We start from the raw sequence: 89,228 nt of genomic DNA, 5'->3' as shown, positions 1-89,228 counted from the left end.
ACCGCCGCCGTCAACGTGGTTTTCCCGTGGTCTACGTGGCCAATCGTTCCTATGTTTACATGTGGCTTCTCGCGCTGGTAGGTTTCTTTTGCCATGGTTAACTAAGTTTCAATTAATAGTTTATATATAATAGTAAGTCAAAATTTATCGACACTTCCTGAGCCGTTAGTCGGATTTGAACCGACGACCCCTTCCTTACCATGGAAGTGCTCTACCCCTGAGCTATAACGGCTTTTGGGTGCGCTCCCTACAAGGGGAGAGAGCGGGCGACCGGAGTCGAACCGGCAACATTCACCTTGGAAGGGTGACACTCTACCAATTGAGTTACGCCCGCTTGGTGTGGGAGGAGAAGGATTCGAACCTTCGAAGTCTCGCGACAACAGATTTACAGTCTGCCCCAGTTGGCCACTTTGGTATCCTCCCGCAAAGTCAAAATGTCAAAACATATACAACCTGAACCAATTTTGATTTACCTTGTGAGCCAACGGCCGGATTCGAACCGACGACCGGCTGTTTACAAGACAGCTGCTCTACCCCTGAGCTACGTTGGCTTAAAAGAAATAAATCGTTTGGAGGCGGCTGTATTGTTTATTTTCAGCGTTTAGCCGAAAGACTCGAAAACTAAGTACTCTTTTCATTTTTGTCAACAACGAAAGCACAAGAAAAAATAATTTCTCCCCTGCCGCCTCTTCTCTTTCAAATAGGGCTTCATTCTCGATACAAATAGATTCCTATACGAATCAGTACAAATAATGCAAGGGCTGCAAGGATAATTTGGCCGTAAACAGAAAGATATTTTCCTATTTGCCGCCAATTTTCGTGCACGATCCACCCCAATCCCAACAAAATACCATTCCATAAAATAGAACTTATGGTAGAACAAATAACAGTTGCTAAAATACGGGTATGGCTCAACCCTGCCGTTAATGAAATTACCGATCTTGTACCAGGCAAAAATCGATTAGCCAAAACTACGCCAAGCCCCCAATTCTGCATCCATGAGCGAGTTTTTTCAAGATATTCTATGGGGATAAAGCGCAATAGAAAAATACGTTTATTGCCATTTTTAATTTGTGTTCCCCAACGACTGCCAATCCAATACATACTCATAAATCCAATCACAGAAGCAATTGTCGTAACAATAAGCAGTGTCACAAAACCAATTACAGATTCAGCTGCCAAATACCCACCAAAAGCAACCAACACATCACCGGGAATGGGCGGAATTATATTTTCAAAATAGGCTACCAAAAAGAATACTAAATAGATACTGAGCGGCGGCAGTGAGTTAACAAGCTCCACAAATTCTTGTATAAATTGCTCTGCCATAATGCTATACCTCTCTTACCAGCGTTACAGCTCGCGCCGATATACCTTTCATCGTACCTTCGAATCCAATTTTTTCGGAAGTTGTAGCCTTAACCGACACCCGTTCCTGCTCCATATTGACATCTTTGGCTATGTGTTTTCGCATCTGTGGAATGTATGATGCCAACTTAGGTTGCTCAGCAACAATAGTAGCATCAATATTAACAACCTTAAAATTCTTTTCCCGTAACAACTCCCTAACCTCGCGTAATAGAATACGGCTGTCAATATCTTCAAACTTCTCATCACTATCGGGAAAATGTTGCCCAATATCTCCCAGTGCACAGGCCCCTAGCAATGCATCAGCAATTGCGTGCAGCAACACATCAGCATCAGAATGACCTACTAACCCCTTTTCAAATGGAATCTGTACTCCCCCCAGTATCAGTAAGCATTCAGGCTCAAGACGGTGTACATCGTAACCGTATCCTATGCGCATCGGACTCATTATTGCTCGTTATTTATTAATTGTTTGGCCAGCTGCAGATCCAAAGGATAAGTAATTTTAATATTAGACCGATTACCCTCTACCATCTTTATCTTCTTGCCCAACCGCTCAACTAAGGATGCATCATCTGTGGCTTCAATATTATTACTGGCCGCTTGCTCGTAGGCCTCCATGATTATCTGCTTTTGAAAAACCTGCGGTGTCTGTGTTTGCCACAACAATTTCCGAGGCGGCGTTTCCTGGACATACTGCTCTTCATCTATCCGCTTGATGGTATCTTTAGCAGGAATACCCAGCACCGCACTCCCAACTTTTGAAGCTACCTTACAACACTCGGTGATTGATGCTTCATTTACAAAAGGGCGAACAGCATCATGCACCATCACCAAACCAACATCCCCTACTTTGTTGAGCGCATTTGTAATAGAATCTTGTCGTTCGGTCCCTCCTTCTACACAAATACCAACAATAGACGCCGGCAAGAGATTATCCAATATCTCCTCGGACCTATCTATATACTGTGGCGATGTAGCAATGACAACTTGGCTAAGCCCATCAAGAGAAAGAAAACGGCTAATGGAATGATGTAGAATTGTTTGCCCGGCCAGCCTAAGATAAGGCTTTGGAATTTCCGTACCCAGACGGCTCCCTGAACCTGCTGCCGGAATAATAAGTGCTTTTGAAGTCACTTTTTAAATAATGATCATTGCATCACCGAAGGCAAAAAATCGATAATCGTTTTCTTGGGCTTCCTCATAGGCTTCCATCAAAAAGTCATAGCCTGCAAAAGCGGCTCCCAACATCAACATGGTAGATTCCGGTCGGTGAAAGTTAGTAATTACACCCTCTGTGACATTAAATTGATATGGAGGAAATATAAATTCATCTGTCCACCCGGTGCCGGGCTTTGATATTCCGCTGGCCGTAATACTAGTTTCAATAGTTCGTACGGCTGTAGTACCACAAGCTACAACACGATTATCCTCGCTCAGTAATGCTTCATTTATTTTTTCAGATGTTTCTTCGGACAAGTAGTAGTTTTCTGAGTCGGTACGGTGTTTGGTTAAATCCTCAACTTCACAAGGACGAAAGGTACCCCAGCCAATGTGCATAGTGATAGGCAACATTTGCACCCCTTTGTCTTCGAGCTTTTCAACCAGTTCTTCCGTAAAATGCATAGCTGCAAAAGGAGCTGCTACCGAACCGCGCTCTTTGGCAAAAATTGTCTGATATTCTTCTTTATCATCCTCATCCGCCTCGCGTTCTATATATGGAGGCAGCGGCATTTCGCCAATGTTATCCAAAATCTCGTACAGTTCTTCGTTAGACCCCTCAAACAAAAAGCGAATAGTACGACCACGGGATGTGGTATTGTCAATCACTTCGGCCATCAAATTAGGACCAAAATATAACTTATTTCCAATACGAATCTTCCGCGCCGGTTCTACCAATACATCCCAAAGCATATTTTCGGGCACCAGTTCGCGCAGTAAAAAGACTTCAATATCAGCGTCTGTCTTTTCCTTTTTACCCTTTAGACGTGCCGGAAACACTTTGGTATCGTTGTAAACGAGGACATCTCCCTCATCAAGATATTTATGGATGTCAGAAAATTTCTCGTGAGAGATGGTCTGTTCTTCCCGGTCGAGGACCATCAACTTTGCAGCATCGCGCGGACTAACCGGCTTTTCGGGAACATTAAAATCTTCAGTCTCAAACTTAAAATCAGTAAGTTTCATTATCGAACCAGAGCCTTATGTTTGGTTTCGTTAACCAGTATTTATGGAATTCAAAAACGTTCGAAATATACTCGTTTTTGTTCCGCAGGACAAGTATCATTATTAACTAAAAATCAATTGCAAAATTTTGGGAGAAATATACGTCTTCCCAACCCCAATTTACTATGTTCGTACCTTTAATTAAGCACCAGACTTTTTTATACTATTAATGGTTGAAAAGTGTTATTATAACTGATAGACAACCAAAGTAATTATACTATGAGAACATTCTCCGCAATTAGTGCCTGCTGCTTTTTTATGATTTTAGTGCTTGGGCTTTCGAGTACTACTCAAGCACAGTTTCGTAAAGACCAACAGCGGCCCTCCGACCTTACTGGTCCCATTATCAAAAAAGAAGATCCCAGTGAAGGAGCCAATTGGAGTAATTTATTTAATATGCGAATGGATCATTCGTACTCAATGAGTTTTTCCAGTGTTGGCGGGCAAACACAGAACATCAATGCCTACACCAACACTATGCACTTTTTCTTTTCGGAAGATCTAACTGGTCGTGTTGACCTACAGTTATTGCATTCGCCATTTGGCAATAGTTTTATGGGAAGCCAAAATTCTGGTTCGGGCATAGACTTTAAAATTCGTAACGCAGAGCTGAACTATGAGCTTAGCGAGAACAGCAACATCAGCATACAGTTCCAGCAGGTGCCAAGTTATGGATACGGATATGGAGCATCGCCGTTTAGTCCTCCCTATACTTCTTCTTTTGGCGATCAGAATTTTTGATCAGCAGCAATAAATGAGTTCCAGAAATAACGAAGAATCTCATTCCTTTACACTCAATGCCGCCATTGGCTTTTTGAGTCTCTTGCTAGCTATGCTGATCTTTGGACTTTTTACACGCATTATCTATCCACGAATTGAAAACCAGCGCTCAGAAGATGCCCCCAGCCTTATTGGTGATGTTATCCAGCTCGAAGTATTAAATGGTTGCGGGGTTCCCGGCCTAGCCAATGATTTTACTTCTACGCTGCGTCAAAATGGATTTGATGTTGTAGAAACAGGTAATTTTAAGAATTTTAATATGCAACATACCGTTGTCATTGCCCGGAATTTTGATTCAGAAAATGCAAAACGAGTAGCTGCTGCTCTGGGCGTACAACCGGAAAATATTTTTATCGAAGCATCTGATGATTTTTACCTGGATGCTACCGTTGTCATAGGATCTGATTATGAATCACTCAAAATAAATCAATAGTATATGAGCAAAAACTCTTCCCGAGCAAACCAACAGTTTAACAGTGTTGATGAGAACAAAACAGCTGACTCCGATAAACTTATTAAAGTCATTACCGATGCCTTAATCGATAAAAAAGCTGAGGATGTAACTGTTCTTGATGTTAATGAACTAACAACCCTTGCCGACAAGCTTGTTATCTGTCATGCCCAAACAGACGTACAGATAAAAGCCATTGCAGATAACGTAAACAAAGAGACAAAGGAACAGCTTGGTGAAAAGGCATGGAAAGAAGAAGGACGTGAAACGCGCCGATGGGTTATATTGGATTATGTAAATGTAGTTGTTCATATTTTTAAAGAAGAACTACGCGAATACTATGCGCTTGAACGCATGTGGAATGATGCACCCAGCCAAAAATTTGAAGACCAGCCAAACCAACAGTGAAACTTCTTTACTTTTCTATAATCGCTCTTTTTACCATCAGCGGGTGTGCTTCATCATCAAGTAACCAGGAAAAAATGTCAGATTATCCCAACCTTGTTACCCTGCAAAAAGCACAGGATGTATCACATCAGCCTGCTAACATTTATGTTGATTCGGTAAAACAAATCACAGTTGACAACCATCCGGCGTTATTCATAAGTGGATCGTTCCCCGATGCATGTACACACCTAAGTAATGTTAGCCATCAAATTAATAACGAAACGCTGACACTCAACTTTTCTGCATGGCGCAACACGGATAAGATGTGTGCCCAAGTACTTACTCCCTTTTCTTTTATTTATGAACAGCTGGAAGATCAAGAAATTACTTCACGATCCGAAGTGTTCATCAATGACACGGCTTATAGTTACTAGTTATGAATAAACGCGTACTTATTACTGAACCGGTCATCCCATCGGTTATACAAAGGTTGGAAAACGATTTTACTGTTGAAGTAGGTGAACGGGGCCGCTTTAACAACGAACAGGCACTTGTTGAAGCAATTCCGAAATACCACGGATTATTGCCGATGCTTTCCAATCCCATAACAAATAAGGTTATAGCGGCAGGCAAGAACTTAGAAATTATCGCCAACTATGCGGTTGGATATAATAACATCGATATTGAGGCAGCTGATAAGCACAATGTCGCAGTAGCCAACACGCCAGACGTTCTTACCGATTCCTGCGCTGAATTTACGATGGCTATTTTACTCGCCGTTTCACGCCGACTCGTTGAGGCCCAGGAATACCTACTGGATGGACAGTTCGAAAGCTGGGATCCAATGGGATTTCTCGGAATGGAACTGCAGGGACAAACACTGGGAATTATAGGCATGGGACGTATCGGCACAGCCGTTGCACGCCGGGCACGCGCTTTTGGAATGCAGATTCAATATCACAATCGTAATCGAGTATCAACTGATATCGAAAACGAGCTGGACGCCCGGTATATAGAATCGGTAGAAGAACTTGCTAGAACCTCTGACGTAATCACGCTACATTGCCCACTCACCGAAAGTACCCGCCATCTTATTGATGCTGATATTCTTGCACTGATGTCCAATAAAGCCATACTCTTAAATACTGCTCGGGGACCGGTTGTTGACGAAGCCGCACTGGCGAATGCCTTACATAATGGAACCATCGGCGGGGCTGCACTTGATGTTTTTGAAGAGGAACCTAAGGTACATCCCAAGCTCCAGAATGCTCCAAACTGCCTTCTTACGCCCCATATGGCCAGTGCAAGTTATAGCACGCGCGAAGCTATCGGCATGATGGCAGCTGATGCTATCAGCGGAATTTTGAATGGTAAACCACCTTCTGAAATTCCCAACTTGATTCAACCTTAATTTCGGTTCATATTCATGCCTTAATGAACCGACGGCCAAGCATGGATACTTTTTTTCATACCAATCGCCTTCAATATAGCCTTGGGGCAACCCTATTAGGGTTATTGCTCATATTGCTCGCACTCGAGGGGTGGAGATATGGTATTAAACCTTCGCCTTCAAACAACGAAGAGGTTATAACCGAAAATCTCACAGAGGCATCCAACTTTTTCCTAGAGCGTCAACAAGAACTGCTGGACAACACCAATGATCTTGCACAAATATTGCGTTCTGCTCTCCTCAAAGAGCAATCCCTGCAGTCGCTAAACAATATTCTTAACCAATTCCCACAATTCTGGAGCTCCACACTCTACAAAAATAATACCCCTTTGGCCTGGGATGGCTTTGCCCTCCAAAAAGATCGAACATCCTCCCCGAGCACTGACCAAAACGGCCAAATATCACTAAAACAACATAATAACATCCTTTATTGGGAATGCTTGGTATCATTTACCATACAAGATAATACAGGGAACACTTCATACACGCTAGTAACGAATTACCGTATCCAACAGAACAATCCCCTGCCTATTGGCGACCGTAACGAATTTAATCTTTTTAGCTCATCTTACTTTTCCCCATCCTATCCGCTGAACTTCAGCATCTTTAGTTCGCCTCCAAATAATTATGTTCAAGACCGCACCCTGAAAAACCTGAGTGGGGACTCGGTAGGAGTTGTTTATGCCACGGCAGATAAGTTTCAAGAAAGACAGGCGACCTGGGAACAAGATACTCGCTTTTGGCGATCTGTTTTTGCATTTATTTGCTTTTTAATGCTGGCCGGACTCTTGTTTCGAGCCGCTGAACAATTACCACTTTGGAAAGGATTATTACTACAACTGTCGATCATTGGCCTAGGATGGGCTATTATAACTATAACCGATGTCATATCATACTGGGTACTTGCACTTTCAGATATTTCCGGAAGTGAACTTGAGAAAACCGTCAAACTACTGGCCAAAAGCTATTCAAATGGCTTTTTGGCACTTCTTACATCAATCACCATAGTACATAAGACCAAACAGACGACCTGGTACAATCACCGTAATAGGTTTATTGTCCCTATTATTGTCGCAATGGCGTGGGGGCTGGCAAGTACTTTTCTCATCCTCGGTACCTTTGACCTGTTGTTGGACACCAGTATAGCCCTCAATATTCCCCTGCTTGATTTGAGTATCTTCCCGGGATGGCAAATTGGAATATTATATATAACACTAGGGGCCTGGGTGCTGGCCTTACTCTTGCTACTTATAAATGTAACAAAAGTACTTCTTCGTATTGCTCAGCAGCGAATCCCTCTTGTTGTCCCTGCCATGGCAAGTACTGGTTTCGCAGGCATTTTTTTCGTTCACTTCTTTTTCCTGACTGAGCTCTCCATGTTTTGGGTTATTTATATCGGTACCCTTGGGTTAGTTACTGCCATCGTTCCAACAATATCAGAATTTCGACAGTATAAATGGATGACAGAAATGTCGCCATTGCGAAAAATTGTAATTACCAGCTTCGTAATTGCTGCTCTTTGTATCCCTATCTTTAGAGAAGCCTCTGTTAATCATACAGACAACAGGCTGATGAAAAAAGCAAAGGATTATTCCCAAAAAGAAGATCCGCGAGCAGAAAAAATTACTCGGAATTTATTGACAACACTTGAAGAAACATTTAGCAATACCAACAAACAAAATCTCATAGAAGATCAAGCTCGTATTCAAACGCACTTTTCAGAAACAATCCAAGAGTTTCTGTCTCCTGAATGGAATATATACTCTTTCGATATCCGGTTTTTAGATACCGAAGGCCAACAAATTGCTGATTATTCTACCAACCTCAACTCTCCCGCATGGCTACAAATTTATAACATACCCAGCCTAGAGGTTGTAACTGAGATGGAACAGATTACAAAGTCAACCATCCGACCTGTCGTCCAACAACCGCAACTCATAAATCAACAGGACTATCGTACATTTTACCGCGGTTGGATTCCTGTTTTTGGTCAAGCAGAAAACGATCCTATCGGATGGATCATATGCTCTATCTATCAAGAACGCCCCCAGTTCAACAAACCGATCCGTGCGGTCATGGCGTCCATAACCTATGAAAACTGGAATTCACAGTACTTGCTTCAAAAATACAGTAACGGCAAGCTGGTTAACAGTGTAACACAGGGCATTACCAACAACTTTCCACAAAAACAAACGTTAACCTCCAGCGAAAAACAGGCACTCAAAGCAAATTCAGTTATCTTTTATCGCCATCAAACTGCTGACTATAATTATCGGACCCTGCTTTGGCAGCAAGATGATCAGCAAGTAATCAAAGCTACAACCCCGCTATTTGATTATCGTGTCATCTTATTCAGCTTCTTTCGGTTCAGTCTGTTTTTATCCATTCTCGGTTGCATATTGGGACTTCTATATAAGCTGACAGCATGGAAACGCTTTTCATTTTGGGGACCAAATACTCGCTTTCAAGATCGCATCCTTGACAGTTTCTTGCTTGCTACTCTCATTTTTCTGGCTGCACTCATTGCCGTTTCTCACTATACCATCAAAGAACAAAACAGAGATATCGTACGGCAAGAGCTGTTTGATAAACTTAAAACCCTTACCTCAGCGATTGAGTCCGATCCCTTTGTAGCTCTGGAAGATGATGAGACAAGTTTTTCTCTGGATACACTAACAACTCCGCTGAATGCTGATGCCACATTTTATGCCAAGCGACGAGTTACTCAAACTACGACTCCACAAATTTACCAACAGCATCTTCTGCCCTCTGCACTGCCCTATGATGTTTATCATCAACTTTTTATAGAACACCGAAAAGAAGCCTTCTCAACAGTTAACCTGGCTGGCCAGCCGCTTCTTATTGGCTATCGCACTATTAATGACAACAATCAACAACCAATTGCTACACTGGCGATTCCAACATTTTTGGAATCTCCAGTTTATGACCAACAACTGCTTCAAACTACAAGCTATCTGATCCTTATCTATCTACTTGTTTTTGGGATTTTCATCTTCGTATCTGCGGCTATTGCAAAAAAGTTAACTTACCCGCTAACTGTTATACGCCAGGGGCTAAATAAGATTTCTGCCGGTAATTTAGATACCTCCATACCCGTCACCAGTGATGATGAATTTGGGCAGCTTGCCAGTACCTATAACAGAATGGTGGACAGGCTTAAAAACTTACAGGAAGAACTTGCCGTCGCCGAGCGAGAAGCCGCCTGGAAAGAAATGGCCCAACAGGTAGCCCATGAGATTAAAAATCCGCTTACTCCAATGAAACTAAACATTCAACATTTAGAGCGACAGCTGAACAGTGACCATCAAAATCCCGAAGAATTAAAAGAAAACGTCCAAAAAATTACGCAAAATCTGATTGAGCAAATTCAATCCTTAAATAATATTGCTTCTGACTTTTCTACTTTTTCTCAGCCGTTGAGTGAAGATTTTGAAAAAGTAAACCTAGCAGAATTGCTTTCATCGGTGGTCAAACTATATGAACATGACGAAACGGTTGACATTATTTTTTCGCCCCCCGCTCATGATATTACGGTTCCAGGTATTAACGATGAACTTAAACGCGTGATCATTAACTTGGTCAAAAATGCATATGAATCTATGCCTAATAATGGAGGTGAAATAACCCTGCAATTATATTCAAAGCAAAATCATGCCTTTATCGAGATAGAAGATAACGGCAGCGGTATCCCCGAAGAGGTGCGATCGGATATTTTTGTACCCAGCTTTTCAACAAAATCCAGCGGTACCGGACTTGGACTAGCTATCTCTAAAAAAATTATCGAAGCTCATAAAGGCAATATCAGTTTTGCTTCCATAGAGGGTAAAGGAACAACCTTTATCATCAAACTTCCCGAACAATAAGTGTGCTCTGCAAGTATCTTTTCCCTACTCATTTTTGTACCTTTTGCGACTCTCCATTTGTATTCAAATAGTCGCTTGTGCTATCCTATATAAAATCCGAAAAACATAACCTGCGCAAAGAAGCCGGGATCACGCTAAAACTTGGCCTGCCGGTCATAATTGCTCAGCTTCTGCAAATGTCGATGAACTTTGTAGATACCGTAATGGCGGGAAATCTATCGGCACAGGATCTAGCCGCCGTTGCTGTAGGCGGAGCAGTGTTCATTCCTTTTATGATGCTGGCAGCAGGAATTCTGATGGCTACGACCCCGATTGTTGCTCAGCTTGTGGGGGCACGCGACCTTAATAAAATTGGTGTTAACGCACGACAGGCACTGTGGCTAAGCCTGATGCTGGCGGTGCCAGTATTTTTTATTATCCGCAACCTCGAATTTGTGATGCATCTTTTAAACGTCACCCCCTCGCTCATTCCCATTGCACAAGGCTACCTGAATGCCATTTCGTGGGGTGTTTTTGGTGTTTGTGGGTATATGACCCTTCGCTTTTTTAACGAGGGAATGTCAGCCACCCGTCCCGGCATGTATTTCGCCATGCTCGGAGTTATTGTCAATGTGGTAGCCAATTACATCTTAATGTATGGGAAGCTGGGATTTCCCGAGCTTGGTGCAGTGGGATGTGGGTATGCCTCAACCATAGTGGGGTACGTCATGTTTTTGGGAATGCTATTCTTTACCGCCAACCACAAACCTTACCAACGGTTCGAAATATTTTCATCACTACGAATGCCGGACTGGAAATATCTAAAAGAAATTTTGCAAGTTGGTGTCCCCATCGGACTAAGTTCTACCATGGAGGTATCAATGTTTGCAATTGTGAGCTTACTCATGGGATCACTAAGCGCAACAGCCGTCGCAGGTCACCAGGTAGCTATTAACTTTTCGGCTATGACTTTTATGGTGCCATTCGGTTTATCAACGGCCATCACTACGCGTGTTGGTAATGCCATTGGCAAAAACTCAATATATAAAGCACGTCACCGAGGCTATGTAGGCATTGGACTGGCAACATCATTTATGTGTGTTACAGCCGTTATCATGTACCTTTTCCCCGAACTTATTACCAGTATATACACCCAAGATCCTGCCGTACAAGACGTAGCGGTGAGCTTACTGTACATGGCAGCTATTTTTCAAATTTCCGACGGCCTGCAAGTAAGTGGATATGGCGCACTGCGTGGACTTAAAGACACCACTGTACCAATGATTGTAAACTTTATTGCCTACTGGGTGGTAGGTCTTCCTTTGGGGTACTATTTAGGCATCATCACCGGGATTGGTCCACAAGGTTTGTGGATGGGACTTATTGCGGGCCTCACCATCGCCGCCATTCTGCACAACATCCGCTTTTATATACTGACTAAAACAGGTAACACATAATTCCGAAATCAAAAATTGGGATTTCGGAATTTTTCCCACACTATTAGAGTATAGTTATAAAACGGAAGGCATCACTTTACGAATTGCCCATGTCTGCATATATCCAAAATATCTCAACAGCTGTTCCCCAACATTACTTTGAGCAAGATTTTCTCCGCGAGCGGATGAAAGAACATATTAGTACCAGCAAAAACTCTGAACGTATCATCCATCGCATTTATTCAAAGTCTGGCATTAAAAAGCGACATACCGTAATTGATGATTTTAATACTAACGGCTCGGCACGGTTCTTTTTTAAAAAAGACGGCTCACTTAATACGCCATCGACAGGGAGTCGAAATGAAGTATATGCCCGAAAAGCCAAACAGCTGTTTGTTAAAACAGCCCGCAAAACGATTCGTGAAAACAACGACATTTCAAAAGCTGATATTACGCATATCATAACCGTATCCTGCACGGGCTTTTTTGCACCAGAGCCAGGCTTCGAAATTATCCAACAGTTAGAGCTTGATGACTCCACTAAGCGATTTCATCTGGGTTTTATGGGATGTTTTGCAGCTTTCCCCGCCATGAAAATGGCGCGCTCTTTTTGTACCTCAAATCCCGATGCTCGTGTTCTTGTAGTGTGCTTGGAACTCTGTACACTACACCTGCAAGATTCCGATAATACTGATCAGCTTATTTCTGCTTCTGTCTTTGCCGACGGTGCCGGCGGGATGATTATTGGCTCAAAACCTCCCTCAAAATCTGCAGGTTTTGAAATCAAACAATTTGCCACTGCTATTGCTGATGAAAGTCAGGATGATATGAGCTGGACAATCGGTGATACCGGTTTTGAGATGGTACTCTCTACCTACGTGCCTGAGATTATCGAATCGAATTTGACAGAAGCGATTCAGCCAATGCTGGATGATTATAATCTCAGCACAAAACAGATAGCACATTGGGCTGTCCATCCCGGCGGACGCGCTATTCTTGATAAAATACAGCAGAGTTTTACGCTTGAAGATAAACAATTAGCTGCTCCACGCACTATCTTGGCTGAGTATGGAAATATGAGTAGCGCAACCATCCTTTTTGTACTTGCCGAACTGTTAAAAAATGAGAATATAACTAAGACCGAACCTATATTATCAATGGCGTTTGGTCCGGGCCTTACCATCGAAAGCGGACTTCTCACAAAAGTAGGACCGGCATGACTTTTTTTCTGAGTGATCGAGACCGAGAAAGCCATGAACAGATGGATGATCCGAACTGCGATTTTCAAGCACTGCAAAATACCTATCGCCAGTTTAGTACCATTAATAACTTAGTTTCGCGGTGGCATTCCATTTATAAAAAACATATTCGTCCCACTCTGCATCCTCAAAAACCAACAACACTGCTGGATATCGGTTTTGGCGGAGGTGACATTCCAATTAAATTGGCAACATGGGCTAGCAATGATGGCCTTGCCCTTCAAATTACTGCTATCGATCCCGATCCGCGGGCATTCCAATTTGTACAGAAACTCGAATACCCAAAAAATATTTCTTTCTTGCAGTGCTCATCTTCAGATATTACCGACCAGACATTCGACTTTGTTATATCAAACCATCTTTTGCATCACTTGTCTTCGGCGGAACTTTCTAACTTGCTTACCGAAGCTGAACTAATGAGCAGCAAGCAAGTACTTTTCAACGATCTTCGCCGAAATGACTGGAGCTATTTTCTCTTCGGACTCTTTGCCTCACCCATATTTCACAATTCATTTATCACTGAAGATGGACTAACCTCTATCAAACGAAGTTATACCGCACCAGAACTCGAAGAAACTGTGCCGGATGGATGGAAAATCACTTCACGATTCCCATTTCGATTATTATTATCGTTTACTCATGACTAAATCGACCGCTAAATATTCGGTAGCTATTGTAGGCGGCGGGCCAGTAGGACTTTTTTTGGGGATCTGCCTGCAATCCGCTGGGGTTTCGTGTATTATCCTTGAAAAACAAGCACAAATAAAAGCCGGCTCTCGATCAATTGGAATTCATCCCGTTTCCCTTGAACTGTTTGATAAGCTGAATATCACTTCGTCCTTTCTCGCTGAAGGTCTCAAAATTAAAAAAGGTCACGCCTTTAATAATTCCCATAAACTGGGCACACTAAGTTTTAAAGACTGTACCGCCCCACACAACTATATCTTGAGTCTGCCACAGCAGCGTACCGAACAAATGCTACAAGATAAGCTTCAAGCTTATGGATCACATATCCTTCAACGATCAGCAAAAGTCATCAACATCTCTCAGACTCCCAATCAAGTTAACATCAATTATAATCAAAATGGAGAGACACACACTATTTCTGCATCATATCTAGTCGGCTGTGATGGCAAAAATAGTTACGTCCGAAAATCTGCTGGTATCAATTTTCAAGGCAAAGAGTATCCCGATACTTATGTGATGGGTGACTTTTCTGAAAATACCAAGCTAGGAAACGATGCTGCTATCTATCTTTGTGATGAGGGATTAATTGAATCTTTTCCCTTGCCAAATAACAACCGTCGCTGGGTTGTTAAAACAGAAGAATATCTCCCAAATCCAACACGCATAAATATTGAAGAACGTATTCAACATCGTATTAACCATTCACTGAGCAACACAGCCCATACAATGCTCAGCAGTTTTGGCGTGCAAAAGCTGGTGGCGATGCCGATGGTTAAAAAACGCATTATTCTGGCCGGTGATGCTGCCCATGTGGTAAGTCCCATTGGCGGACAGGGAATGAATCTAGGTTGGCTGGCATGCTGGGACCTTTCAGAAAAAATTTCTGGAATTATTAATCAGAGATTGTCGGCTGAATTTGCACTCAAAAAATTTGGACAAAGGCGGCTAAAGGTAGCTCAAAAAGTAATACGACGGGCAGAACTAAACATGCGTCTGGGCCGTAGTTATCGCTTCCCCTTCTTGCGCAATAGCCTTGTTCAGCTGATGCTTACCGAACCCTTTGCCTCGTTATCCGCAAAACTATTTACTATGCGCGGGCTGCAGCAATGGATCATATAAACCGACTAGAGTCCAACCTAGTTATTTAATACTGAGACTTTTGTAATACTCCCTTGCGACTCAACAGCATTGCTTCGACTACTAAATTCCCTTAAATAATATTCAAAGACTATTATCTCTAATATTTCAGGTCAAAGAGGTTGGATTATATTTGCAATAGCAGACATGAGGTTCATAAAATATTTTACTGAGCAATATTTACTCCAAAACAATCTCAGGAAAACAAAATTATACCCAATCAACTGCGTAGTAAACATTTCGAGCTACATTTTTGTTTGCTAAGTAGATTCAACATATTTTAAATAGTGTGTCGGCTTTGGCAGCATCTTTAATTTAACGTTTTAGGTAACGTTAACCCGAATTATATGCATCCTCCAATACCTCTTCTATGGATTATAAATTATTGATTATTGACGACGATGATATGATGCATTTTATGTTAGACAAGCTGCTTGGTGAGGACTACGAGCTTGTTCATGCAAAAGATGCACAGGAAGGTATAGATATCATCTCTAATGAGGTTGTCAACCTTTTACTTGTGGATATCCACATGCCCAGCGTTTCTGGATTGGATTTCTTGGAAGCACTCGGTGATGATTCACAAAAAGAGCAAATTCCCGTACTAATAATGACCGCCGAGCCCACCGCAGAAAAAGCCCAATCAGCGGCGGATCTGGGAGCGGCTGATTTTATCGATAAAACTGAATTTATCCAAGACAAGGATCAGATTCGGGAACGAATTCAAATGAAACTGGTTACCGACGTTGAGGTCCCGCACATGGACCATAAGACCTTCAACAAAAAGAAACTGGTTTCCAAGCTGATGGATGAAGTCCTCGTAGGTGACTTTATCTCTTCGTCCCGCAAGCTATTCACGGAATTGATGACTCATTTTTCCGTTGATTTTGTTTCTTTTTGGACATTTAACAATAAACAACCAAACTTGATCATATCTTTGGGTACGGAGTTGCTACATAACTACGGTCCTGATGAATTTAAAAAGGAGCATTCCCTCAAATATGTATTTAAGAATCGTAAACCGTACTACACAAATAATGTTTACAGAGATGAACTAGGCATCTCCAAAGAATTATCCCAAGAAGAAGAGTTACCTGCCGAAATTGGTATTCCGTTGTTTGCCTTAACTGACAAAGAGCTCATAAAGAACAACAAGAAGATTCCACCTAAAACAAAAATTTTTGGGATGGTAATCTTAAAAAGAAATCAGCTGTTTACAACCAAAGAGTATAAAGCAATCTCACGACTAGTGATACAGTCTGGTACAATTCTGTGGCGTCTTTTTAAACAAATTTAATACTATCCATAAACTACGGGATACATATTCAAAAGCAGAGCAGTGTTTAAATTGAGAAAGTAACCAAAGAAACCAATACCAACTTTATCAGAATCAATTTATTGGCCCTCATCAAACCAGTTGTCCCCTGGCATTAGATGTTAAAATAAGCTTCGGCAACTATACGCTATTCCGCCCCAAAAGGTCAAGAGTTTGCATTATGGTATTCTCGCAATACATAATGCAGGATACCCCCATTACGATAATAGTCAATTTCGACCGGCGTATCGATACGGCACTCCGTTTCAAAAGAGATCGTTTCTCCATTTGGCTTGGTAGCTTCTACTTTTACTGTATCCTGTGCTTTCAGGTCATCCGACAGATGGATAGTAAATTCTTCTGATCCATCAAGACCAAGACTATCAGCCGATTCGCCTTCTTTGAACTGCAGTGGCAATACGCCCATACCTACCAAGTTAGATCGGTGGATACGTTCGTAAGAAGTTGCTATTACTACTTCAACTCCCAACAGGTCGGTACCTTTGGCAGCCCAGTCTCGAGATGAGCCCGTACCATACTGCTTACCGGCAAGAGCAACGAGCGGAGTACCATCTTCTTTGTATCGGGTGGCAGCATCAAAAATGGTCGTGATCTCATCTTCAGGGAAGTAATTTGTGTATCCCCCCTCTTTCCCGGGCGCAAGCTGGTTTTTAAACCGAACATTGGCAAAGGTACCCCGAGTCATAACTCGATCGTTACCGCGACGAGATCCGTAAGAGTTGAAGTCTTTATGCTTCACTCCGTGATCTTTTAAATATTCACCAGCCGGACTGTCTTCTTTAATATTACCGGCAGGTGAAATATGATCGGTTGTAATAGAGTCTCCCACCTTAACGAGCGCTCGTGCTCCTTCAATAGAAGTAATCGGATCTGGTTCTTCTCCCATATCCATAAAGAATGGAGGCTCTTGAATATAGGTAGATTCCTCCTTCCATTCGTAGAGGTCACCTCCGCCAATAGGAATTTCATCCCATTCTTCAGATTCAAAGATATCACCATACTGCTCTTCGAAGAGCTCAGGACGGATAGCACTATCAAGATGTTCTGCTATTTCATCTGCTGTCGGCCAAATGTCTTTGAGATAAACATCATTGCCATCTTTATCTTGTCCTATCGGCTCTTTCTGCAGATCGATATCAACTGTGCCGGCAAGAGCATAGGCTACAACCAATGGCGGAGAAGCCAAGTAATTAGCTTTCACATATGGATGAATACGACCTTCGAAGTTTCGGTTTCCGGATAGCACACCGGCAACAATCAAATCACCTTCTTTTACCGCCTCTTCTACAGGCTGTGGCAGTGGTCCTGAGTTACCGATACAAGTGGTGCATCCATACCCAACGAGGTTAAATCCAAGCTTATCCATATAGTTGGTTAAGCCGGCCTCTTCCAAATATTCTGTTACTACTCGTGATCCGGGAGCCAATGAAGTCTTCACATATGGAGGAACTTCCAACCCTTTTTCCAAGGCTTTTTTGGCCACAATTCCCGCACCTAACATTACACTTGGATTAGAAGTGTTGGTACAAGAAGTAATAGCAGCAATAACAACATCACCATGGGTCATTTCTATTTCCTGACCATTTTTAAATGTACCTTTGTTAGCCAGTTTTTCTTGCTCCAGGTTAAACCCCATTGTTGGATCGTCACTGGTAAGACTATTTTCAAAAGTAGATTTCATATTTGGCAGGGTAATACGATCATGCGGAAGCTTGGGTCCGGCAAGTGATGTTTCCACTGTGCTTAGGTCCAGCTCAAGCGTGCTGGAGAATTCCGGATCAGGAGTATCTTGCGTGCGATACAACCCCTGCTCCTTCATATATCGCTCTACCAGCTCCACATGTTTAGGATCTCGACCTGTTGCACGCATATAGCGCATGGCCTCTTCATCCATAGGAAAGAAGCCCATTGTTGCACCGTACTCAGGAGACATATTAGCAATGGTGGCACGATCAGGCAGACTCATGCTCCCGAGACCGTCACCGTAAAACTCAACAAACTTACCAACTACACCATGCTTACGCAGCATCTCGGTTACCGTCAAGGTAAGATCGGTAGCCGTAACACCTTCTCTCAGTTCTCCGGTCAGCTTCATTCCTACAACTTCAGGGACCAACATATATATAGGTTGTCCCAACATAGCTGCTTCTGCTTCAATACCACCAACGCCCCAGCCAAGAATACCGAGACCATTAATCATAGTGGTGTGAGAATCTGTACCCACCAAAGTATCAGGATATACAATAGTAGAACCATCCTCTTCTTCACGGGCAAATGTTCCTTTAGCCAAGTACTCAAGATTTACTTGATGCACAATTCCGCGCCCGGGAGGCACAACCCGAAAGTTATCAAACGCTTTTTGTCCCCACTTCAAGAACTCATAGCGCTCGCGATTACGCTCAAATTCTTTTTCCACGTTATGCATGAAAGCATATTCTTGCCCAAACTCATCAACCTGTACCGAGTGATCGATCACAAGATCAACCGGCACCTTTGGGTTGATAGAAGTTGGAGCTCCGCCCATGCGATCCATCGCAGAACGAAGTGCAGCTAGATCAACAACAGCAGGGACTCCTGTAAAATCTTGCAGTACCACACGTGAAGGCTTAAAAGGAATTTCCCCCTGCGGATCTTTTGCATTATAATTAGCTAAACTTTTAATGTCATCTTCGGTAAACGCATGACCGTCATATTCTCTAAGTACTGATTCAAGCAATACTCGGATTGTGAATGGAAGCTTTTCCATTTTTCCATAACCCATCTCTTCCAGCTTCTGCAAGCTGTACATATCGGCTTTGCCGGATCCTGTATCAAAAGACACTCGCGTTTGGGCAAACTTATTTTCCTTGTTCATTTCTACCTCCATTTCAATTAATACTCTACTTTGCAAGCACACTTAAAGATATAAAATTTTTAAGAGTTTTTTGTCTTTAAATATGATTTTTAGTCAATTATAGCAGCTCATTCCAATAATCCGGTTGAATGAAGGGGTCTGAAATTTTAACACCTTCACCATTGCAAATGGAAATAATTAAGCCTATTTTTCGAGACTTCACAGAAAAACAATTTTAAACAATTTCTAATCGTGGATACAAATAGTTACAAGACCTACTCCGCTAAACCGAGTGACATCGAAAAGAAATGGGTTCTTGTTGATGCCGAAGGCCATGCTCTCGGACGCGTAGCTTCTAAAGTAGCAACGCTTTTGCGAGGCAAGCATAAGCCTGAATTTACTCCGCACATGGATACCGGTGATAATGTTGTAGTCATCAATGCCAGCAAGGTAAAATTGAGTGGCAAGAAGATGAAACAAAAAGAATATTTTAGTTATTCCGGCTATCCTGGCAGTGAAAGTTTTACTTCGGCTGAAGAGATGCTGGAGCATAAACCAGAAATCGTTATTCAAAAAGCCGTTAATGGCATGTTGCCTAAAAATAAACTTAGCAACAAACTGATGACGAACATGCGTGTTTATGCAGGTCCGGTTCATGAACAAGAAGCACAACAACCAGAAAAAATCGAGCTTTAATTACGAATGGAACAAAAAAATTTCATCGGAAGAAGAAAGACTTCTACAGCGCGACTGTATATTCAACCGGGATCGGGAGAATTTCAAGTCAACAAGCGATCATTGGATGAATATTTTCAAACACAGGCACGTCGTAATGTGGCTTCTTTGCCACTGGATGTGACCGAATCCAATGATCAGTTTGACATTAAAGTAACCGTTCGCGGCGGTGGTGTTACCGGTCAGTCCGGTGCCATCCAACATGCTCTCGCACGCGCTCTTGATGATCACAATGAAGAGTGGCACGACGTCTTAAAAGCACATGATTTGCTTACGCGAGACGATCGCATGGTAGAACGCAAGAAATATGGACAACCTGGTGCTCGTAAAAAGTTCCAGTTCTCCAAGCGTTAATATATTTGCGCTGCGTACCTTCTTTTTCCAATACAATACATTTCATTATCACACATATACAGCAACTCAGTGCGCCGAGTGTTGAGCACAATTTCTGTGCTTGATTAGCGCCGGGGATGACCTGTATAGAGGACTAACTCAAAAATAAATCAACCTTATGCCAACTACACCTGATTTAGATAAACTTTTAGAGTCGGGCGCCCACTTTGGACACTTGACCCGGCGATGGAATCCCAAAATGAAGGAATATATCTTCATGGAACGCAACGGGATTCATATTATCGACCTCAAAAAAACACAAAAGTTTTTCCAAGAAGCACTGGAAGAAGTTACCAAACTTGCCCGTGCAGGAAAGACCATCCTTTTTGTAGGTACGAAAAAACAATCACAAGACATTATTAAAACCGAGGCTATTCGATGCGGCATGCCCTATGTAACTCATCGGTGGTTAGGTGGTATGCTCACTAACTTCTCTACGGTAAAGAAGAGTATCTCCCGGATGGAAGAGATTGAGCGTATGAGTAACGACGGTACGTTTGAAGAGCTTACCAAAAAAGAGGCCTTGATGCTCGAACGTGAGCAAGACAAGCTGGAGCAAACACTTGGTGGCATTGCCAACATGGGACGTTTGCCCGGAGCCATCTTTATTGTTGATACTATTAAAGAAAATATTGCTCTTAATGAGGCCGTTAACCTCAATATTCCCATTGTTGCAATGGTCGACACTAACAGTGATCCCGATATACCGGATTACATTATTCCCTGCAATGATGATTCTGCTCGTACCATTCAGCTTATTTCCTCAAAAGTAGCTGATGCTATTATTGAAGGTAATGCTGAACGCGAATCACACAGCGACGAAAAGATGATGGAAAAGGCTGCTGAAAATGTAAAGAAAGCCGAGGCTCAAGAAGTAAAAACCAAAACGAAAGCTACCGGCAAGCGTCGCTCTCGTCGCAATAAGGACGATGAAAATGGGGGTTCGGATTCTTCTGACCAATCTGATCAGGAAGAATAATAACGCAACACACCATTTTAATATTTAACACAACAATTTAAAACAGCGTAACTCACCTATGAGTATTTCTGCAAAAGACGTAAAAAAGCTCCGTGAACAAACTGGGGCTGGCATGATGGACTGTAAAAAAGCTCTTCAAGAGGCAAACGGCGATTTTGAAGAAGCTACGGATATCCTCCGCAAAAAAGGACAACAACTCTCTGAAAAAAGAGCCGATCGCGAAGCCAACCAAGGACTTATTGTTTCGCGCGTAAGTGATGACGGTAAAAAAGCAGCCGCACTCGAAATTAACTGCGAAACAGATTTTGTTGCCCGCAATGACGATTTTCAAGATCGCGCGCAGCAATTTATTGATATTGTATTCGAAAACGAGGTGGAGTCCGTTGATGCCCTGATGGATATTGAAATTGACGGCCTCAGCGTTTCGCAACATCTTAAAGAGATGGTTGGTAAAATTGGTGAAAAAATTAAAATTAGCCGCATAGTTTTTGCCGAGACTGACGGATACTATATCTCATACATCCATCCCGGAAATCAACTGGGCGTACTTGTCGAATTCGAGGATGCTATTAGTGATGAAAAAATTGGCCGAAACATAGCTATGCAGGTTGCCGCAATGGATCCTGTAGCTGTAACTCGTGACGGCGTTGACAGCTCAGTGGTAGAACAAGAGCTCGAAATTGCGAAAGATCAACTACTCAATGAAGGTAAAAGCGAAGAAATAGCTGAAAAAGCAGCGCAAGGTAAACTTCGCAAGTTTTACGAGCAAAACGTTCTGCTGGAACAAAAGTTTGTTAAGGACAACAGCTTAACGGTCGAAAACTATCTGGACGAAAATGACACCCCGTTGGTCAAGTCCTTCCATCGACTCCAACTGGGTAATGATTCCTAAGAAATCATTTCTTAAAAAAGGCTACCAATTCGGTAGCCTTTTTTTTATGCTTAAGAGATCGTTTATCAAGCTTATTGATCGATAAAATAGTAAACTCAAGATTTTAACAAATATAAAGTGGCACAGGACTACGATCGCGTTTTATTAAAACTTAGTGGTGAAGCACTCTTAGGTGAACAGGGACACGGAATTGATGGTGATATTCTTACTCAGTATGCCGAAGAAATAAAATCTATCCATGATGAAGGTTTTGAAGCATCCGTTGTGGTAGGTGGTGGTAATATTTTTCGCGGAGTAAAAGGTGCAACTGAAGGCATGGACCGCGTACAGGGTGACTATATGGGCATGCTTGCTACGATGATTAACAGCATGGCCCTACAAGATGCTCTCGAACGGATGGGCGTCCACACCCGCTTGATGTCGGCTATACGAATGGAAGAAATTGCTGAACCCTATATCCGCCGACGCGCTATTCGTCACCTTGAAAAGGGGCGCGTGGTTATCTTTGGTGCCGGAACGGGTAATCCTTATTTCACCACAGACACAGCAGCTTCCTTGCGAGCTATAGAAATTGAAGCTGAAGTAATTCTTAAGGGTACACGGGTGGATGGCATTTTTGATTCTGATCCAGAAAAAAATCCCGATGCCGAAAAGTTTCAGACTATTCCCGGCGAAGAGGTCCTCAGCCGCCGCCTCGATATTATGGATATGACAGCCTTTACCTTGTGTCGAGAAAATGAAACACCCATCATTGTTTTTGACATGAATAAAGTAGGAAACCTTAAAAAAGTTCTAATGGGTAATACCTCCGTAGGATCAAAGGTAGTTTGGGATGATTCCTAGATTTTTTAACTTCTTTTCTGATCATGTTTCGGAAATATAAACAGCATTAATAACAACCCCTGCACATTATGATTCCTCCAGCATTACAAGATATTATTACTTCTGCCGGCAAAAAGATGGATGAAGCCGTCAAACACTATCGAAAAGAGCTTTCCCACATACGTGCCGGAAAGGCTCAACCATCTATTTTGGAAGATATTAAAGTTGATTATTACGGGTCACGAACGCCTTTAAATCAGCTTGCAAACGTAAGTGCTCCAGAGGCTCGACTCTTAACAGTACAACCTTTTGACCAATCCGCTCTTGAAGATATTGAAAAAGCAATTATGTCAGCAGGACTGGGCTTAAATCCCAATAATGACGGTAATATTATTCGGATCCCTCTTCCCATTTTGTCTGAAGAACGTCGAAAAGAGCTGGTAGATCGAGTAAACGAGTTAGGAGAAGAGGCACGAATTTCTGTTCGCAATACTCGTCGTGATGCCAATAACGAAGTTGAGAAAAAAGTTAAGAACGAATCACTTCCTGAAGATTCTCTTTATGAAGCAGAAGAGGAAATTCAGCAGCTTACCGATATGCATACCGAAGAAATTGAGGAATTGTCTGAAAAGAAAGAAGAAGAAATCATGACAGTGTAAAAGCGAGTTATAAGTTGCAGGTTACGGATTTATGTTTACTACTAAAAAGTTTGGAGTCGTCGCCGTAAAACATCTTATGGACCGATTTTGGATCCTACATAACGTATTTGTAACCCGCAATTCCTAATTCGCAACCCGAATCCCGTAAATGTATATATCCGAACTTGAACTTCAGGGATTTAAGAGTTTTGCAAACAAGACCAATGTATCTTTTGATAAAGGTATAACAGCCATTGTTGGACCCAATGGATGTGGCAAATCTAACATCGTTGATGCTATGCGGTGGGTACTTGGCGAACAACGCCCTACCCTGCTTCGCTCATCAAGTATGGCCAACGTCATCTTTAACGGTACTGCCAAAAAGAACGCCCTTGGCATGGCTGAAGCCTCACTTACCTTCGTTAACAACAAGGGATTGCTACCAACCGAATATAATGAAGTAACCATTAGTCGTCGCCTGTACCGATCTGGAGAAAGTGAATACCTGATTAATGGTACTACCTGTCGGTTAAAAGATATAACCGAACTTTTTATGGATACCGGTATGAGTTCGGATGCTTATTCGGTAATTGAACTGAAGATGGTTGAGGAAATACTCAATGACAAAAACAATGACCGGCGAAAACTTTTTGAGGAAGCCGCCGGCATTACAAGCTACAAAGAAAAACGAAAGAAAACTTTTCGTAAGCTAGATCAGACGCAGGAAGATCTGCAGCGCGTGGAAGATATTTTAGTAGAAGTTCGGAAAAAGGCAAACTCCCTTAAAAAACAAGCTGAAAAAGCTGAAAAAGCTGAGAAATACAAGAAAGAACTCGAACAGCTTGATAAGGCACTCAATAAGCACGAATACACCCAGGTCAAAGAAGAACTAGAACCGCTTGAAGAACGTATTGACAATGCGGACAAAGAGAAAAAAGAAATACTGGCAAAAGCTAATAAACTGGAAGAAGATTCCGAATCTGCTCGTAAAATTTTAAATGAGAAAGAACGTGCACAGTCAAAAGCACAGCGACGTGTTGGTCAGATCCACTCGAAAATTCGGGATGCTGAAACAAATCTGCAGATTACAAATGAGAAAATAAGCAATAAAAAGAGCGTCATTGAGCAGTACACCAGCGATATTGAGCAAAGCAAAGAAGATTTAAAAGATCTGCGCGAAGCTTTCGAAGACAGCAAAAAAAAGCTGGATAGTTTTGACGGTGACCTTCAAAAAGCGAAACAAAATCTTAAAGAATCAAAGGAGCGTTATTCTGAAATTCAGCAAAAATATTCTGAAAAAAATAACGAACTAACTAATCTGGAAGAGGCTTTTTCGCAGGCAAACGAAGATCTCAATGAGCTGCAAACAAAACGCATAAAAATCGAATCACAGCTGGAAAATACCGAAGGCGAAATAAAACGTATTCGGCAGGAAGTTAAAGACCTCAAAGAAGAAATTTCCATCTTTCAGGGAGAGAAAAAGAAACTAGCTCAGAAACGTGATGAGGCTGAATCTAAACGGGATGAACAACAAAAAACTCTGGAAAAAAAACGTAGCAAACGCAAAGAACTTTCTGAAAAAGAAAACGAGCTTAAGGACCAAATTCGGAGTCAAAAAAGTAATTTGGACTCTGTAGAATCTGAAATCGACCTTCTTCGTAATATTGCTGATTCTAAAGAAGCTTTCCCTTCAAGTGTTCAGTTTTTGCTTGAAGAACACGCAGAACAATTTTCTCTGCTTGATGTAGTTTCGAATTTACTTTCAACAGATCAAGAACATGCCGTAGCCCTGGAGGCTGCACTTGGTGATGCACTAAATTACGTAGTCGTTGAAACACTTGAAAATGCCCATAGAGCAGCTGAATTGTTAAAGGAGAATGATATGGGGCAGGCCACACTTATCCCCCTTGATAGGCTTGCCAGCAGCTATGAAACCATTTCTGGATCGCTGGTGAGTGCAGTTGATTCTAAATCTCAGTTTAAGCCGCTGACTGAGCTTTTGCTGGGTAATGTTAAGGTGTTTAACTCCATAGATAAGGCATTCTCAGCTGTTGCGGATAACGATGTGGTAGGCGTTACGTTTGATGGTGAAGTGATTAGCCCCAATCAGTTTCTAAAAAGTGGAAGCCAAAATAAAAATGCCGGTATCCGAGTAGGGCTACAAGACAAAATTGAAACACTGCAGGAGAAGGCAGAATCAATTACAACTGATATTGAAGATTCTAAAAATGAACTACAAAATGTTCAGGAACAATATCAGTCTATCGATATAAATGCTGCTGAGCAAAAGCTGGAGGATCGACAGCAAAAATTACGCAACATTGAAAGCAAGATCAGTAGTTTTGATCAAAAAATTGAAATCTACGAGAAAAATATTGCTGAACTGAAAAACCGGCAAAATGATCTAAACAGTAATGAAAATCAATCGCAAGAAGAACTAGCCAAACTGGATCCCAAGCAAGAAGAACTGCAACAAAAGCTGAAAAACCTGCACGAACAGCAGGAAGAGAAGAAGCAGGTACTAAAGGAGCTCGAAGAAGAGCGATCAATTGCACAAGAACGGTACAATGACGCACAGCTGAAGCATCAGGATCTGAAAAATAAAGTTGAAAATCATGAGCGCGACATCCAGCGGGCAGAAGAAGGCATAAAGAATCTCAAGAAGCGGCTAAAAATTCGGTCACAAAAAACTGAAGAAGCCAAAGAGTCGATCGAAAAGCATAAATCTAATATTGACCAGCTCGAAGACAAGCTCGAATCATTAAAAGAACAGAAAAAGAAAGCAGATCAAAAACTTGAACAGGCTGAAGAATCTGCCGGCAAGCAGCGCGGGCGCATTAATGAAATAGAAAAAGAACTCAAGGAGGTGCGCCGCCGCAAAGAGGTAAATATGGAGCTTGTACATCACTTGGCGATGTCGAAGGAAAAGTACGAGATGCAGATCGAAAATCTCTCTGACCACATCTGGGAAACCTATGGTGTACTCATGGACCAGGTAGAAGAAGAACTGCCTGAAGATACCGAACCCGATGAAGCTAAAGAACGTATCGGCTGGCTTAAGCAGAAGCTTAACAAGATCGGCGATGTTAACCCACTGGCAATTGAAGAATATGAAGAAGAAAAGGAACGCCTGGACTTTTATGAGGAACAGGTTGGGGATCTACGACAAGCAGCCGAAGAGTTGCGCGAAACTATTGAAGAGATCAACAAAACGGCAACCGAGCGGTTTGATAAAACCTTTGAAAAAATCCGAGTGAACTTTCAAAAAGTATTTCACACCCTCTTTAATGACGATGACTACTGTGACCTTGTAATTGACGAGGAGGCCGAAGATCCGCTGGATGCAACCATCGAAATTGAGGCCAATCCCAAGGGCAAGCGTCCCTCTACCATTAACCAACTTTCGGGCGGCGAAAAAACGCTTACGGCTATTGCCCTGTTATTTGCCATCTACTTGGTAAAGCCGTCGCCCTTTTGTGTGCTTGACGAGGTGGATGCTCCGCTCGATGATGCCAATATTGAACGCTTTTCGGCGATGATTAAACAGTTTAGCGAAGATACTCAGTTCATCATCATTACCCACAACAAGAAAACCATGAGCAAAGCTGAAATGATGTACGGTGTTACCATGCCCGAAACAGGCGTCAGTCAACTTGTGGGCGTTAAACTCGATGAAGTAGCCGAAGTATAATTCGATCTATAATATTGGCTTTCGATCGTTTTTTGCCCCTCCCTTCCATTGATCGATTTACTGCTTCCCATTGTTATTAATGCTGATGTTTCGCCCTAAGCTCCGTATATTTACGGGCTAAATATAAAACCACTTTTTTGATATGGGACGTAAGAAATTCGACATACCTGAAATTTATCAATCTCCAATTATTCGCAAGGTCAAGGATGCGAATAAGGTGATGGATCCGCGCAAGAAAGATCTGGACCCCACTGTACTCGACTTTGGACCCGTTCGCTTTCTTATTCCCCGGCATTTTGGTTTTTGCTATGGCGTAGAAAATGCCATAGACATCGCATATAAAACGGTTGAGCAGCATCCCGATAAGAATGTTTATCTGCTTAGCGAAATGATTCACAATCCTACTGTTAATGAAGACCTGCTGGACCGTGGAGTTGAATTTCTATTTGAGACAGACGGCTCGGAACTCATCCCTATTGAATCACTCAATGAAGATGATATTGTCATTGTCCCTGCTTTTGGCACGACTATTGAAATACAGCAAAAGCTCAAAAAACAAGGGATTGATCCCTATGAATACAACACCACCTGTCCCTTTGTAGAGAAGGTCTGGAAGCGTGGCAAACAGCTGGGTAAAAAAGGATATTCATTAGTGATTCACGGCAAACACCGTCATGAAGAAACACGGGCCACCTTTTCGCACAGCGCTGATCACTCAGAGTGTGTGGTCGTTCTTAACACAGATGAAGCTCAAATATTGGCAGACATTCTTACCGGAGATCGACCCAAAACTGATTTTGAAGAACATTTTGGACATAAAAGCACAGAAGGATTTGATCCCCATGAGGATATGAAACAGTTTGGCGTTATCAACCAAACAACAATGCTTGCCACCGAAACCGAAGAGGTAATGAATATTCTAAAAGAAGCAGCCATTGAAAAGTATGGTGAAGCTGAAATCCTCGACCACTTTGCAGATACCTCTGACACACTCTGCTATGCCACTAACGAAAATCAGTCAGCCACGCTGGCATTAGCCGAATCAAATGCTGATTTATCTATTGTTGTAGGCGGATATAACTCGTCGAACACCATGCACCTGGTAGAAATTTTGGAAGAGGCATTCCCAACTTATCATGTGCGAGATGCCGAAGAAATAGAATCACCGTCAAATATCCAGCATTTTAATCAGTGGGATAAAGAACTAAAAACAACAAAGGATTGGCTGCCTCAGCAAGAGCCTGTAACGGTAGCCATCACCTCGGGAGCCTCATGTCCTGATGTACTGGTCGATGAGGTCATTCTGAAAATTCTCTCTTATTTTGAAGATACAAAATCAGTAGAACAGATTATTGCCCCTTTTAAGGATAAGCTTGATGAAGTAGCTTAGCTTGCCAAACCAGAAAGTGGCTTTACTGACCGGTATCCAGCTTTTTAAAATAGGCTACGCTGCGAGGTGTTATTGAACTTATCTTGATATGATTATTACTCTCAGTAAATGATATTTGTGGGCTCACAAATCCCGATGGATTATTTAGTACCTGACTGTAGGTCACATAAGCTTCAAAAGAGTGCTGCTGCTGAACAGTTGAATATTCATCCAGCGGCACATCGTATTTTACCGTAACCATAGAAGGGCTAAACGAAATTTGTTGGCCAGATGGCATACCCCTGGAACTTACTTTGACCTGTACCTCTCCCTCCGTAAATTGTGCTACCTTCCCCTCATAGCGCACTTCATATTGCGAAAGACTAATTAAATTTCCCGGCTCCTCCAACTCTATCAACTTTGATATATCACTACTGATATCATCAATGGTGATAGAATCGGTTTGCCACATTTCAATATCGCTAACCAACGAACGAGCTCCATTCAAAGTAATGCTATCCGGTGTGATAACTGGAGGCTCCACAAAATCATATTGATTGTCGAACTGGGTTGCAATACGAGACTTTACAGGGACTTTTTTCGAAATACGTTCTTCCAATTCAACGGTTAAAATTAGCGGCTGCACCTTTTGCACGCTTATTTCCGGCAGGCTGTTCATCTGCTTTTGAACCTGGTCATAGAGGTTAACTTCTTTGTCTCTCACATCAATATTTATCACCGGAGGGTTATTGTATAAATTGATAAGCTTCCACCCTTCAGCCGATACGTTTGCCTTAGCATGGGAAGGAAGATTCTCAACCAAGGCGCGGTCTTCGGGCATACCAGCCAGTGTTATCGGAAGATCAACAGTCAGGTTAAACTCCCGGCTCAAATTCACCATCAGCCAAAGAAAAAATGCCAGTACCAAAGCTACGAAAAAAACAATAAATCGCTCACGACCTACATCAGCTATACGATCCTCATCAGATTTGACTGTCAGGGTTTGCCACCCTGCAATAAGCTTTTCTTTTATGTTATCAATAACTGACATAGTACTGTTTATCTTAATAGACTCATTTTGCTGTAATATTTACAGACGCCAATAGTCACTATGAACGCACAACTATTTCTTTAATAATTTTCTCTTCAACCTTCTCATTTAATCGTTTGGCAATGCTAAACCGCTTCATATGGATTTCTTGACGCCATGCAGGATTTTTAACATGAACAACTAAATTCCCATGCTCAAAATGAACGTTTTCTGTTTGTTCCGCAATACGCTTTCCCACCGTTTCATTCCACAACGATAAAATCATTCCCCGCTTCATACGCTTGCGATGGGGATAGTTATCCAAAAACTCCTTCAGAGCATCCTTCAGTGGTTTTGGGCTATTTGATCGAAATCTTCCCAAATCAGATTATCTTAATTAATGAGTGTTATATTTCCATCTTCTACTTCAAACTTACGATTTTTTTTGCCATCAAATGTTAAATAATTATCAAACGGAATAGGGTTTGCAGCAGTAACAAAAGTTTGTCCTGCATGATCAATCAGTGCATTTAACAGAACTTCGGTCCGCTGTGCATCCAGATCACCAAAGACGTCATCCAGCAGAAAAATAGGTAAATCATCAAGTTCATCAGAAAAATACAAAAGCTGGGCCAGTTTTAAAGCTAAAGCAAATAACCGGTGCTGTCCCTGAGACCCAAAATTACGAAGCTCAAAATCATCCAAATAAAATACAATCTCATCGCGATGTGGACCTATCAGTGTTACCTCTCGCTCAATTTCATGATCTTCCTCTTCATCAAGAGTCGCCATATACCGCTCTCGAATAAGTTCTTCATCTTCACTTGGCTCACAGAATGTTTGATATTCGAGATCCGGTTTATGACACATCCCGGAAATTTCCTCATATTCACTCGCTAAATAACTCTGAAAGACATTCAGCACTTCTGTCCGTTTGGCAACAATCCGTGAACCATATTCGGCCAGCTGTACATTCCACGGCTCCAGGTAGGCCTGAAGGACTTCTCGGCTGCCCCGAAACTCTTTAAGTAATTTGTTACGCTGTTTACGCGCCTTGCGAAAATCGAGCAAATCTTGCAGATAACCAGGTGATATCTGACTGATAAATGAGTCTATAAACGAACGACGCTGTTTAGGTCCCTCACTGGTAAGCTTTTTGTCTGCTGGCGAAAGTACTACCACCGGCACCATGCCAATTAAGTCAGAAAGGCGATCCAGCGGACTTTCGTTCACAAAAATCTTTTTTCCCTTCCCACGCGAATAGGAACAGCCGACATCAAAACTTGAACGAATTCTTCCTTTAAAATGCCCTTTAATCATAAAAAAAGAGGCATCCTTATTGACCACATACCGATCACTGCTTGATACAAAACTTCGACTCATGCACAAGTAGTGCAGTGCATCTATGAGATTGGTTTTACCCGCCCCGTTCTGACCAATAATCACATTCATGTGCGGTGCCCATTCTACAGTAGTCTCTATGTGATTCCGAAAGTTTTGTAGCTTGAGGTTCGTATTTTGCATGTAATAATGATTGCAATAGCCAAATTAAAATCCAAAGGCGTCATGTCCCATATAAATAGCGTGATCTCCCAGCTGCTCTTCGATACGCAGCAGTTGATTATATTTTGCCGTTCGATCTGTACGACTCATTGATCCGGTTTTAATTTGTCCGGCATTAGTGGCCACCGCTAAGTCGGCAATGGTTGTATCTTCCGTTTCACCGGAACGGTGTGAAACGACAGCAGTATAATCATTTTTATGTGCCATCTCGATGGCGTCCAGCGTCTCAGTCAACGTTCCTATTTGGTTTACTTTGATGAGAATAGAATTAGCTACTCCTTTTTGAACCCCTCTGGCTAAGCGTTCGGTATTTGTTACAAACAAATCATCCCCAACCAACTGAACACGATCAGAAAGAGTATCCGTTAATTTTTTCCATCCTTGCCAGTCATTTTCATCCAGGGCATCCTCAATAGAAAGGATAGGATATTTCTCGACCCAATTGCTCCAAAAGTCAACCATTTCATCACTGGATCGTTTACTGCCATCACTCCAGCGAAACTCGTAAACCTCCTCTTTCGCATCATAGAATTCTGCTGTTGCCGGATCAAGTGCAAGCACCACATCAGCACCGGGTTCATACCCTGCCTTTTCAATAGCTTCTAGAATAACTTCTACAGCTTCTTCATTAGAGTTAAGATCTGGTGCAAAACCACCTTCGTCACCAACTGCGGTACTATAATTTTTGTCACTGAGTACCTTTTTGAGATGATGGAATACCTCTGCTCCAATTCTTATTGCTTCACTAAATGTTTTCGCACCGGCGGGCATAATCATAAATTCCTGCAGGTCCACATTATTATCTGCATGTGACCCTCCATTGATAATATTCATCATCGGCACTGGCAATACTTTAGCATTAACACCGCCTACATATCGCCAAAGCGGTATATTCAACATATTAGATGCGGCATCGGCAGCAGCAAGTGATACCCCAAGCATGGCATTAGCCCCCAGATTACTTTTATTTGTAGTGCCGTCAATCTCTAATAGTTGATTATCAATTTCTACCTGTCCGACAACTTCCATTCCACACAGGCTGTCATTAATAATATTATTTATATTTTCTACAGCTTTTGTTACCCCTCTTCCCAGAAATGCATCGGATTCAGTATCGCGCAGCTCAACAGCTTCAAATTCTCCGGTTGAAGCACCGGATGGAACTGCAGCGCGACCCATCATGTCATTTTCTAAAATCACATCAACCTCGACGGTGGGATTACCCCGGGAATCAATAATTTGTCTTCCAATAATTTCGTCAATAAAACTCATGATAAATCCTTGTATTTATAAGGTAGAATTTTGATAAAGGTACAAGGATTTCGTTTACCGATAAAGAGAAAAGAAAGGGGAATTATAGAAAGAATTCAGGAAGTTTGAATTAAGATCATAAAAACGTCTGAATAGGACGTTCAAAAACTACTATTACCACAGTCCGCCAAAAGTAATTTTTATTTGGGGGGTGCCAAAAAGCTTTTGGGGCTGATTAAAGGAATTCCGGTTCCCATTTCGTTTGTCGATAGGCTGGCCTGGCAAAGTACCACTGGGGGCGGTATATCCAAAAGGCTTATATGGTTCTAAAATTTGTAGCCCCTCCTTGAAATAATAGAAAAAGTAGCCAAGCTCGACCGTTGTTCGCGATGAAAACGACTTCCCAAAATCGACTCCTATCTTAATTTCACCGCTCATACCCCAATGGGTATTGCCCTTGCTCCACCCCGAGAAAAAATCATTTACATCCTCACGGGGTCTCAATCTACCCTGTTGTGTACCTGGTATAGGTATAACTTCAAAATCCCGAAATCCATTATTATTATTATCTTTCACATAGGGATAGGTAAATGCCATTGCTGGACCTGCTCCTCCGCCCACAAAGAAACGGAAATTATCCGCTATTTGTTCAGCAAACAATCGTTGTTTAACACCAATAATAAAGGGAAAGCCCAAAGCCCTTTTATATTTGTTCGGAATAACACGACGCCCATTGAAAGCATTTTGAAATGTTTGTTCACTTACATTACGAATACCGGTAATACCAGTGCGAAAGGTCAATTCGGTATAGGGTCCCACGACTCTTGTATAGTGCCCGCCCAAACCAAAACCAAAATTAGTTACAAAAAAATCAAAGCTAACACTATTATGTAAATCTTCGGATAACGGAGTTTTAGGAAATTTAGTTTTTTTTACTTCCGGCTCTTGTAATTGTGCTATGGCAGGACTGAATCCAACGCCAAGTGACACAATAACAATCAAAAAGCATCTGGAAAGAACTGTTCGAAAATTTAGCATGGGGCTATATCCACATTCAAATTCACTCATTGTAACAACATGCGATAGTATAACAATCCTTACATCAAAAAATTATGTTTATATAGAAATATTTGTCAAACATTACCAACAATTAGCCTATATAAACTTGATTATGGTTGCAGAAAAACTTTTATTCAGGCTCTTTACAACTTAGCAATTTCCCAATAGAAATTAATTGATTATGGCTACGGTAAGCAAGTATATTGTTTATGGTCCGGCAGACACATTGCGGCGCATGCCGAACCAACTATTCGATAAAATCGAACCGAAATACTTGTACAATTATTCTTCGTCTGAGACTTCTGATGAAGTACATGTTGCGGTTTATGAAAAATATGAAAAACAGATAAACGCCAGCGTCACTCTCACCTGTATTATTGAGTTCACCGGTAAACAAAATCGCTTTGAGCTACAAAAAACCGGCGGAAGAATGGGATTTCGCGGAAGCTCCCTTGATGACGAAAAACAAACAATTGACGACGAGGTAACCGACTTTATACTGGATTTTGGAAAACGATTCGGTCTTACTGTTCAGCGAGAAAATGAAGAAGAGACTGAAAAAAGCGAATCTTAAAAAAACAAGATGAGCAGCAAGGTCGAGGAATGGACAGTCCTTTCCATGATGGAATGGGCTACAGATTATTTTAAGAAAAATGATATTCCCGACCCGCGGCATAGTATCGAGTGGTTGCTGGCAGAGACGCTGGGAATTAAACGGCTTAACTTATATTTGAAATACGACCGACCCCTTTCTGAGGGAGAACTAAATGAGCTACGTCCACTTGTAAAACGAAGAGCTCGCCACGAACCACTGCAATATATTGTTGGGTTTACTGATTTTTTAAATGCTCGTATTTCGGTGGATGAGCGAGTACTTATTCCCCGGATTGAAACTGAGCAGCTAGTCGAGATTGTGCTAGACAACCACGACACCAATGCCCTTACTCTATTAGATATTGGTACCGGTTCTGGCTGTATTCCTATCGCACTTAAAATGGAACGCCCCAACTGGAACATTCATGGTGTTGATATTTCGGATGAGGCTCTTAGCCTAGCCAAAGAAAATGCAGCACAAAATGAAGTTGATATTCATTTTTTTAAGGGAGACCTCTTTTCTTCTGAGCTGTTGGATCATAACACCACTCCGGAAGTCATTATTTCTAATCCTCCCTATGTTCGTCCTGATGAAGAAGAACTGCTAGAACCACAAGTTAAGGACTTCGAACCTCATCAAGCCTTGTTCACTGATGACATTTTAAATATGTATCAACAAATCATCTCATTTAGTGAACAGACATTGCCTGAAAATGGACATCTCTACCTGGAATTACATGAGCACTATGCAGAAAATATCCTCCAACTTTTTGAGCAAAACACTTGGCAATCAAGGCTTAAAGAAGACTACGATAATAAACAACGATTCCTTATTGCCAAACGACGATAAAAAAGTACAACGCAAATTAAAAAATCTTCATTTTCTTAAAGAGATTGCCGACAAATCCAATCCACAATAAGGTGTGGATAACTTGTTGAAAACTTTTTTTAATAGGGGGGTCGGATGTTAATCTAAGGTGAAATCTGTGTTAGGAGAGTATTATGTACTGTCAAGGGTCATTTGATAGAAATATGGATAACTAGCTAACTTACTGCAGGACAAGAGGTTAGGCTGTTTAGTAAAATGTGGATAACTTTTGTTAACCTGTCGAATATTTTTTTGACATCAGCCTTCGAAATTATCATCTTCGTTTCACGCCAGTGAGAAACAGCGTATCGAAGGTGTGGATAACTACACTATTCTAAGTGCATCTAATTTTATAATTTTAGAGGAGGTAATGGGACGTTGAGTACAATTTCTGCCGATGCTGCGTGGGAGCAATGCTTAGAAATTATCAAGGATAATATTAGCTACCAGAAGTATAAGTCTTGGTTTGAACCTATTGAACCAATTAAAGTTGAGGAGAATACTCTCACCATACAGGTTCCGAGTCAATTTTGGTACGAGTGGCTTGAAGAGCATTATTATGGAATGCTCCGATCTACACTCGCAAAAGTTTTAGGAGAAGACGGCAAACTGGAATATTCAGTAGTTCTGGAAAAATCAGATAATGAAACAGAAAATAAATCTGTCCGGCTCCCCCAGCAACCTATGCCCCCCGACGATAATCAACCGCAAGACGTGAACGGATACTCAGAATATAGCCCCGGTAAAATTGAAAACCCTTTTGTGATTCCGGGTATCCAAAAAACAAAGATTGACTCCAATCTCAACTCTAGCTATGTCTTTGATCGCTACATTGAAGGAGACTGCAATCGACTGGCGCGGTCGGCAGCGATGGCTATCGCAGAAAACCCGGGAAGTAACTCGTTCAATCCCTTTTTCATTTATGGGGGGACGGGACTCGGCAAAACCCACCTCATCCAGAGCATTGGGAACAAAGTAAAAAAAGAACACGGTGATGATCTGGCAGTGCTATATATATCGTCAGAAAGTTTTACCAATGAATTTGTACAGGCTATCCGTAATAACCGGGCCAGCGAATTTACAATGTTCTATCGGCAAATTGATGTGCTTATCGTTGATGATATCCAATTTTTTAGCGGCAAGGAGAAAACACAGGAGGAATTTTTTCATATTTTTAATGCCCTTCATCAGGATGGGAAACAAATTGTACTAAGCAGTGATCGCGCACCCAAAGAGATTCCTGATATCGAAGAACGACTTATTTCTCGATTTAGCTGGGGACTTAGTGCTGATCTGCAGGTTCCTGAGTACGAAACACGCTATGCCATCCTGGAACGAAAAGCCAACGACAACGGTATTGAGCTGAATCATGATGTGCTTGAGTTTATCGCTCATAATTTTAAATCAAATGTGCGGGATCTCGAAGGAGCCATTATCAAGTTACTAGCCTTTGCCTCCCTGCAGCATGTAGATGAAATTGAGCCCCAGATGGCCAAGCGTGTGCTGAAGGATATGATCCAAGAATCACAATCATCAATCTCTATTGAGCAAATTCAAAATTATGTGTGCGATTATTTTGGTATTGATACCAATAAAGTACGCGAAAAAACGCGTAAGCAAGAGATTGTAGAAGCCCGGCAAATAGCCATGTATTTGGCTAAACAATTTACCGATTCCAGCTTAAAAACAATAGGACTACACTTTGGCGGACGTGATCACTCAACCGTTATCCATGCTATCTCTACCGTTGAAGAACGCATGCAAACAACGGCTAAGCACGAGCGTATTGTTGAGGAACTCCATCAAAAAATTGAGGTATCAACACTATAAGATGGAAACCCTAACGCTCAAAGGCCTCCACTTTCACGCCCTCCACGGATACTATGAGGAGGAACGCAAAAACGGAAATAATTTTGAAGTGGATCTCATCTTTTCTGCCCATCTTCGTGAAGCCGGCAGCTCAGACGAGCTGGATAAAACAATTGACTACCAACAGGCTGAAAAAATTGTCCATTCCGTAATGGAAGGGCCATCTGTAAAACTCATTGAGACGCTGGCCAAAAAAATAGGTGACAAGCTTTTTGCAACATTTGATCAGACCCACCAACTCGAGGTAAAAGTACGTAAGATCAGTCCTCCCCTACAAACCAAAACCGACCATTCCGAAATTTGCATGACATGGCAACGGCAGTAGTAGCACTGGGTTCTAATGTAGGCAACCGGCAACAGCATCTTACTGATGCAAAAGAATTTCTGACGGATATTTCCGAGTCCTCATTTCAAAAATCATCAATTTATATTACCGAACCCGTAGGCCCCTCAGATCGGGACTTTTATAATGCTGTCGTTCAGATCACAGTATCCAAAGATCCCGCTCCGCTTATTCAAGCATTTAAAAATTTTGAGCAAGCACATGGGCGATCAGCTGACCAACCGCGGTGGAGTGCCCGCACCATCGACCTCGATATTATTTCGTACGGTCACTTGGTGATTAAAACGGATAATCTTATAATTCCCCATCCTGAATATCACAAGCGATTATTTGTACTAGAACCACTAAAAGAACTTATACCCGACTGGAAGGATCCCAAAACAAAGACGCCTATCGACATGCTTATTAATGAGGCTGCCAATTTACGAGTTGAAAAAACTGATCTGCACTGGTAACCATGGAGAACCAATTTGAATTTATTGCAATAGAAGGTGTTATAGGCGTTGGTAAAACCTCGTTGGCCAAGCTGTTAACTGAACGTCGAAATGCCCGTCTTGTACTTGAAGAGTTTGATGAAAACCCGTTTTTACCCAAGTTTTATGAAGACCGCGAACGGTATGCTTTTCCTACACAGATGTCCTTTTTGGCCAGCCGCTTTAAGCAACAACAAAAAATGCTGAGCAAAGACTTGTTCCAGCAGATGACCATTTCTGATTATATCTTCGAAAAGGACCGTATTTTTGCGCGGCTTAACCTGCAGGATGATGAACTTGCCCTCTACGATTCTATTTTTAATATCATGACGGGGATATCTGCCAAGCCCGATCTGGTCATTTACCTACAGTCAAATGTTGATCGCCTGATGCAAAATATCCGAGAACGCGATCGGGAGTATGAGCGGCATATTTCTCGTTCATACCTGCAGGATCTCAGTGATGCTTACAATCATTTTTTCCATCACTACAATAAATCCCCCCTGATGACCATTAATACTTCTGAGATTGATTTCGTTAGTAATAAAAAACACTTAGATTATATAGAAGAGCAAATTTTTGAACAACCGGTACGCGGTAACACCCACATTCATATCATTCCCAACGATCAGTAATGTTTTTACGCACGCTTTTATTTTTAGTAGTTATGTATTTTCTGGTGAAGATCATCAGTCGTCTGTTTTTGCCGTCTGATAACACGAGTAAAAACCAGCGGAAGGCTAACTTTTTTTACCGTAACTTTCAGCAGTTTTCTCAACAACAGCAACAAGACCAGCAGAATAATAACCAGTCGCAAAACTTTGAAGAAATTGAAGAAGCCGAATTTGAGGACATCACCGACGAAGAAAATTCCTCTTCCAAAATGTCTGACTAAGATCACAGTTTTGCTTATCTTTACTGTTATTATTGATCGCAATAAAACATCCTACATTTAAAACTAACGAGAAAAGCAGTTATAACGCATGAATTTTGAAGAACAGCTTGAAGAAGGATTAGCCCTTTTGCATGAAGGTGATTATGATCATGCCCTCGACATATCGCATCAGCTACAGAAAATGGATTCTGAATCCGCCGATGGATATCACTTGGAGGGGATGGTATTTCAAAAGCTGAACCAGTGGGAAAAAAGTATTACAGCCCTGGATAAAGCTATTGAACGTGAAGATCAAAAAAGTGGCTTCTACAATCTTCGCGGATTTGCCAACCTGCAGCTAGAAAATATGGACGAGTCCATCAAGGATATTGACAAAGCTATAGAACTTGATGATTCTGCAGCTGCTCACCGTAATAAGGTGTTGCATATGATTATGAATGATCAGGGAGATGAAGCTATCACTTACCTTCTGGATCGCATCAAGCAGAATCCCAAGGATGTAGAAAATTGGATTTTGATGGGCGACCTGATGCAGCGAGCCGGGCAAGAGGCTAAAGCAAAAACCTATTACGAGCAGGCCAACAAGATGGCGCCAGAAAATGAGTATGTACAGGATCAACTTGCTGAGATGTAATATCCTAGACCGTATTATTCATCTGAATGATATTCGTTTTTTGGGGATTAAATCGTATATTCGAAACCTCTAAAAATTGACCTTTGCCCTGGTGGCGGAATTGGTAGACGCGCTGGCTTGAGGGGTCAGTTCTCATTATGGGAGTGCTGGTTCGACTCCAGTCCAGGGCACACAAACCCTTGTAAGTCTATGGCTTGCAAGGGTTTTTATATAAATTCACAAGTTTTATGGATACCATAAGTTGGGAGCAGTTTCAAGCCGTTGATCTACGGGTCGGAACTATTATTGAAGCGGACAAATTCCCTGAAGCGCGAAAGCCTGCCTATAAGCTAACAGTCAATTTTGGGGATGAAATTGGCATCAAGAAAAGCAGTGCGCAAATTACCGAGCATTATACTACCGAAGATCTTGTGGGGAAGCAGGTAATTGGAGTCGTAAATCTACCGGACAAACAGATTGGTCCCTTTATGTCGGAATGCTTGGTAACGGGTTTTTATGATGAAAATGAAGATGTAATTCTGGCTACCCCGGAAGACAAGTTACCCAACGGCAAAAAGCTCTGCTAACCAAATACTTTTAATCAACCCGGATGCGGCTTTTAGATGATTCCCTGCAATAAAAGAATTCTGTACGTTTTTACTCGGTAATATTATATTTCGCCCTTAGGGGATACAATCAACGACTCTTGTCTAAAAAGATTAGGTAGCATTATGAGTACACATCAGGCAAAAATTACATGGCAGCGAAAAACGGAGGCTTCCTTTGTTGATCAAAACTACTCACGCAAGCATCAGTGGATATTTAATGAAGGACTAACCGTTCCCGCCGCCGCCTCTGCTGAGGTAGTCCCCGAGCATTTGACCGATGGACATGCTCTGGACCCCGAAGAAGCTTTTGTAGCATCACTCGCAAGCTGCCACATGCTTTGGTTCCTGTCGATAGCTGCAGATGCAGGATATGTTATCAATCGCTATTCTGATGAGGCCGAAGGACAAATGGGAAAAAATAAAGAAGGAAAATTAGCCATCACAAATGTTACATTACAACCAAGCGTACGCTTCCAGGAAAACAAAAAACCTGACGCAAAGACTTTTGAAAGTTTACATCACCGAGCCCATGAGCGCTGTTATATCGCTCATTCGGTAAAAACGGAGATATCAATTAATGCAAACATGGATAGATCTTCTTAACTTTGGGGCTATTTACAAAATGATCATTCAATTTTAACTATACTTCGCATTATGGCAAAAAGTACTGCAGAAACTGTTGAAGAGTATATTCAAGAACTTCCTGAATTTCGCCGGGAGACAATCGAAAAAATACGAGAGTTGATCCTTAACAACCTTCCTGATGGCTATGAGGAAACAATGAACTGGGGCATGATCAGCTATGAAATACCTCTCGAAACCTATCCCGATACCTACAACAATCAGCCGCTTAACTACTTGGGGCTTGCTGCGCAAAAAAAACACAATGCGCTGTATTTGATGTCAGTTTATCAGGATGAAGAACTGCAAGACTGGTTGGAAGAACAGTTTGAGGAAGCCAACAAGCCCATGGATATGGGGCGATCCTGCTTGCGTTTCCAAAATATTAATGACCTTCCGCTTGATGCCATCGCTACAATTATTGCCAAACATACACCCGAAGATTTTATTGCCGCATACGAAGAAACGCGAAAGTAATAATATGTGAGGTCGTAAAGCACAGTATAGCAATGTACTGCTGACTTGGCACAAGTAAAATTGATCCAAATCCTATAAATGTATGGATAACCAAAATCTGGAACAAGCAACTTTGGGTGCCGGCTGTTTTTGGTGTGTTGAAGCAGTATTCCAACAGCTAAAGGGCGTAACATCGGTAGTGCCCGGCTATGCCGGCGGACAAGTTCAAAACCCCACTTATAAACAAGTTTGCTCTGGAAAGACAGGCCACGCCGAAGTAGCGCGTATCACTTTTAATCCCGATGTTATTTCATACAAGCAGCTACTCACTGTTTTTTGGCACACGCACAATCCTACTACTAAAAACCGACAGGGTGCCGATGTGGGCACCCAATATCGCTCGGTTATTTTTTATCATAATCAACAGCAAAAGAAAGTGGCGATACGGTTACTGGATGAGACAGATAATTCCAATCTTTGGGATGATCCCATTGTTACGGATATTGAAGCCCTTTCTAATTTTTCTGAAGCAGAAGATCATCATCACAACTACTACAAAAGCAATCCTAATGCCGGGTACTGCTCAGCTGTTATTGCTCCAAAATTGCGAAAGCTGCACAACAAATTTCCAGATCTTCTTAAAAAAGAAATGACGGAATAAGCTCATGAAGTTACTGTAATACTTATGACTCCGGACCTGTAGTGGGTTCTTCAATCTCAAAGCTAAGTTCCAGACAAGTACCATTGTCATTTTTAAAGTGCCCCTTGGCTCCCAGCTGATTTATAAAGTTTTGAACCAGCGTCATCCCCAAACTATCAACATTTTCTTCCGCAAAATCGTCCGGCAGCCCTTTTCCGTTATCTCTGATTTCGGCATGAAGCTCATCTCCTTCCCTGCTTATGTCAATCTTAATTTTTCCTTCTGTCTGATCTTCAAACGCATATTTATATGAATTGGTAACTATCTCATTCACCAAAAGCGCAAAGGGGACAGCCTGTCCAGTATTTAGATGAATATCATCAATGCTTTTCGATATAGTAACTTCCTTATCCATCTTATTGGTTTTGCTAATTGTTTCAACAAGATCCCCGATATATGCCTCACACGATACCCCCGACAATGTCTGAGAGTTATATATTTTTTCGTGAATTAAACCAATCGTTTGAATTCTGCTTTCACTTTCTTCGAGTGTAGCCCGTACTTCTGGATTCTCGGTTTCATACAATTGAAGCTGAATGAGCCCCGTAACTACCGCTAAATTATTCTTTATACGATGATGAACTTCTTTAAGCAGCATCTTCTTTTCTTCAAGGGATTTCTGAAGCTCCTTCTCATACGTTTTCTGCTCAGAAATATCGATATACATGCCAAAAGCAGCAATGGGGGTCCCATCCACATAAACCGGTATAGGCGCCACATAAACATCTATAAGTTCTCCATCCTTTGTTAACCGCTGTGACTCTATATGAAACTTCTTTTCAATAAATTCTTCATCTAAAAACTGGGGAGCTTCTTCCATGCGCTGTTCGGGCACCAGTTCCTCATCTACATCCTTACCTACTATTTCTTCTTCCTCGTAGCCAAAAAGTTGTTCAAAACTTTCGTTTACATCTTGAATATTATTGTCTGGATCCACCATTACTATGGCCGCCGGGGCTTTTAAAAACAAATTCCGGAAAAGCTCTTCGCTCTTCTTGAGCTGTTCCCGAGCCTTCTTTTGCTCCGAAATATCCTGTCCTACCCCAACAAGATATTCATCGCCACCTCTGGAAAAAAGCCTACCGGTAAAGTAGTATGGAGTTTTTGAACCATCTTTAGCTACGATTTCTGCCTCTAATTCGGACTGGCCTATCTCATAAACCTCTTTTATTTTTTTATCAACCTGTTCAAATTCTTCTTTATCAAAGACATCAACTGGTCCTATAGACTTCAACTCTTCCGAAGAATAGCCCAACAGGTCTTCCAAATTTTGATTCCACCGATGGAATTTACTGTCAGAATTAATCATATAGAATATACCAGGCATACTTTCAATCAGCGCATCGTTAAATCGTTTTTCATCAAGAAGTGCTTTTTCGGTCTCCTTTTGCTGCGTAATGTCAATACCAACACACAAAAAATATTCTTGCTGATCCAATTCTATATAATGTCCCCTCCAATAATACGGAATAGCATTGCCCGACTTTGTTTGTAAACGAAGCTCCCGCCCTTTGTCATTATTATGATTTTTGACACGCTCTGTTCCTTCTTTCAGTTCTTCGTGATCTTCAGGAATCACAAGGTCAAAAACATTGAGCTGACTAAACTCCTCTGTACTGTAACCGGTATATTCCTCAGCATTGTGATTCCATTGCTCGAACTCAAAGTCCTCGTCCATTAACAAATAAATGCTGGGCAGGCTGTCTAATATTGCTTCAGTATAGTTTTGTTGTTGAACTAACGATTTTTCAATCTTTTTTCGCTTTTCATGGGCTGAAATAATATTTGCTGCTGTTTTTAAAAACTGAATCTCATTATTCTTCCATGAACGCTTGTTCTTTATATCCGCAAAACCAACATAACCATACCACTCTTCTTCTATTCGTATCGGAATGGCCAAAACTGATTTTACTCCCTGAGCACCAAGAATTTCTCGTTCTGTTTCAGGTAAATCCTCGATATCTGTGTTAATGATATTACCACTGGACAACTGCTTATGCCACCATGGTATTTCTGAATAGGCAAGCTGTGTAGATGTATCAGTTTTAGTATTTGGAATGACCCCATCTGCACAAGCTTCTACAGCCAGTCGTATGCGCAACTCACCGCCAGCCTTAAAATTTTTATAGAGATATACACGATCGGCATTGGTAACTTCACGCATAATCTCCAAGGTTTCTTTTAGCGCTTTAGGAGAAGAACTTTCCAGCAGCAAGCTCGAACATTCGGATATTGCCTGTTCGTACGAAAGTCGCTGCTGGATATTCGTTTCCGCTCGCCGCCGTTCTTCAATTTCACTGCGTAACTCTTGCGTATGCTGCGCTACCCGTTCGTCAAGCTCCTGATTAATTTTTTCCTTCTTGTCAAGATAAGCCAGGTTATCGGAAATATCTATAATAGTACCATTCACTTGGGTTTCTTTACCATTAGTTAAGCATTTGGCATACACTTCGGCCCAATAAAATTCACCATCAGCAGTAGCAATACGAAAAACCTTTTCTGCAGTTCCTTGGTTTTTGATAAGCGATTGAAAAAAACTTTTAATGCTTTCGCGATCTTCTGGGTGTACATAATTCCAAAAAGCCGTACCCATACAATCATCTATCGAGTAACCCGTCCGTTCGGTCCAAGAGCTATTTAATAATGTAATATTTCCATCGCTATCCAACGAATAGGCAATATCATTAATGTGATTGACAATAGACTGATATTTTCGCTGGCTTTCTTTTAGTGCTAATTCTGCTTTCTTTCGCTCGGTAATGTCAATAGATGATCCATAAACCACCTCATTACCGTTGGAATCTTCGGCAAGGGTAAGCTCATCCCGTAACCAAATATAAACACCATCTTTTCGCTTAAACCGATATTCATTGATAATGCTTATACCTTGGGACATTACTTCTTCGAATCCCTCAAAGACAGCTGTCTTATCATCGGGGTGAATACGATCAGACCACCCATTCTCCCGCTCTAATAGATAGGAAGTAGAAAAACCTAAAATGTTTTTTGCACTTTCGCTTACTGAAACTAAAGGAAATTCATCAGTAGAGGCACAGGCAAATAAAATAACTGTTCCTCTATTTAAAATTTTACCTGTTCCATCAGAAAACGAATAGCGATTGTTTTCACTCATGATATTATATTGTATGACTCTAACGCTATTCTAACCCCCATTGTTAGTTATTAAATATTAAAAAAAAATACCATAATCTAATTCTCATAATGTAATAGTTTGTTATACTGATGCTATGTCATGATTTATAAGCGGAGTTATTCTCAAAACGACATAGCCACTGCTTAAACAAAGATTATAAATAAACGAAAAAACAATATTTTTAGTTACACTAACTTGCTAAATAAATAAACCCTAAATAAATCGACGGTGTTATGAAGTCAGTTCAAACATATCTTAAAATCACGGCATTTGCTTTTTTGGGAGTTATGCTTTTTACCAGCTTGGGTACTGCTCAAGATCGCGGAAATAAAAAAGCACGAACAAGTCCGAATGCATCTGTCAGCCAGACAATCGGAACTACTCAGGTTTCTATTACCTATGGGCGCCCCTCTGTTAATGAACGTGAAGTTTTTGGTGGATTAGAAGCCTATGGTGAGGTTTGGCGAACGGGAGCTAATGAATCTACGGCTATTACTTTTTCGGATGATGTAATGATTGAAGGAAAAAAAGTAGAAGCCGGTACTTATTCACTTTATACTATTCCACGCAAAGATACATGGACTATAATCCTCAATTCTAAATTGTCATGGGGCACGCAATATGATAAAAGTAAGGATGTACTGCGTGTTAAAGTTCCTTCTAAAGAAGCGTCGCACATGGAACAATTTTTAATTTCTTTCCATAACGTTACCAACAGTTCGGCGGAATGTGTGCTTCACTGGAAGAATACTAAGGTTCCGTTCACAATCGAAGTATAGAATTTAAGCAATATTGCAAATTCGTTGAACAATAATACCTTTTCCCGGGGTGGGACACTCTCCCATCACGGGATCCTTATATTTTTTGTTTTTCTCTGGGGTGCTAATTTCATTCTAGCAGAAATTGCCCTTCTGGAGATGTCTCCCATATCATTTAGCGTATCACGGTTTGCTATGGGCGGGATTGCTATGTTTTTGGTAATGTACCTGCAATATCGTTCGGAATGCCGCCAAACTAATAATAAAATTTCCTTTTTACCTCAGATAAAAAAAGAAGACTGGCCAAGACTATTATTTATCTCGGTCATTGGTGCGACGCTGGCTCCCTGGCTTGGTATTGAGGGGTTAGGACTAACCCACGGCGCACGGGCATCACTTTGGCTGGCTCTGGGCCCTGCGGTGAGCACGGGATTTGGTTATATGTTTAGCACCGAAGAAATGGGAGGCTATGGTTACTTAGGCGTCGTTCTAGCTGTTGTGGGCACAATTATCTTAGCTTGGGATGGATTACAACCTGAGCAGGGATATTGGTTAGGAGATGCTATTTTAATTATTGCACTTATCCTTACCGTTATTGAACTGCACCTTATTAAACCCCTAGCTAATAAATACGGTTCCGTACCCATTGTCGCTCTTCGTACTGCCATTGGCGGTACGTTATATATCCTCATTGCCTCTCCTGATCTTATTGTTGTGTCTTGGAAATCACTTGGACTATGGACCTGGATTGCCATCATTGCCGGCGGTGCTATTGGCGTGGGCGTTGGCCAATGGGTAAAGGTACGAGCCCTTAAAAAACTTGGTCCTACACAGGTGGTACTTTATGGTAATATGGTGCCCATTGCAGCCTTGTTTATTGCCTGGCTCAGTATTGGCGAAAACCCGTCCCGGCTGGAGATTATATCCGCCGTATTCATTATTACCGGCGCCATTTTTATACAAGTAATAGACGACCGAGCCAGTACAGATGAAAAAGAAATATCAAATGATGAAGATGTGCGATTCTTTACCAATGCAGAATAATTGTAGCTTTTCAAGTTGGAATTTTGATGTCAGTTTGGTAGAAGTTTCAGGCATGCCCCAGAATGCATAAATCTTTTATTTGCTATATAAACAACCAGCGAAAAATCAGTAGCCGGTTATTGCCCGATTGCAATTTTCTTCCCCGATATGCATAAAATCCCATCCGCTTCTAATTCTGCTTTATCCGTTAAGAATTAACCTTAACAGCTGCGTCAAGCTTCCACACTTTAGAGCTATACATTACAAAAAGAAAGGGCCGACTTTCCAGCCGACCCTTTCTAAATCACGATGTTTATACATATCTATCTAGAAGTTAAACGAGAGCTGTAGCAAAAAATTGCGTCCGGCCTGCGGATAATAATAATTGCTGTATTCTTTTTGTCCTCCGGAAATATATCCAAAGGTATATCCATCGGACTCATACATCTCATTAAGCATATTATTAACCACAAACGTTATTTTAATAGCTTGTAACGACGGTACCGTCTCCCAGTTGTATCTTATACGCAAATTATTTACAACATACGGATCAAGCGACCGGCTTTTGGTCTGTGTATTATCCAAGTATTGTCGAGAAACATACTTTGCTGACCACTGAGCTGACAAGCCTCTCTTAGAAAATTGAAGCATAGTATTTGCAACAACATCCGGAGAAAAAGAGATGTTAGTATCTGTATAAACATTCGTCTCTTGTGATCCAGTATCATAATTATCGACATACTGCGTATATTGCTCAATTTTATTGCGGCTGAAGGTTGCATTGGCCGACCATTCCAGACTTGGCAACAGCTGTGCTCCAGCCTGTAGCTCTATACCTGCACGATAACTACTGGGCACATTCTGCCGCACGTTGGATCCCACATCATTAATTTCGCCGGTTAAGATAAGCTGGTCCTGATAATTCATATAGTAGAAATTCGCTCCCACTGAAAACCAATCAAAAGATCCTTTATATCCGGCTTCCCAGTCGTAAAGGGTTTCATGCGACGGACGATTTTCGGGAGTAGAATCCACATATTCGTCGCGTGTGGGCTCTTTGTTCGCCACGCTGAATGACGCATAGGCCCGATGGCGCTGATTAATATTATACGTCAACCCGGCTTTGGGATTAAAGAAAGTGAGACGATCTTTTTGTTGTACATCCACAATCTGTTGACCACCACCCTGAGCCGGCTGTCGATCTTTACCCAAGAATTCGTACGTAATATGACGAATCTGGGCATCTGCATAGGCAGTGAGCCCATCGATAATTTGATAGCTGGCTTTGATATAGGAATTAAAATCTGTCTTCAACGCATTGTTCTGATAGTATCGTTTATCAGCATTAGTATCTCCGGCAAAACGCGCCCAGACAACCTCTCCAAAATGGTCACCGTCATATTCATTATATCCGCCGCCGAGTGTGAGTGACCAACGGTCCGAGGGCACATATTCAGTTGAAAAGACAGCGCCGTAAAAGTGATTGTCGAGCCAAAGCTGTCGCACCAAATCACTTTTCTGAATAGTAGTATCCGGCAGCTGGATATCACTGATGCTGTACTGTGTCAGGTCCTGGGATTCTTGGTATTCTTCGTAATAACCGCGCCCATAAGTATAATGCAATGACCCCCGAGCATCCCAGTTATCGGTAAACTGATAAGAGTAATGCAGCTGATAATGATCCTGCTGGTAATTGTCCGTCTGATTATCATAATACTTCGTATTCCCGCTTTCATCGGTATAGGCTCCTGCGGGATTATAGGTTCTATTGCCATTCTGCAGCCGGCTTTCGGATACACCATACCACGCTTGGTAGGTTTTCTCTTTTCCTGAAAAGACATCTGCACGCAACAAGCTGCGATCACCATGCCTAGCCGCCGACAGATAAAATGATTTCAGATCTGAAGAAGCCCGGTCAATATATCCATCTGATTCTATCTTCGAGAGTCGTCCCTCAAACTGCCAGCCGTTATCCATCAATCCGGAACCCAGCATTACATTAGCTTTGCGGGTGTTAAATGATCCAATAGCTGTATTTACTTCTCCATAGGCCTCGGATTTCATTTCCGACGTTTGAATATTCATCGTTGCTCCAAAAGCGGCAGCTCCATTGGTGGATGTGCCAGCTCCTCGCTGCACCTGTATATTTTCAACTGAAGAAGCTAAATCAGGCATATTCACCCAGAATACACCATGCGATTCGGCATCATTAATGGGAATACCGTTAACCGTCACATTAATGCGACCCTGATCGACACCGCGGATACGCATAGAGGTATAGCCGATGCCTGCTCCGGCATCTGATGTGGTAGTAACCGAAGGACTGCTCCCAATCATATAGGGCATGTCCTGACCCAGATTTTTCTGTTCAATACTGGCTTTGCTGATATTTTCATAAGCCATGGGCGTAGCTTTATCTACGCGAAGTGCCTTCACAAATACCTCATTACTCATCATAGTAGAAGGTGTGAGCGTGATAGTTAACGAGCTTTCAGCTCCGTCAAGCCGAACGATTTTAGCTTTATAGCCAACAAACGTCACTTTTATTTTTTGAGGCGCATCATCGGTAAGCGTCAGTGAAAATGATCCATTCTCATCCGTCGAAACACCATTTGATGTTTGCAACTGGATAATATTAGCCCCGGCCAGCGTTTTGCCGGTCTGCCCGTCTGTTACAGTTCCGCTTATTGTTTGGGCAAAGAGCATAGTACTCATTGCCATGAAAAAACACAGAATGGCTGTGCTTCGAATAATCTTAAAAAACATAAGTTCCTCCGTCTTATTAGATTTATAAGAGCGGGAGATGAACTTGCAAGAAATGCTGATCAATCCGGCAGCAAGGATAAATCCCTGCCAACCTGGTTTCCCTACGCCGGTTTTACCCGGTTCAGGTTCTTAGGGTATGATCTCAGCCTGCTGTTGCAAGCACCCCCAACCTTGGGTATAGTTAGAATGCGCCCTAAGATACAGGCATCAGGGGGAAGTTTCAAAAGATAAGGCTAAATAAATACTGATAGCTCCCAGCGCAGCTGGAAACATTCTCCTCATTTTGATGATAAAGACGTAGGTAGAGAGAAAACAAAAATTACCACCTAAAATAGGCCGCGATTTGCTGGTTCTAGGACCAAGTATTGGAACCAGATCGTGATCGATCCTAGCATTTAAATAAATTGGCTCCTACGCAAAGCATAGGAGCCAGATACAATTACATCATTTGTGATAACAGCTTACTGTCCTACCAAAAACACGGCATTGCCAAACAGCTGCTTGCCATTATACCAGAAAGCGCGGAACAGGGGGTTATCAATCATGTAAACTACCGATCCAGAACCCATATTCTGCACGCCAAAAGTCAGGCTGTTTTGAATACCCTCTTTTGCCTCATGACCCAAAAAACCGCTCATGTGTGCTCCTTCTTTGGTAACACCCACATTCCAGCCATTCTCCAGATATTGGTAGCTACTGGTATTGAGCTTCAACGAAAAGTAGTTACCTTTGTAGCCGAAAGCCAGTGGATGCGTGTTATCCATCGTAACCTTGAAAATGGATCCCGGATTAAAACTGGAAATACTTTCGCGCTGCTGCTCACCGTATTTGTCTAATTGGTTAGCCACTTCTGCACTTTCACTTTCATCATCTTTCTTCCGCTTCAAAGCAAATCTCTCTTTGCCGGCCAGCAAATTATTACCACCCTGCACGGCAATTAGCTTGCCACCTGAAGAAATCCACTCTTTAATTTCGCCAAGCCGATCACTATCCAGCTCGTCACCATAATAAGACGGCAGAATCAGCACATCATATTTACTAAGATCAACATCACCGAAATAATTAGTATCCAGCATCGTCAGCGGATAGTTAATCTGCTTGTCAAAATAGTGCCAAATTTCGCCGACCATACCTGCATCTGTACCGCTGCCCGAAAGCAGTGCTACCCGCGGAGGTTCCAAATAGCGCACCGACGATGAGCCAAAGTCGGGCCCTGACTCTACAAATCCCGTTGAGGCTGCATACAGCTGCTGGTTATGCTTGTTCGCAATCTCTTGTACAGTGCTGTCAAAATCCTTAGTGAAAATCTTATTATCAGAACGTGTAATAATTAACGTTCCACGATCATACGACTGCCCATCCACAGTAAAAGACTTTTGCGCAAAACGAACTCTGATCTCTTGCTTGAGTAGATCACTGAGTAAACCTATATCTTCCAAATCTTGCCACTTAGCCAGATAGGCATACGGTTTGCCAGAAATCTCATTTTCCAACTCTTTCTTTGGGGCCGATGCCTGTTCTACATCCAAACGTTGCTTCAGCGCATAACCGTCCAGACCATAAGCATAATGCTGTCCCCAAGCTGTAATATCATAAGTTACGGAATCAGAAAGCTCTGGCTTGGGCTCAAACAAAATGCGCGCCATTACAGATTTGGGCTGATAAACGCTCACCAGGTAGTCATCCTTACTAACTGAAACTTCTTCGCTCTCTCCGGTCTCGTAGTTATATCCCCTCAACGATTGTGACTGCGTGGGCTGCCCATACTTTACCTTGTGTTTATCTAATAAATCAAACAGTGCCTGCAGCTTATCCGGATTGTTATCGCCTTTAATCACAAACGTCTCGTATTCTCCCTGGGGGTTATTTTGAGCCCTGTCATAGTAACTGCTAAACTCACTGACCAGCCTGCCCGCATTTTTCGAGCTGATCTCTACTGTTGATAATCCCGTTGTATGATGATGGGTCAACCGATCGTTAAGCGTAAGCGTATCCCCCTCGGTTTTAAGGATGCCGAGTCCTGCCAGGCTGTGACCGGCTTGCTCGTAAGTCATGCCGATTGCACCATTAAAAATGGGATAGGTATCCCCATAGCTGGGATAAAAAAGATCGAACACTTCGCGCGTAAAGTAGAGCCAATTGTTTTTATTAAAGTACTTTGCATGATTTTGACCAATGGTAAATTGGAATTCCGACTGCCAATCGGTAATCGCATTATGAAACGGCTTGGCTGCCGGCGCAAAATAATAGGGAGAATCATATTCCTGCTCATGGAAATCAACATGAATATGAGGCATCCATTTTTGATACTCTGCAATACGATGACGGCTCTCCTTCTGAGTAAGCCACGCCCAGTCACGGTTCAGATCAAAATAATAGTGATTCGTACGTCCACCGGGCCACGGCTCGTGATGTTCGCGAGCATTGAGATGTACATTCGGCTGGGTTCCCACGGTCTGCTTGTACCAATAAACGTAGCGGTCGCGCCCGTCGGGATTGAGCATGGGATCTATAATAACCACTGTATTCTGCAGCCATTTTTTTGTGCGCGCATTATCAGGACGCACAAGTTCGTAAATCGTCTTCATGGCCGCCTCACTGCTGGAGGTCTCATTACCATGCACATTATAACTGAGCCACACAATGGCGGTACTGTCGCCGGTGGGGGTACCATCACGCAAACCGGTGCGCTTTAGGTTGTTAGTACGGATTTCTTGCAGCTTATCCATATTCTTCCTAGCTGAAATATAGGCAAGCATAAGTTGCCGTCCCTCGTTTGTAGTTCCATACTGATTCGTTTTCACCTGTGGCGATTGCTCAGCCACATGCCAGAAATAGTCCATAACTTTGTGGTGAGGGGTCCACTGACTGCCCAACTCATAACCAAGAAATTCAGAGGGTGCTTGCAACCCGGATTGTGCTTTTAAGCCAGTCGAAATGAAGAGTAGAAAAAACAGAGGGTATAGAAATCGTAGCTTAGTCATTACTTATTACTCGTCAGTTAGAATTATTCGAAGATTGTTCTTGCAGCGCCTTTTCAACTTGGGCTACCACCGTATCGGCAATAGTATTGGGAATGGGAATAGACAAATTATAGTGCGCAATCTTCCATTCTCCTTTTTGATAGATCAATACGCCGCTACCGCGAGCCGGGCCCAGGTTGGGGGTATCCAAAGACTCATCAAACCAGGCTGTGCGACCGTTATCAGAAAAAGAAACATGCCGTTCAACGGGGGTGAAATTCCATGCTTTTCCGCGGTCAAAATAGGGCTTGGCCCAAGGACGGAATTCCGCGACCGTCCACCGCTCAGTAGCATCTGTACCCATAAAAATGGCACTGTCACTTGCAAAATGATTAAAATAACGTCCAAAATCTGCATCTTCAGCCGCATTGTGCCAGTCATCCAGCACCTGATTAACTTTATCTGTTGAGGGCACTCTATCTAAGGATCCTGTACAAGAAACAGCGCAAAGCACGACGAACAATATCAAGTATTTTTTCATAGTAAATATTGGGTTATTTGAATTTTTAATGGTACTAAATGGTTCTTAATTCCCAAAACTAGAACAGTTATCTTTTAGAACTTTTCCACCGAATCCAATAATTTCTTTCAAAAATAACTGAACTACATCTTATGTCCATAACTAATGCTGAAATTGCCGATCGGTTACGCGAAATTTATCAGCTGATGCAGCTGGCCGGTGAAAATCGTTTTCGCGCCATTGCCTTTGATCGCGCCGCCCAAACAATCGAATCTCTCAATGACGATATCAATGAATATATTGAAAATGATACGCTAACTAACATCAAAGGTATTGGCGATTCTATTGCTGAGGATATCACCTCTTATGCTAAAACAGGCACTATTGAAGTACTTGAAAGCCTGCGCGAGCAAATTCCGGAGGGTATCATCAAATGGCTGGAGATATCTGGCCTGGGGCCCAAGAATATTGCCAAAATACACCAGCAGCTGGATATTACAGAACTAGATGAACTCAAAGAAGCCTGCCAAGACGGACGGGTGGCCTCCCTCGACGGACTGGGGGAAAAGTCAGCTCAGAAAATTGCTAAATCTATTGAGTGGATGCAACAGTTTGACCAACGATGCCGACTTGACGAAGCACTGGATATTGCCGGGCCTATCTATGATTTTCTTAAAAAGTTAGAAGGCGTTGAAGCTATTGATGTTGCCGGCTCGCTGCGCCGGTACAAAGAAACCATCGGCGATGTGGATATCCTGATTGGTGCTAAAGAAGAAGATATTGACCAGCTATTTGACGCCTTTGTTGACCACGAACTGGTAGTAGAAGTGCTGGGCCGCGGAGAAACCAAAAGCTCCATCCGCACCGAAAATGGCCGTCAGGTAGATCTACGCATCGTTAAACCCGAACAATTTGCAGCCGCTCTCATGTACTTTACCGGCAGCAAAGAACATAACGTTGTGCTACGCCAGCGTGCTCGCGAACGGGGACTTTCACTCAACGAATATGGTCTCTTTAAGTTAAATGATGAAGGCGATACCAATTTTGAGAAGCCCATTGATTACGATTCTGAAAGTGATATCTATCAACATCTGGACCTAAACTTTATCCCGCCTGAACTGCGCGAAGATCACGGTGAAATTACTTTTTATGAAGAAAATGAGTCTATGAATCTTGTCGAAGAAGGTGACATTCGCGGCGTCATCCACGCACACAGTACTTATAGCGACGGCAAGTTTTCAATTAAAGAAATGGCCGAAGCCTGTATAGAACGCGGCTATGAGTATTTGGGCATTACTGACCATTCCCAAACGGCGGCCTATGCGGGCGGACTTTCGGTAGATAAAATCAAAGAACAATGGGAAGAAGTAGATCAGCTTAACGAAGAATACGGATCTGATTTTCGCATCTTCAAAGGCATAGAATCAGATATCCTTAGTGACGGGAGTCTCGATTATGAGAATGAAATTCTAGAAAGTTTCGACTTTGTGATTGCCAGCGTCCACAACGGACTGGGTATGAATCGCCCAAAAATGATGAACCGTTTCCGTACAGCCATCAAAAATCCTTTCACCAGTATTGTGGGCCACCCGACCGGGCGCCTGTTGCTGAAACGCGACGGCAGTGACCTGGACATGAATGAGCTTATTGAGCTGGCAGCCAAGCACAATACAGCTATCGAAATTAATGCTAACCCCCACCGGCTGGATCTCGACTGGCGCCATGGCAACAAGGCTAAAGAGGTGGGGCTCATGTCATCAATCAATCCTGATGCACACAGCAAAAAAGGTATTGATCACATCCCCTACGGTGTGCATATTGCCCGTAAAGCCAAATTTGAAAAGGAGCGTATCCTCAACACCAAAAGTAAGGATGAAGTAGCAAAGTGGTTTGCATCATCATAAAATATTTACCTTTGTACGAAGTTTTATATACGAGTAGTTTATATATTTGATCTGTTAAAATCCTGTTTTGAATAATAGCTGACTTATGAACACCTCATATAATATTACGTACATTTTTATCGCTGCTCTTTTAGTGACCTTGGCAGGTCCATTGGCAACTAGTGCCCAGCAATCTGCGGATGTCTACCTGGGAGGACACAAGATGCAGCCCAAGGTACAAACCAGCGGTTCGGGCATGGTTACTGTTACCCTTAAAGATGATAGCCTAACGGTAGAAGGTGATTTTGAATATTTAACCGGCAACTATTCGGGCGCATATATCATGTATGATATTAAGAAACGACCTGACAACCAGCTGTTTTCTTTAACGGCGGATGTAAATGAAAACAAAAGGTCAGGTACTTTTTCTACCGAACAAAACCGGTTTCAACTTTCAAAAGCCGAACAAAAGCTGATTAAAGAAGGTAGTCTTTACATTATGATAAGCTCTTTTGAGCACCAAACCGGGGAAATAAGGGGCAATATTCCGGCAATGAGCAATAAGTAAAATTCACTCATGATATCATCAAGTGTAATGCTAAGTGCTTCGCGGGCCACACCAATCCTCGTACCTAAAAGAAAAATTGCACCGTCGGTACTACAACACCTAAACTGATTGCAGTTGTATTTTTATTTATGATCATTCCTGCTGATTTTCAACATTATATATGGAATGAAATCATTTCTAAAAAGAGTTATATAACCTAATAAAAACAAGAACTTACCATTAACATCTCCAGCTTATGAAAATCGTTTTATCTCCTGCCAAATCATTGGACTATGACCGAGAATTGCCGACCGATCGCGCTACACAACCTCGTTTTTTGGATGAAGCTGAAACACTGAACAACAAACTGGCACAGATATCGAAAGACGAACTAAAGGACCTTATGGACATCAGCCAAAACCTGGCCGACTTGAACTACGAACGGTATCAAAAATTTTCCACACCTTTTACCAAAGATAATGCACGTCCCTGCATTTATGCTTTTAACGGATCGGCTTTCAAAGAGCTGGATGCTTATACTATCGATGATTCACATTTGGATACCCTTCAAAACAGCCTCCGCATATTGTCGGGCATGTACGGAGTACTACGTCCGCTGGACCTGATGCAACCCTACCGTCTGGAGATGGGGACCAAAATGCAGGTTAACGGCCATGATAAGCTGTACGAATTTTGGGGCGATAGTATCACCGAGGCGCTAAATGATGAACTTGACGATGATGAACTGTTTGTCAACCTAGCCAGCAAAGAATATTTCAAGGCATTGGATGCAGACAAGCTGAATGTGGACGTCATAAAACCAAAATTCAAAGACTACAAAAATGGTGATTTAAAAGTCATCGGCTTCTATGCTAAAAAGAACCGCGGAACTATGAGCCGTTACCTAGTCGAACATGAGGTTGACACATACGAAGGTCTGCTGGGATTTAACGGCAATGACTACAGCTATAGCGAAGAGCATACTGAAGACAGGAATAAGCCGGTTTTTGTACGGTAAAAGATCACCGTAGGGGCGTATTACAATACGCCCCTACTAACTCTTACCTTCCTAAGGAAAGGCGGTTTGAAAGGTTGGAAGTTGAAAGTTATTTCAACTCCTATAAAGTGCTATTATAAAAAAAATTCTAATCCATCCAGCCCGTATATCTAATTTGGTTTAAGCTAAGGATCTTTGCTCTTTCGTTGGAAACTCTGTGATATCCTGAGCGCACTTTTTGGTTAGTTGCGATCTAAAATATCAACCGTAACACTATCGAGGTTAACCTCAGAGACTTTATTAAGAGTGTCAGCTTGGAAATACGTCTCGTAATTTTCGAGGGGGCGCTCCATATCCGGTCCGCCATAGTTATGGTAGTCGGCAAATAGGATGCCTTCCACGTTGCGTACATTATAGGCCTCTCGAAAACGCGTACCCCCGTCACCGGTATGAAAGCGATATGCCAGGTAATCCATGGTGTATTCTGTTTGGTGGATCCAATAAATATACCGATCCTGGTAGTCGGTGCCCCCACCCTGCTGGTCAAAAGTTACTTCAATTTCGTAGTATGGCTCTTCCCTAATTTTAGTGTGGCCCAATAACTTCTTGTTTACGGCAGCATCATTCAACTTATAGGGCAGCAATGCAAAATAAACCACAGAGTTTAATCCATTGGCATATGCGGTGGAATCTTCTTTTGACAGTGCTACAAGTGTATCATTAGCTGTGCGGCGAAAGCCGTCGTTGGTAAGCCGGTCGGTAAAAGTGCCTGTGGAATCGCTGATCGTTCGGCGGTAAGTAAAACTATTGCCGTTTTGCTTAACCGTATATTGAGTACCTCGGAAATCAAATGAAATAACAGAATGGCTGTAAGCATCACCGCCGTGAGTTTCTATGGCTTTATTGATGATGGATTGCCCATCATGCGGCTTGGAACAGTAGCTAAACAAAAAGATAGCGGCAAGTACTGCTGAGGAAATAATGATTTTTTTCATAGCGGAAAGAAATACAAATCCAAGATTATAGTTAATTGGTGGACTGTGAAAAACCATCTCAATAACTGCCGTCGTGACCCCCATGGATCCAAGGCTTGGCGATCTCCATTCGTAAAGCGGTTACCAGACTACCTCATCTCCTCCACCTCACTCACAGTAACTGAAGGGTCTGAAAGCCCCTTATAATAATTTTAAACATCCATTGAGATAAACAGCGTTCAATCTACCGACTTGCTACTTCGTGCCCCAGCGGCAGCTTGTCAATGGCATCCAGTGCGGGCGTAGGATCTCCCATTATATAAAAATGGATACCGGGCACGCCGCCTTCGAGCAGCTCGGTACACTGCTGAGCTGCCCATTCTATACCAATTTCACGGACGTTATCAACATCGGCCTGAACTTCTTCGGACAACTCCTCCGGAATATTGAGGTGAAAATACTTAGGTAGAAAATTGAGATGGCGTTCGCGTGTAAGCACCTTAAGTCCCGGCACAATGGGACATTCAATGCCCGCCTCCCGGCATTTTTCTACAAAGTTGAAGTATGCCTCGTTATCAAAAAACATCTGCGTTACAATATAATCCCCGCCGGCATCTACCTTCTTTTTGAGCTGTTGGATATCAAAATCAAGATTGGGCGCCTCAAAATGTTTTTCGGGATAACCGGCCACTCCAACACAAAAGTCTGTCTCCTGTGCGTTGACGATATCTTCGAGATACTGTCCCCGATTCATATCTGCAACTTGCTCAACAAGGTTGAGTGCATAGTTGTTAAAAGTGCCATTTTTATAGCGCGGCACTGAATCATCGGGTGAATCCCCGCGAACGGTAAGTACATTATCAATCCCCAGATAGTTAAGCTCAATCAGGGCATCTTCGGTCTCCTCTTTAGTAAAACCTTCACAAATGAGGTGCGGCACAGGGTCCACATCATATTTATGCTTGATGGCTGCGCAAAGCCCAATAGTACCAGGCCGTTTTCGCTTGATATGGCGCTTGACGGTACCGTCGCCCAGTTCCTCATAATATGACTCGGCTGCATGATAGGTTACATCAATAAAGGGTGGATTGTACTTCATTACCTTATCGAGTGACCTAAAAACCTTGTCCACCGACCCTCCGCGCTTCGGAGGGATAATTTCAAATGAAATCAGTGGTTCATCTGCTTGATCGTAGTGTTCAATAACTTTCATTTACTCTGCTATTCTTTGTATCTTTGGGATCCTTAAACATTTCAGCTTGCTGTGCTGTTTTCCAACGAGAATCTAACGGTGTCTAAGGTAAGCACTTCGCAGCTTAGTTGAAAAGTTTTTGCGCAACCACAAGTACCTTATAATTAATTACCTGATAATGTTGATGCTTTAAGTACCATTTATAACTGATCAATCTCTTTTAGCCCCCCTCTTTTCTAAGAGGATTTTCTAACAGTCTAAACTTCAAGACTCCCTCCTTACTTCCCCAAACTATTTGGCGAAAAAGGAGAACAAGAGGATCTACTTGAACAGTTGATACATTATCTGATTTTAAAAAAAATCTTATGACATTTGAACAAATAAAGGATCAGCTACAGGATCGCATTCTCGTTATGGATGGTGCGATGGGTACCATGATCCAAAATCAAGACCTCTCCGAAGAAGATTACCGCGGCGAACGTTTTGCCGACTTTAAAAACGCTGACCTACAAGGCAATAATGACCTACTCAGCCTCACCCAGCCGGATATCATCAAAGATATTCACCGCCAATTCTTGGCCGCGGGCTCTGATATTATTGAAACCAACACTTTTAACAGCACTTCTATTTCGCAGGCTGATTACGAAATGCAGGATCTGGCCTATGAGCTGAATGTGGCGGCGGCAAAAAATGCCCGTGAAGTAGCAGATACGTTTACTGAAAAAAATCCCAACAAGCCCCGGCTTGTGGCCGGTGCCATTGGTCCCACCAATAAAACGTTGTCTCTTTCGCCGGATGTGGAAGATCCCGGCTACCGCGACATCACATTTGATCAGCTTAAAGAAGCATATTCCGAACAAATACGAGGACTCGTTGAAGGTGGCGTGGATATCCTGCTCGTGGAAACAATCTTTGATACACTGAACGCCAAAGCAGCTATTTATGCCATCCATAAATTCCAGGAAGAAACTGGTAAAGAAATTCCGGTGATGATTTCGGGTACCATTGTTGACCAGAGCGGTCGTACGCTATCGGGACAGACAACCGAGGCTTTCTGGATCTCGGTATCTCATACCAAAAATTTGATAAGTGTAGGTCTCAATTGTTCCCTGGGCTCCGAACAAATGCGTCCATATATTGAAGAATTAGCAAATGTGGCTACTTGCCACACCAGCCTCTACCCTAATGCCGGCCTGCCCGATGAGATGGGAGAATATAATGAGACGCCAGAGTTTATGGCCGATCAGCTGCGGGAATATGCTGAATCGGATTTTGTGAATATAGTGGGCGGCTGCTGCGGTACTACTCCCGAACATATCGAGGCCATTGCCGAAGCGGCAAAAGAGTGTTCTCCACGTGATATTCCCGAACAAGAACCCTATCTACGACTCAGTGGACTAGAGCCACTGGTTGTTCGTCCCACCACTAATTTTGTAAATATCGGCGAACGCACGAATGTGATGGGATCCCGCAAATTCAAGCGGCTCATCAAAAATGAAAAGTATGAGGAAGCCTTGTCAGTAGCACGCCAGCAGGTCGAAAACGGCGCCCAAATTATCGATATCAATATGGATGAGGGCATGCTGGAATCGGAAGAAGTGATGGTGGACTTTATGCAGCTGATAGCAGCAGAGCCCGATATTTCGCGCGTTCCCATCATGATTGATTCTTCCAAGTGGTCAGTACTCAAAGCGGGTCTCAAAACGGCCCAAGGGAAATGCGTGGTGAACTCCATTTCACTAAAGGAAGGAGAAGAACAATTCAAAGAACGGGCACAAGAAATCCTGAACTTTGGCGGAGCAGTTGTTGTAATGGGCTTCGACGAGAAAGGACAGGCCGACAGTTATGAGCGTCGTATCGAAATTGCCGAACGTGCCTACAATATCCTTACTGATGAAGTCGGTTTTGCGCCACAGGATATTATCTTAGACCCTAATATCTTAACAGTAGCTACCGGTATTGAAGAACATCGTACTTATGCTATCGATTTTATTGAAGCTACTGAATGGATTAAGGACAACCTGCCACTGGCACAGGTCAGCGGTGGACTCAGCAATATTTCGTTTTCCTTCCGCGGCAATAATAAAGTACGTGAAGCTATGCACGCGGCTTTTCTGTATCACGCCATCCAAGCCGGACTCGATATGGCTATTGTCAATGCGGGGCAGCTTGAAGTGTATGAAGAAATCCCCCAAAAGCTACGTAAACTGGTAGAAGACGTGCTGTTCAACCGCCGCGATGACGCCACAGAACGCTTGGTCGATTACGCCGAAGATATTAAAGATGAGGATACGGAAACAGAAGAAAAGACTGAAGAGTGGCGCGAAGATCCTGTTGAAGACCGTATCAAACATGCCTTGATCAAAGGTATTGTGGACCATATTGTAGATGATGTAGAGGAAGCCCGCCAGCAATACGACCAGCCAATCGAAGTAATCGAAGGCCCCATGATGAACGGTATGGATGTAGTGGGCGACCTGTTTGGATCGGGCAAGATGTTTTTGCCGCAGGTGGTAAAAAGTGCCCGCGTAATGAAGAAGGGGGTTGCTCACCTCGTACCTTTTATTGAGGAAGAAAAAAAGAAAAATGATAATAGTGAGCCCAAAGCCAAGGTACTGTTGGCTACTGTCAAAGGAGACGTGCACGATATTGGCAAAAATATTGTCTCGGTCGTACTGCGCTGTAATAATTTTGATGTTATTGATCTGGGGGTAATGGTGCCGGCCGATAAAATACTGGAAGAAGCACGTAAAGAAGAGGTAGATATTATCGGTCTCAGTGGACTCATTACTCCTTCGCTTGATGAAATGGTGCATGTAGCTAAGGAACTGGATCGAGAAGAGTTTGAGCAACCGCTGATGATTGGCGGAGCAACGACCTCTCGCATGCATACAGCGGTCAAAATTGAGCCCAATTACGAGCAACCGGTCATCCACGTGCTTGATGCTTCACGCAGCGTTTCGGTCACTGGTAACCTTGTCTCCAAGACATTGCGTGATGAGTTCGTCAAAAAGACAAAAAATGAATATCTAAAACTTCGCAAACGTCACGAAGGCCGCTCTAGCCGTAAAACATATCTCTCGTTAGGAGAGGCTCGCGACAATGCCACGGATATCGACTGGGAATCATCGGAAATCATTACGCCCAATAAGCTGGGTAAACGAGTCTTTGATAATTATCCGCTCGAAGAGATTAGAAACTACATCGACTGGGGCCCGTTTTTTATCGCCTGGCAAATGAAAGGCAAATTCCCCGATATACTAGAGGATGACAAATATGGTGAAGAGGCACGCAAACTCTTTGATGACGCCAATGAACTTCTGGATCGAATTATTGATCAACAATTGTTGAAGGCAAAAGCCGTGCTGGGACTTTATCCCGCAAACTCGGTAGGTGACGATGTACAACTGTATACCGATGACAACCGGAATCAAATTCTCACTACACTTCACATGCTGCGCCAGCAGGCCCAGAAGCGCCGCGGCCAACCAAATAAAGCGCTATCTGATTTTGTAGCTCCCAAGTCATCGGGAATCAAGGATTATATGGGCGGCTTTGCAGTAACCGCCGGCATTGGCGCGCCGGAGCTAGTTAAGCAGTTTGAGGATAATCATGATGATTATAATGCCATCCTCACCAAAGCACTGGCTGATCGCCTGGCTGAGGCATTTACCGAATTACTCCACGAGAAGGTACGAAAAGATATCTGGGGCTACGCACCGGATGAGGATTTATCTAATAAAGAACTTATCAAAGAACAATATGACGGTATTCGCCCCGCTGCAGGCTATCCCGCCCAGCCGGACCATACCGAAAAACGTATCCTATTTGATCTGCTTGATGCCCCTGAAACAACAGGCATTACCCTGACGGAATCATGTGCCATGCATCCTGCTGCTTCAGTAAGTGGACTGTATTTTGCTCATCCCGAATCGGATTACTTCAATGTAGGCAACCTACGGAAAGATCAGATCGAAGATTACGCCCAGCGAAAAGATATGAGCCTAGAAGAGGTCGAAAAATGGTTGGGACCAAACCTGAATTATGAACCGGAAGAGTAAAATTTTAGACAGCCGTCTTGATTATATAATCTTTCCACAACGGCTATTCATTCCAATCCTTCTTTCATAGATTCAAAATCACGAATCAGCGGATCAATTGTTTGTTGTTCTTTATTGTATCTACGCCGGACCTCAAAGGCAACAAACCCCGCTATCATAATACTTACACCCATATGGATAACCCAACGCCACATCAGCCGAAGATCGCTGAGTACGCCCACATAAATAAGGTTAAGAGCAACAATGAGTAAGAGGGTATAAACAGGAATTATTATCAGCATAAGCACCTTTCGACATTTCAGCTTTCGAATAGCCGAACTCAGATATCGGCGGCTGTTTTGACGAAGATTGCTCCACTTTTTGGATGTATTTCGATACCAAGCAAATATTCCCGCGACAATCATTTCCACTGTCATAATCATTATCCCGCTCCAAACCCACCACGAAGCATCATCCATAAACCAAAACATTCCCCACAAGAAAGCAATCGTCAGTAAAAACGCTATGCTAATGGCAATATTTTCTTTTCTTGTTTTCCGCTGAATATCTTCAAAATTGTTAAGCATCGTTGCAAATTGCTGATTTTCAGCGTCGAATGATGACGGTTTATCCATCGATTGCCAATCAGATTTAAAATCATTCAAATTCATTGGTTGACCTCATTAGCTTTTCAAGTTTCTTTTTAATGCGATTGATTTTTACGCCTACATAGTTCTCAGAAATCCCTACCACTTCTCCAATTTTTTTATAGCTCAGCCCCTCCAGGTAAAGTGTAATAATCAGGCGATTTTGCTTTTCAAGATTATGGATACAATCGTGAAGCTCTCTGAGTTGGGGCAGTGGATCCAACGACGGTTTGCCTGCTTGACTATATTCAACGTCGCCAAAATCCGTCTCCAGTTTAAATCGTTGATCAAGCTTTTGCTGATTCTTTGAATATGTAATTGCTGTGTTGACTGTAATGCGATATATCCACGTTGATATTTTTGATTCGCCCCGAAAAGAATCAATATTGTTCCAGATATTCAGCATCACCTGCTGAAATAGATCCTTCACCTCAGACTCATCCTGCAAATACCCCACACATAAGCGATATACTTTATCGCTGTGTGACTGATAAAGGCTTTCAAATTGTTCCCTTTCTTGATCACTATTATTCATCCAAATACTGTTCAAGCGTTTGATAGAACCACTGGGGATCATCCATCATAATAAAATGCTTGGCATCTTCTGCTACACTGATCGTTTTTTCTGAGAGATTCTTGTACTGTTCTTGCGCCAGCTGTTGTACCTGCTTTGTACTGTACAACCGCTGGCCATTCATCGAAATATTACCGGCTACCATAATATAGGTCGGTGTTTGGATTTTACTGATTTCATCCCGCAGATCGGTTTGCATGAGACCTCCCATTGCATTCACAATAGTAGCACGATCAGACATCATAGACCACTTTAAGGCTTTCTGAATATTTTGCTCATCTGAAATCATCGTAGATAAGGTATTTTTCTGCTGTCTGCGAAATTGAACAGAATCCATTTGGGTCATCTGCTGAATCATCCTCTCCCGGGAAAATTGTACTGTTTCTTCTGTAGCTCCCGGTTGACGCAAGGCTGCTAAAAAAGGATAGGAATCTACAATTATCGACTTTTCTACAAGACTATCATTTGCAATAGCTATCCACAGGCTCAAAAATCCGCCCAGACTGTGTCCCATGACTATACCTGATCCATGGGCATCGATGTAATCCATGAGCTCTTTTCGCATGGTCTTAAGATAAGGTGTGCGGCTAATCGGCTCCTTACCGGCAAAACCGGCCAGGGTAAAAACGTGGCACTCGTAGCGATCCTTTAATCGCTCTACAGTACCTTGCCATACATCTCCGCTGCTTGCCAATCCCGGAATCATATAAACAGGTGCACCTGAACCATATACTTCAACCGTAAATGCCGGCTTTTTTTGATTTTTTGAGGGATCCTGCGTTTGCCCACTCACTATCAGTGGTATGGCAATCAGCATCCATAAAAAAAGCATATATTTTAATAATTCGACCGGGAAAATAGTTCTTAAAGGGGTTACTGGTATTCTTCGCTGCATAATGTTTGCTGTTTTTACTGATGATGTTGTGTCTTCTATTATTTTAGACTACTATCAGTAAAATTCTTACAGACTTTTTTGGGCTCGTGCTATTTTCTCTGTTGTACCACATCAAATATGGTCTGGCGGAGGGAATCCAGATCAAAATAATAGCCATTCTCTTGACGCCCTACATGTTGGCGATTGGTTAGCAGGATGATGGAGAGCGAATCACGTGGCACAGCTACAATATTGGTGCCCGTAAAACCGGTATGTCCGAAGGTCCTTTTCGGGCTTCCTTTAGCTGATATAAAATTTTTATCCATGGCCCAGCCCAGAGCGTTACCGAAACGATCTTTAGTTAAAAAAGTATCAATTACAGCCTCAGAGATAATGTGCTTGTCCTGAAACCGTCCCCCATCCAGTAGTAAATCAATCAATATTTGCAGCTCTTTTACCGTCGAAAAAAGCCCCGCATGTCCGGCCACCCCGCGATTGGCATACCACGCATTGCCGTCGTTAACTTCGCCGCGAAGCGTATACTGCCGCCATTCGTCCCACGATTCTGGCTCTACATCTACGTTATAGCCAAAGTCATTGTCATAGACCATCTGTTTTTCAAAGGGATTTCCCTGAGATGTTGCCGCGATCTTTTTGAACCCCTTTTTGGTCGGATTAAATACTGTATGCTGTAATCCTAAGGGTTTATATATCTTTTTCTGCAGATAGTTATTAAGACGCTGCCCGGATACTTCTTCAATAATTTTTGCCAGCAGCATAAATCCCAAATCGCTGTAGTGACGACCTTTGCCAACCTCCCATTTAAGAGATTGATCAGAAATATATTTCGTTATTTCATCGGGGTTTGAAACATGATAATAGATTGACTTCCACTGCGGCAGTCCGGATGTATGTGACACCAAATGGCGAATAGTAATTTTAGATTTTCGCCCTTTTTTAAATTCCGGAAGATAGGTATAGATAGGATCCTCAAGCTGAATTTTGTCTTCATCAACCAGCTTCATAATACCGAAAGTGGTAGCTGTTACTTTGGTAAGCGAAGCTAAATCAAATAGATGCTCAGCGCTCATCGGTTCGGGGTTTTGCATCGGCTGCATATTAAAACTGTACTTTTGAGCAAAACCGTAAGCCGCATGATGTAATATCGAATCCCCTTTTTTTACCTGTATTACCGCCCCGGGAATATGATCAGCGGCTATCTCTTTCTGGATGAGGCTGTCAATGGCAGGGATTTTTTCCACCCTAACTTGTTCGACTTCATTCTCATTAGAACAACCAACAAAGGCAACCCAAAAAACACAAATGATAACTGTTTTAACTATATCCATTACTATCCTTTCTTATTTATCTATTCATTTTTTCAATGATGAAAAAACGAATCAAAAAAATCACCGTCTGCGAATGCTAAACAGCTTCGAATGTTTTGAGAAGATAATTTCAATGGTCCATCACAACCCTGCTTATTTCTATGGATGTACCGGTATGAAATTATCACCCATCTCATAACATACGGAACTAGCATTCTTATGCCGGATTGAAAAATTTCTAAATCAAACTAACTACTATATTTCAAATACATCTGAAGGTAAAAACAGGAATACAATCTTGTTAGTATATCTACTTATAAAATCTACCTATTATTGATTACTGTTTCTTATCCACCGTGAGATATTACCCACTACAATTACAATAATACTACCTACTACTGTATAGAGCGGCCAGGCAATAGCCAACGGTTCGCCAGGCAGTAGGTTTTGAATGGGACCTTTAACCATATACAGTAACGCAGCCAGCCCCACAAAAAAGCTAATCATAGCATCTGTTTTATTCGGCCCCTCAAACAAGCGTCCCAATAAGAAAACTCCCAGTAATCCGCCGTAAGTGTAGGATGCAATGCCCAAACCTAATTCTACTACCGCAGGCTGTTCTCCCTCTTGTAACTGTAAATAGGCAAAGAAAAAAGCCGATCCCGTTAAAATAAATGCCCAAATAACAGTGATGATACGCGATATTTTAAGTTCTTCGGCTTTGGTACCGCCCCCGCCAAAATACGGTTTATACAGATCCAACGTGGTCGATGACGCCAGCGAATTGAGTGAAGAGCTGAGACTGCTCATGGCCGCAGCAAAAAGAGAAGCAATAACCAATCCCGAGAGCCCCACCGGCAACTGTTCGACAATAAACTTGGCGAAAATTTCGTCATTATTTGCCAACCCAAGCTGTGCGGCCGTTTGCGTATCATAAAAAGCATACAGTAGCAGGCCGATGAACAAAAACAGTCCAAATTGCAAAGCTACTACCACTCCGCTCCATACCAGCGCGCGCTGGCTGTCTTTAACGTTTCGCGTAGTCAGCAAACGCTGTACAATCAGCTGGTCGGTGCCGTGAGACGCAATGGAGAAAACAGCACCACCAATTAAGGCTGTGAAAAAGGTATAGGGCTGAGCTATGAAGTCCGTAAAAGATAGATCAAAACCGAAATCGAATATATGCAATTTATCAGCTTCTGAAGCCATCTGCATTGCGCCACTTAATCCATTTGGCAAATCTATAACGATAATAGCAATAGCTAAGGCGGCACCTCCCACATATACACCCATCTGCATCACATCCATCCAAACCACCGCTTTAATACCGCCGATAAGAGTATAAATAAGTGTAATGATTGAAATGACGGCGATAGCAAGCAGATACAGCTCCAGGTTGCCCCAACCGGTAAAGGCCCCACCCAATCGCAGAATAATAGCCAGCGGAATAGCTGTGGCAAAGAGGCGAACACCATCCGCAAGCAGGCGCGTAATCATAAAGACCGTACTGGCGGCATTCCGCATAGAGCCACCAAATCGCTGGGCCAAAAACTGGTACGCTGTTGAGAGATTCCCGTTGACATAGGCTGGCAAAAAAAGCTTACTGACTATAATACGTCCCACTATATAACCCAAGGTAATCTGCAAAAAGGTAAGGTTGCCCCCATAAGCCACCGCCGGAATACTAATAAATGTAAGTGTACTGGTCTCGGTCGCTACCACCGAAAACATAACAGCCCACCATGGCAGGTCGTTGCCACCCATAAAATAATCATCAGTCGATGACTGTCGGCCGGCTGCATAAATTCCCAACCCAGCCACTCCAACTAAGTATAGAACGATAACGATGTAATCTACTACAGAAAATTCCAAAGATGTAAATTGATTTAATTTTTAAGAGATCCCATTATAGTAATTTATTTCTATGATTACAGTTGGAGATTTCTGAACCTACTCCTATAACTTTATACACACTTCCTTATTAAAATTAAGACATATTCTGATTGCACTAACGATTCAAATACTGTTGATTAAAGCATCTATAACCCTCAAATAACTTTATGATATATGAATTCATCCGTTCAAAAACTACATCATGTAGCTCAAAAACCGAGTAGCAAGATCATCGGCTTAATGTCAGGCACTTCACTGGATGGATTAGATATAGCGTTATGTGAAATATCCGGCAATGGCCGGGAAACAACGGTATCTTTAGAAGAGTTTATTACAAAATCGTACGACGAGCACACCAAAAGGTACCTTCAAAAAATAGTATCCGTACCAGAAGTTTCACTGAAAAATGTTTGTCTGCAGCACAGCTGGCTTGGTGACCTCCACGGAGAGTTGGTTTTAGAAGTTCTTGATGAATGGGGCGTTAATCCAACAGAAATTGACTGCATTGCCAGTCACGGACAAACTATTTATCACGCCCCAAAATTACAACACGGGCAAGCTGATATGCCCAACGCTACACTCCAAATCGGAGATGGCGATCATATTGCGCAAAAGACGGGTATTATCACACTCAGTGACTTTCGTCAAAAACATACGGCGTGCGGTGGCCAAGGAGCCCCCATGGCTGCACTGGTCGATCAGATACTTTATGCTCATAACAATGAGGAGCGTATATTGCTGAATATCGGTGGTATCGCCAACTTCACTTATCTACCCGCACCGTCAAATACCCATCAAAAAACAGCAACAATCGATACTGGCCCCGGTAACACCCTTATAGATACGGCAGTCAATAAATATTTTAATAAGCCTTTTGACACTGACGGCGAAATTGCCCAGCAGGGATCTGTACAATCCGAAGCTCTACAAGCACTATTAACAGATCCCTATTTCCAACAACCACTGCCTAAAACAACAGGACCCGAACAGTTTAATCTCAGCTGGATAAACAAAAAATTGGATCAAAAAGGAATTGACAACCTGGCTCCCAAAGATCTGATTGCAACCCTGACTCAACTGACGATTAAAACAATCAGTGAAAGCATTCAAAAAGTCATCAGCAAAAATTCACCTCCAACATTATATATCAGTGGTGGTGGGCTTCACAACCCTGTGTTAATGAATGGGCTTGCCGAACAACTTCCAAATTGTCAGATCAAAAATTTTGCATCCATTGGATGCAATCCCGATGCCAAAGAGGCGGTCGTATTTGCAGTATTAGCAAATGAAACACTGTCGGGTGATGGATTTATGATAGATCCGGATTCCTCAGAAAAAATAACCTTTGGAAAGATATCTTTCCCAGATTAGACTGCACGCAGAAAAGTCATTCCAATCTCTTCATTCAGGAGTAGAAGCTTGAACAAATTGAAATCCACTTATTAAACAGATTAAGAACAAAAACCTACTGTTGCTTCACCCAGTTGTAAAATTTTTGGATCGCTTTTGCCCGGTGACTAATTCTATTTTTTATTTCCGGATCCAATTCAGCAAAAGTATGGTCGTAATCGTCGGGACGGAAAACGGGATCATAGCCAAAACCACCATCTCCGAACTTTTTTGTTAAAATGATACCGCGGCAAATACCCTCAAAAGTATAGGTGTTATCAGCAGTAACAAATGCCACCACCGTGCGAAATTGTGCGCCACGTTTCTTTGCCGGTACACTTTCTAACTCATCCAGCAGTTTGTCCACATTATCCTGATAGTCCGATTCTTCGCCAGCATAACGTGCTGAATATACGCCAGGCCGACCATCGAGGGCATCAACTTCGAGTCCGGTATCATCCGAAAGAGCAGCAATACCTGTCTCCTCAAAAACATACTGAGCTTTTTTTATCGCATTACCTTTAAGCGTTTCCCGATCTTCTACTACTTCTTCCAGTTTCGGAAAATCATAGGTTGATTTGAGTGTAATACCCAGCGGTTTCAGTGTTGTCCGTAACTCCTCAATCTTATCTTTGTTGCGCGATGCTAAAACAATGGTTCCCATAAAAAATGCTTATTTACTTTGTAGAAGTCGCCTCATTTTTTATTTCCTGTACTTCGTGCCATTTCAATCGCGGACCAAACTGTGAAACAATGCGGGATCCCGCTAGACTGGCCAGTTTTCCGGCGCCAGCATATCCCATTCCATTCGTGATACCGTACAAAAAAGCACCGGCATACATATCTCCCGCACCATTCGTATCAATAGCATTTACATCATAGGGTTCAATATCTACAAAGGTATCGCCGTCGTAAATCATAGCCCCATTCTTCCCTTGTGTAATAACAAAACGCTTAGCCTCTTTTTTAAGAGCTTCGCGCGCTTCCATCAGATCATCTTTGCCAGTATATATTTTTGCTTCCTCTTCATTACAAAATAACAGATCTACCGAAGCTCCGACTATTTCTTCAAACCGACCTTTAAATCCCTCGACAATCGCCGGATCGGAAAGCGTAAGAGTTGTCTTAACGTTACTCTGCTCGGCAATTTCTTTGGTTTTTTTCATTGCTTCATAGCCCTTGTCTGAAGCCACCAAATATCCTTCAATATAAACATATTCGGAATTTTGAATAGCCTGCTCGTCAATCTCTTTTGTCGACAAGTTAGAGGTTATACCCAGATACGTATTCATAGTACGCTCAGCATCATCGGTAACCATCACCAAACATTTACCGGTAATACCATCTTCGCGCTCTTGGCGCTTAAAATTCGTATCAATACCGGCCTCATTCATATCCTCCAGATAGATATCACCAAATCGATCATTTGCCACCTTGCAGGAATAAAACCCTTTGCCGCCAAACTGACTTACAGCAAAGATTGTGTTCGCAGCCGAACCGCCCGGCTTTTCAATGGTTTCTTCGTGATTGATTTCGTCTATAAGCCGAGCTTGGGTATCCTCATCAACCAATGTCATCACACCCTTTGTAACGTTATGCTTTTCGAGGAAGTCTTCTGCTACTTCAAATTCCATATCTACCAAGGCATTGCCGATACCATAAACGTCGTACTTTTTGTCCATAAATAATAAAATCTGTGATTGTAAGTAATAAAGTGCAGAAAATACGAACTATGGCTGCTGTAATAAAGTGAATCCATAAAATAAAAAAGGCACCTGCCTTTTCAGACAGGTGCCAAGACCAATAAAAGTGTTACTACTTATTGGTGAATAATTGGATCAGCGGTGCCATCAGGATCACCATTGGCCGTACCGTCACTGGTAGGGTTACCACCTGTAACCAACAGTACTCCTGCCGCATGCGGGCTAGCCATCGAAGTACCGCTAATGGTATTAGTACTATTATTTATCCATAGTGACTCTACGTCAACACCCGGTGCAGCATAGTCAACCGGTGGGTTCCCGTAATTTGAGAACGACGCAAAATTGTCATTGGAATCAATAGCCGAAATAGTATAAATATTAGCACCATTTACACGCGCCGGAGATGAGTTATTGGCATCTGCACCGTCATTACCGGCAGCAAGTGCAAAGTAAATACCATTGCCTGCAGCATTTGAAACTGCATTGTCAACGGAGGTAGAAGTACCGCCGCCAAGACTCATATTGGCAACATCACCGGGTGAGGCATTGGCCGCTACATAATCAATGCCATCAATAACTCCCGAATAGCTTCCACTTCCGTTGCTATCAAGTACCCGAACAGCTACTACCGAAGCACCGGCAGCAACGCCTACAACATCGATATCATTATCCAGAGCAGCAATGGTCCCGGCTACGTGTGTACCATGACCATTCCCATCATTAGGCGAAGATGTGCCAGATACAAAAGTGGCACTTCGCGACTGATCGACATTCAGATCATCATGATCCAGATCAATCCCGGTATCTATAACCCAGGCCGTGCCGGAACTAGCCGTTGCACCACCTACACGGTCAATACCATATGGAGTAACCTGTTCACTTCCACCTCCGTCATCATGGCAACCAATACCATAGTAGTAGCACCACCACGGCGCATGGTCATTAGTTTTAGGAGGAGAAAGCATTACAATACGATCTTGTTCGACATATTCTACGCTTTTGTCATTACGTAGTTCTGCAAGTTGTTCATTGGAAAGTTTAGCCGTAAAACCTCCGAGTACATTTTTATACCGGCTCTTTACAGCATCCTTGCTAATACTGTATTTCCCCATCATAGTATTTATTTTCTGCGACCGCTTTTGAAGCGCCGCTTTACTTTGAGCAGCACTGTTATCAAAGACCACAATAAACTGCCCGTCGATGGGATCACCCATTCGGTCCATAAGCTTTTCAAGCTTTGCATCACTGGGTTTTTCTTGTTCCTGTTGAACGTTTGCCGGTTGATCGCAAGCTGTTATTACCAGAAGAGCAACAACAAAGATTGCGCTTACCTTGTTTAATGTTCTACTAAACATAGATAGTATGTGTTTATTTAAAATTTTGCCCTGTCACAGGCAGTTAATGAGGACACAAAAACAGTTGGAGTTTTTGCCAACTAAAGCCAAATTTTTCGGCATTATTTTGTAAAATTTTGTGTCCCATCACTATACAGGATTATCGGGCAAGCCAAATGTTACAAAATAATTTATAAATCGTTGCTTAAAGCATCAGGAGGCCTCATTATATTACCAAGCTATCACTATCCGGTTTACAATTTTTAAAAACATTAGTCCAATAAAATACGGCTTCTAAAAACAGGACTGGGCAATGAACTAATTATATTATACCTTCGAGACAACACTATGTAATCAATCATGAATCTTTTGCATGCAACCGCTGGTTAAATTTTTAAAACAACGATTGATTAAAAATCTGCCCGGCCGGCCTTCACAGCTAAAAATGGCACCCGCTCAAAAAAATGACGGGCAGCGTCGAAAAATGACTCCCTCCGAACAAGCTCACCAAAGCAGCGTACTGGTTCTTCTTTTTCCAAACGAGCAAGAAGAACTCGAACTGGTACTCACCCTGCGAAGCGGAGATATCGATCATGGTGGACAAATTAGCTTTCCCGGCGGACGTGCCGAATCAGGCGAATCGCCCGAAGAAACTGCATTACGTGAAGCTCATGAAGAAATTGGCATTACTCCCGAATCAGTTACTACTATTGGACAACTTAGTGAACTGTATGTCAGCCATTCCGAAAATCGGGTTACTCCTGTCGTAGGATTTATGAATCAACGCCCGGTATTCAACCTGAATCGCGCCGAGGTGGAGGAAGTTTTTGCTGTAGAACTCAATTCACTCGCTCACAAAGAAAATCTCGTTGTCGAAGATTGGGAGCTCGGTCAACACACCTACGAAGTACCTTATTGGGATGTACACCGCGTGCCCCTGTGGGGAGCTACGGCAATGATGTTGAACGAACTTTTAGAATTGAGAAAAGAATTTACTGAAGATTAACTGCTCAGCTATGAGTTCTCAGAAATGTACATTATGTGAACTGGAAACACCAGATCCACCGATTGAAGAAAATAACATCGACGGGGTGTTTTGTTGCCACGGTTGCCTGCACGTGTACAAGCTTCTGCAGGATATGGAAGAGGACAAAGCCCGGCAGCTGAAAAACCAAACTATTGAACTCAGAAAAGAAGGACAAACAAAAACGCCTCTCCCCGAATCGTATGAAGAAGCCTTCTTTAAAGTTGACGGGATGCACTGCGCTACCTGCGAATCGTTCCTCGAGTCTATAGCAAAACGTCAGAACGGTATTTATAAAAGCGAGGCAAGCTACACTTCGGAAATGATTAAGATCTACTATGATCAAGAGCAAATAGGCCTTGAGGACTTCTCAGATCGCTTGAGTAAGATGGGATACAACCTGCGAGACCTTGATACCCAAGCTGATGAAGATAATGGGAATGATGTAGTACGTATTATGATCGGTGGATTTTTTGGCATCATCGGGCTACTGTTGTACAGCTTATTCTTTTATCCAACATATATCGGTGGCGAAGGACTAGTTCCACTCACTAATGCAGAACAGTACTTTTTCATTTCCAATATCTTTGTCATGACCTCCTTTGTACTTTTTTATACAGGTTACCCCATCCTCCGCGGTGCCTGGGTTTCGATATTGGTCTTAAAACCAAATATGGATCTTCTGATTGCTATAGCGGCAGTCAGTGCCTACCTATACAGCTTTGGGGCTCTTTTAACGGGATCGGCCGAAATTTACTTTGATGTAACAATGGCGATCGTGCTGGTAGTATCCATCGGAAATTTCTATGAAAGACGTATCAAATCGAACAAACAAAGTCTGCTCACTAAACTATCTGAGCAAAAACTAGATCACGCTTTTGTGCAAAGAAATGGACATCTGGAAAAAGTCTCGATTGCAGATATAACTCACGATGATAAAGTGATTGTAAAAGCCGGTGAACGCATCCCCGTCGACGGTACCATCATAGATGGAGAAGGCGTCGTCAATGAGGCGCTAATAACCGGTGAATCGCAACCCGTGTCCAAGCAAACGGGCAATCATGTATTGAGCGGTACCATACTCACACAAAATGCGCTTACTATTAAACCGGATATCAATACTCAGCGCACTATCGATCAGCTGATGAAGCTAATGTGGAATATTCAATCTTCCCGATCCGGCAAACAGCGTCTGGCAGATCGCATCGCGGCTTATTTTGTACCTGTAGTCATATTTTTGGGTATCGGTACCTTTGGATATCACCTGTTTAGCGGAAGTACAGCAACTAACGCCATGCTTGCCGCTCTGGCTGTACTAATTGTTTCTTGTCCCTGTGCCCTGGGACTTGCTACTCCGCTTGCCATTGCTTCTGGCATGAGAACTGGGCTAGAGAATGACATCATCTTTAAATCAGCTGCACTTTTTGAAGAAGAAACCGAAGCAGATATCGTAGCCTTCGACAAAACGGGAACTTTAACAACCGGCAAGATGCATCTACTCGATCGCGGTTCCAACCAGCAAGCGCTGGAATATGCAGCCGGTCTGGAGACTTTCTCTTCTCATCCTGTTGCAGCTCCTATTGCGGAATTAAACTCGAATAATGAGATTGAAGTCCAGAATTTTGAAAGCTTCACATCAGGTGTAAGCGGATATATTGATGACAAAAAGATTTATGTGGGTCAGCCTGAGTGGCTCGAAGAACAGGGGATTGCCCTTAATGAATTCCATTCTTCAAAAATTGAGGAAAGTCGCCAGCAGGGCAACATTCCAGTCGGCATTGGTTGGGATGATAACATCCGGAGTATACTGATCGTAGGTGATCGTCTTCGAGAAGAAGCTCCGAGTGTGATAGCTTCTTTGCAACGACAGGACAAAAAAATTGCCCTAATAACCGGTGATAGTTCGCAAGCGGGGGAATATATTAAGAAACAATTAAAGCCAGACTTTTTATTCACCGAAGCCAAGCCGGAATCAAAATCGAATATTATTAGTAACCTTCGGCAGATGGGGATAGTAGCTATGGCCGGTGATGGTAGTAACGATGCACCGGCCTTGGCAAAGGCCGATCTGGGTATTGCATTTGGAAATTTAACGGCAATTGCGGCCGACTCTGCACAAGTTGTCATTCCAAGCAGCAACCTATCTTTGATACCAGCTGCATTTACAACTATTCAAAAAACAAAAAATCGCATTCGTCAGAACCTAGGATGGGCATTCCTCTATAATATTATAACCATCCCACTGGCTATTGCAGGCATTATTAATCCTCTTTTTGCTGCAGTAGCTATGGCTGCAAGCAGCCTGCTTGTGGTAAGCAATTCATCGCGTAAGATGGAGATCAAAACTTAAGAAACCTAATCGCTATCCTGAGAATAACGAACCGGGATTTTACCAAGCTGTACTTGCTGCTGCAGATTGTTTGTAGAATCTTTTGGCAAAGATTGTTGGGCGCTCATATACAACATGGTTGGCATATCTCCTGATGGTAGCAACCAGTTGAATGTTGTTGTATCTGCTTTGGAAGCCTTATCCATCTTCCACTTCTGGGCGTCGGATAACACCTCTCCGCTCTTTAATTTTAAGCTATCTATTGCAACTGAAGATCCCGCAGAAGCTATTCTTCTAGATCGGCTAAGCGCCAGCTCAAATTTCCAGGATTGAGTACTAACTTTAATCAACATATCAGCAATAGTGATGGGAACAGCTGTATCTGCAAAAAGAGTATCACCAATCATATACTCTTGTACTTCAACGGGCTGGGCGTGCTGCTTGACCACTTTCTCATCCTCAAAAAGCTGAACGTTAATCAGGTTAAAGAGGGTCAACAGCTCAACAAGCACGGGAATGCCTATACCAACAATAACTAAAACACGAACAAGGGTTTTGTTTGATTCTTCATCACTGGACTTTTCCGGTTGATTAGTCATAAATTGCCTACAATCAAAAAATGTATTTGTCTGACATTAGACATTAATGCGTATCCATCCCTAAAGATATGGGAAGCCCATCGCATCGGCAATCAAAATGTCTCTATGTTAGGATGGCCGAGGCAGTGCACCCGGTGAAAAGATACCGTCCTGTATCATCTCCCAGAGTGGGAACGAATATGCCAACACGACAAGTATCAAGGCCAATGCAAACCAGAGTTTCATATTATCCAAGATGGCCGGTGTATGTTCAACGCCGGAAAGTGGCTCAGGAATATGATCATCGACTGGTTTTTCGGATTTCTGTCCAGCCATCCATGAAGATATTACCACCCAGAGGAACAGGATCAATGAAATCAAAAGGATTGTCCCTCCAATAGCAATTTGCCACTTCATTTCACTCATGGTCCCAAAAATGGGCTCAAAGTTCATCGCATTGGTATTAAATTCCGGTTCGGCCGTACGACGTGGCACACCTGCCAAACCTGCACGGTGCATTGCGTTAGACATCAGTGTCATACCCAAGAACCATGAATAAGGTTGTATCAGGGCTAAGGTTTTGAATTTGAGTTTTCGTCCTGTAAGCTGGGGCAACAGCCAGTACGTAACAGCCATAAAGGTAAGGGCAACCGCAGTTCCCACAGTTAAGTGGAAGTGCCCGGGTATCCAGATCGTATTATGGATCAACAGGTTTATATTCATCCCGGCATTAATCATACCACTGAATCCACCGGCGGCGAACATAATGCCCGCCAATGCACACCCTACAAAAGCAGGATTATTCCATGGTAACTTACTGATCCATGCAAAATAACCTTTACCACCCCGCTGCTTCGCCCCGTGTTCCATACTAGCTATTACAGTAAAGAGCGTCATCAAACTGGGCAGCAAGAGCATCATGGTTGTTGCCATGGCATAAAATTTAAATCCAACCGAAATACCCGCATCAGCATACTGGTGATGGTATCCCACGGGTGTTGATAAAAGGAGGAAAATAATAAATACAATACGAGTCATTGAATCACTAAAAAGCCGACCTCCCGAAAGCTTTGGCAAAATAGCATACCATACATAATACGCCGGCAACAGCCAAAAATAGACAACAGCATGTCCGAAAAACCAGAAGAGCGTTCGGGGCAAGAGTGGTTCAATTTCTACAACCCATCCCAGCGACCAGGGGATTAACAGCCCGACCACTTCAATAGCCAACCCAATAGTACAAACATACCACATAAGCATGGTAAACAATGTCATGAAAGACAGGATGGGTATTCGCTCTGTGGGATTATCATCACGCCATTTGCTATAGGACCAAAACCAATCTGCAGCGGCCATCCATGATCCTACCACAACCATGGCCAAACCTATATAAAATGCCGGATGTGCCTGTAACGGTGGATAAAAAGTGTACAATACCGCTGCCCGGATGGAGCTGTCAGGTACTAACCCACCGAGAATGGTAAAAGCTGCCATCACCGTTCCAATGACCATCAGCCAAAACCACGACCAAGTGTAGGCCATATTTTCGGGTTCTCGGTCCAGGCTACGTGTCACGCCCCATACAAACAAACCCGCGATAAAGAAGGTGGTAAAGATAAGTGCCAGCAATACACCGTGACCGGTAAGCAGCGTATAGTATTCACCAGAATTAACAAACCCACGAAACACATCCGTACGGTGTAATGCCTGGATAAAACCAAAAAAGCCACCAATAGCCAAGGCTATAAAGGCTACAATAAAATTTGCTTTGGATACTTTAGCCGCTTTAGGATACTTATGTATAAATGTCATTGAACGAGATTACTTTTATCGAACTCAGATTTAGGTACTACCTTAACTTTGCCTTCCATTATATGATGGGCAGGTCCACAATACTCATTACAAACGATTCCATATTCACGAGGTTCCGGGAAAATCGTAGTCAACTTAGCAACCTGTCCCGGAATAGCCATAGTGTTTATATTCGTGCCTGCCAAGTCGAAACCATGCAGGACATCAGGACTGGTGATGTAAAATGTTACACGCGTATTAGCAGGTACGACAATTGGACTGGCAGTGCCGGGCTGAAAAGCAAATTGCATAGTTTTTACATATACCTCATACTCCGTTTGCCCATTTTTAGTCACCTCCCTTACTCCGGTTTTTGCAAATTCAGTTTCCCCTAAATTCTGGGGATCGATCGTTTGATAATCGCCGACAACCTTCAGATCCATAGATACAAAACCGTAGATCACACTTGCAATAAAAAAGGCGATTAAACCAAACGAAAGCTTAATCCAAAAACGCTCAAATTTGTGAATGTGCATAAGAATTATTCTTTATTTTGTTACCCAATAATAGATGGAGCATTACCACCAAATTCAACGAAAAACATGAAGACCCACATCAACACTATAATAGCGAGGTATAGCAGTGTCAATGTGAGCGTGCCTTTGGGATTATACTCATCAATGGTAATTTCTCGTTCAATCTCCGGATTTCTTTGTTCCCAACTTTTTGATGGGCTTTTGGAATCGGAAGAGCTTGCTGTTCCCTCAGTCATAAACCAAAATTTTATTATTTCACCAATTTTTCGAACACGGTCAATTAAATATTTACTCGAGTTAAGGTCAAATACTTTTGTTAATTTAGATCAGTTTTTTACAATTAACTGACATAATGGAGTGGATACTAGCAGGCATTACATTTGGGTTTTTAGGCAGCTTCCACTGTGTAGGTATGTGTGGACCAATTGCCCTGGCATTGCCGCAACAATCCAATAAGCAAACCAGGTTTTTCTTATCACGTCTCACTTACAATGCCGGACGAGTGGTAACCTATACCATTCTCGGAGTAATCGTCGGCTGGCTTAGCAGGATGGTCTCTATTAGCGGCTACCAACAAGGACTCTCCATCGGGATGGGAACCGTACTGCTGCTGGCGCTGATCTGGAACCAGTTTCGAGCTCTTCTTCAAAAGATGGAATCACTTCCGGGCAAATTTATCAGTCGTGGCACAAATTTGGTCAAACGCCTATTTAGTCGCGGGGGGATACGTTCTCTATTTGTGGTTGGAATATTGAACGGGTTGTTGCCCTGCGGATTTGTCTATATGGCTTTGGCCACAGCCATAACGTTTGGAGCAGTTGAAAACAGCACCCTATTCATGGCAGGTTTTGGGATGGGGACCATTCCGGCCATGCTGAGTATCAGTCTGGCGGGCAACTTAATACCAGTAAGTACCCGACAAAAGTTGAAAAACTGGTCTCCTTACTTTATCGCTATCGTAGGCATCATCCTTATTTTGCGGGGGCTCAGGCTCGGAATCCCATTTATCAGTCCTATCCTTTAATATCAAATTAGGTGCTGAGATTTTATTAGCTGATTGTCATTTGAGCTGTGAACCGCATAATCAAACCCCTGTTGTACACTATAGCCCCCGAATTGACCCCGTTTGTTGAGCGCTATAAATCCCACCTGAACATTTTCAAGCGACTCATTATTATTAGCGATGCGTTGGGTCGCTTTTTTGCACGCGGTTTTCGGATCATCGCCGCGCCTCATATTTTCAACTACGGCATGGCTCCCGCAGGTGCGGATAATCTCTTCACCCAATCCGGTTGCCGCAGCAGCGCCTACCTCATTATCCACGAACAACCCATTGCCGATAAGCGGAGAATCACCTACTCGACCGTGCATTTTCCAGGCGGTACCACTCGTAGTGCAAGCTCCCGAAAGATCGCCTTGCTTATCGATGGCCAATAAGCCAATGGTATCGTGATTTTCGATATTGACCTCAGGCTGATATTCGGCATTTTCTTTCCACTGCTCCCAATCTTTTCTGGACTTTTCAGTCAACAGGTCCTGCTTTTCAAATCCCTGCTCCAGGGCAAAATCCAGAGCGCCCTCCCCCACCAGCATCACGTGGGGTGTTTCTTCTTTAACTTTTCGTGCCACTGATATCGGATGCATAATATGCTGCAGCGCTCCAACCGATCCACAACGGTTTTGCTCATCCATGATACAGGCATCGAGGGTTACATATCCATCACGATCCGGACGCCCGCCGTATCCCACCGTCCGTACATCAGGATCGGCCTCGGTCACACGCACTCCGGCCTCAACCGCATCCAGGGCCGAACCAGTATCAGCCAGCACCTTCCAGGCAGCTTCGTTCGCCGCAACACCATGTCTCCACGTGGAGATCACAAGAGGCTTATTTACGGTACCGGAAAATGACATGAATGAACTAGATGAAAAACGTTGAAAGGGAGCAAACCCTCCTAAAGCAGTGAGCTTTAGAAAGTTTTTTCGACTAATCATGGTAGATAGGTTTTGTGAATATTTACTGAAGTTTTCCGGCCGCCTTCCGTCCCACATCCATCCCAATGGCAATACCCATACCGCTAAGGCCGGCCGCCACAAAACGGTGAGTATCAAGCTGTGTAATAACGGGCGTCTTGGTAGATGTAAACCCCATAATGCCCGACCACTGCCTGTCAATTTGCCAATCATCAGGCAACTTCAAAACATTGGATGCAAAGTTAGTCAAGTAATTTTTTATCGTGGTATTCTCACCAAATTTATCAGTCTGCTCGGCACTTTTATCCAGATTACGTGCTCCGCCAATAAGCAAACGATCATCTATATTTCGAAAGTAGACATACCCCCTGTCATGATGAAAAATGCCCTTCCATTTCAGGTTTGGAATATTATCTGTAACAAATAATAACCCTCGTGCCGGCCGGATATCAATCTCCGGCAAAAGCTTCGGCACAAAACCGTTGGCGGCAACTAAAACCTGATTGGCCTCACAACTATAATCGCCCTCTAAATGGACCGTGCCATCTTTGGCAATGCTGTCAACGGTGGTATTCCATTTTATCTCCACTCCGGCCCGGCTGGCCTTTTGAGCTAAGGTTTGCATCATCTTTCCGGGATGAAGTGCCCCCTCCAGCCGGTTGTAAATTACGGGATAGTCTTGGAGCTTCCGCGCTTCATACACCTCTTCTTCGTCAACCAATTCAAACATCCAGCGATTAAACTGATCGATATGCGGGGCTACGTTATTAAAATCTTCTTCTGATCGAAAAAACTCATATCCACCGCAATGCTCGTACCCAATTTCTTTTTCGCCTAATGTTGACTTAAGTAATTTGAGTCCCTCATACCGCCGACGGATACGTTTTTTAATATTAGCTTCAGACTCTTTATCCATGTCTGCCAAGTGCTCACCGACAGATCCCACGCACGCAAAGCCAGCATTACGCGTACTGGCTCCCTGCGGCAAAAACCCACGCTCTAAAACAGCCACTCGTGTATCGGGATGGGACTGCTTATAAAAGAGAGCTGATGACAACCCTACAATGCCCGCTCCCACCACGATTAAATCATATGGTTTGAGGAAAGAATCTTGTTCCCAAAACGAAACTTCATTATCCATCTTAATCTTGAACCTGAAATTAGTGGCATGTTTCTATTTGCTTACATACCCGGCATTACGAAAAGTCAGCGTTTACATTAAAACAAATGAACAATATATATCCAGATCTAAGAGAGATACTGAGAGGACTTCCACACCGATACCCTGATAGACTTAAATCATTTGGTCATTTCAGCGAATCCTCGGTATTCTCTGCGGTTACAACTCTTTAGGAAGTTCCTTAAAAACCAACGATGCCATCAGCGCTGCCCCGGTCTTAAAACATTCTTCATCAACATTGTACTGCGGATGATGCCAACTGTATGTTGACCCACTTTCTTGGCGTCCACTGCCCAAGAAGAAAAAAGCGCCGGGGAATTCCTGTTGATAAAACCCAAAATCTTCACCTGCCATGATGGGATCATCCAAAAGATTTACATTATCAGCACCAAGCAGATCGCTGGCCGAATTGATTACAATATCTGTTGCCCAGTCGGTGTTGTTTACGGCGGGATATCCGTAATTAAAATCAAAAGTATAGCTGCCACCCGAGGACTCCGTTGCTCCTTTCACAATTTTTTCAATACGGTCTTTGATCATATTCGCCGTTTCTTCTGCAAAGGTCCGCACAGTACCAATCATCTCTACTTTTTCGGGGATGATATTATGTGCCGATCCCCCGCTGATCTTCCCGACGGTCACTACCGCCGGATCGGTGGGATTTACGCTACGGCTCACAATCGTCTGCAGCTGATTTACCACCTGACTAGCCATCACAATAGGATCTACTGCCTCATGCGGAGATGCTGCATGTCCGCCTTTTCCAATAATTTCAATCTTAAATTCATCAGGACGCGCCATCAGCGGACCTTTCCGAGTTGCTATTCTGCCTGGCTCCAAATTAGGTTCGGAGTGCAATCCATAAATCACGTCCACTCCCTTATCTTGCAGATATCCGGTCTCAGAAAGCAGACGGCCGCCGCCCGGCAGTTTCTCCTCAGCCGGCTGAAATATCAGCAATACTGTACCTTCGATATGCTCTTTTAAATCAGACAAAATGCTAGCCGTACCCAGCAGATTAGCGGTGTGGCTATCATGCCCACAGCAATGGGCCACACCCTGATTTTCAGACATAAACTCTTGCTTATGATCCCCTTCTTCGGCAATGGGCAGGGCATCAATATCAGCCCGCAGGGCTACCATTTTGTCTGAAGGTTTTCCTCCTTCAATAATACCAATGCATCCGGTCTCCTGCGGACGATCTACCGGAATACCAAGCTCTTTAAGTTTATTAATGATAAAATCAGTGGTCTCATATTCTTTAAAACTCAATTCAGGATTGCGGTGTAGGTGCCGGCGCATTTCCACCATCTCCGGATGATACTTTTCGGCCTTTTCCCTGATATTTTTAACTTCCATATCTTTCATCTTTTGGATGTGCGTAATTATAAATTTCGCTCTATTTTAGCTATCCGATAGTAAATGTAATCAAAATTGGCCACTTCTTTGAATGACCGATTCTAAATCAGAACACCGACTTGAAGCTACCCGCGACGGCTCTCACACCGTTTATTCTAAGCAATTTGACCAGCATTTTCACAACCCCAATGGTGCTGTGGCAGAAAGCCGATATGTTTTTTTTAAACAAAACAACCTGCTGGATGCTCTTGCCCAACATGACCACATTACTATTCTTGAAGTAGGCTTCGGCACGGGGCTCAACCTCATGCTGCTGATGGATTACTGCCAAAGCCAATACCCGGATACAAAAGTGGACTATTATTCCGTAGAAGCCTATCCCCTGAATCCCATCACTGCCCAAAACCTAAATTACAACAACCATCTGAACAATCCCGAAATTGCGCAAGAAGTTATTTCTGTTTTCGATGATATACAATTGGGTATGAATCATTTTTTAATGGGGGAACATATCGACTTTCATCTTTTTAACGGATTTTTTGCTGATCTATCTCAAGAGGGAATTCAAGCAAACTATATTTTTCACGATGCCTTTTCACCGGATACGAACCCAAACCTATGGACAGGCAATGTGTTTGAAAAACTCTACAACCTGAGTGCCGGTGATGTCATTCTTTCCACCTATTGTGCGGCCTCAAAAGTACAGGGCGCAATGGCGTGGGCGGGATGGAAGATTGCCAAAACACAGGGGGCACTGGGCAAACGCGAAATGATACTGGGCGCTATTGATCCGAAGCGGTTAAGTGGTCACAAACGAATTAACGAACAACGCTACAGCCGCCGCTATGAAGAAGGCGATTTTGATTAACCGGGCCGTCTCTTTTCCAAGCACCCATCAATGCTTAACCACAGCATCCCAAGTCTTAATCCGAAACAGAGCAGCGAAATAAGGTTTCCAGGATGACAGCCACTGTTAGAATATCAGTCTTTCGTGTCCTTTTCTTTTTCCATGAAATCATGCAACAACCTGCCCAAAATCTTATCGGCATATACCTTGTTGATGTGATCCATATCAGCTAGAATCACTAGTCGCTCTTTGCTTCGCGAAAATGCCACATTGAGCAGCCGAGGTACGGCCAGTCCATTTTTTTCTTCATCAAAAGGACGTACTGAATAATGTCGGCGCCGGCCGTATTGCTCTTCACCGCTCATCACGGTATCAAAAATGACCACATCTTTTTCACGCCCCTGAAAAGTATGGATGGTGCCCACTTCAACCATCCCGTAATCATTATTGTACAGCGCATTACGGATATCATACACTGTACTGCGAAAAGGTACAATAATGCCAATCTCATCCACAGGTACGTGATTTTTTATCACCAATCGTTTGAGTATTTTGAGCAATATTCTAGTATGCACTTCATTGACTGGCTGAAATCCTTTGTCTTCATCTTTTTGGGTAAGCCGCGGCCCATATTTTTGACTGTCAATAACATTGACTGTAGTATTGCTGCTTTGCTGCTGGCCAATCATCGGATCTGACTCCTTATCTGGACTTGCCGTCTCCAGCCGTCCTTCATAAAACACCGTGCTCAGCACCTCAGCTAAGTCTTCATTAAGCCGATATTGCGTATCATAAAAAGTAGTGAGCGGGCGATGCTGGTCGTGCCAGTCAAACAAATCTTCAGTAGTTTCAGCTTTGGATGCAAAGGTAAAAATATCTTCCTCCAGAAAATTGCGAGCATCAATATCATCCGTTAATGCAATGGGTGGCAATTGCATAGGATCACCCACTACCACGATATGCGATTTCGCTTTGGCCGCCAACACCATCAGATAAGGCAAGTTTGCCATCGAAGCCTCGTCAATAACCACTGCATCAAAATGCTGACCATTAAACAGATCCGACGTACATACCTTGGCCAACGTCGTGGCCACCAGCTGCATACGCTCCAGCTCTACCCGCTCATTGACAGTCCGCAGTTGATCTATTTTTTCTTCTACTGCAGCTTCGCCACCGTACTCATCCAGCCGCTGCCCCAGCATATTAATGCGCTCGTCCAGTTCCTCTGGTACCTCTTCATCGTGATCTATGAGCGTATCGATCTCTTCCTGCAATTTCTGATATTCGCCCAGCAGGTTATCCAGATTACCAGCTTCCTCTTTTTGTTTGCGATCTTTTTTCTGCATCTTCTGCTCAAAAAGCACATCTTCCAGCCGCTCACTGTCTAACGCTATCTCTCCAAAACGCGTAATCTCTTCTTCCAGATGTTCTTTTTCTACGGATGTAAGTGCTTTAAGTGCACTTAATAATCCTACATCCACTGCTCGATTGGTATTAGCCGCAAAGAGGACACGCTTCCCTTTGATAAGATAGTTGGCAATCATAAACCCCAGCGTTGATGTTTTTCCCGTACCCGGCGGTCCCCAAACATACAACACCTGATTTTGCAGTGCTTTGATCAGCGATTCATGCTGGGCATCGTTCCGGCGGCTGTCATCCAACACCCGAATTTGGTCATCCTCGTCGTGATGGGCATCATTATCTGGATAAAACAGCCGTTCCATCCGCTTTCGCGGATCATCATTGTCTGAGCTAAGCATTTTTTTAAGCTCCATAAGTAACCGTCGAAGCACAAAGTCGTTTTCCCATTCTATACTCACTTTTGGAATATTTGCTCCCATATTGTGAGGGAAATCCAGCACCACCTTCTTGTCATTGACTTCAACGGGATACAATTCCAGCTCATCTTCTTCATCCATATCAGCTGTAATCACTTCCGCAAACCGAAGAGAACGGTTCTGAGATTCGAACTGGTAGTAAAAAGTATCGGGCGGATGATCCTCGAGCCGGGTTCCATCGTATAGCACATCGCGGGCCGGCTTTTCACGCACAGCTTCAATCTCGGCATTCACCGCCTGAACAGCTCGATTTATTATTTTTTTGATCTTCTTATCAGACAACTGGTTACTGGTTACTGGTTACTGGTTACTGGTTACTGGTTACTGGAAATTGAAGATGGGGGATAAAAATCAAACTCGTTTATAATTCTTCATTTTTAATTCTCAATTTTTTACTGGTCCCACAGTTCGGCACGAATGGTTTTTGCGCTCTGTTCCGAAATGCGATACTCCAACTTGATGCGCCTCCGTTCAGGAATTTTCTGCTCTACAAGCTTAGCACTTTCAGAGGTATATAAAATCAGATCGGTTTCTCTTACGAACAGCGGCAGTGAACTTCCATAAGTAGCTCCTGCCACAAATGAGCCTCCGAATTTTATGCTTACTTTCAACTCTTTAATAATTTTAGGGATAGTTTCATCGTCAGCCGTTACCAGCCCTATTGTTTCTATGGCCGCACGATCCACAACTGAAAGCAGTGTATCGGGATCAATGCTATAAACAATGGGCAACAGCCGTCCTTGCTCTGAAAAATCATTAAACTTATTCACCAGCTGGATAGGTACAAACAACGCATCATATTTGACGGTCTCATTATATTGATTGTCATTAAGCACCCGGCTGCGCACACCTACCTCCTGCTGAATGGCTTCGGCCAACATGCTTCCCAGTTCATCAGTTTCTCCAATACTGGCACATGTTTCAATACGATCCGGCCACTCCATAAAGCTTAGCTGTTCCTGAAACAGCTCATCAATTTCGGATTCGTCCAGTCCATAGCCAATAAGTTCTTCCAAGAGGCTGCGCATCTTATCGGCTCCCACTTCCAGCCGGTCGGCCTTATCAAGGTTCGTATTCTGGCGCTCTACAATAAATCCTTTACCGCGCTCGCTACGAATGAGTCCTTCATCGGCCAAGATATGATAAGCTTTACGTACGGTATGGAAACTGGAATCCAGCTGTTGCCCAAGTTGACGCGTGGATGGCAGGGTCTCTCCCACCTGAAATTGCTTGGTGGCAATCATCAGACGGATTCGGTCGGCAATATATTTGGCAGAAGTTTTCAATACTAAAATTACGTATTACAGATAACGCAGGAAGATACGCAATACGCAGTACGAATTTAAAAACGCATTATATTAAATCATGCTACTAGCATAAGCCATAAAAAAGCCCGCTCTTAAAAGATGACAGGCTTTATAGCATGATATCGTATTATTGCTAAGACCGGAATCCGTTAAAATTAAATTTTACAGAAATCCAGTAGGGGCTTTCCATTGAAGCCGAACCTAACAGTTTATCTCGTGCCTCAGTAACTTCCTGGCAATCTGTTACACCCACTTTTCCAAAATGTGCAGTGGGTCCTTGCCCCTTCCATTGCTCAGTAATAGTCATTATCCATCTTGCTATCCAAATCCCAAAGCTCTACAGTAGCTCCGTGATCAAGAAATTGATGTGTTATTTCCCGACCAATACCACCGGCACCACCAGTAATAAGCACAGTGGTATTATCAAATTTCCCATGGCTGTATTCTTCTTTAGTTATTTAGAAAGTTTAATATTTTCTGATTGACTTTTGGGGCCTTCAAGGTGTACAAAGTGTGCCGCCTCATCAATCATATGAAGCATACTATTGAGCAGTTCATATGCCCCCGATTCCGCTATTTTTTTCGATGTCAGTCGGGAGTATAGTTGTTTATTGGAAGTAAGCATATCTTGGTAAGCAAACAGAACCGACAATTGCTGATTGCTTTTTCTGTAACATATTCTATACATTAGAGCAATCATTAGTTGGATGTAATAGGGATCAATCAATTTAAAAAGAGAGAATTATTAGCAGTTCCAACAAGGACATACACCTAATACTTCTTGGTCTCAGTTTTTTTATAGTGAGCCTAGTGGGATTTTCTACCCATACCTTCGATGCGCTCGACCAGCTAATACTCGATTATAAATTCCGATATCTTCAGCAGGAAGATCCCAATAACAAGATTGTATTAGTATCAATTGATGAAAAAAGTCTTTCGTACTTCAATAAAAACGGCATGTATTGGCCGTGGCCCCGTGAGTTCTATCAGGTTGCAACTGAATACTTTACCAACTCGGGAGCCCAACTCACTGTCTTCGATATTCTTTTTGATACACCTGATTTCAATCGTAATAATATATCGGGTTCAGCGAGCGACCGGCGTTTTGCGAACACACTGGCTAATGCCCAGAATGGAATTCTGGCGTTTAAATCAACTCCCAGTGCCGATTCCATCACTTCTGCCCTGCATGAATATCCAAATATTAAAAGCTATTCAATCGCGGGCCAACCCCCATACAGGCAACCCCACCTGTTGAACTCTCGTCCAATCACTCCGTTTGGACAAGCAGCGAAGGCATTAGGCAATACAGTCCTTCAACCTGACAGCGACGGACTTATCCGTTCAGTACATCTGTTCGACAGCTTGGCTCACAAAGGCTCTGTTCCCACCCTTTCGATGGCCGCTTACTTAGCGACCAAGTCAGATTCTGTAGAAATAAAGTGGACCGATGACGGTCTTCGGGTAGATAATATAGAAATACCACTGCTCGAAAACGGAGATTATCTCATCAACTGGTACAAAAAGGGTGGTGTACAAAACGGCACCTTTCCCTATTATTCATTTCACGCTGTAGTGCAAAGTGCTATTCAAAAAAAGCGCAATCCACAAGCAGATGTCCCCGTTCCGCCCGAAGTTTTTGAAGGCAAAATTGTGCTTGTGGGCGCCTCGGCAGCTGGACTCGGAGACATAAAGAGTACTCCTATGAGCTCGCTCGAAGCTTTCCCGGGTATGGAGATTCAAGCGACAATCCTAAATAATTTAATTGGCCAAAATTTTGTAACACAATGGCCTACCATTGTTAAAATAATAATTCTCTTACTTCTTTCACTTGGCATTCCCTTCCTCATCGCCTACAGTCGTCCACTAAATGGAGCAATCTCAATGGTAGGTATACTAAGTATTATTCTTGGGGCCGGGATTGCCTTTTTTGCCTATGAGCGGATTTGGCTGTCTACCGGCATGTATATTGTGGTGAGTGTGCTTACGTACAGCGGTGGTGCAGCCTATAAATACTTCGCCGAAGAAAAGCGAAAGCAGGAAATAAAATCAGCATTTGGCCAGTATGTACAGCCCGAGTTTGTAAAACAGTTAATGGATCAGCCTGAGCTGCTTACGCTTGGCGGACATGAAAAACGACTTACGGTACTTTTTTCTGATTTAGCGGGTTTTACGACCATTTCGGAATCCAAGCCGCCCAAAGAACTGGTGAAGTTTTTAAACGAATATCT

Annotated in this window: 79 protein-coding genes, 5 tRNA genes and 1 riboswitch (1 of these 85 only partly in view); of the genes, 44 read left to right on the top strand and 40 right to left on the bottom strand. The window is 42.7% G+C overall.

Translation table 11 applies throughout. From position 1 onward, the window contains the following. The 9 genes from LX73_RS09150 to queA all read right to left on the bottom strand — a co-directional run. Nucleotides 1-95: GTP-binding protein (locus tag LX73_RS09150; RefSeq protein ID WP_148899156.1), on the bottom strand; the 95-nt coding region annotated here is incomplete at its 3' end. A gap of 65 nt (nucleotides 96-160) precedes the next feature. After that, a tRNA-Thr gene (locus LX73_RS09145) sits at nucleotides 161-232 on the bottom strand. A 29-nt stretch (nucleotides 233-261) separates the two neighbouring features. After that, a tRNA-Gly gene (locus LX73_RS09140) sits at nucleotides 262-334 on the bottom strand. Between the two features lie 6 nt (nucleotides 335-340). Continuing rightward, a tRNA-Tyr gene (locus LX73_RS09135) sits at nucleotides 341-423 on the bottom strand. A gap of 56 nt (nucleotides 424-479) precedes the next feature. Continuing rightward, nucleotides 480-551 (bottom strand) — tRNA-Thr (locus tag LX73_RS09130). Between the two features lie 157 nt (nucleotides 552-708). Continuing rightward, entirely contained in the window at nucleotides 709-1,329 is a 621-nt protein-coding gene (locus tag LX73_RS09125) for a DedA family protein (protein ID WP_148899155.1), read from the bottom strand. Nucleotides 1,330-1,333: 4 nt separating this feature from the next. Further along, complete coding sequence (gene ispF / locus LX73_RS09120; protein ID WP_148899206.1) at nucleotides 1,334-1,807, bottom strand: 2-C-methyl-D-erythritol 2,4-cyclodiphosphate synthase; 474 nt, start codon at nucleotides 1,805-1,807, stop codon at nucleotides 1,334-1,336. Between the two features lie 8 nt (nucleotides 1,808-1,815). After that, complete coding sequence (gene ispD, locus LX73_RS09115) at nucleotides 1,816-2,505, bottom strand: 2-C-methyl-D-erythritol 4-phosphate cytidylyltransferase (RefSeq protein ID WP_148899154.1); 690 nt, start codon at nucleotides 2,503-2,505, stop codon at nucleotides 1,816-1,818. Nucleotides 2,506-2,508: 3 nt separating this feature from the next. Continuing rightward, on the bottom strand, nucleotides 2,509-3,555 hold the full coding sequence (gene queA / locus LX73_RS09110; RefSeq protein WP_148899153.1) for a tRNA preQ1(34) S-adenosylmethionine ribosyltransferase-isomerase QueA: 1,047 nt from the start codon (nucleotides 3,553-3,555) through the stop codon (nucleotides 2,509-2,511). Nucleotides 3,556-3,813: 258 nt separating this feature from the next. Between queA and LX73_RS09105 the strand changes: the two genes are divergently transcribed. The 11 genes from LX73_RS09105 (at nucleotide 3,814) to LX73_RS09055 (ending at nucleotide 16,341) form a co-directional block, all read left to right on the top strand. Beyond that, complete coding sequence (locus LX73_RS09105) at nucleotides 3,814-4,335, top strand: hypothetical protein (RefSeq protein WP_148899152.1); 522 nt, start codon at nucleotides 3,814-3,816, stop codon at nucleotides 4,333-4,335. 13 nt (nucleotides 4,336-4,348) lie between these two features. Next, nucleotides 4,349-4,807, top strand: a complete 459-nt coding sequence (locus LX73_RS09100; protein WP_148899151.1) for a LytR C-terminal domain-containing protein — start codon at nucleotides 4,349-4,351, stop codon at nucleotides 4,805-4,807. Nucleotides 4,808-4,810: 3 nt separating this feature from the next. Next, on the top strand, nucleotides 4,811-5,233 hold the full coding sequence (rsfS, locus tag LX73_RS09095) for a ribosome silencing factor (protein WP_148899150.1): 423 nt from the start codon (nucleotides 4,811-4,813) through the stop codon (nucleotides 5,231-5,233). A gap of 74 nt (nucleotides 5,234-5,307) precedes the next feature. Continuing rightward, a complete protein-coding gene (locus LX73_RS09090; protein WP_211359396.1) occupies nucleotides 5,308-5,646 on the top strand; it encodes a hypothetical protein in 339 nt (112 codons plus the stop codon). A 2-nt stretch (nucleotides 5,647-5,648) separates the two neighbouring features. Next, on the top strand, nucleotides 5,649-6,623 hold the full coding sequence (locus tag LX73_RS09085) for a 2-hydroxyacid dehydrogenase (RefSeq protein ID WP_148899148.1): 975 nt from the start codon (nucleotides 5,649-5,651) through the stop codon (nucleotides 6,621-6,623). A 41-nt stretch (nucleotides 6,624-6,664) separates the two neighbouring features. Beyond that, a complete protein-coding gene (locus LX73_RS09080) occupies nucleotides 6,665-10,546 on the top strand; it encodes a sensor histidine kinase (protein WP_170245646.1) in 3,882 nt (1,293 codons plus the stop codon). A 77-nt stretch (nucleotides 10,547-10,623) separates the two neighbouring features. Beyond that, nucleotides 10,624-11,982: an MATE family efflux transporter gene (locus LX73_RS09075; protein ID WP_246138210.1), complete on the top strand. Its 1,359-nt coding sequence runs from the start codon at nucleotides 10,624-10,626 to the stop codon at nucleotides 11,980-11,982. A gap of 89 nt (nucleotides 11,983-12,071) precedes the next feature. Continuing rightward, nucleotides 12,072-13,181 (top strand): type III polyketide synthase, encoded by a 1,110-nt coding sequence (locus LX73_RS09070; protein ID WP_148899146.1) that lies wholly within the window; start codon nucleotides 12,072-12,074, stop codon nucleotides 13,179-13,181. Then, on the top strand, nucleotides 13,178-13,867 hold the full coding sequence (locus tag LX73_RS09065) for a methyltransferase domain-containing protein (protein ID WP_148899145.1): 690 nt from the start codon (nucleotides 13,178-13,180) through the stop codon (nucleotides 13,865-13,867). The genes LX73_RS09070 and LX73_RS09065 overlap by 4 nt, the downstream gene beginning before the upstream one ends. Then, on the top strand, nucleotides 13,860-15,026 hold the full coding sequence (locus tag LX73_RS09060) for an FAD-dependent oxidoreductase (protein WP_170245645.1): 1,167 nt from the start codon (nucleotides 13,860-13,862) through the stop codon (nucleotides 15,024-15,026). The genes LX73_RS09065 and LX73_RS09060 overlap by 8 nt, the downstream gene beginning before the upstream one ends. 388 nt (nucleotides 15,027-15,414) lie before the next feature. After that, complete coding sequence (locus LX73_RS09055; protein WP_148899143.1) at nucleotides 15,415-16,341, top strand: response regulator; 927 nt, start codon at nucleotides 15,415-15,417, stop codon at nucleotides 16,339-16,341. A gap of 184 nt (nucleotides 16,342-16,525) precedes the next feature. Here LX73_RS09055 and acnA read toward each other — a convergent pair whose 3' ends face one another. Then, nucleotides 16,526-19,234: an aconitate hydratase AcnA gene (gene acnA / locus LX73_RS09050; protein ID WP_148899142.1), complete on the bottom strand. Its 2,709-nt coding sequence runs from the start codon at nucleotides 19,232-19,234 to the stop codon at nucleotides 16,526-16,528. Nucleotides 19,235-19,465: 231 nt separating this feature from the next. Here acnA and rplM point away from each other — a divergent pair, with 231 nt between their 5' ends. The 8 genes from rplM (at nucleotide 19,466) to LX73_RS09010 (ending at nucleotide 28,753) form a co-directional block, all read left to right on the top strand. Then, complete coding sequence (gene rplM / locus LX73_RS09045; protein ID WP_148899141.1) at nucleotides 19,466-19,909, top strand: 50S ribosomal protein L13; 444 nt, start codon at nucleotides 19,466-19,468, stop codon at nucleotides 19,907-19,909. 6 nt (nucleotides 19,910-19,915) lie between these two features. Continuing rightward, a complete protein-coding gene (gene rpsI, locus LX73_RS09040; protein ID WP_148899140.1) occupies nucleotides 19,916-20,302 on the top strand; it encodes a 30S ribosomal protein S9 in 387 nt (128 codons plus the stop codon). 157 nt (nucleotides 20,303-20,459) lie between these two features. Continuing rightward, nucleotides 20,460-21,320 (top strand): 30S ribosomal protein S2, encoded by an 861-nt coding sequence (gene rpsB, locus LX73_RS09035; RefSeq protein WP_148899139.1) that lies wholly within the window; start codon nucleotides 20,460-20,462, stop codon nucleotides 21,318-21,320. Nucleotides 21,321-21,378: 58 nt separating this feature from the next. Then, nucleotides 21,379-22,212, top strand: a complete 834-nt coding sequence (gene tsf, locus LX73_RS09030) for a translation elongation factor Ts (protein ID WP_148899138.1) — start codon at nucleotides 21,379-21,381, stop codon at nucleotides 22,210-22,212. Nucleotides 22,213-22,329: 117 nt separating this feature from the next. Continuing rightward, a complete protein-coding gene (gene pyrH / locus LX73_RS09025; RefSeq protein WP_148899137.1) occupies nucleotides 22,330-23,055 on the top strand; it encodes a UMP kinase in 726 nt (241 codons plus the stop codon). Between the two features lie 68 nt (nucleotides 23,056-23,123). Then, nucleotides 23,124-23,693, top strand: a complete 570-nt coding sequence (gene frr, locus LX73_RS09020) for a ribosome recycling factor (protein WP_148899136.1) — start codon at nucleotides 23,124-23,126, stop codon at nucleotides 23,691-23,693. 148 nt (nucleotides 23,694-23,841) lie between these two features. Further along, nucleotides 23,842-27,363, top strand: coding sequence for a chromosome segregation protein SMC (gene smc / locus LX73_RS09015; protein WP_148899135.1), 3,522 nt, complete (start codon nucleotides 23,842-23,844; stop codon nucleotides 27,361-27,363). Between the two features lie 142 nt (nucleotides 27,364-27,505). Continuing rightward, entirely contained in the window at nucleotides 27,506-28,753 is a 1,248-nt protein-coding gene (locus tag LX73_RS09010) for a 4-hydroxy-3-methylbut-2-enyl diphosphate reductase (protein WP_148899134.1), read from the top strand. Between the two features lie 22 nt (nucleotides 28,754-28,775). Here LX73_RS09010 and LX73_RS09005 read toward each other — a convergent pair whose 3' ends face one another. From LX73_RS09005 to LX73_RS08985, 5 genes are all read right to left on the bottom strand, one after another. Further along, nucleotides 28,776-29,783: a CdaR family protein gene (locus LX73_RS09005; protein WP_148899133.1), complete on the bottom strand. Its 1,008-nt coding sequence runs from the start codon at nucleotides 29,781-29,783 to the stop codon at nucleotides 28,776-28,778. 58 nt (nucleotides 29,784-29,841) lie between these two features. Further along, nucleotides 29,842-30,144 carry a DciA family protein gene (locus tag LX73_RS09000; protein ID WP_148899132.1) on the bottom strand — a complete coding sequence of 101 codons (303 nt, stop codon included), beginning with the start codon at nucleotides 30,142-30,144 and terminating at the stop codon, nucleotides 29,842-29,844. An 11-nt stretch (nucleotides 30,145-30,155) separates the two neighbouring features. After that, the gene (gene recF / locus LX73_RS08995) at nucleotides 30,156-31,286 is read right to left on the bottom strand and encodes a DNA replication/repair protein RecF (protein WP_148899131.1); all 1,131 of its coding nucleotides are present in this window, start codon (nucleotides 31,284-31,286) and stop codon (nucleotides 30,156-30,158) included. A 24-nt stretch (nucleotides 31,287-31,310) separates the two neighbouring features. Beyond that, nucleotides 31,311-32,597, bottom strand: a complete 1,287-nt coding sequence (gene eno, locus LX73_RS08990) for a phosphopyruvate hydratase (protein WP_148899130.1) — start codon at nucleotides 32,595-32,597, stop codon at nucleotides 31,311-31,313. A 153-nt stretch (nucleotides 32,598-32,750) separates the two neighbouring features. Continuing rightward, nucleotides 32,751-33,644 carry a hypothetical protein gene (locus LX73_RS08985; protein WP_148899129.1) on the bottom strand — a complete coding sequence of 298 codons (894 nt, stop codon included), beginning with the start codon at nucleotides 33,642-33,644 and terminating at the stop codon, nucleotides 32,751-32,753. Between the two features lie 172 nt (nucleotides 33,645-33,816). On the opposite strand from LX73_RS08985, the gene LX73_RS08980 reads away from it, so the two are divergent. The 13 genes from LX73_RS08980 to msrA all read left to right on the top strand — a co-directional run bounded on the left by LX73_RS08980 (nucleotide 33,817) and on the right by msrA (nucleotide 41,636). After that, nucleotides 33,817-34,209: a hypothetical protein gene (locus LX73_RS08980; RefSeq protein ID WP_148899128.1), complete on the top strand. Its 393-nt coding sequence runs from the start codon at nucleotides 33,817-33,819 to the stop codon at nucleotides 34,207-34,209. A 9-nt stretch (nucleotides 34,210-34,218) separates the two neighbouring features. Further along, nucleotides 34,219-35,079 (top strand): peptide chain release factor N(5)-glutamine methyltransferase, encoded by an 861-nt coding sequence (prmC, locus tag LX73_RS08975; RefSeq protein WP_148899127.1) that lies wholly within the window; start codon nucleotides 34,219-34,221, stop codon nucleotides 35,077-35,079. Nucleotides 35,080-35,475: 396 nt separating this feature from the next. Then, complete coding sequence (gene dnaA / locus LX73_RS08970) at nucleotides 35,476-36,927, top strand: chromosomal replication initiator protein DnaA (RefSeq protein WP_148899126.1); 1,452 nt, start codon at nucleotides 35,476-35,478, stop codon at nucleotides 36,925-36,927. A 1-nt stretch (nucleotide 36,928) separates the two neighbouring features. Further along, on the top strand, nucleotides 36,929-37,291 hold the full coding sequence (folB, locus tag LX73_RS08965) for a dihydroneopterin aldolase (protein ID WP_170245644.1): 363 nt from the start codon (nucleotides 36,929-36,931) through the stop codon (nucleotides 37,289-37,291). Continuing rightward, a complete protein-coding gene (gene folK, locus LX73_RS08960; RefSeq protein WP_148899124.1) occupies nucleotides 37,276-37,764 on the top strand; it encodes a 2-amino-4-hydroxy-6-hydroxymethyldihydropteridine diphosphokinase in 489 nt (162 codons plus the stop codon). The genes folB and folK overlap by 16 nt, the downstream gene beginning before the upstream one ends. A 2-nt stretch (nucleotides 37,765-37,766) precedes the next feature. Beyond that, nucleotides 37,767-38,417 carry a deoxynucleoside kinase gene (locus tag LX73_RS08955; protein WP_148899123.1) on the top strand — a complete coding sequence of 217 codons (651 nt, stop codon included), beginning with the start codon at nucleotides 37,767-37,769 and terminating at the stop codon, nucleotides 38,415-38,417. After that, nucleotides 38,417-38,677: a hypothetical protein gene (locus LX73_RS08950; RefSeq protein ID WP_148899122.1), complete on the top strand. Its 261-nt coding sequence runs from the start codon at nucleotides 38,417-38,419 to the stop codon at nucleotides 38,675-38,677. Before LX73_RS08955 ends, LX73_RS08950 begins: the two co-directional genes overlap by 1 nt. 88 nt (nucleotides 38,678-38,765) lie before the next feature. Then, entirely contained in the window at nucleotides 38,766-39,311 is a 546-nt protein-coding gene (locus LX73_RS08945) for a tetratricopeptide repeat protein (RefSeq protein WP_148899121.1), read from the top strand. An 85-nt stretch (nucleotides 39,312-39,396) separates the two neighbouring features. Continuing rightward, a tRNA-Leu gene (locus LX73_RS08940) sits at nucleotides 39,397-39,481 on the top strand. A gap of 57 nt (nucleotides 39,482-39,538) precedes the next feature. Next, nucleotides 39,539-39,877, top strand: coding sequence for a tRNA-binding protein (locus LX73_RS08935; protein WP_148899120.1), 339 nt, complete (start codon nucleotides 39,539-39,541; stop codon nucleotides 39,875-39,877). A 144-nt stretch (nucleotides 39,878-40,021) separates the two neighbouring features. Beyond that, nucleotides 40,022-40,501: an OsmC family protein gene (locus tag LX73_RS08930; protein ID WP_148899119.1), complete on the top strand. Its 480-nt coding sequence runs from the start codon at nucleotides 40,022-40,024 to the stop codon at nucleotides 40,499-40,501. A 51-nt stretch (nucleotides 40,502-40,552) separates the two neighbouring features. After that, the gene (locus tag LX73_RS08925) at nucleotides 40,553-40,996 is read left to right on the top strand and encodes a DUF1801 domain-containing protein (RefSeq protein ID WP_148899118.1); all 444 of its coding nucleotides are present in this window, start codon (nucleotides 40,553-40,555) and stop codon (nucleotides 40,994-40,996) included. A gap of 82 nt (nucleotides 40,997-41,078) precedes the next feature. Beyond that, nucleotides 41,079-41,636, top strand: a complete 558-nt coding sequence (msrA, locus tag LX73_RS08920) for a peptide-methionine (S)-S-oxide reductase MsrA (RefSeq protein ID WP_148899117.1) — start codon at nucleotides 41,079-41,081, stop codon at nucleotides 41,634-41,636. 22 nt (nucleotides 41,637-41,658) lie between these two features. Here msrA and LX73_RS08915 read toward each other — a convergent pair whose 3' ends face one another. Further along, nucleotides 41,659-44,808: a PAS domain S-box protein gene (locus tag LX73_RS08915; RefSeq protein WP_148899116.1), complete on the bottom strand. Its 3,150-nt coding sequence runs from the start codon at nucleotides 44,806-44,808 to the stop codon at nucleotides 41,659-41,661. Nucleotides 44,809-45,062: 254 nt separating this feature from the next. On the opposite strand from LX73_RS08915, the gene LX73_RS08910 reads away from it, so the two are divergent. Together LX73_RS08910 and LX73_RS08905 are read left to right on the top strand one after the other, a co-directional pair. Next, a complete protein-coding gene (locus LX73_RS08910; protein ID WP_148899115.1) occupies nucleotides 45,063-45,608 on the top strand; it encodes a DUF2911 domain-containing protein in 546 nt (181 codons plus the stop codon). Between the two features lie 24 nt (nucleotides 45,609-45,632). After that, nucleotides 45,633-46,631 carry a DMT family transporter gene (locus LX73_RS08905; RefSeq protein ID WP_170245642.1) on the top strand — a complete coding sequence of 333 codons (999 nt, stop codon included), beginning with the start codon at nucleotides 45,633-45,635 and terminating at the stop codon, nucleotides 46,629-46,631. Nucleotides 46,632-46,937: 306 nt separating this feature from the next. Here the strand turns inward: LX73_RS08905 and LX73_RS08900 are convergent, their stop codons facing one another. The 3 genes from LX73_RS08900 to LX73_RS08890 form a co-directional block, all read right to left on the bottom strand. Further along, a complete protein-coding gene (locus tag LX73_RS08900) occupies nucleotides 46,938-49,376 on the bottom strand; it encodes a TonB-dependent receptor (protein WP_246138209.1) in 2,439 nt (812 codons plus the stop codon). A gap of 81 nt (nucleotides 49,377-49,457) precedes the next feature. Then, nucleotides 49,458-49,553: riboswitch (TPP riboswitch) on the bottom strand. A gap of 284 nt (nucleotides 49,554-49,837) precedes the next feature. Then, entirely contained in the window at nucleotides 49,838-52,360 is a 2,523-nt protein-coding gene (locus tag LX73_RS08895) for a M14 family metallopeptidase (RefSeq protein WP_148899113.1), read from the bottom strand. A gap of 13 nt (nucleotides 52,361-52,373) precedes the next feature. Beyond that, nucleotides 52,374-52,814: a nuclear transport factor 2 family protein gene (locus LX73_RS08890; RefSeq protein WP_246138208.1), complete on the bottom strand. Its 441-nt coding sequence runs from the start codon at nucleotides 52,812-52,814 to the stop codon at nucleotides 52,374-52,376. A 197-nt stretch (nucleotides 52,815-53,011) separates the two neighbouring features. Here LX73_RS08890 and polX point away from each other — a divergent pair, with 197 nt between their 5' ends. The 3 genes from polX (at nucleotide 53,012) to yaaA (ending at nucleotide 56,307) form a co-directional block, all read left to right on the top strand. Continuing rightward, a complete protein-coding gene (gene polX, locus LX73_RS08885) occupies nucleotides 53,012-54,763 on the top strand; it encodes a DNA polymerase/3'-5' exonuclease PolX (protein ID WP_148899111.1) in 1,752 nt (583 codons plus the stop codon). A gap of 85 nt (nucleotides 54,764-54,848) precedes the next feature. After that, complete coding sequence (locus LX73_RS08880; protein WP_148899110.1) at nucleotides 54,849-55,310, top strand: CHRD domain-containing protein; 462 nt, start codon at nucleotides 54,849-54,851, stop codon at nucleotides 55,308-55,310. Between the two features lie 235 nt (nucleotides 55,311-55,545). Beyond that, the gene (yaaA, locus tag LX73_RS08875) at nucleotides 55,546-56,307 is read left to right on the top strand and encodes a peroxide stress protein YaaA (RefSeq protein ID WP_148899109.1); all 762 of its coding nucleotides are present in this window, start codon (nucleotides 55,546-55,548) and stop codon (nucleotides 56,305-56,307) included. 221 nt (nucleotides 56,308-56,528) lie between these two features. Here yaaA and LX73_RS08870 read toward each other — a convergent pair whose 3' ends face one another. Next, nucleotides 56,529-57,281 (bottom strand): DUF6503 family protein, encoded by a 753-nt coding sequence (locus tag LX73_RS08870; RefSeq protein WP_148899108.1) that lies wholly within the window; start codon nucleotides 57,279-57,281, stop codon nucleotides 56,529-56,531. A gap of 223 nt (nucleotides 57,282-57,504) precedes the next feature. Beyond that, entirely contained in the window at nucleotides 57,505-58,473 is a 969-nt protein-coding gene (locus tag LX73_RS08865) for a methylenetetrahydrofolate reductase (protein ID WP_148899107.1), read from the bottom strand. A gap of 344 nt (nucleotides 58,474-58,817) precedes the next feature. Here LX73_RS08865 and metH point away from each other — a divergent pair, with 344 nt between their 5' ends. Then, the gene (metH, locus tag LX73_RS08860) at nucleotides 58,818-62,513 is read left to right on the top strand and encodes a methionine synthase (protein WP_148899106.1); all 3,696 of its coding nucleotides are present in this window, start codon (nucleotides 58,818-58,820) and stop codon (nucleotides 62,511-62,513) included. Between the two features lie 47 nt (nucleotides 62,514-62,560). On the opposite strand, the gene LX73_RS08855 is transcribed toward metH, so the two are convergent. The 5 genes from LX73_RS08855 to LX73_RS08835 all read right to left on the bottom strand — a co-directional run bounded on the left by LX73_RS08855 (nucleotide 62,561) and on the right by LX73_RS08835 (nucleotide 67,787). Continuing rightward, nucleotides 62,561-63,157 carry a hypothetical protein gene (locus LX73_RS08855; RefSeq protein WP_211359395.1) on the bottom strand — a complete coding sequence of 199 codons (597 nt, stop codon included), beginning with the start codon at nucleotides 63,155-63,157 and terminating at the stop codon, nucleotides 62,561-62,563. After that, a complete protein-coding gene (locus LX73_RS08850; RefSeq protein WP_170245641.1) occupies nucleotides 63,150-63,674 on the bottom strand; it encodes an RNA polymerase sigma factor in 525 nt (174 codons plus the stop codon). Before LX73_RS08850 ends, LX73_RS08855 begins: the two co-directional genes overlap by 8 nt. Continuing rightward, the gene (locus LX73_RS08845) at nucleotides 63,667-64,545 is read right to left on the bottom strand and encodes an alpha/beta fold hydrolase (RefSeq protein WP_170245640.1); all 879 of its coding nucleotides are present in this window, start codon (nucleotides 64,543-64,545) and stop codon (nucleotides 63,667-63,669) included. Before LX73_RS08845 ends, LX73_RS08850 begins: the two co-directional genes overlap by 8 nt. 152 nt (nucleotides 64,546-64,697) lie before the next feature. Further along, on the bottom strand, nucleotides 64,698-65,936 hold the full coding sequence (locus LX73_RS08840; RefSeq protein ID WP_148899102.1) for a serine hydrolase domain-containing protein: 1,239 nt from the start codon (nucleotides 65,934-65,936) through the stop codon (nucleotides 64,698-64,700). Nucleotides 65,937-66,245: 309 nt separating this feature from the next. After that, nucleotides 66,246-67,787 carry a sodium:solute symporter gene (locus LX73_RS08835; RefSeq protein ID WP_148899101.1) on the bottom strand — a complete coding sequence of 514 codons (1,542 nt, stop codon included), beginning with the start codon at nucleotides 67,785-67,787 and terminating at the stop codon, nucleotides 66,246-66,248. A 195-nt stretch (nucleotides 67,788-67,982) separates the two neighbouring features. Between LX73_RS08835 and LX73_RS08830 the strand changes: the two genes are divergently transcribed. Next, nucleotides 67,983-69,179, top strand: coding sequence for an anhydro-N-acetylmuramic acid kinase (locus LX73_RS08830; protein WP_148899100.1), 1,197 nt, complete (start codon nucleotides 67,983-67,985; stop codon nucleotides 69,177-69,179). A gap of 94 nt (nucleotides 69,180-69,273) precedes the next feature. Here LX73_RS08830 and rdgB read toward each other — a convergent pair whose 3' ends face one another. From rdgB to LX73_RS08815, 3 genes are all read right to left on the bottom strand, one after another. Further along, entirely contained in the window at nucleotides 69,274-69,861 is a 588-nt protein-coding gene (gene rdgB, locus LX73_RS08825; RefSeq protein WP_148899099.1) for an RdgB/HAM1 family non-canonical purine NTP pyrophosphatase, read from the bottom strand. 13 nt (nucleotides 69,862-69,874) lie between these two features. Further along, nucleotides 69,875-70,879, bottom strand: a complete 1,005-nt coding sequence (locus LX73_RS08820; RefSeq protein WP_148899098.1) for an adenosine kinase — start codon at nucleotides 70,877-70,879, stop codon at nucleotides 69,875-69,877. 137 nt (nucleotides 70,880-71,016) lie between these two features. Next, on the bottom strand, nucleotides 71,017-72,255 hold the full coding sequence (locus LX73_RS08815; RefSeq protein WP_148899097.1) for a S8 family serine peptidase: 1,239 nt from the start codon (nucleotides 72,253-72,255) through the stop codon (nucleotides 71,017-71,019). Nucleotides 72,256-72,607: 352 nt separating this feature from the next. On the opposite strand from LX73_RS08815, the gene LX73_RS08810 reads away from it, so the two are divergent. Continuing rightward, nucleotides 72,608-73,240: an NUDIX hydrolase gene (locus LX73_RS08810; protein WP_148899096.1), complete on the top strand. Its 633-nt coding sequence runs from the start codon at nucleotides 72,608-72,610 to the stop codon at nucleotides 73,238-73,240. A 10-nt stretch (nucleotides 73,241-73,250) separates the two neighbouring features. Further along, on the top strand, nucleotides 73,251-75,608 hold the full coding sequence (locus LX73_RS08805; protein ID WP_148899095.1) for a heavy metal translocating P-type ATPase: 2,358 nt from the start codon (nucleotides 73,251-73,253) through the stop codon (nucleotides 75,606-75,608). Nucleotides 75,609-75,613: 5 nt separating this feature from the next. Here the strand turns inward: LX73_RS08805 and LX73_RS08800 are convergent, their stop codons facing one another. The 4 genes from LX73_RS08800 to LX73_RS08785 form a co-directional block, all read right to left on the bottom strand. Beyond that, nucleotides 75,614-76,186 carry a hypothetical protein gene (locus LX73_RS08800; RefSeq protein WP_148899094.1) on the bottom strand — a complete coding sequence of 191 codons (573 nt, stop codon included), beginning with the start codon at nucleotides 76,184-76,186 and terminating at the stop codon, nucleotides 75,614-75,616. Between the two features lie 108 nt (nucleotides 76,187-76,294). Further along, a complete protein-coding gene (locus LX73_RS08795) occupies nucleotides 76,295-77,977 on the bottom strand; it encodes a b(o/a)3-type cytochrome-c oxidase subunit 1 (protein WP_148899093.1) in 1,683 nt (560 codons plus the stop codon). After that, nucleotides 77,974-78,492: a cytochrome c oxidase subunit II gene (locus LX73_RS08790; RefSeq protein ID WP_148899092.1), complete on the bottom strand. Its 519-nt coding sequence runs from the start codon at nucleotides 78,490-78,492 to the stop codon at nucleotides 77,974-77,976. Before LX73_RS08790 ends, LX73_RS08795 begins: the two co-directional genes overlap by 4 nt. 20 nt (nucleotides 78,493-78,512) lie before the next feature. Next, entirely contained in the window at nucleotides 78,513-78,728 is a 216-nt protein-coding gene (locus tag LX73_RS08785; RefSeq protein ID WP_211359394.1) for a hypothetical protein, read from the bottom strand. 116 nt (nucleotides 78,729-78,844) lie between these two features. Between LX73_RS08785 and LX73_RS08780 the strand changes: the two genes are divergently transcribed. Then, the gene (locus LX73_RS08780) at nucleotides 78,845-79,516 is read left to right on the top strand and encodes a sulfite exporter TauE/SafE family protein (RefSeq protein ID WP_148899091.1); all 672 of its coding nucleotides are present in this window, start codon (nucleotides 78,845-78,847) and stop codon (nucleotides 79,514-79,516) included. Between the two features lie 2 nt (nucleotides 79,517-79,518). Here LX73_RS08780 and LX73_RS08775 read toward each other — a convergent pair whose 3' ends face one another. The 3 genes from LX73_RS08775 to LX73_RS08765 form a co-directional block, all read right to left on the bottom strand. Then, entirely contained in the window at nucleotides 79,519-80,487 is a 969-nt protein-coding gene (locus LX73_RS08775; RefSeq protein WP_148899090.1) for an isoaspartyl peptidase/L-asparaginase family protein, read from the bottom strand. A gap of 22 nt (nucleotides 80,488-80,509) precedes the next feature. Continuing rightward, nucleotides 80,510-81,607, bottom strand: coding sequence for an NAD(P)/FAD-dependent oxidoreductase (locus tag LX73_RS08770; protein ID WP_148899089.1), 1,098 nt, complete (start codon nucleotides 81,605-81,607; stop codon nucleotides 80,510-80,512). Between the two features lie 198 nt (nucleotides 81,608-81,805). Continuing rightward, nucleotides 81,806-83,005, bottom strand: a complete 1,200-nt coding sequence (locus LX73_RS08765; RefSeq protein WP_148899088.1) for a M20 metallopeptidase family protein — start codon at nucleotides 83,003-83,005, stop codon at nucleotides 81,806-81,808. Between the two features lie 91 nt (nucleotides 83,006-83,096). On the opposite strand from LX73_RS08765, the gene mnmC2 reads away from it, so the two are divergent. After that, nucleotides 83,097-83,873 carry a tRNA (5-methylaminomethyl-2-thiouridine)(34)-methyltransferase MnmC2 gene (mnmC2, locus tag LX73_RS08760; RefSeq protein ID WP_148899087.1) on the top strand — a complete coding sequence of 259 codons (777 nt, stop codon included), beginning with the start codon at nucleotides 83,097-83,099 and terminating at the stop codon, nucleotides 83,871-83,873. Nucleotides 83,874-83,986: 113 nt separating this feature from the next. Here mnmC2 and LX73_RS08755 read toward each other — a convergent pair whose 3' ends face one another. The 4 genes from LX73_RS08755 to LX73_RS08745 form a co-directional block, all read right to left on the bottom strand. After that, the gene (locus LX73_RS08755; protein WP_148899086.1) at nucleotides 83,987-85,972 is read right to left on the bottom strand and encodes a DEAD/DEAH box helicase; all 1,986 of its coding nucleotides are present in this window, start codon (nucleotides 85,970-85,972) and stop codon (nucleotides 83,987-83,989) included. A gap of 110 nt (nucleotides 85,973-86,082) precedes the next feature. Beyond that, nucleotides 86,083-86,976, bottom strand: a complete 894-nt coding sequence (locus tag LX73_RS08750; RefSeq protein WP_148899085.1) for a GntR family transcriptional regulator — start codon at nucleotides 86,974-86,976, stop codon at nucleotides 86,083-86,085. Between the two features lie 154 nt (nucleotides 86,977-87,130). After that, the gene (locus tag LX73_RS12995) at nucleotides 87,131-87,304 is read right to left on the bottom strand and encodes a hypothetical protein (protein WP_170245639.1); all 174 of its coding nucleotides are present in this window, start codon (nucleotides 87,302-87,304) and stop codon (nucleotides 87,131-87,133) included. Nucleotides 87,305-87,451: 147 nt separating this feature from the next. After that, entirely contained in the window at nucleotides 87,452-87,649 is a 198-nt protein-coding gene (locus LX73_RS08745; protein WP_148899084.1) for a hypothetical protein, read from the bottom strand. Nucleotides 87,650-87,798: 149 nt separating this feature from the next. On the opposite strand from LX73_RS08745, the gene LX73_RS08740 reads away from it, so the two are divergent. After that, a protein-coding gene (locus tag LX73_RS08740) for a CHASE2 domain-containing protein (protein WP_211359393.1) crosses the window boundary here: on the top strand, nucleotides 87,799-89,228 show its 5' portion. It continues 676 nt past the right edge of the window; 1,430 of the gene's 2,106 nt are visible here — the first part of the coding sequence; the start codon lies at nucleotides 87,799-87,801; the stop codon falls past the right edge of the window.

Origin of the sequence: Fodinibius salinus (assembly GCF_008124865.1) — a bacterium.
GTDB lineage: Bacteria > Bacteroidota > Rhodothermia > Balneolales > Balneolaceae > Fodinibius > Fodinibius salinus.
The sequence above is the reverse complement of the archived record's forward strand: the minus strand, read 5'-3'. Positions and strand labels throughout refer to the sequence as shown.

What these genes read in the sequence shown, in the direction of transcription:
- LX73_RS08915 (WP_148899116.1), bottom strand. Translation starts at nt 44,808, where the DNA reads ATGAGTGAAAACAATCGCTATTCGTTTTCTGATGGAACAGGTAAAATT.
- folK (WP_148899124.1), top strand. Translation starts at nt 37,276, where the DNA reads ATGGCAACGGCAGTAGTAGCACTGGGTTCTAATGTAGGCAACCGGCAA.
- yaaA (WP_148899109.1), top strand. Translation starts at nt 55,546, where the DNA reads ATGAAAATCGTTTTATCTCCTGCCAAATCATTGGACTATGACCGAGAA.
- LX73_RS08840 (WP_148899102.1), bottom strand. Translation starts at nt 65,936, where the DNA reads ATGGATATAGTTAAAACAGTTATCATTTGTGTTTTTTGGGTTGCCTTT.
- LX73_RS08910 (WP_148899115.1), top strand. Translation starts at nt 45,063, where the DNA reads ATGAAGTCAGTTCAAACATATCTTAAAATCACGGCATTTGCTTTTTTG.
- LX73_RS08765 (WP_148899088.1), bottom strand. Translation starts at nt 83,005, where the DNA reads ATGGAAGTTAAAAATATCAGGGAAAAGGCCGAAAAGTATCATCCGGAG.
- LX73_RS12995 (WP_170245639.1), bottom strand. Translation starts at nt 87,304, where the DNA reads ATGACTATTACTGAGCAATGGAAGGGGCAAGGACCCACTGCACATTTT.
- folB (WP_170245644.1), top strand. Translation starts at nt 36,929, where the DNA reads ATGGAAACCCTAACGCTCAAAGGCCTCCACTTTCACGCCCTCCACGGA.
- LX73_RS08780 (WP_148899091.1), top strand. Translation starts at nt 78,845, where the DNA reads ATGGAGTGGATACTAGCAGGCATTACATTTGGGTTTTTAGGCAGCTTC.
- LX73_RS09100 (WP_148899151.1), top strand. Translation starts at nt 4,349, where the DNA reads ATGAGTTCCAGAAATAACGAAGAATCTCATTCCTTTACACTCAATGCC.
- queA (WP_148899153.1), bottom strand. Translation starts at nt 3,555, where the DNA reads ATGAAACTTACTGATTTTAAGTTTGAGACTGAAGATTTTAATGTTCCC.
- tsf (WP_148899138.1), top strand. Translation starts at nt 21,379, where the DNA reads ATGAGTATTTCTGCAAAAGACGTAAAAAAGCTCCGTGAACAAACTGGG.
- LX73_RS09010 (WP_148899134.1), top strand. Translation starts at nt 27,506, where the DNA reads ATGGGACGTAAGAAATTCGACATACCTGAAATTTATCAATCTCCAATT.
- LX73_RS08895 (WP_148899113.1), bottom strand. Translation starts at nt 52,360, where the DNA reads ATGACTAAGCTACGATTTCTATACCCTCTGTTTTTTCTACTCTTCATT.
- LX73_RS09005 (WP_148899133.1), bottom strand. Translation starts at nt 29,783, where the DNA reads ATGTCAGTTATTGATAACATAAAAGAAAAGCTTATTGCAGGGTGGCAA.
- LX73_RS08805 (WP_148899095.1), top strand. Translation starts at nt 73,251, where the DNA reads ATGAGTTCTCAGAAATGTACATTATGTGAACTGGAAACACCAGATCCA.
- mnmC2 (WP_148899087.1), top strand. Translation starts at nt 83,097, where the DNA reads ATGACCGATTCTAAATCAGAACACCGACTTGAAGCTACCCGCGACGGC.
- rdgB (WP_148899099.1), bottom strand. Translation starts at nt 69,861, where the DNA reads ATGGGAACCATTGTTTTAGCATCGCGCAACAAAGATAAGATTGAGGAG.
- LX73_RS08935 (WP_148899120.1), top strand. Translation starts at nt 39,539, where the DNA reads ATGGATACCATAAGTTGGGAGCAGTTTCAAGCCGTTGATCTACGGGTC.
- LX73_RS09055 (WP_148899143.1), top strand. Translation starts at nt 15,415, where the DNA reads ATGGATTATAAATTATTGATTATTGACGACGATGATATGATGCATTTT.
- rpsB (WP_148899139.1), top strand. Translation starts at nt 20,460, where the DNA reads ATGCCAACTACACCTGATTTAGATAAACTTTTAGAGTCGGGCGCCCAC.
- LX73_RS08815 (WP_148899097.1), bottom strand. Translation starts at nt 72,255, where the DNA reads ATGTTTAGTAGAACATTAAACAAGGTAAGCGCAATCTTTGTTGTTGCT.
- LX73_RS08950 (WP_148899122.1), top strand. Translation starts at nt 38,417, where the DNA reads ATGTTTTTACGCACGCTTTTATTTTTAGTAGTTATGTATTTTCTGGTG.
- LX73_RS08980 (WP_148899128.1), top strand. Translation starts at nt 33,817, where the DNA reads ATGGCTACGGTAAGCAAGTATATTGTTTATGGTCCGGCAGACACATTG.
- LX73_RS09090 (WP_211359396.1), top strand. Translation starts at nt 5,308, where the DNA reads ATGTCAGATTATCCCAACCTTGTTACCCTGCAAAAAGCACAGGATGTA.
- LX73_RS08985 (WP_148899129.1), bottom strand. Translation starts at nt 33,644, where the DNA reads ATGAGTGAATTTGAATGTGGATATAGCCCCATGCTAAATTTTCGAACA.
- LX73_RS09060 (WP_170245645.1), top strand. Translation starts at nt 13,860, where the DNA reads ATGACTAAATCGACCGCTAAATATTCGGTAGCTATTGTAGGCGGCGGG.
- msrA (WP_148899117.1), top strand. Translation starts at nt 41,079, where the DNA reads ATGGATAACCAAAATCTGGAACAAGCAACTTTGGGTGCCGGCTGTTTT.
- prmC (WP_148899127.1), top strand. Translation starts at nt 34,219, where the DNA reads ATGAGCAGCAAGGTCGAGGAATGGACAGTCCTTTCCATGATGGAATGG.
- frr (WP_148899136.1), top strand. Translation starts at nt 23,124, where the DNA reads ATGATTCCTCCAGCATTACAAGATATTATTACTTCTGCCGGCAAAAAG.
- LX73_RS08770 (WP_148899089.1), bottom strand. Translation starts at nt 81,607, where the DNA reads ATGGATAATGAAGTTTCGTTTTGGGAACAAGATTCTTTCCTCAAACCA.
- LX73_RS08850 (WP_170245641.1), bottom strand. Translation starts at nt 63,674, where the DNA reads ATGAATAATAGTGATCAAGAAAGGGAACAATTTGAAAGCCTTTATCAG.
- LX73_RS09105 (WP_148899152.1), top strand. Translation starts at nt 3,814, where the DNA reads ATGAGAACATTCTCCGCAATTAGTGCCTGCTGCTTTTTTATGATTTTA.
- LX73_RS09070 (WP_148899146.1), top strand. Translation starts at nt 12,072, where the DNA reads ATGTCTGCATATATCCAAAATATCTCAACAGCTGTTCCCCAACATTAC.
- polX (WP_148899111.1), top strand. Translation starts at nt 53,012, where the DNA reads ATGTCCATAACTAATGCTGAAATTGCCGATCGGTTACGCGAAATTTAT.
- LX73_RS08830 (WP_148899100.1), top strand. Translation starts at nt 67,983, where the DNA reads ATGAATTCATCCGTTCAAAAACTACATCATGTAGCTCAAAAACCGAGT.
- recF (WP_148899131.1), bottom strand. Translation starts at nt 31,286, where the DNA reads ATGCAAAATACGAACCTCAAGCTACAAAACTTTCGGAATCACATAGAG.
- LX73_RS09125 (WP_148899155.1), bottom strand. Translation starts at nt 1,329, where the DNA reads ATGGCAGAGCAATTTATACAAGAATTTGTGGAGCTTGTTAACTCACTG.
- LX73_RS08870 (WP_148899108.1), bottom strand. Translation starts at nt 57,281, where the DNA reads ATGAAAAAAATCATTATTTCCTCAGCAGTACTTGCCGCTATCTTTTTG.
- rsfS (WP_148899150.1), top strand. Translation starts at nt 4,811, where the DNA reads ATGAGCAAAAACTCTTCCCGAGCAAACCAACAGTTTAACAGTGTTGAT.
- LX73_RS08795 (WP_148899093.1), bottom strand. Translation starts at nt 77,977, where the DNA reads ATGACATTTATACATAAGTATCCTAAAGCGGCTAAAGTATCCAAAGCA.
- LX73_RS08810 (WP_148899096.1), top strand. Translation starts at nt 72,608, where the DNA reads ATGCAACCGCTGGTTAAATTTTTAAAACAACGATTGATTAAAAATCTG.
- LX73_RS09065 (WP_148899145.1), top strand. Translation starts at nt 13,178, where the DNA reads ATGACTTTTTTTCTGAGTGATCGAGACCGAGAAAGCCATGAACAGATG.
- acnA (WP_148899142.1), bottom strand. Translation starts at nt 19,234, where the DNA reads ATGAACAAGGAAAATAAGTTTGCCCAAACGCGAGTGTCTTTTGATACA.
- LX73_RS08955 (WP_148899123.1), top strand. Translation starts at nt 37,767, where the DNA reads ATGGAGAACCAATTTGAATTTATTGCAATAGAAGGTGTTATAGGCGTT.
- LX73_RS08930 (WP_148899119.1), top strand. Translation starts at nt 40,022, where the DNA reads ATGAGTACACATCAGGCAAAAATTACATGGCAGCGAAAAACGGAGGCT.
- LX73_RS08900 (WP_246138209.1), bottom strand. Translation starts at nt 49,376, where the DNA reads ATGTTTTTTAAGATTATTCGAAGCACAGCCATTCTGTGTTTTTTCATG.
- LX73_RS08820 (WP_148899098.1), bottom strand. Translation starts at nt 70,879, where the DNA reads ATGGACAAAAAGTACGACGTTTATGGTATCGGCAATGCCTTGGTAGAT.
- rpsI (WP_148899140.1), top strand. Translation starts at nt 19,916, where the DNA reads ATGGAACAAAAAAATTTCATCGGAAGAAGAAAGACTTCTACAGCGCGA.
- eno (WP_148899130.1), bottom strand. Translation starts at nt 32,597, where the DNA reads ATGAGTTTTATTGACGAAATTATTGGAAGACAAATTATTGATTCCCGG.
- smc (WP_148899135.1), top strand. Translation starts at nt 23,842, where the DNA reads ATGTATATATCCGAACTTGAACTTCAGGGATTTAAGAGTTTTGCAAAC.
- LX73_RS08845 (WP_170245640.1), bottom strand. Translation starts at nt 64,545, where the DNA reads ATGCTTTTTTTATGGATGCTGATTGCCATACCACTGATAGTGAGTGGG.
- LX73_RS08925 (WP_148899118.1), top strand. Translation starts at nt 40,553, where the DNA reads ATGGCAAAAAGTACTGCAGAAACTGTTGAAGAGTATATTCAAGAACTT.
- LX73_RS09080 (WP_170245646.1), top strand. Translation starts at nt 6,665, where the DNA reads ATGGATACTTTTTTTCATACCAATCGCCTTCAATATAGCCTTGGGGCA.
- LX73_RS08800 (WP_148899094.1), bottom strand. Translation starts at nt 76,186, where the DNA reads ATGACTAATCAACCGGAAAAGTCCAGTGATGAAGAATCAAACAAAACC.
- ispF (WP_148899206.1), bottom strand. Translation starts at nt 1,807, where the DNA reads ATGCGCATAGGATACGGTTACGATGTACACCGTCTTGAGCCTGAATGC.
- LX73_RS08785 (WP_211359394.1), bottom strand. Translation starts at nt 78,728, where the DNA reads ATGACTGAGGGAACAGCAAGCTCTTCCGATTCCAAAAGCCCATCAAAA.
- LX73_RS08775 (WP_148899090.1), bottom strand. Translation starts at nt 80,487, where the DNA reads ATGATTAGTCGAAAAAACTTTCTAAAGCTCACTGCTTTAGGAGGGTTT.
- metH (WP_148899106.1), top strand. Translation starts at nt 58,818, where the DNA reads ATGACATTTGAACAAATAAAGGATCAGCTACAGGATCGCATTCTCGTT.
- LX73_RS08865 (WP_148899107.1), bottom strand. Translation starts at nt 58,473, where the DNA reads ATGAAAGTTATTGAACACTACGATCAAGCAGATGAACCACTGATTTCA.
- LX73_RS08880 (WP_148899110.1), top strand. Translation starts at nt 54,849, where the DNA reads ATGAACACCTCATATAATATTACGTACATTTTTATCGCTGCTCTTTTA.
- LX73_RS08790 (WP_148899092.1), bottom strand. Translation starts at nt 78,492, where the DNA reads ATGCACATTCACAAATTTGAGCGTTTTTGGATTAAGCTTTCGTTTGGT.
- LX73_RS09085 (WP_148899148.1), top strand. Translation starts at nt 5,649, where the DNA reads ATGAATAAACGCGTACTTATTACTGAACCGGTCATCCCATCGGTTATA.
- LX73_RS08945 (WP_148899121.1), top strand. Translation starts at nt 38,766, where the DNA reads ATGAATTTTGAAGAACAGCTTGAAGAAGGATTAGCCCTTTTGCATGAA.